The 115,343-nt window shown below is 49.2% G+C and carries 96 protein-coding genes (2 of these 96 running past the window's edge); 58 read left to right on the top strand and 38 right to left on the bottom strand.

What is annotated here, in order from left to right; translation table 11 throughout:
* From odhB to sucD, 4 genes are all read left to right on the top strand, one after another.
* On the top strand, window positions 1-6 hold the 3' portion of the coding sequence (gene odhB, locus MK185_06030) for a 2-oxoglutarate dehydrogenase complex dihydrolipoyllysine-residue succinyltransferase (protein MCH2040174.1). Its footprint begins 1,221 nt before the window's first position; only the last 6 of its 1,227 coding nucleotides appear in the window; the start codon falls outside the window, past its left edge; the stop codon is at window positions 4-6.
* 25 nt (window positions 7-31) lie between these two features.
* Entirely contained in the window at window positions 32-1,474 is a 1,443-nt protein-coding gene (lpdA, locus tag MK185_06025) for a dihydrolipoyl dehydrogenase (protein ID MCH2040173.1), read from the top strand.
* A 139-nt stretch (window positions 1,475-1,613) separates the two neighbouring features.
* Window positions 1,614-2,777 carry an ADP-forming succinate--CoA ligase subunit beta gene (gene sucC, locus MK185_06020; GenBank protein ID MCH2040172.1) on the top strand — a complete coding sequence of 388 codons (1,164 nt, stop codon included), beginning with the start codon at window positions 1,614-1,616 and terminating at the stop codon, window positions 2,775-2,777.
* A 2-nt stretch (window positions 2,778-2,779) separates the two neighbouring features.
* Window positions 2,780-3,652, top strand: a complete 873-nt coding sequence (gene sucD / locus MK185_06015; GenBank protein MCH2040171.1) for a succinate--CoA ligase subunit alpha — start codon at window positions 2,780-2,782, stop codon at window positions 3,650-3,652.
* A gap of 233 nt (window positions 3,653-3,885) precedes the next feature.
* On the opposite strand, the gene MK185_06010 is transcribed toward sucD, so the two are convergent.
* Window positions 3,886-4,665: a hypothetical protein gene (locus MK185_06010; protein MCH2040170.1), complete on the bottom strand. Its 780-nt coding sequence runs from the start codon at window positions 4,663-4,665 to the stop codon at window positions 3,886-3,888.
* A gap of 409 nt (window positions 4,666-5,074) precedes the next feature.
* On the opposite strand from MK185_06010, the gene fadB reads away from it, so the two are divergent.
* Window positions 5,075-7,222 carry a fatty acid oxidation complex subunit alpha FadB gene (gene fadB, locus MK185_06005; GenBank protein ID MCH2040169.1) on the top strand — a complete coding sequence of 716 codons (2,148 nt, stop codon included), beginning with the start codon at window positions 5,075-5,077 and terminating at the stop codon, window positions 7,220-7,222.
* A 24-nt stretch (window positions 7,223-7,246) separates the two neighbouring features.
* Window positions 7,247-8,419, top strand: coding sequence for an acetyl-CoA C-acyltransferase FadA (gene fadA / locus MK185_06000; GenBank protein MCH2040168.1), 1,173 nt, complete (start codon window positions 7,247-7,249; stop codon window positions 8,417-8,419).
* A 297-nt stretch (window positions 8,420-8,716) separates the two neighbouring features.
* Here the strand turns inward: fadA and MK185_05995 are convergent, their stop codons facing one another.
* The gene (locus MK185_05995; GenBank protein MCH2040167.1) at window positions 8,717-8,995 is read right to left on the bottom strand and encodes a hypothetical protein; all 279 of its coding nucleotides are present in this window, start codon (window positions 8,993-8,995) and stop codon (window positions 8,717-8,719) included.
* A 96-nt stretch (window positions 8,996-9,091) separates the two neighbouring features.
* Here MK185_05995 and greB point away from each other — a divergent pair, with 96 nt between their 5' ends.
* Both greB and MK185_05985 read left to right on the top strand, forming a co-directional pair.
* On the top strand, window positions 9,092-9,646 hold the full coding sequence (gene greB / locus MK185_05990) for a transcription elongation factor GreB (GenBank protein ID MCH2040166.1): 555 nt from the start codon (window positions 9,092-9,094) through the stop codon (window positions 9,644-9,646).
* Window positions 9,647-9,733: 87 nt separating this feature from the next.
* Window positions 9,734-10,186, top strand: a complete 453-nt coding sequence (locus MK185_05985; GenBank protein MCH2040165.1) for a hypothetical protein — start codon at window positions 9,734-9,736, stop codon at window positions 10,184-10,186.
* A gap of 10 nt (window positions 10,187-10,196) precedes the next feature.
* Here the strand turns inward: MK185_05985 and ttcA are convergent, their stop codons facing one another.
* The 12 genes from ttcA to ccoN form a co-directional block, all read right to left on the bottom strand.
* Window positions 10,197-11,045 carry a tRNA 2-thiocytidine(32) synthetase TtcA gene (gene ttcA, locus MK185_05980; GenBank protein MCH2040164.1) on the bottom strand — a complete coding sequence of 283 codons (849 nt, stop codon included), beginning with the start codon at window positions 11,043-11,045 and terminating at the stop codon, window positions 10,197-10,199.
* A 229-nt stretch (window positions 11,046-11,274) separates the two neighbouring features.
* Entirely contained in the window at window positions 11,275-11,769 is a 495-nt protein-coding gene (locus MK185_05975) for a hypothetical protein (GenBank protein MCH2040163.1), read from the bottom strand.
* Window positions 11,770-12,059: 290 nt separating this feature from the next.
* The gene (gene fnr, locus MK185_05970) at window positions 12,060-12,815 is read right to left on the bottom strand and encodes a fumarate/nitrate reduction transcriptional regulator Fnr (GenBank protein MCH2040162.1); all 756 of its coding nucleotides are present in this window, start codon (window positions 12,813-12,815) and stop codon (window positions 12,060-12,062) included.
* An 87-nt stretch (window positions 12,816-12,902) separates the two neighbouring features.
* The gene (locus tag MK185_05965) at window positions 12,903-13,583 is read right to left on the bottom strand and encodes a sulfite exporter TauE/SafE family protein (protein MCH2040161.1); all 681 of its coding nucleotides are present in this window, start codon (window positions 13,581-13,583) and stop codon (window positions 12,903-12,905) included.
* A 6-nt stretch (window positions 13,584-13,589) separates the two neighbouring features.
* On the bottom strand, window positions 13,590-13,802 hold the full coding sequence (gene ccoS, locus MK185_05960) for a cbb3-type cytochrome oxidase assembly protein CcoS (GenBank protein ID MCH2040160.1): 213 nt from the start codon (window positions 13,800-13,802) through the stop codon (window positions 13,590-13,592).
* Window positions 13,803-13,804: 2 nt separating this feature from the next.
* Window positions 13,805-16,222 carry a cadmium-translocating P-type ATPase gene (gene cadA, locus MK185_05955; protein ID MCH2040159.1) on the bottom strand — a complete coding sequence of 806 codons (2,418 nt, stop codon included), beginning with the start codon at window positions 16,220-16,222 and terminating at the stop codon, window positions 13,805-13,807.
* Window positions 16,219-16,722 (bottom strand): FixH family protein, encoded by a 504-nt coding sequence (locus MK185_05950; protein MCH2040158.1) that lies wholly within the window; start codon window positions 16,720-16,722, stop codon window positions 16,219-16,221. Before MK185_05950 ends, cadA begins: the two co-directional genes overlap by 4 nt.
* A 113-nt stretch (window positions 16,723-16,835) precedes the next feature.
* Complete coding sequence (gene ccoG, locus MK185_05945) at window positions 16,836-18,260, bottom strand: cytochrome c oxidase accessory protein CcoG (protein ID MCH2040157.1); 1,425 nt, start codon at window positions 18,258-18,260, stop codon at window positions 16,836-16,838.
* A gap of 262 nt (window positions 18,261-18,522) precedes the next feature.
* Window positions 18,523-19,443, bottom strand: coding sequence for a cytochrome-c oxidase, cbb3-type subunit III (gene ccoP, locus MK185_05940; protein MCH2040156.1), 921 nt, complete (start codon window positions 19,441-19,443; stop codon window positions 18,523-18,525).
* Window positions 19,444-19,445: 2 nt separating this feature from the next.
* A complete protein-coding gene (locus MK185_05935; protein MCH2040155.1) occupies window positions 19,446-19,625 on the bottom strand; it encodes a CcoQ/FixQ family Cbb3-type cytochrome c oxidase assembly chaperone in 180 nt (59 codons plus the stop codon).
* 4 nt (window positions 19,626-19,629) lie between these two features.
* On the bottom strand, window positions 19,630-20,235 hold the full coding sequence (ccoO, locus tag MK185_05930; protein ID MCH2040154.1) for a cytochrome-c oxidase, cbb3-type subunit II: 606 nt from the start codon (window positions 20,233-20,235) through the stop codon (window positions 19,630-19,632).
* Between the two features lie 17 nt (window positions 20,236-20,252).
* Window positions 20,253-21,692: a cytochrome-c oxidase, cbb3-type subunit I gene (ccoN, locus tag MK185_05925; protein ID MCH2040153.1), complete on the bottom strand. Its 1,440-nt coding sequence runs from the start codon at window positions 21,690-21,692 to the stop codon at window positions 20,253-20,255.
* 318 nt (window positions 21,693-22,010) lie between these two features.
* Between ccoN and MK185_05920 the strand changes: the two genes are divergently transcribed.
* The gene (locus MK185_05920; protein MCH2040152.1) at window positions 22,011-22,664 is read left to right on the top strand and encodes an alpha/beta fold hydrolase; all 654 of its coding nucleotides are present in this window, start codon (window positions 22,011-22,013) and stop codon (window positions 22,662-22,664) included.
* 74 nt (window positions 22,665-22,738) lie between these two features.
* On the opposite strand, the gene MK185_05915 is transcribed toward MK185_05920, so the two are convergent.
* The 3 genes from MK185_05915 to MK185_05905 all read right to left on the bottom strand — a co-directional run bounded on the left by MK185_05915 (window position 22,739) and on the right by MK185_05905 (window position 26,053).
* A complete protein-coding gene (locus tag MK185_05915) occupies window positions 22,739-23,020 on the bottom strand; it encodes an antibiotic biosynthesis monooxygenase (protein ID MCH2040151.1) in 282 nt (93 codons plus the stop codon).
* A gap of 91 nt (window positions 23,021-23,111) precedes the next feature.
* On the bottom strand, window positions 23,112-25,574 hold the full coding sequence (locus MK185_05910) for an ATP-binding protein (protein ID MCH2040150.1): 2,463 nt from the start codon (window positions 25,572-25,574) through the stop codon (window positions 23,112-23,114).
* A complete protein-coding gene (locus tag MK185_05905) occupies window positions 25,541-26,053 on the bottom strand; it encodes a hypothetical protein (protein ID MCH2040149.1) in 513 nt (170 codons plus the stop codon). Before MK185_05905 ends, MK185_05910 begins: the two co-directional genes overlap by 34 nt.
* 149 nt (window positions 26,054-26,202) lie before the next feature.
* Here MK185_05905 and MK185_05900 point away from each other — a divergent pair, with 149 nt between their 5' ends.
* From MK185_05900 to MK185_05875, 6 genes are all read left to right on the top strand, one after another.
* Window positions 26,203-27,801, top strand: coding sequence for a DUF5716 family protein (locus MK185_05900; protein ID MCH2040148.1), 1,599 nt, complete (start codon window positions 26,203-26,205; stop codon window positions 27,799-27,801).
* Window positions 27,802-27,812: 11 nt separating this feature from the next.
* Window positions 27,813-28,760: a DUF4194 domain-containing protein gene (locus MK185_05895; protein ID MCH2040147.1), complete on the top strand. Its 948-nt coding sequence runs from the start codon at window positions 27,813-27,815 to the stop codon at window positions 28,758-28,760.
* 9 nt (window positions 28,761-28,769) lie between these two features.
* Window positions 28,770-32,411, top strand: coding sequence for a hypothetical protein (locus MK185_05890; protein MCH2040146.1), 3,642 nt, complete (start codon window positions 28,770-28,772; stop codon window positions 32,409-32,411).
* A gap of 167 nt (window positions 32,412-32,578) precedes the next feature.
* Window positions 32,579-32,998, top strand: coding sequence for a group II truncated hemoglobin (locus MK185_05885; protein ID MCH2040145.1), 420 nt, complete (start codon window positions 32,579-32,581; stop codon window positions 32,996-32,998).
* A 13-nt stretch (window positions 32,999-33,011) separates the two neighbouring features.
* Window positions 33,012-33,968, top strand: coding sequence for a DUF4124 domain-containing protein (locus MK185_05880; protein MCH2040144.1), 957 nt, complete (start codon window positions 33,012-33,014; stop codon window positions 33,966-33,968).
* Between the two features lie 227 nt (window positions 33,969-34,195).
* A complete protein-coding gene (locus MK185_05875; GenBank protein MCH2040143.1) occupies window positions 34,196-36,196 on the top strand; it encodes a ricin-type beta-trefoil lectin domain protein in 2,001 nt (666 codons plus the stop codon).
* Between the two features lie 77 nt (window positions 36,197-36,273).
* Here MK185_05875 and MK185_05870 read toward each other — a convergent pair whose 3' ends face one another.
* The 5 genes from MK185_05870 to MK185_05850 all read right to left on the bottom strand — a co-directional run bounded on the left by MK185_05870 (window position 36,274) and on the right by MK185_05850 (window position 42,401).
* A complete protein-coding gene (locus MK185_05870; GenBank protein ID MCH2040142.1) occupies window positions 36,274-36,918 on the bottom strand; it encodes a response regulator transcription factor in 645 nt (214 codons plus the stop codon).
* Window positions 36,919-36,920: 2 nt separating this feature from the next.
* The gene (locus tag MK185_05865) at window positions 36,921-38,366 is read right to left on the bottom strand and encodes a cache domain-containing protein (protein ID MCH2040141.1); all 1,446 of its coding nucleotides are present in this window, start codon (window positions 38,364-38,366) and stop codon (window positions 36,921-36,923) included.
* A gap of 276 nt (window positions 38,367-38,642) precedes the next feature.
* Window positions 38,643-39,371: a transporter substrate-binding domain-containing protein gene (locus MK185_05860; protein ID MCH2040140.1), complete on the bottom strand. Its 729-nt coding sequence runs from the start codon at window positions 39,369-39,371 to the stop codon at window positions 38,643-38,645.
* Between the two features lie 226 nt (window positions 39,372-39,597).
* Window positions 39,598-41,151 carry an NAD(P)/FAD-dependent oxidoreductase gene (locus MK185_05855; protein ID MCH2040139.1) on the bottom strand — a complete coding sequence of 518 codons (1,554 nt, stop codon included), beginning with the start codon at window positions 41,149-41,151 and terminating at the stop codon, window positions 39,598-39,600.
* A 254-nt stretch (window positions 41,152-41,405) separates the two neighbouring features.
* On the bottom strand, window positions 41,406-42,401 hold the full coding sequence (locus MK185_05850; protein MCH2040138.1) for an NAD(P)-dependent alcohol dehydrogenase: 996 nt from the start codon (window positions 42,399-42,401) through the stop codon (window positions 41,406-41,408).
* A gap of 106 nt (window positions 42,402-42,507) precedes the next feature.
* Between MK185_05850 and MK185_05845 the strand changes: the two genes are divergently transcribed.
* Both MK185_05845 and MK185_05840 read left to right on the top strand, forming a co-directional pair.
* Window positions 42,508-43,437, top strand: a complete 930-nt coding sequence (locus tag MK185_05845) for an AraC family transcriptional regulator (GenBank protein MCH2040137.1) — start codon at window positions 42,508-42,510, stop codon at window positions 43,435-43,437.
* A gap of 140 nt (window positions 43,438-43,577) precedes the next feature.
* Window positions 43,578-45,149 (top strand): BCCT family transporter, encoded by a 1,572-nt coding sequence (locus tag MK185_05840; protein MCH2040136.1) that lies wholly within the window; start codon window positions 43,578-43,580, stop codon window positions 45,147-45,149.
* Window positions 45,150-45,221: 72 nt separating this feature from the next.
* On the opposite strand, the gene MK185_05835 is transcribed toward MK185_05840, so the two are convergent.
* The 4 genes from MK185_05835 to MK185_05820 all read right to left on the bottom strand — a co-directional run bounded on the left by MK185_05835 (window position 45,222) and on the right by MK185_05820 (window position 50,419).
* The gene (locus MK185_05835) at window positions 45,222-45,911 is read right to left on the bottom strand and encodes a 3'-5' exonuclease (protein MCH2040135.1); all 690 of its coding nucleotides are present in this window, start codon (window positions 45,909-45,911) and stop codon (window positions 45,222-45,224) included.
* Complete coding sequence (locus MK185_05830; protein MCH2040134.1) at window positions 45,912-47,813, bottom strand: DUF294 nucleotidyltransferase-like domain-containing protein; 1,902 nt, start codon at window positions 47,811-47,813, stop codon at window positions 45,912-45,914.
* Window positions 47,814-48,097: 284 nt separating this feature from the next.
* Entirely contained in the window at window positions 48,098-48,955 is an 858-nt protein-coding gene (gene mtgA, locus MK185_05825; protein MCH2040133.1) for a monofunctional biosynthetic peptidoglycan transglycosylase, read from the bottom strand.
* 96 nt (window positions 48,956-49,051) lie between these two features.
* Complete coding sequence (locus MK185_05820; protein MCH2040132.1) at window positions 49,052-50,419, bottom strand: MATE family efflux transporter; 1,368 nt, start codon at window positions 50,417-50,419, stop codon at window positions 49,052-49,054.
* A 76-nt stretch (window positions 50,420-50,495) separates the two neighbouring features.
* On the opposite strand from MK185_05820, the gene MK185_05815 reads away from it, so the two are divergent.
* From MK185_05815 to MK185_05805, 3 genes are all read left to right on the top strand, one after another.
* The gene (locus MK185_05815; GenBank protein ID MCH2040131.1) at window positions 50,496-51,041 is read left to right on the top strand and encodes an elongation factor P hydroxylase; all 546 of its coding nucleotides are present in this window, start codon (window positions 50,496-50,498) and stop codon (window positions 51,039-51,041) included.
* A gap of 12 nt (window positions 51,042-51,053) precedes the next feature.
* Window positions 51,054-52,457, top strand: coding sequence for an ATP-dependent RNA helicase RhlB (gene rhlB, locus MK185_05810; protein MCH2040130.1), 1,404 nt, complete (start codon window positions 51,054-51,056; stop codon window positions 52,455-52,457).
* An 82-nt stretch (window positions 52,458-52,539) separates the two neighbouring features.
* The gene (locus tag MK185_05805; protein MCH2040129.1) at window positions 52,540-53,046 is read left to right on the top strand and encodes a hypothetical protein; all 507 of its coding nucleotides are present in this window, start codon (window positions 52,540-52,542) and stop codon (window positions 53,044-53,046) included.
* 32 nt (window positions 53,047-53,078) lie between these two features.
* Here MK185_05805 and MK185_05800 read toward each other — a convergent pair whose 3' ends face one another.
* The 4 genes from MK185_05800 to MK185_05785 form a co-directional block, all read right to left on the bottom strand.
* Window positions 53,079-53,879 carry a DUF1338 domain-containing protein gene (locus MK185_05800; GenBank protein MCH2040128.1) on the bottom strand — a complete coding sequence of 267 codons (801 nt, stop codon included), beginning with the start codon at window positions 53,877-53,879 and terminating at the stop codon, window positions 53,079-53,081.
* 113 nt (window positions 53,880-53,992) lie between these two features.
* Window positions 53,993-54,811, bottom strand: coding sequence for an alpha/beta hydrolase (locus MK185_05795; GenBank protein ID MCH2040127.1), 819 nt, complete (start codon window positions 54,809-54,811; stop codon window positions 53,993-53,995).
* A gap of 29 nt (window positions 54,812-54,840) precedes the next feature.
* On the bottom strand, window positions 54,841-55,536 hold the full coding sequence (locus MK185_05790; protein MCH2040126.1) for a TorF family putative porin: 696 nt from the start codon (window positions 55,534-55,536) through the stop codon (window positions 54,841-54,843).
* A 115-nt stretch (window positions 55,537-55,651) separates the two neighbouring features.
* Window positions 55,652-56,725 carry a M14 family metallopeptidase gene (locus tag MK185_05785; GenBank protein ID MCH2040125.1) on the bottom strand — a complete coding sequence of 358 codons (1,074 nt, stop codon included), beginning with the start codon at window positions 56,723-56,725 and terminating at the stop codon, window positions 55,652-55,654.
* 65 nt (window positions 56,726-56,790) lie between these two features.
* Between MK185_05785 and MK185_05780 the strand changes: the two genes are divergently transcribed.
* The 4 genes from MK185_05780 to MK185_05765 all read left to right on the top strand — a co-directional run bounded on the left by MK185_05780 (window position 56,791) and on the right by MK185_05765 (window position 61,438).
* Window positions 56,791-58,587, top strand: coding sequence for an ABC transporter ATP-binding protein/permease (locus MK185_05780; protein MCH2040124.1), 1,797 nt, complete (start codon window positions 56,791-56,793; stop codon window positions 58,585-58,587).
* 29 nt (window positions 58,588-58,616) lie between these two features.
* Entirely contained in the window at window positions 58,617-59,885 is a 1,269-nt protein-coding gene (locus tag MK185_05775; GenBank protein MCH2040123.1) for a glutathione S-transferase family protein, read from the top strand.
* 73 nt (window positions 59,886-59,958) lie between these two features.
* Window positions 59,959-60,714 carry a flap endonuclease Xni gene (gene xni, locus MK185_05770; GenBank protein ID MCH2040122.1) on the top strand — a complete coding sequence of 252 codons (756 nt, stop codon included), beginning with the start codon at window positions 59,959-59,961 and terminating at the stop codon, window positions 60,712-60,714.
* A 106-nt stretch (window positions 60,715-60,820) separates the two neighbouring features.
* Window positions 60,821-61,438 (top strand): tRNA-(ms[2]io[6]A)-hydroxylase, encoded by a 618-nt coding sequence (locus MK185_05765; protein MCH2040121.1) that lies wholly within the window; start codon window positions 60,821-60,823, stop codon window positions 61,436-61,438.
* 3 nt (window positions 61,439-61,441) lie between these two features.
* Here the strand turns inward: MK185_05765 and MK185_05760 are convergent, their stop codons facing one another.
* Window positions 61,442-61,645, bottom strand: a complete 204-nt coding sequence (locus MK185_05760) for a hypothetical protein (GenBank protein ID MCH2040120.1) — start codon at window positions 61,643-61,645, stop codon at window positions 61,442-61,444.
* 281 nt (window positions 61,646-61,926) lie between these two features.
* Here MK185_05760 and MK185_05755 point away from each other — a divergent pair, with 281 nt between their 5' ends.
* The 5 genes from MK185_05755 (at window position 61,927) to MK185_05735 (ending at window position 66,418) form a co-directional block, all read left to right on the top strand.
* Entirely contained in the window at window positions 61,927-62,829 is a 903-nt protein-coding gene (locus tag MK185_05755; GenBank protein ID MCH2040119.1) for an alpha/beta hydrolase, read from the top strand.
* 144 nt (window positions 62,830-62,973) lie between these two features.
* Window positions 62,974-63,438, top strand: a complete 465-nt coding sequence (locus tag MK185_05750; protein ID MCH2040118.1) for a DMP19 family protein — start codon at window positions 62,974-62,976, stop codon at window positions 63,436-63,438.
* A 69-nt stretch (window positions 63,439-63,507) separates the two neighbouring features.
* Window positions 63,508-63,864 (top strand): diacylglycerol kinase family protein, encoded by a 357-nt coding sequence (locus MK185_05745; protein ID MCH2040117.1) that lies wholly within the window; start codon window positions 63,508-63,510, stop codon window positions 63,862-63,864.
* Window positions 63,865-63,999: 135 nt separating this feature from the next.
* On the top strand, window positions 64,000-64,560 hold the full coding sequence (locus MK185_05740) for a chalcone isomerase family protein (protein ID MCH2040116.1): 561 nt from the start codon (window positions 64,000-64,002) through the stop codon (window positions 64,558-64,560).
* A 259-nt stretch (window positions 64,561-64,819) separates the two neighbouring features.
* Complete coding sequence (locus MK185_05735) at window positions 64,820-66,418, top strand: response regulator (protein ID MCH2040115.1); 1,599 nt, start codon at window positions 64,820-64,822, stop codon at window positions 66,416-66,418.
* A gap of 14 nt (window positions 66,419-66,432) precedes the next feature.
* On the opposite strand, the gene MK185_05730 is transcribed toward MK185_05735, so the two are convergent.
* The gene (locus MK185_05730) at window positions 66,433-66,894 is read right to left on the bottom strand and encodes a DUF4281 domain-containing protein (GenBank protein ID MCH2040114.1); all 462 of its coding nucleotides are present in this window, start codon (window positions 66,892-66,894) and stop codon (window positions 66,433-66,435) included.
* Window positions 66,895-67,019: 125 nt separating this feature from the next.
* The gene (locus MK185_05725) at window positions 67,020-68,312 is read right to left on the bottom strand and encodes a hypothetical protein (protein MCH2040113.1); all 1,293 of its coding nucleotides are present in this window, start codon (window positions 68,310-68,312) and stop codon (window positions 67,020-67,022) included.
* A gap of 110 nt (window positions 68,313-68,422) precedes the next feature.
* Here MK185_05725 and ald point away from each other — a divergent pair, with 110 nt between their 5' ends.
* The 5 genes from ald (at window position 68,423) to MK185_05700 (ending at window position 80,924) form a co-directional block, all read left to right on the top strand.
* Window positions 68,423-69,538: an alanine dehydrogenase gene (gene ald / locus MK185_05720; protein ID MCH2040112.1), complete on the top strand. Its 1,116-nt coding sequence runs from the start codon at window positions 68,423-68,425 to the stop codon at window positions 69,536-69,538.
* A gap of 78 nt (window positions 69,539-69,616) precedes the next feature.
* Window positions 69,617-73,102, top strand: a complete 3,486-nt coding sequence (gene recC / locus MK185_05715) for an exodeoxyribonuclease V subunit gamma (GenBank protein ID MCH2040111.1) — start codon at window positions 69,617-69,619, stop codon at window positions 73,100-73,102.
* A complete protein-coding gene (gene recB / locus MK185_05710; protein ID MCH2040110.1) occupies window positions 73,102-76,962 on the top strand; it encodes an exodeoxyribonuclease V subunit beta in 3,861 nt (1,286 codons plus the stop codon). The genes recC and recB overlap by 1 nt, the downstream gene beginning before the upstream one ends.
* Window positions 76,959-79,007: an exodeoxyribonuclease V subunit alpha gene (recD, locus tag MK185_05705; protein ID MCH2040109.1), complete on the top strand. Its 2,049-nt coding sequence runs from the start codon at window positions 76,959-76,961 to the stop codon at window positions 79,005-79,007. The genes recB and recD overlap by 4 nt, the downstream gene beginning before the upstream one ends.
* Before the next feature lie 33 nt (window positions 79,008-79,040).
* Window positions 79,041-80,924, top strand: a complete 1,884-nt coding sequence (locus MK185_05700; GenBank protein ID MCH2040108.1) for a DUF748 domain-containing protein — start codon at window positions 79,041-79,043, stop codon at window positions 80,922-80,924.
* Between the two features lie 415 nt (window positions 80,925-81,339).
* Here the strand turns inward: MK185_05700 and MK185_05695 are convergent, their stop codons facing one another.
* Both MK185_05695 and MK185_05690 read right to left on the bottom strand, forming a co-directional pair.
* Window positions 81,340-82,308 (bottom strand): M56 family metallopeptidase, encoded by a 969-nt coding sequence (locus tag MK185_05695; protein ID MCH2040107.1) that lies wholly within the window; start codon window positions 82,306-82,308, stop codon window positions 81,340-81,342.
* A 1-nt stretch (window position 82,309) separates the two neighbouring features.
* On the bottom strand, window positions 82,310-82,783 hold the full coding sequence (locus MK185_05690; GenBank protein ID MCH2040106.1) for a BlaI/MecI/CopY family transcriptional regulator: 474 nt from the start codon (window positions 82,781-82,783) through the stop codon (window positions 82,310-82,312).
* A gap of 156 nt (window positions 82,784-82,939) precedes the next feature.
* Here MK185_05690 and MK185_05685 point away from each other — a divergent pair, with 156 nt between their 5' ends.
* From MK185_05685 to MK185_05660, 6 genes are read left to right on the top strand one after another with little or no spacing between them, the layout of a single operon-like run.
* Window positions 82,940-84,622, top strand: coding sequence for an ABC transporter substrate-binding protein (locus MK185_05685; GenBank protein MCH2040105.1), 1,683 nt, complete (start codon window positions 82,940-82,942; stop codon window positions 84,620-84,622).
* Entirely contained in the window at window positions 84,622-85,590 is a 969-nt protein-coding gene (locus MK185_05680) for an ABC transporter permease (protein ID MCH2040104.1), read from the top strand. The genes MK185_05685 and MK185_05680 overlap by 1 nt, the downstream gene beginning before the upstream one ends.
* A 1-nt stretch (window position 85,591) precedes the next feature.
* Window positions 85,592-86,437 carry an ABC transporter permease gene (locus tag MK185_05675; GenBank protein ID MCH2040103.1) on the top strand — a complete coding sequence of 282 codons (846 nt, stop codon included), beginning with the start codon at window positions 85,592-85,594 and terminating at the stop codon, window positions 86,435-86,437.
* Window positions 86,430-87,311 carry an ABC transporter ATP-binding protein gene (locus tag MK185_05670; protein MCH2040102.1) on the top strand — a complete coding sequence of 294 codons (882 nt, stop codon included), beginning with the start codon at window positions 86,430-86,432 and terminating at the stop codon, window positions 87,309-87,311. The genes MK185_05675 and MK185_05670 overlap by 8 nt, the downstream gene beginning before the upstream one ends.
* Window positions 87,304-88,194, top strand: coding sequence for an ATP-binding cassette domain-containing protein (locus MK185_05665; GenBank protein MCH2040101.1), 891 nt, complete (start codon window positions 87,304-87,306; stop codon window positions 88,192-88,194). The genes MK185_05670 and MK185_05665 overlap by 8 nt, the downstream gene beginning before the upstream one ends.
* A gap of 57 nt (window positions 88,195-88,251) precedes the next feature.
* On the top strand, window positions 88,252-90,291 hold the full coding sequence (locus MK185_05660; GenBank protein ID MCH2040100.1) for a TonB-dependent receptor: 2,040 nt from the start codon (window positions 88,252-88,254) through the stop codon (window positions 90,289-90,291).
* A 38-nt stretch (window positions 90,292-90,329) separates the two neighbouring features.
* Here the strand turns inward: MK185_05660 and uspE are convergent, their stop codons facing one another.
* Together uspE and MK185_05650 are read right to left on the bottom strand one after the other, a co-directional pair.
* Entirely contained in the window at window positions 90,330-91,265 is a 936-nt protein-coding gene (uspE, locus tag MK185_05655) for a universal stress protein UspE (protein ID MCH2040099.1), read from the bottom strand.
* A gap of 139 nt (window positions 91,266-91,404) precedes the next feature.
* Window positions 91,405-92,280 (bottom strand): LysR family transcriptional regulator, encoded by an 876-nt coding sequence (locus tag MK185_05650; GenBank protein ID MCH2040098.1) that lies wholly within the window; start codon window positions 92,278-92,280, stop codon window positions 91,405-91,407.
* Window positions 92,281-92,443: 163 nt separating this feature from the next.
* Between MK185_05650 and leuC the strand changes: the two genes are divergently transcribed.
* The 17 genes from leuC (at window position 92,444) to MK185_05565 (ending at window position 113,901) form a co-directional block, all read left to right on the top strand.
* Entirely contained in the window at window positions 92,444-93,862 is a 1,419-nt protein-coding gene (gene leuC / locus MK185_05645) for a 3-isopropylmalate dehydratase large subunit (GenBank protein MCH2040097.1), read from the top strand.
* 12 nt (window positions 93,863-93,874) lie between these two features.
* Window positions 93,875-94,522, top strand: coding sequence for a 3-isopropylmalate dehydratase small subunit (gene leuD, locus MK185_05640; GenBank protein MCH2040096.1), 648 nt, complete (start codon window positions 93,875-93,877; stop codon window positions 94,520-94,522).
* A 35-nt stretch (window positions 94,523-94,557) separates the two neighbouring features.
* On the top strand, window positions 94,558-95,643 hold the full coding sequence (leuB, locus tag MK185_05635) for a 3-isopropylmalate dehydrogenase (protein ID MCH2040095.1): 1,086 nt from the start codon (window positions 94,558-94,560) through the stop codon (window positions 95,641-95,643).
* Between the two features lie 11 nt (window positions 95,644-95,654).
* The gene (gene asd, locus MK185_05630; GenBank protein ID MCH2040094.1) at window positions 95,655-96,779 is read left to right on the top strand and encodes an aspartate-semialdehyde dehydrogenase; all 1,125 of its coding nucleotides are present in this window, start codon (window positions 95,655-95,657) and stop codon (window positions 96,777-96,779) included.
* A gap of 291 nt (window positions 96,780-97,070) precedes the next feature.
* Complete coding sequence (locus MK185_05625; protein MCH2040093.1) at window positions 97,071-100,721, top strand: hypothetical protein; 3,651 nt, start codon at window positions 97,071-97,073, stop codon at window positions 100,719-100,721.
* An 11-nt stretch (window positions 100,722-100,732) separates the two neighbouring features.
* Entirely contained in the window at window positions 100,733-101,608 is an 876-nt protein-coding gene (gene truA, locus MK185_05620; protein ID MCH2040092.1) for a tRNA pseudouridine(38-40) synthase TruA, read from the top strand.
* Between the two features lie 51 nt (window positions 101,609-101,659).
* The gene (locus MK185_05615; GenBank protein ID MCH2040091.1) at window positions 101,660-102,349 is read left to right on the top strand and encodes a phosphoribosylanthranilate isomerase; all 690 of its coding nucleotides are present in this window, start codon (window positions 101,660-101,662) and stop codon (window positions 102,347-102,349) included.
* Window positions 102,300-103,541, top strand: coding sequence for a tryptophan synthase subunit beta (gene trpB / locus MK185_05610; protein ID MCH2040090.1), 1,242 nt, complete (start codon window positions 102,300-102,302; stop codon window positions 103,539-103,541). The genes MK185_05615 and trpB overlap by 50 nt, the downstream gene beginning before the upstream one ends.
* A 147-nt stretch (window positions 103,542-103,688) precedes the next feature.
* A complete protein-coding gene (trpA, locus tag MK185_05605; protein MCH2040089.1) occupies window positions 103,689-104,492 on the top strand; it encodes a tryptophan synthase subunit alpha in 804 nt (267 codons plus the stop codon).
* Between the two features lie 27 nt (window positions 104,493-104,519).
* Window positions 104,520-105,779 (top strand): bifunctional folylpolyglutamate synthase/dihydrofolate synthase, encoded by a 1,260-nt coding sequence (locus tag MK185_05600; GenBank protein MCH2040088.1) that lies wholly within the window; start codon window positions 104,520-104,522, stop codon window positions 105,777-105,779.
* A gap of 13 nt (window positions 105,780-105,792) precedes the next feature.
* Window positions 105,793-106,347, top strand: a complete 555-nt coding sequence (locus MK185_05595; protein ID MCH2040087.1) for an SPOR domain-containing protein — start codon at window positions 105,793-105,795, stop codon at window positions 106,345-106,347.
* Between the two features lie 142 nt (window positions 106,348-106,489).
* Window positions 106,490-106,993, top strand: coding sequence for a CvpA family protein (locus MK185_05590; protein MCH2040086.1), 504 nt, complete (start codon window positions 106,490-106,492; stop codon window positions 106,991-106,993).
* Between the two features lie 29 nt (window positions 106,994-107,022).
* Window positions 107,023-108,543, top strand: coding sequence for an amidophosphoribosyltransferase (gene purF, locus MK185_05585; protein ID MCH2040085.1), 1,521 nt, complete (start codon window positions 107,023-107,025; stop codon window positions 108,541-108,543).
* Between the two features lie 17 nt (window positions 108,544-108,560).
* Window positions 108,561-109,775, top strand: coding sequence for an O-succinylhomoserine sulfhydrylase (locus MK185_05580; protein ID MCH2040084.1), 1,215 nt, complete (start codon window positions 108,561-108,563; stop codon window positions 109,773-109,775).
* A gap of 203 nt (window positions 109,776-109,978) precedes the next feature.
* Window positions 109,979-110,902, top strand: a complete 924-nt coding sequence (locus tag MK185_05575) for an AAA family ATPase (protein MCH2040083.1) — start codon at window positions 109,979-109,981, stop codon at window positions 110,900-110,902.
* A 9-nt stretch (window positions 110,903-110,911) separates the two neighbouring features.
* A complete protein-coding gene (locus tag MK185_05570; GenBank protein ID MCH2040082.1) occupies window positions 110,912-111,898 on the top strand; it encodes a DUF58 domain-containing protein in 987 nt (328 codons plus the stop codon).
* The gene (locus tag MK185_05565) at window positions 111,895-113,901 is read left to right on the top strand and encodes a DUF3488 and transglutaminase-like domain-containing protein (protein ID MCH2040081.1); all 2,007 of its coding nucleotides are present in this window, start codon (window positions 111,895-111,897) and stop codon (window positions 113,899-113,901) included. The genes MK185_05570 and MK185_05565 overlap by 4 nt, the downstream gene beginning before the upstream one ends.
* 5 nt (window positions 113,902-113,906) lie before the next feature.
* Here the strand turns inward: MK185_05565 and MK185_05560 are convergent, their stop codons facing one another.
* Window positions 113,907-114,548, bottom strand: coding sequence for a DUF6436 domain-containing protein (locus MK185_05560; protein MCH2040080.1), 642 nt, complete (start codon window positions 114,546-114,548; stop codon window positions 113,907-113,909).
* A 60-nt stretch (window positions 114,549-114,608) separates the two neighbouring features.
* Between MK185_05560 and MK185_05555 the strand changes: the two genes are divergently transcribed.
* Window positions 114,609-115,343 carry the 5' portion of a thioredoxin domain-containing protein gene (locus MK185_05555; protein ID MCH2040079.1) on the top strand. Its footprint extends 93 nt past the window's final position, so the window shows 735 of its 828 coding nt (coding positions 1-735); it begins with the start codon at window positions 114,609-114,611; the stop codon falls past the right edge of the window.

The raw sequence follows: 115,343 nt of genomic DNA, 5'->3' as shown, positions 1-115,343 counted from the left end.
ATTTAATCGGATAGTTTAAGGAAATTTTCGAATGAGCAAGAAATTTGATGTTGTCGTTATCGGTGGTGGTCCTGCCGGTTATGTGGCTGCTATCCGCTGTGGCCAGTTGGGTCTGGAAACCGCATGTATCGACAAGTGGATTAATAAAGAAGGCAAGGCTGTCTTTGGTGGTACTTGTTTGAATGTGGGTTGTATTCCGTCTAAAGCGTTACTGGATACCTCTCATAAATACGAAGAAGCAAAAGAAAAGTTCTCTTTGCATGGCATCAGCACGGGTGATGTGAGTATTAACATTGCCGATATGCTGAAGCGTAAAGATCAGATCGTAAAGAATCTGACCATGGGCGTTGCTACTTTATTCAAAGCGAATGGTGTTACGCCCTTAGAGGGTACCGGCAAAGTTATGGCCGGTAAAAAAGTTGAGTTTACCAATCATGCTGGTGCAACTGAGACCATTGATGCAGACAACATCATCATTGCCACTGGTTCTGTGCCTGTCGATATCCCGCCTGCACCCAAGACAGACGATATTATCGTCGATTCCACAGGTGCACTGGAATTCTCTGAAGTGCCGAAACGTCTGGGTGTGATCGGTGCAGGTGTCATTGGTCTCGAGTTGGGCAGTGTTTGGGGCCGTTTAGGAGCCGAAGTAGTGGTCCTTGAGGCTCAGGATAACTTCTTGCACCTGGTCGATCAGACAGTGGCTAAAGAAGCTAAGAAACTGTTTACCAAGCAGGGTATGGATATCCGTGTCGGTGCTCGTGTGACGGGGTCCGAGGTTAAGGGCGAAGAAGTCACGGTAACCTATCAGGACAGCGAAGGTGAAAAATCTGAGACCTTCGATAAACTTATCGTTGCGGTCGGTCGTCGTCCATACACCGAAGGCCTGCTGGCTGGCGACAGCGGTGTAAATATGGATGAACGTGGCTTCATTTTTGTGAATGAGCACTGTGCAACTGATGCACCCGGAGTCTACGCGGTTGGTGATGTTGTTCGTGGTCCGATGTTGGCACACAAAGCTTCTGAAGAAGGTGTTATGGTGGCTGAGCGTATTGCCGGTCACAAGGCTCAGCTTAATTATGATGTCATCCCTTCGGTGATCTACACTCACCCTGAAATCGCCTGGACTGGTAAGACAGAAGATGAATTGAAAGCTGACGGCGAAGCTTACAACGTAGGTATGTTCCCGTTTGCTGCCAATGGGCGTGCTATGGCCGCAGCAGATACTGACGGTTTTGTAAAAATCGTTGCGGATGCAGAGACTGATCGTATTCTTGGCGCTAGCGTAATCGGCCCTAACGCCGGTGATCTGGTGCAGCAAATTGTGGTGGCAATGGAGTTCGGGTCTACCGCAGAAGATGTCGGCATGATGGTGTTCTCGCACCCAAGCATCTCAGAAGCCGTGCATGAAGCTGCTTTGGCAGTTAACAATGCTGCGATTCACAAAGCGAATCGCAGACCTAAGAAGAAATAATGTAATGGCCCGGAATTCCGGGCCTTGCTTTATGGCTGAATGACGCTGAGCTTAAGCAGGCATTACCGACACAATCGGATATTCAGTTAACAGTAGCTGCTGGGAAATCCCCGGCATATATAAAAACAGGACGAAAGCGATGAACCTTCACGAATATCAGGGTAAACAGCTTTTTGCGCAGTACGGTTTGCCGGTGTCGAAAGGCGTGGCAGCTAAGACTGCGGAAGAAGCTGTAGCGGCAGCTGACGAGATCGGCGGGGAAAAATGGGTTGTTAAAGCCCAGGTGCATGCCGGAGGCCGCGGTAAAGCGGGCGGTGTTAAGCTGGTTTCTTCACGCGAAGAAATTAAGGCGTTTGCGGAAAACTGGTTAGGCAAAAATCTGGTTACTTATCAGACTGATGAAAACGGCCAGCCTGTTAGTCGTATTCTGGTAGAAAGCCTCACTGATATCGCTGATGAGCTGTATCTGGGTGCGGTTGTTGATCGTGCAACGCGCCGCGTAGTTTTCATGGCATCGACTGAAGGTGGCGTGGAGATTGAAAAAGTTGCGGAAGAAACGCCAGAGAAGATCCTCAAGGCTGAAATCGATCCATTGACCGGTGCGCAGCCTTATCAGGGGCGTGAGCTGGCTTTCAAGCTGGGTTTAACCGGTGATCAGGTCAAGCAGTTTACCAAGATCTTCATGGGACTGGCGCAACTGTTCCAGGACAAAGACTTGGCCCTGATCGAGATCAACCCGCTGGTGATCAAAGAAGACGGTGATCTGCACTGTCTGGACGCTAAACTGGGCGTTGATGGTAACTCTCTGTACCGTCAGAAAGAAGTAGCAGCGATGAACGATCCTTCTCAGGAAGATGCTCGTGAAGCCGAAGCTGCTGAGTGGGACCTGAACTACGTAGCGCTTGATGGCAACATCGGCTGCATGGTTAACGGTGCTGGTCTGGCGATGGGTACGATGGATATCGTTGCTCTGCACGGCGGTTTCCCGGCTAACTTCCTGGACGTTGGTGGCGGTGCAACCAAAGAGCGTGTTGCTCATGCCTTTAAACTGATCCTGTCTGACGAAAAAGTGAAGTGTGTTCTGGTGAACATCTTCGGCGGTATTGTACGTTGTGACATGATCGCAGAAGGTATTATCGGCGCGGTTAAAGAAGTCGGTGTGAACGTTCCTGTGGTAGTTCGCCTGGAAGGTACTAACGCTGATCTGGGTAAGCAGGTTCTGTCTGAATCTGGTCTGGATATCATCGCAGCAACAAGTTTGACTGACGCTGCTGAGCAAGCAGTTAAGGCAGCGGGGAACTAATAATGTCCGTTTTAATCAATAAAAACACCAAAGTTATTTGCCAGGGGTTCACTGGCGGTCAGGGTACTTTCCACTCTGAGCAAGCAATTGCATACGGTACTCAAATGGTTGGCGGTGTTACGCCAGGCAAAGGTGGTACCGAGCACCTGGGTTTACCTGTATTCAATACCGTTGCTGAAGCCGTTGAAGCCACTGGCGCAGACGCTTCCGTAATCTACGTACCTGCACCTTTCTGTAAAGACTCTATCCTTGAGGCTGCGAATGCTGGTATCAAGCTGATCGTATGCATCACTGAGCATATCCCGGTTCTGGATATGCTGGAATGTAAAGTGAAATGTGATGAGCTGGGTGTTCGTCTGATTGGTCCTAACTGTCCGGGTGTCATTACTCCGGGAGAATGTAAGATCGGTATCATGCCTGGTCATATTCACCTGCCAGGCAAAGTGGGTATTGTTTCCCGTTCCGGTACTCTGACGTACGAGGCGGTTAAGCAAACGACCGATTATGGTTTTGGCCAGTCTACGTGTGTAGGCATCGGCGGTGACCCGATCCCGGGTTCTAACTTTATCGATATTCTGGAGCTGTTCCAGAACGATCCGCAAACTGAAGCAATCGTTATGATTGGTGAGATTGGTGGTACTGCTGAAGAAGAAGCAGCAGCTTTCATCAAAGCGAATGTCACCAAGCCTGTAGTATCATACATTGCCGGCGTTACTGCGCCGAAAGGCAAGCGTATGGGTCATGCGGGTGCAATCATCTCAGGTGGTAAAGGCACGGCAGATGAGAAGTTTGCTGCCCTGGAAGATGCCGGTGTTAAAACCGTACGATCTTTAGCGCAAATCGGTGATGCGTTAAAAGAAGTCACCGGCTGGTAACTTCTTAGCTGCCGAGAAAGCGCATCACCGCTGTTCGGTTGCTGATGAAATCCTCGCCTGAGTCGGTGGGGATTTTTTATGCCTGCTGCACCGGAGTAACTCACTTGGGCTGGAGTGCTCAAGGTGGTCATAAATCGTGGGCATTAGTAATAAACGTACCTCAGCTAAATGCTGAGGCTCTTGTGTGATCTGATGCGTAGCGTCGGTGGGGTTTGAGTAACGAAGTAATCAGGCTACTGAAAACGTTGCTCCAGCTCATCCAGGTGCATTAGGATTCGATCGTTATAGCTGACGACCAAGAAAGGCACAGTGTTTTCGTTGTAATTTTTCACCGATTGAGCCATGAAACGCCATTTGCTGTTGATGCTTTTGAGGATGTTGTTTACCCCTTTATCGGCCAACAAAGCACGCAGTTCTTCCAGGCCTTCTTGAAAATCTTCTGCCATTTGTTCTAACGAGCGCTCTGAGTTACCCATAAATACTTGCCCCAGATTGGTGGTACCACGGGCTGCATACTGAGATGTGATTTCTTCCATCAGTAACGCCAAGGAACGAGCTTTCTGTACTATTGGAGCAGGTGTGATACCACTGGTTTGTTTAACCTGCTCATACGTCATTGTGACCTTTTTCACGATTTCCTGGTTGGTGCGGCCCATTTCGTCGACCATGCGAACGTCGGGGAACCCCTGAGTCATCATATCGTTTCGGTTAGCCATCAAAAGCTCTTTGAATTCTGACCATTCAGCGTTGATAGCAGCCAGGCTATTTTCAACACCGTTGGCGGTAGCCTGCTCTGAGGCACTTTTTAGCGCGACATCAAATTTCTTCATCCCCTGCTGCATGCGTCGATCATATTTCGAATCAGCATCCAAGCCAGTGAACATATAGAAGTTAGTGACAACATCCGTTGAGGTCAGACGCAGCTTCTGTAGATCAGTCAACAGCTGCTGTGGGGTTGCTAGGGTGATTTGCGCGAGCAAACTCAGCGTCAAAACTTGAACGAATCTAATCATTTAATGTATCTACCGTTGATTTTATTATTTTGAGAGCGTTTCTGGTACGAGTTTATGTGAAAAGACCCGATTCGCCCTAGCCTTAGATACAAAAGGTAACAAAATTGAACAGTAACTACTCATCTAGCGGGAAATAGCACGTACAGAACGTAAGTGTTTTTGTCGGTGTGTCAGCTATTGTGCGCAATTTGAACAGCGCTGCTGTGCAATTATGGCCAATCTATTGACTTTCGTCTGGGTTTATCCGAAGGTGTGCAGCACGGATTCAAACGCTCGTATGAATCGGTTGTTTAACTCTGTTGTCATGTTTGAGGAGTTAAGTGACCGTGAGCGTTGGTTCACTCACAAGCAAAATGCTGGATCGGTACTATTCTGATCAGCTCAAGCTAACCCAAGTGGAGATCAGTTGATGATTTACGAAGGTAAAGCCATCACGGTAAATATGATCGAAGGCGGCATCGCCGAGTTAAAATTCGATCTGCAAGGCGACTCAGTTAACAAGTTTAACCGCGTTACTTTGGAAGACCTTAAGGCAGCAGTTGAAGCGATTCAAGGCAATAATGACGTTAAAGGTGTGCTGGTAACTTCCGGTAAAGATTGCTTTATCGTTGGTGCAGACATCACCGAATTCGGTGACGCATTCAAAAACAGCGAAGAAGAAATCGCTGCATGGGTGGCAGAAGCCAACCTGGTGTTCAACGCAGTTGAAGACCTGAGCGTACCAACGCTGACTGCAATCAATGGCATCGCCTTGGGTGGTGGTTTCGAAATGTGTCTGTCGACTGATATGCGTATCATGTCTGACAAGGCAAAAGTGGGTCTGCCGGAAGTTAAGCTGGGCCTGATGCCTGGTTTCGGTGGTACCGTGCGTCTTCCGCGCGTTATTGGTGCTGACAATGCGATCGAATGGATCTGCATGGGCGCTGAAAACAAAGCAGAAAAAGCTCTGAAAGACGGCGCTGTTGACGCGGTGGTTGCTGCAGACAAACTGCAGGAGCAGGCAATTGCTATGCTGCAATCTGCAATCGCTGGCGAGATCAACTGGGAAGCTCGTCGTGAAGAGAAGAAATCCAAGCTGCACCTGAACAGCATGGAACAAATGATGGTATTCGAAACGGCTAAAGGTTTCGTTGCGGGCCAGACCAAAGGTCAGTACCCGGCACCAATCGTTGCGATTAAGGCAATGCAGAAAGCGGCTAGCGCTGGCCGTGATAAAGCACTGGAAGCCGAAGCAAAAGGTTTTGCTAAGCTGGCTAAGACCACTGAGTCTCAGGCTCTGATCGGTCTGTTCAACAACGACCAGCTGCTGAAGAAAAAAGCAAAAGAATCTGAAAAAGCAGCCAAGCCGACTAACAAAGCGGCGGTACTGGGTGCTGGCATCATGGGTGGTGGTATTGCATACCAGTCTGCTGTTAAAGGCACACCAATCATGATGAAGGACATCGCTGAAGCCGGTATCGAACTGGGCCTGAGCGAAGCAAACAAGCTGCTGTCTAAGCGCGTTGAGCGCAAGAAGATGAAGCCGCTGGCAATGGGTGAGACTCTGAACCGCATCCGTCCAACTCTGTCTTACGCTGAGTTCGGTGATGTTGACACGGTTGTTGAAGCTGTTGTTGAGAATCCAAAAGTTAAGAAGATGGTTCTGGCTGAGCTGGAAGACAATGTTCGTGAAGACACTGTAATCACCTCTAATACCTCTACCATTTCTATCGATCTGCTGGCTGAAGACCTGAAGCGTCCGGAAAACTTCCTGGGTATGCACTTCTTCAACCCGGTACACATGATGCCTCTGGTAGAAGTTATCCGTGGTAAGAAGACTTCTGAAGAAGCTGTTGCGACTACTGTTGCTTACGCCAAGAAAATGGGTAAGACCCCAATCGTTGTAAACGACTGCCCAGGTTTCCTGGTTAACCGTGTGCTGTTCCCTTACTTCGCTGGTTTCGCTGGCCTGGTTCGTGACGGTGCCGACTTCCAAAAAGTCGACAAGGTTATGGAGAAGTTCGGTTTCCCAATGGGTCCTGCCTATCTGCTGGACGTTGTGGGTATTGATACTGGTGTTCACGCTAACGAAATCATGGCGGAAGGTTTCCCTGACCGCATGAAGGCTGACTTCAAAACTTCTATGGAAGTAATGTTCGAAAACGAGCGTTATGGCCAGAAGAACGGTAAAGGTTTCTACATCTACGAAACCGATAAGAAGGGTAAGCCGAAGAAAGTTGTTGATGAAACAACGTACGAACTGATCAAGCCAGTTGTGGCTGATGCTAAAGACTTCGAAACAGACGAGATCATTGCACGTTGTATGATTCCTCTGTGCATCGAGATCGCCCGCTGTCTGGAAGAGGGTATCGTTGATACTCCGGCAGAAGCAGATATGGGTCTGATCTTCGGTATTGGTTTCCCTCCATTCCGTGGTGGTGCATGTCGTTACATGGATACCGTTGGTATGGCTGAGTTTGTTGCTCTGTGCGACAAGTTCGCTGATCTGGGCAACCTGTACAAACCAACCGATCGCATGCGTGAAATGGCTGCGAACGGCGAAAGCTACTTCGGTTAATTGGCGCACTAGGAGAATTAAACTATGTCTTACAATCCAAGAGACGTTGTCGTTGTTGACGCAGTGCGCTCACCAATGGGTCGTTCCAAAGGTGGTGTATTCCGCAACGTACGTGCAGAGACCATTTCTGCAAACCTGATCAATGCTATGTTCGAGCGTACTGGTGTAAACCCAGCGCTGGTAGAAGACGTAATCTGGGGCTGTGTAAACCAGACTCTGGAACAGGGCTTCAACGTAGCGCGTCAGATCTCTCTGACGTCTGTTGTGCCTAAAGAAGCGGGCGCGCAAACTGTTAACCGTCTGTGTGGTTCTGCAATGTCTGCAATCCACACGGCAGCTCAGGCGATTCAGACTGGCAACGGCGATGTATTCGTTGTTGGTGGTGTTGAGCACATGGGCCACGTAAACATGCAGCACGGTTTCGACCACAACCCGGAAGCATCCAAGTTCTCTGCGAAAGCATCGAACATGATGGGTCTGACGGCTGAAATGCTGGGTAAAATGCACGGCATTTCCCGTGAGCAGCAAGACGAATTCGCTGCACGTTCTCACCGTCGCGCTCACGCTGCGACACTGAACGGCGACTTCAAAAACGAAATCGTACCTATGTACGGTCACGATGCTGACGGTAAAGAAATCCTGGTAACTGAAGACGAAACCATTCGTCCGGAAACTACTGCGGAAAGCCTGGGCAAACTGCGTCCTGCATTCGATCCTAAAGCAGGTACTGTAACTGCAGGTACTTCTTCTCAGATCACCGATGGTGCGTCTGCGATGCTGCTGATGAGCTACGAAAAAGCTCAGGAACTGGGTCTGAAGCCACGTGCTCGCATCCTGGGAATGGCGGTTGCTGGTGTTGATGCTGCGATCATGGGCTACGGTCCAGTTCCTGCGACCAAAAAAGCACTGAAGCGTGCTGGTCTGGACGTAACTGATATCGACTACTGGGAACTGAACGAAGCATTCGCTGCGCAGTCTCTGCCGTGTGTTAAAGATCTGAAGCTGAAAGACATCGCTGAAGACCGTATTAACATCCACGGTGGTGCAATCGCTCTGGGTCACCCACTGGGTTGTTCCGGTGCTCGTATTTCTACTACTCTGATCAACGTATTAGAGCAGAAGGAAGCGAAGTACGGCGTTTCTACGATGTGTATTGGTCTGGGTCAGGGTATCGCTACCGTTTGGGAGCGCATGTAACCTGATATGCAGGCGATTACTTTCGGGTGATCAAAAAAAACCGGCTTAGTTGCCGGTTTTTTTATATCTGCGATTCCTTGCAGTGGCAGATAGCGATCTGTGTTCTCCAGTGGATAGCTTCGCTGGTGTGTTTCAGAAGCTGTGCGATGGAAGATAAATCGCCAGACTGCAAAAAGCGATAAGCAGAATGCCTGCCAGGCCACTGATTGTATTTTCGATTGTCATAATACAGTCCTTACGAGTGGGATACCCGTTTACTGTAGAGGAAGCTTACTTAGATGTAAATGATAATTGATATCATTTGTGGCATTCGGGTTTGTCAGGATCTGTTTCTTCGATAAGCTCACGCAGAAAAGCAGGCATCCGTTTTCCTATCTGATTCAACCGTACTGATGACTGGCGATATTTTCGTCTCAGCTGAATTAACCAGTGGCGTACTGACGGAACGACACTGACCAGAAGCGACAGGCCGATCAGAATACTCAGTAGTCCCAGGGGAATGGGCAGTGGCGTGATTACAATACCTAATATAATTAATAAGACTGCTGCGACAAATTTTGCACTGCGTTTGATCATTCGGCTGTAAAGAATCCTTAAAGTGAATCAGTATTACATCGTTGTATTGCGCTGTTGTGACGGCAGTTTACCGGAATTTAATAAATGGTCTGATATATGAGTGAGCCAAATAAAAAACCATTACCTAAGCGTAGCCTGTTAATCACCCCGGAAGGCGCGCAAGCCTTGCAGGAAGAGCACGACTATTTATGGCGTTTGGAACGGCCCCGAGTCACTCAACAGGTCTCTGATGCAGCGAAGCTTGGGGATCGCTCAGAAAACGCCGAGTATATTTACGGTAAAAAACGATTGCGACAGATTGACAGTCGATTGCGTTTTTTGCGCAAGCGCTTAGAAGCATTAACCTTGGTTGACCGCGAACCTGCTGATAAACACAAAGTGTATTTTGGTGCCTGGATTGAACTTGAGGATGTTAATGAAGAGTTATACCGTTATCGAATCGTTGGTGAAGATGAAATCGACCTTAAGCGCGGTTATATCAGTGTTGATGCCCCTTTGGCCAGGGGGCTGCTTGGGAAACAGCTTGATGATGAAGTTGAGATTCTCTTACCAAAGGGTATTGAAAGCTATTACATCGTTGCCGTGAGTTATAGCCAACCCAACTGGGACAAGGGAGAAAGACAAGGTCATCGCTGGGCGGATAATCATTAATATCAGATATATAAATTTAACGAAATCCGTCTCAGTTGCTGATAGCCAGATTAGTCGTAGATGCTAGTCTTAAAGCAGGAGGTTTCTATGTCCAAATTTGCTTATGTTTGCGCGGGCCTGCTATTCAGCAGCGCCTCGTTGGCCAACAACGCTACACCGTTGAAAGATGTTTATAAGTTGCCTGTCTGGGTTGATCAGGTTCAACGCGTTTGCCCCTGGAAGTCGAAGGCTGGGAGTGGCTATGTGCGCTTGATTCGGACAGAGGTTGATGGTCGTCATGGTTTGTTTCTGCAATGGGTACGCAAAGGTATTGCGGGCGCACCAACGCAGCCAACATCTACCGTTATGGTCGAAGAACTGACTTATGATTTTCCTGTGCGGATGGAAATGCCAACAGCGAAATTGTTACCGAACAGTTGTCAGCTTTCGGCAACGGCGGAAAATATCAACACGGAACGCCGTTACATGATGGTGTTTACCCTGAAAGGTCCCGGCAGTTACGATATGCAGGTAACTCGATTGTATGAAGGTGGATTATAGCGGTGGCTACCTAATCCACCTGAACGACATCAAGCAAATTCAGATTTTTACCCAGATGCGGCCCCTGCTGGTGATCTTGCAAACCTTTGAAATCAAACAGGTTGTTATCACCCAGTTGGGATGGCGCAATATTACAAATCGCAGCGAAAATATTCTCGCTGCGGCCAGGTTGCTCTCTATCCCATTGCATTAACATTTGCTTAATATTCTGACGCTGCAGATTTTCCTGAGAGCCACACAGGTTACATGGGATGATAGGGAATTCTTTAGCGGTGGCGAATCTCTCAATATCTTTTTCTTTGCAATACGCCAGTGGGCGAATAAGCACATGACGCTTATCATCGCTCAGCAATTTAGGCGGCATCGCTTTTAATTTGCCTCCGTGAAACATATTGAGAAAAAGCGTTTCAATAATGTCATCGCGGTGATGACCCAGGGCAATCTTATTCGCACCGATTTTTTCGGCAAATCCGTAAAGAGTCCCGCGACGCAGGCGCGAGCAAAGGCTGCAGGTTGTTTTACCCTCAGGGATAATGTCTTTAACGACACTGTAAGTATCTTTTTCGACGATGTGGTAAGGCACGCCTATCGATTCCAGATAGGCGGGCAAGACGTCTTCCGGAAAACCGGGTTGTTTCTGATCCATATTCACGGCAACCAGCTCAAAGTTCACCGGAGCGCTTTTTTGCAGACTCATCAGGATATCGAGCATGGTGTAGGAGTCTTTACCGCCAGAAAGACACACCATGATCTTATCGCCGTCTTCGATCATATTGTAATCTTCAATGGCCTTACCAACGTTACGTCGGATACGCTTTTGTAACTTGTTAAAGTTGGTTTTCTGTTTACGTTCTGCCATTGGGTCAACAGGAATATCCGCTGACTGCTCGGGCTGATTCACGGTTGCAGGATCAAAGGTGGCAACGTCTTGCATGGCAGGCTACTGCTCCTGGAGTGTTATGCGGGCCTGGCGGCCGATTCAGCAGGGCTTTATATCAAAAACTGGCTACTCAGGAAACTATTGTCAGCTTGTGAGTAACGATCGACAGTAGAATTCAGGGTCCTTTCGGTGATCATGCGCAACGGTTTCACGCGACTTGGCCAACTCCCTCGACCAGCAAACGATAGTTATTGATGAAGTGTTCACATGTTGCATCGGATTTTGAGTGATAAAAACGTTTCCATAGTTTCGCCAGAATCTCGATGTCGGCATTCGCAGGTAATGCAAACTCCGGGTGGCGTATATAACTCATCCAGGCGATGGCGGTAGCATAAGACAGGTTAGTGGTCAGCTCGGCATGGGGGTGATCGAGGAAGTCCCTCTGGCTTGCGAGGCCACGGACAACACTGGCAAGATCAGGTTGAAGTGCAAGAAAATCATCCCAGATATGGCGGTGGGTCAAACCGTGAATCTGATAAATTCCCAACCCCCTCTGGCCGGACGTTTTTATATGTGAACCCATGGCCGATTCCTGGGCTGCGGTACCCAAAAGCAGTTTGAGTGCGTTTTTATCTGTGACCTGCAAACGTTGCAATGTGGGTTTTATAACCCAGCGTTTCAGTTCCTGTGTGCAAATCCCCATGATCAGTCCTCTGTGTCCTGGCATTGCAGTCCAATTGATTGCTAGAGAGTCAATCGGCCGAGTGGGTGCAGTACAACCTTAGAGGAACTTTGTAGGTTTCGCCCCGTCACTGTTCAAATAACTGGCGTCAAAAACAAGAATTCCCACTAAAGTTTGAGCATTTCTTGTGCCAATCGCAGGGTGGTAGGTCATGCGCAGCTATTATGAACCGTTGGAATGAGGCGCATCGATTCAATATAAGAGGCAATAAAAAACCCGGGCGAACCGGGTCTGTTTGGATCAGAGAAATTTCAGCCGTCGTCTGGGTCACATGTCTCCTCGGACACCAATCCCGCCAATCGATTTATACCCTCCATATTCTGCAGAATAATTTCTCGCCCCTGGGTTTCGATCAGACCGGTTTTTTGGAAGCGGGTGAAAACACGGCTGATGGTCTCAACGGCGAGACCGAGGTAATTACTGATATCCACACGGGACATCGGCAAGCGGAAATGGGTCGGTGAAAAACCGCGACGTGCATAGCGGGCGGAGATATCGAGCAGGAACGAGGCGACACGCTCCTCTGCATTTTTCTTGCTGAGGAGTAACATCATGTTTTGATCATGGCGAATTTCTGTGCCCATTGTGTGCATCAGCTGCTTACGAAGCTCCGGCAGTTCATCCGCCAGTTGTTCCAGTTGGCTGAGCGGGATTTCGCACACTGTGGTCGTTTCCAGCGCTTTTGCGGAAAGCGGGTAAAAATCACTGTTGTAGCCCGCCAGGCCGACCAGTTCACTGGCGAGGTTAAAGCCGGTAATTTGTTCTTCACCGTTTGACGCCACTGTGTATGTTTTCAAAGCACCGGTGCGCACAGCAAAGACCGATTGAAATGGCTCACCTTGATGAAACAGTACCTGTCCTTTCTGAATAGGGCGGCCACGGCGGATAATATCGTCGAGACGTTCCATATCGGCGTCGTCGAGTGATAGTGGCAGGCACAGAGCGTTTAAGGAGCAAGTCTGGCAATGGGCTTGGGTACCACGAGGTGGTGTGAGCGAAGATTTCATAATATGAATACGGACCGAATCACAACACTATTGATATAGAGTTGTTTGGTTGAAGCAAAAACAGGGGTCATGTTCCTAGCGGCAGAGCTATCTGTCAAGAATTGGTAACCATACAGAGCTGAGCGTCCATAATCCGTAGCCAATGAGCAGCAAGCCAGCGGTTTGTTTCGTAATTTGATGGTTTAAAAAACGATTCAGATTGGCGGCTGCCAGGCTACCAGCAAACAATGCGGGTAGTGTTCCCAGACCGAATGTCGCCATAGTGATCGCTCCCATCAGCGGCTCACCATTTGCAGCAACCCAGCTGAGCGTACTGTATATCAGTCCGCACGGAAGCCATCCCCATACCATTCCCAGTGCAAATCGGGCACTCAGATTGGTTCTGCCCAGCAGCTTTCCGGCACTCGGCTGAACATGTTTCCAGAACCACTGACCCGCCTGTTCAACGCGCGTTAGCCAGGTGGCCCAGCGAGCAACATAGAGACCCATTAACACCAACATCAGACCTGCTACGGAACGCAGCAGCAGTAACAGGGCGTCATGTTGCTGTTGCAGCCAGAGCCCTAAGAGTCCAACCAGAGCGCCAGCGGCTGTGTATGAGCTGATGCGGCCGAGATTGAACGCCAGGATGGCAGACAATTTACCACCTCTGGCGGTTGCGCTGTTGTTTCCTACAGCAGCTGCAATACCGCCGCACATCACCAGACAGTGACTGGCGCCGAACATTCCGATCAGCAACGCGGTGATCAACGAGAGCGGTTCAACCATTAACTGTCACTCGGGTTCAGATGTCTGGCTGGTGTTGGCTCTTGGTTGTTCTGGTTGCCTGGACGATGGTGCCTCCGGTTCGTCATCGTCGAATAGGATTTTGTGTGCCGGTGAATCCATATCATCGAACTGACCGCTGCGCACGGCCCAGAAAAAAATGCCAACGGCAATACTTAACAGCACCAGTGATAGGGGTACCAGGACGTAGATAATATCCATAATTAGTTTCCGCCGTGTTTACGCGCCAGGCGTGTCAGACGCAGGGCATTAGTTACCACCAGTAGGGAGCTGAATGCCATACCAATGGCCGCGGCCCATGGTGGAATCAACCCCACTGACGCCAGTGGTAAAGCCAATAAATTATACAACAAAGCCCAGGTGATATTCTGACGGATTATGCGGCGTGTGGCTGTGCTGCCATCGATTGCCGTCAACAGTACTTCCAGGCGGCCGTTTGTCAGAATGGTATCAGCGTTTGTCTTGGCCAGATCTGTGGCTTCATTAACCGCCAGCGAGATATCAGCCCCGGCCAATACCGGAACATCATTGATACCGTCACCCGCCATTAGAACTCGTTCACCATTGGCTTGCCATTGCTTTACCGCTGCCAGTTTTTGTTCGGGGCTAACACCAGACTGTAATTCGTCGATACCAAGCTGATCTGCTACATATTGTCCGGACTGGCTTGGATCTCCCGTTAACAGAGCGGTTTTTATGCCGCGCTGCTGCAAGCCAGTTAACAGGCGATACGACGACTTGCGCAATGAATCATTAATTTTAATCCACGCCAGTGGCTGCTGGTCGCTTGCCAATAACAACCACTGTCCTTGCTGACTTGTCTCAGGGGGTGTCATTTTTTCATTCCAGGCAAACGCGGCGTGGCCCATACGGAACGTTTGCTGTTGCCAGCTTCCCTGAATCCCCTGTGCTGGAATTTGTTCAATGTCGGTTACGTTTTCTGGTGCTACATCACGGAACGCCCTGGCAATTGGATGACTGGAGTGTTGTTCCAGCCCGGCTGCTAATGCCAGAATCCGTTGCTCACTCATGTCGGCCAGAGGAATGACCTGCTCCAACGTCAGCCGACCGAGAGTCAGAGTACCGGTTTTATCGAACACGACACGATCAACTCGTCGCAGTGTTTCCAGAACATGGCCTTTACTGATTAATAAACCTTCTTCGCGCAGAGCGGCGGTTGCTGCTGTCAAAGCGGTCGGTGTTGCCAGAGATAAGGCGCAAGGGCAGGTAACAACCAGCACCGACAAAGCAATGAAGAAAGCGTGCTCATTTCCCTGCCAGGTCCAGAATCCAAATACTGAGCCTGAGACCAAAAGCACTGCAGCAACAAACCGGCTGGCAACCCGATCAGCAATCAAAGCAATCTGAGGTTTTTCCTGCTGCGCGCGATCCATCAAGCGCATGATAGTCGAGAGCTGCGCTTCGGCACCGGTGGCTGTCACCTTCATCAACATCGGGCTTTCAACGTTAAAAGTTCCGCCTATTAAGCCGTCCCCCGGCGATTTGGTGACTGGCAGATATTCGCCCGTCAGTGCAGCCTCATCGACTGAACTGTGTCCTGCAATTACCTCACCATCGGCGGGTATTGAATGTCCGGGTTTTAAACGCAGGACATCGCCAACAAGTATTTCATCGCTGCTAATCACCTGATCTTCCTCGCCCTCGACCACTTTCAGAGCAACGTTTGGCAGCAACGTCATTAAATTATTACCGGCTTTCCCCATGCGATGTCGTGCACGCATTTCCAGATAGCGGCCAAGCAGCAGAAAAAAGGTGAACATGCAGACAGAGTCAAAATAGACTTCAACTCCCTGATTCAGGGTACTCCATATGCTGGCCCCGAAGGCCAGCAGGATAGCCAGGGAAACCGGCACATCCATGGTCAGATGACGGGTTCTGAGATCGCGAAGTGCGGTTATAAAAAACGGTTTGGCACTGAACAGCACCACGGGCAGCGTTAGCAGCATCGCGGCAAAGCGCATAAAAACTTCGTACTGCGCGGCCATTCCGACGTAAAGTGGCACCGACAGCATCATCACCTGCATCATGCCTATACCAGCGACGGCAAGGCGACGTATGGCTTGTTTACCTTCCCGAGCGCGCTGTTCTTCCTGCTCGGTAGCAGAAAACGGTGAAGCACGATAACCAAGACGATAGATGGCCTCAATCAGGTGAGAAACTGCAATCTGGTGGTAGTTCCAACGAAGAACGAGACGGTGGTTTGATAAATTGAGAACGGCGCTATCTACTCCTTCGAGTTGATTCATGCGGTGTTCAATCAACCAGGCACAGGCTGCACAGCTAATGCCATCAATAATCAGGGTGGCCTCTGCAAGATCGTCATTACGTGCAACAAAATTGCGTTGTAACGCTTCAGAGTCGTAGAGCTTGAGGGTGTCGCGGGCCGTCAGATCCTGATCATCCCCGTCGGCAGGGGATAGCTCGGGTAATTCCGTTCTGTGTTTGTAATAGTCTTTCAGGCCACTGGAAATAATGGTTTCAGCAACGGCTTTGCAACCCGGGCAACACATGGGTTGTTGTTGGCCGTCTATTTCAGTCGCCCAGCGATCGCCTTCGTCAGTGAGTTCACCGCAGTGGAAACAGCTTTGATGTTTACTCATTTGGAGCTAAGCGCAATGTCCTTCCCTGCTTCGATGAAAGGATGCGCGCGGATACGCCAGCCTTGATCCAGGCTGTCCAGCCAGATGCGACGTTTACCCGGTAAGTTCATGTCGTTAACACCGGCATAGCTGCCGTCAGCCATTTTCTGTAGCAGTAAAACCTGATCCTGATCTTCCAGTGTTGGGTGGATCAGTGTCATCCTTAACGTGTGTGGAAAATCATCCAGATAACCATCAATAATGACGCGAACTTCGTCGGCGGTGAAAACGGCGTTACCGCTGACTTGTAATCGCTTGGCTTTTTCATCAGCCTCATGATCCTGGGTGTAAGCCATGCCGTCTTTGTAATAACTGTCGCTCACCAAAGAATCCTTTCCACTGAGTGCTGCAGATAACATCACGACCCCCCACATAACGGCAACGATCGGAATGCCGATGACCAGCAGCATGTAGGGCTCCTGATACCAGCGGGTAATGCGTTCTTGATTCTCAGGTTTCATCCGGATTCTCTTTGTGGTTACTCAGCGCTCATCGTAATCGGGTAGCCGCTACCCATAAAAAGCCGGCCAAGTTTAACGACTTGGGCGATTGCGCTCTAGCACTTTGCGTTTTTTTACTGACGCGGCGCAATGAAACGGCTCTCTTCACGCGCGACTTCTTCACCGGTCATTTTGTTAATCACGACAAATTGAATCACCGTTTTGCTGCTTTTTAGCGGGTGCTCAGCCTGATCAAGTTCGAGCGTCAGTATCACTTCGTGTAAATCATTGACATCCAGTTGATAGGTTGTCGGTACGTTTGTGGTTGCGCCATCCAGTCCTTCCCAGGACAACTCGTAAGTGTGCGGGGTTTGACTCATATTCATCAGCTTCAGGTAATAAGAGTTCTTCACCGTATCGTTGGGCGTTAACTGATAAAGTGAACCGCGGCTGCGCTCAATATCCAGCTCAAAGGGCGTGCGGTTGACCACCGAATAGACAAAACCACCAATCATCAGCGATAACATCACTGCGTAACCAACCAGACGTGGTCGTAAAAAGTGCGTCTTCTGACCTTCCAGTTCGTTTTCTGTGGTGTAGCGAATCAAGCCACGAGGCATTTCCATTTTATCCATCACCGAGTCGCAGGCATCAATGCATAATGCGCAGCCAATGCACTGGTATTGCATGCCATCACGGATATCAATGCCGGTAGGGCATACCTGAACGCATAAAGAGCAGTCAACACAGTCACCGGGCTCAATATTTTGCTCCGCCAGTTTTGCCAGCTTTTTACGACTGCGATGAATACGTGGTTCACCGCGATTCATATCATACGAGACTGCGAGGGTGTCCCGATCGTACATCACGGACTGAAAACGAGCATACGGGCACATATATATGCACACTTGTTCGCGCATCCAGCCCGCGTTCAGATACGTCGCAGCGGTAAAAAATGCAATCCAGAAGACCCCCCAACCATTCACTTCAAAAGTCAGCATGTCGGGGATCAGTTGGCTAATTGGCGTGAAGTAACCAACGAAAGTTACACCGGTCCAGAAGGCTACCAGCATCCATGCGACGTGTTTAATGGCCTTCTTACGAAATTTGGTCAGCGACATTTTTGCTTTATCGAGCTTAATTCGCTGGTTACGGGTACCTTCGGTGCGTTCTTCGATCCACATAAAAATAAACGACCAGGCAGATTGCGGGCAGGTATAACCGCACCAGACACGTCCTGCGAGATTTGTCACTGTAAACAGGCCGTAGGCGGCAATAATCAGCAGGGCTGCAAGCAGAGGGAAATCCTGTGGCCAAAACGTCATGCCAAATACATGGAACTGGCGTGCGGGTAAATCAAACAACACCAGTTGTTTTCCTTCCCAGCTCAGCCATACGGTGCCAAAGTAGGCCAGCATTAACGCCCATAAAGAATAAGTGCGGATTTTCTGGAAAAAGCCTTTGATTGCACGAACGTAAATCTTTTCCCGTTTTTGATACATGCCTTGGGATTGGCTTTGGGCTTTGGGCGTAACGTCCTTCAGCGGAATATCACTCATAGTGGCAAATCACCTTGGTTATCTACTCTCTGTGATGCTTAAACCTGGCCCAATGGTCTGGCAGCACTCGTCATTAGTTGGCCCTGTATCAGGCTCTTTTGTATCCGTTATCCACGATTTCTTTGTATAACACGTTAATTATATAGAGAAAAATAGAGTGCCAATAACGAAAAAAGCGGCAATACGCCGCTTTTTTCGTTTTTCTTGTCCCAGCTCAATCTTCAGCTTAGATCGCTAACCTGAAGATTGATCGAGTACTGTATTACTTCTGAGTCAGGGAGTAGACGTAAGCTGATACCACGTGAACTTTCTGCGCTGAGTTGGTATCCCAGATTTCGCCGAAAGCAGGCATCTTGCCGTTACGACCATGCTTCAGAGTGAAAGCGATGTCTTTGGAAGAGCCGCCGTACAGCCATACATCGTCAGTCAGGTTCGGTGCGCCAACGTAGATATTGCCGGAACCGTCTGCACCATGACACGCCATGCACAATTGCTGGTACTTAGGCGCTGCGCGCTCTGCACCGGCTGCATCGTGCTTCAGGCCAGACAAACTGCGGACATAAGCGGTCATATCCGTAATACCTTGCTCGCCCAAGGCAGCTGCCCAGGCTGGCATGGCACCCTGACGACCATGGGTAATGGTCTGTACAATCTGATCCGGCGAGCCACCGTATAACCAATCGTTATCCGTCAGATTCGGGAAACCTTTTGTGCCGGCAGCATCCGTCTGGTGACAGATGGTACAGTTGCTCATGAACAAGCGTTTGCCGGTTTCCATCGCTTCGGCATTTTTTATCAGCTCTGGAATGGGAGTTGCCGCGTATTCGTTGAACAGCGGTGCAACGTCTTTTTCAAACGCCTGAACTTCTGCTTTCCACTGGTTTGTGGAGGTCCAGGTTACTTGCTCGCCATCAACTTCAACCGTTAAAAAGCCATCCCAGTTACCCAGGCCATACACACCAATATAGCCAAAACCAAAGACGATAGTGGCCCAGAACATCTTCACCCACCAGCGAGGCAGTGGGTTATCAAGTTCTTCAATGCCATCGTATGCGTGGCCAGTTGTTTCATCTGTTTCTTCGTTGCGTTGGCCTCGGCCGGTATACCAAATCAGTACACCGCAACCAATGATGGATCCGATTACAATAACCAAGACCCATAGGTTCCAAAAAGTGCTTAACATATCTATTTACTCCGATCGTTATCGTCGTGCGGTGGCATTCCGTCATCATTGTTCAGAAACGGAATTTGAGCGTCGTCTTCAAAACGCTTCTTACGGCTGGAGCCATAGGCCCACCAGATCACCGCACTAAAAGCTATCAGGGCGAATACCGAGCCCAAACCGCGCACGTCGTTAATATCCATGGGATTACCGTTTAGTGATGACTGTGCCCAGCTGCTGAAGGTAAGCAACCAGTGCCTCAATTTCAGTTACACCATCAGCCGCCTCTTTAGCGCCTTCGATGTCTTCATCGGTGTAAGGAACACCGACCAGACGGAGGGCTTCCATCTTGCGAGGGGTTAGGCGACCATCAACTTTATCTTCGAATAACCATGGGTACGAAGGCATGACAGACTCAGGTACAACATCACGAGGGTTGTACATGTGAGCGCGATGCCATTCATCGGAGTAGCGACCGCCGACACGTGCCAGATCAGGACCGGTACGCTTGGAACCCCACAGGAACGGGTGGTCGTAAACGAACTCACCAGATACAGAGTAAGGACCATAACGTTCAGTCTCAGCACGGAACGGACGAATCATCTGGGTGTGACACACGTGACAACCTTCACGGATGTAGATATCACGACCTTCAAGCTGCACCGCATTCAGCGGTTTCAGACCTTCAACCGGCGTTGTTGTGTCTTTGTTGAAGAACAATGGAACGATCTCAGCCATACCGCCCCAGCTCAGGGCGATAACAATCATCACAACCATCAGCGGCAGATTACGTTCGATATCATCATGCTTAATCATAATTATGTAACTCCTTATGCCTGTGCCTGAACGGGTGCTGCGTCCGCGACTTCTTTCTTGGCATCACGAACGGTCATGAAGACGTTGTATGCCATAAACAGCATGCCCAGTAAGAACAGACCACCGCCAAGGGTTCGCACCATGTAGCCAGGAACAGAAGCTTCTACCGATTCGACAAAGCTATAGGTCAAAGTGCCGTCTGCGTTAACAGCGCGCCACATCAGGCCTTGCATGATGCCGTTGACCCACAATGCTGCGATGTACAGAACGGTACCGATGGTCGCCAGCCAGAAGTGCGTATTGATCAGTTTGACCGAGTACATGTCACCTGCTTTACGACCAAACATGATCGGGATCAGGTGATACATAGCACCAATGGAAACCATCGCAACCCAACCCAAAGCACCAGAGTGCACGTGACCGATAGTCCAGTCGGTATTGTGAGACAAGGCATTAACGGTCTTGATCGACATCATCGGACCTTCGAAAGTCGACATGCCGTAGAATGACAGGGAGACCACCAGGAAGCGCAGAATCGGATCGTTGCGCAATTTGTGCCATGCACCAGACAAGGTCATCATGCCGTTGATCATTCCGCCCCAAGATGGAGCAAGCAAGATAAGAGACATCACCATGCCTGCAGTTTGCGCCCAATCCGGCAATGCAGAGTAATGCAGGTGGTGGCCGCCAGCCCAAACATAAATAGAAATCAAAGCCCAGAAGTGGACGATTGACAGGCGATAGGAGTAGACCGGACGTCCTGCTTGTTTAGGCACGAAGTAATACATAATGCCGAGGAAGCCAGCTGTCAGGAAGAAACCGACGGCGTTATGACCCCACCACCACTGAATCATGGCATCGATTGTACCTGGCCATATGGAATACGATTTGGTCAGAGATACAACCGTTGGCAGGTTATTCCCGACGTACAGAATACCAACCATGATCATGAAAGCGGCGAAAAACCAGTTTGCAACGTAGATGTGTGGTTCTTTACGGTTAGCAATGGTACCCAGGAAGTTAACGATGTAAGACACCCAAACCAGCGTTACCAATATATCGATAGGCCATTCCAGTTCTGCGTATTCCTTCGCTGAGGTCATCCCCATTGGCAGAGTGATCGCGGCTAATACGATGACCGCGTTCCAACCCCAGAAGGTGAAGGAGGACAGGGTGTCGGAAAATAACCGAGTGCGACAGGTTCGCTGTACAACGTAATAGGAGGTCGCAAATAAAGCGGAACCACCAAAGGCGAAAATAACCGCATTGGTGTGCAGAGGGCGCAAACGGCCAAAGGACAACCAAGGGGTATCAAAATTTAAGGCAGGCCATGCCAGCTGAGCAGCGATTAAAACACCGACTGCCATGCCAACTATGCCCCAGACTACAGTCATGATGGCAAATTGTCTTACCACCTTGTAGTTGTACTCGGGATGGTCAAATGCTGTGCTCATGATCATATTCCATTTAACAGCGAGGGTTGAGGGTTAAAAAATCGGTGCGATATTATCCGTGCGTTCACCGCTATTTGCAATCAAAGTCAGAAAAAACGCCAAGTTTTCAGCAGGTTAAGTCATATTTTTTGCTCGCTATTGAGAACGGATCTCAATACCGAGGGTGGGAATCAGGCTATTGCTGTGTCAAGCCAGTTCCGCTAATGCTGATAACTATCTTCGACTCGCGCATATTAAATTGGTGGTCAGTCGAAATATTGATATAAAGCAACAGTGCCGCCAAAGCAGGCAAAAATTTTCGTTATAAAACCAGATGTTATGGCCAGAGAAGAGATGATGGAAAACTGGTTGACCAATGGTGATGAGCAAAATCCGTTAATTATCCTCGCACACGGCGCCGGGGCGGGCAGCGACAGTGATTTTATGCAGAGGATGGCGCAGTTGCTGGCTGCCAAAGGGCTGTATGTTGTGCGGTTCGACTTTCCCTACATGCTTAAGCGTCGTACAGATGGTAAAAGACGTCCGCCGGACCGTGCTCCTGCATTGCTCGAAGCTTATCAACAGATTGTTATCAGGTTGAATCGGCCCTGCGTGATTGCCGGGAAATCGATGGGCGGGCGCATGGCGACTCTTATGACAACCGAGGATCATGTATCAACACAGATCAAAGGGTGTGTGGCGTTGGGGTATCCGTTTCATCCACTTGGAAAACCGGAAAAACTGCGTATTGACCATCTGAAGTCGATTGATTTGCCAATGCTCTTTCTGCAAGGCGTGCGCGATAAGATGGGGAATTTGGAGGAGGTCAGGGAATATCCGCTGGCAAGCGAGCTTAACATTCAATGGCTGTTTGATGGCGATCACGATCTCAAGCCAAGAAAAACCCGTGGAGTTAGCCACGATCGTAATCTTGAAGCTGCTGCCGAAGCTGTGAGTGTGTTCGTGAAAGAGTTGTTGCCTGATTGCAGGTAAAAGATTGTTAACCGAAAAATCGAAAGAAGCTGAGAAATTGGTGCCCCGGAATGGCGGGGCACCTGATTACCGGGTTAAGCCGTTAATACGGTAATTTTTTCTTGCTGCTCAAGGATTGGTTGAATCGAACCAATCACGTCCTGACGTGCTTGGGAGTTCGCCCAGTTGTTCCAAGCTTCTACATTCTGCCAATTAGTAATGATGATACGGTGATTTTTATTGCTGGCGTCTTTGTATGAAGCGCCGGAAATATAACCATCGGCTTCGAGTATGGCGCGAAGTGTATTTTTTACGGCATTGTCGTAAGTGCTTTCCATACCATCAGCAATAACGCGTTGAATAATTACCTTAATCATTTTCTTGTTTCCTTATGTTCATTGAAGACAGGCGACGAGCGTTTGCACGACTTCACGTTATAAGCATAGTGGATTATGACGGTGAGTGACATTAACAATTATCAACCTTAGTGGGAGTTTGGAGGAAGCGTAATTCAATCTCGAACCCCTTGTTATGCTCCGGCCACTGAATAACGCCCTGCATTAATTCGGTAACCAGGTTGTGCATCTGGTAAAGGCCCAGCCCTTTGCTGGAGGCATGCTGTCGTTGGGTGGTGTAAAAGGGCAGGAAAACTTTGTCGCGGTCTTCAATAGCCACACCCTTACCATTGTCGCAGTAGCGTAAGATCAGATAATCGTCATCGTCAGTGACTGAAATGTTAACGTTGAGCTGTCCCGACTCTGCTTTCTCTTGGTTATGATTGACGGAGTTGCTGACTAGCTGATCGAGAATACGTTTCAGGGCGTCCGGATAGGTGTGCCAATCGACGGTGAAGCAGTGAACCTCATGCTTGATATGTATAGCGTTGTTGCCCTGATCTAACTGATTTGCCCAGGTTGTTAACCATTGGCGAATGCGGATGGTATCTTGTTGATATTCCCGATCTACTGCAATAGAACTTTTCATCAGTGCATTAAGCTCGCACAAACGTTGCACCGAATTATCGATATGATTGAGCCCGTCAGTGAATAGCTGTTGGTCGTCTGACAGCAGTTGGGCCTGATCTTTCAAAAAACTCTGGGTCATGCGGATATTGCCCAAAGGGGTGTTCATTTCATGCGATACTCCCATGACCAGTTGGCGTAGCGATTGATTTTTTTCTTCTTGCAGCTGCCGCAGCTTCTCTTCTTTCTGATATTTTTCGGAAACGTCCTGAGCGTTGCCAATCCAGTGTGCGTTCTCTCCGTCCAATGCCTGACGTATTGAAATGCTGATCATGAGTTGCCGTTGTGTATTTGGCTGGATCAGCGCAAAAATAAACCCTTGGGTGCGACCCTCGCGGTTCACATTGTGTTCCAGGCGAATAAAGTCATGGTGGTTCTGGAACAGGCTTTTCAGGGTGAGATTAGCAGGGATGGTGTCCTGACCAATCATCGCGCGCCAGGCTGGGTTTGACTTTATAAAGTGCCCCTGGCGATCAATCTGGAACTGTCCGCTAAACGAATTCTGATACAGGTCTTCGTAATTACGCAGGTGATGAATGGATTCTTCCTGGCTGATCAGTAACGCTTTGCGATTGCGCAGCTTTTCACGATGCAGCTCGGTAATTCGCTCCCCCAGCGCCAGCGAGAGAAGCAGTATTTCGGCAAATGAACCCGCTTGATAGCCATATATGGTGAACAGATTTGTGGGTACCAATCCGAGGCTGCGAGCCGTCGCGAGTGATAGTCCAGCGATAAAAAACACCCATGCCAGGGTAAATATACGGGCCGACGAAAACCCTTTGATCCAGAAGTGAATACCCAGCAACAATGCCAGCAACGTAATCGCTAACATGAGAACATTCTGCACAGCGACCACCGGGCGGTAGGGTAAGAATAAACTCGCGATCAGACTGATCAAGGCTAGCGCAAAAAACATCCTGAATAATGTATTGGCAATCGGACTGTGGTTGGCTAAATCGAGGAAGCGTTGAATGAACAGCGACATTGTGCAAATCGTTGTTGAGAACAACCAGGGTAGCGCGTATTGATTGATTTCCGGTTGATCAGGCCAAAGGTATTGAAAAGCGTCTCCAGAGTAGCTGCTGTGGAATAGCAGAAAGTTAAGTACGAAGACAGAGTAATACAGATAAATACGATCCCGGGTAGAAAAGTACAGGAATAGGTTGTACAGCCCCATTATAAGCATCATTGAGATATAACCACCGCGCAGCCAGCTGTTCAGCAGCAGGTCGTCATAGAGACTTTTTTCATCAATCAGGTCCGTGGGAAACTGATGGGTACCTTCGGTGGCCATGCGAAATAGCAGCCAGTAGGGTTCACTCATCTCTGGCAAAGGGATCACCAGCTCCGGGTGATTCACTGTGCGTTGCGAGAACGGCAATCGATCACCATTGCGTTGTTGCTGGCAATCTTGCAGTTGTAGCAGCGATGCACAGGTGTATAGGTCAAAATGATCGATCAGCGAGTAATGATTGCGAACAAACCAGCGGCCTTCCACCTTGGATGCATCAACTCGGGCGATTAACCAGAAAGCCGACTTGCTGAAGCCAAAATTCGGATTCTCGCTTTTACTGATTTGCCAGTCTGTGGCCGCGACAACATCGGCAAGTTGTAAGTCTGCCGATGTATCCTCCAGAAAGGCGCTGTAGCTGCCAATGGGGAAGTGGCCAGGTTTTTCTGGCGTCAGTGTGATGAGCGGCAGGTTTTCTGCTAGTTGTTCATTGATGGGCAGTGCCGTCGCTGAATTGACCTGGAGTAGTAGGCTGGTCAATAACCCGAAAATTGTAAGGGCTAATCTCGTGATGATTGCTGCATTTATTTCTACATCGGTGCTCCGGATTCCGGGGAAATGCAAAGTAATATTCCGTAATATAGTTAGCTGATTGCCTTCACCAGTATAGTCAGCCATATAACGATGCCAGCAATCAGTACACCCCAATCCACGCCATTGAGTTCCGTGTTCTGAGCGTAGAAGCGCATGCGTTTGTCGTGAACCCGGTTGATTGCCTGATTTACCAGCAGATTGGGTAACAGGGTTAACATGATAACCAGAAATCCCCAGGGGTGGCCGGTAAGCAGCAGCCACAAAGGGATTAGGTTAAAAATAACAAACAAGATATAGACTCTGACGGGGCTCCAGCGAGCGCTCTCGCGATCGGCATGTGATTGCTTGTGAACCCGTTGATACAACTCCAGCTGATAGAAGATTGCCAGCACAGTGCGAAGCAGCGGATGGATGGTTGAGTCCTGACGTTTCAGCTGAACCCAGTTGCGATAGCTCCAGACCAAACCATAGAGGCCGAACGTTGCCAGTGACAACTCAATCAGTTTTTCAGTACCTATCTGAAAAAACAGTCCCTTTTCCAGGGCTTCCTTATGCTGCTGCATGGTGTTTCCTGCGTTGAGGTGCTCTCGCAGTATACCCATGGAAAGTGATCGTGCGAAACCCTGTTCAGTCTGTTGTAATCATGGGCTGGTGTTCATCCGCTGCTTTCAGTAACCTAGGTCGGTTTTAGTCAGCGCCGAAATAGAAGTGTATGTTTTTTGAACAGGAACGAGGGCAGTTTTTCCGCCCTCTTACCGGTAAATACCGGGCTCAGGTTATGGATTGCCTGCGCGAGTTGTATCAGCGGCTGTACAGCTCTAGCAGCGCCGACTACGGACAGGCATTGGCCCGCGATACCCTGATAGAAATCTTTCAGGAAGCGCTGGTTCGTTCTCCCCAGCTTGCTGACGACGATGGTGATGAAAACGCTCCGGCCGACGCGTTTGATACACGGCCAGAAGAATCCGACAGCAATGATCATGAAGGTCGCTTCAAAAACAGCCGCGAGCATGCCGTTTGGGTTCTCAACCAGTTAATGGATCACGGTTGGATTGAAAAGCAGGTTGACGAAGCAACGCTGCAAAGTACGTTTGCTTTCAGCCGTTATGGCCGCTTGTTTACCGAACCTTTTGTGTCTGACAGCCGTGCTACGGCGCGAACCCGCCATCGTAATACCCGCAACACCCGGAACTCGCTGGAATCTTTTCACGAACGCGGAGACGTATACGACTTGTTAGATGCGTACGAATATTCCGAGCGTATCATCAGCGATTTCACCGATGTCATTGCCGAGTTGGAAGAGCGTAAGCGTGATTTGGTTCGTGAAATGGAAGATCAGTTGCTGGTTCAACGCGCCAGTGAAGCCTTTTTCGATTTTATGGAAAATCGTTTCCAGCCTGATCTGTCGGTACGTTTATCGGCCGATAATGTGGAAAAGCACCGTGACCAGATCAGTAAGCTGATCAAAGGCATTCGCAATCAGGACAAGGTATTCAAAGCGTCCGCGGAGAAACGTTTGCGTGAGTTATTGCCGGAACTGGCTCAGGAGGGCACGTCGGTGCTCTGGACCTTACTGGACGGTATCGATCAGCGTTTACGTAACGCCAGCGATATTATGCTGCCAGCACTGCGAAAGGCTCTGCAGAGTTTTACCAAGCGTGCCGATATTATCATTCGCCAGATGAGCTATTTGGCGTCACAGCAACATAATGATGTGCTGGCTGTGTGTAAGCATCTGGCGTCTCAGCCAGAGGACAAACAAAACGAGTTGCTATTGCGGGCGGGCGATATGATGGCCGTACCGGAAATTGGTTTTGTCGATCCAGCCAGTATAAAAATGCATGCGGCCCGTCAGCGTCGTACCGTCGAGGCCGGGCTGGATGATGGTGGCGGTGATTTTGATATCGACGCGCGCAAGGACATTTATGTGCAGCAGGTACTGGATCAGGCTTTTCTGGTGAACCAGCAAGCGTTGCGTTCCTATATGCGCCAACATTTGACCTCGGGTAATAAAATATCGACGCGGGACTTGCCCATCGAATCCGCTCAGGACTTTCTTGCGGTATCCCATGCAATCGGGTTGGGAGCATCCGATGGTTTATCCAGCGAATTTGAATTCCGCATTGATTATGCCGACGGTTATGGCCCTGATTTGCCCAATGCCACCGCAGAAAATGACGGCGCCGCTGGTGAATATTTTGAACGTAAAGACCACTTCAGCTTTGAATTGGTAATGAAAGAGAGCGCTGCCGCTGAAACCAGCCAAGAGGCTGGTGAACCAGAGAACAATACCGAGGCCCAGGCGGATTAGAGAGAACTGATATGTTACAAGCCATTGATAAAGATTTAGAGAAAGAAGGCCTCAGCCAACGCGATTTTTCCGAATTATTAGTGCGACTGCTGGATTACGGTGTCATTTGCCGTGACGAAAGCCAGGTCGAGCAACAACTGTATGATCGTTATTTGCGTTTGGAAGAATTGGTTGCCGATTATCTCACCGTGTTGGGCATTCGCATTCAGCACGATCGTCGTTTCCAGTTCGTGCGGTTGTATCCGCCGGGTGCCCAGGTACCGGGTATGGAAGAAGATGCTCAGCCCGGTAATCAGGCGTTTCGCACCCGTTTAACGCAAAACGAGGTGGCGTTAACACTGGTCCTGCGTGCGCAGTACGATAAAGCTTTACGCGAAGGTTTAGTGGACGAGCAAGGGTGTGTGATGGTGTCGCTGGAAAGTCTCAGCATTGCCATGAAAAATCTTCTCAAGCGTGCTTTGCCAGATAATTTAACTGAACGTAAGCAATTGTTCCGCCGTTTAAAGCAATTGCGTCTGGTACAAATCAGTAACGAAGAACAACTGACGGACGGTGACATGTGGCTGCGCGTTCGTCCGATGATTATGAGTTACGTCAGTGATCAGGTGTTATCCGAATTATTGGAAAACGAATCGGATGAAACAGCAGAAATTCAAACCGATGACTCTGATCAGGATGACAATTCAGTAGCCGAGGCGAGTTCTGCCGATCAACAACAATCTGATGATGCGGATAAAGAAGGCGTTATTGAAGAAGTTGTCGGTGAAGAAAACCTTACTAAAGGCGAAGCGCCGGATACGGACGCAGTACAAGCAGAAGTAGAAACAGAAAACGAAGAACAGGTCGTTGAGACTGAAGAAGCCGAAGCAACTGACGAGACGCCTGCATCGGAAGAGGCTGAGCAATCAGAACAACTTCAGCCAGAAAAAGAAGCGCCAGCCAGCTTATTTGGGGAATAAATAGTAGCCATGTTTTTAAAGAAATTTGTATACGTAAACTGGGGCAATATTCCGGCTACCGAATTTGAATTTGGCCCAATCAACTTGTTATCCGGTGGTAACGGTTCTGGTAAAACCACGGCGGCGGATGCGGTGCAAACCATTATGACCGCGGCCCACGATACCTTGTTCCATTACAACCCGGGTCAGGACGAAGCCACACAGCGTGGTCGTGGCAAAAACGTACGGACGCTTGCGTCTTATGTTCTGGGTTGTGACGATGGCTCCTACGCTCGTCCGAACGGCGCGGTGGGGTATTTAGCCGCGGTTTTTCATCCCACTCAGGGAGAAAGTGGCGAACCATTTACTGCGGTTATTGGTGTCAGCGCCTCGATTGATCGCGCCGGTAACCAGCCGGTGGCACGTCAGAATGATCTGCAGTTTTTTATTGTTTCGGGAGAACAACTAACTCTTTCTGATTTTACTTCTGAAGATTTAGAGGGTATTAAAAACGTTCTGCCACTGAATAAATTCAGTGCAAATTTAAAGCGTCGTATAAAAAGTGATAACGTCGAAAAATACGACACGAAGAAACAATATCTGCGGCGATTATACGGGGCGCTGCGTGGTCGCCACGATGCGGTCAACGAACGTGAAGCGATGAATGCCGCTCGTACTTTCTCACGGTTTATGGCTTATAAACCGGTGAAAAGTATCAATGGTTTTGTGCAGAATGAAATTCTTGAAGCCAAAGATCTTGGCGATGCCATTCGCAGTGTCTCCGATCTGATGAAAACCATTTATGCAATGGAATCGGATGCCAATAACCTGGCTGAGACCATTCAGATTCTGACCAACACCAAAGGCGCATCCGATCGTTATATTGATCAGTGGATCGACTACAACGTTCTCGAATACACCGCCGCTAAAAGCCGCTATTTAAATGACCAACGCTCTTATCTGTCGGCAAAAGAAGGGCAGCAGGCATTGCGCGAGCGTTTGAGTAACGCTGAAAAAGAGCGTGAGGTGTCGCAGGAACGTCGTAAACAGTTGCGCGAACAGCTGATTTCTATGGAAGCCCAGCGCCGTGGAATTGATGCGCTGCAGGATAAAGATGCCGCAGAGCAGGCACTGGAAGATGGTAAACGCCAGCTGCAACAACAAGCAGTTCCGCTGCTGGAGCAGGAACAGATGTTACAAGCCAGCTTACGTGCTACTGAGCTGGTGTATGGCGCGTTGCAGAAGACCTCGATTGCTCTTGAAATTCCATCGCTGGGTTCTAAGAAGATTATCGATCAGGCGAAGCAGGTATTAGCCATCAAAGATCAGGGTGCGGTGGATTTTCGCAAACTGATGGGCAAAGACTGGATCGATTTATCGCCGCTGGAGGCACACCTGGATGACTCCCGTGAGCAGCAGAGTTTATTAAATCAATGGCGTGATCGCTTTCATAATGTTGAACTGGAAAGCAGTGGCATTTCGGTGCGTGACCAGATTTCTAAGCAGGTGGATAAACGGGAACAAAAACTGCAGCAAATTCAGGGCCGCATGGCGCAGAAACAAGCAGATATCGATAGCCTGGAAGCGCGTCAGCTAAATTACCCGGGTTTTGTGCGTCAGGCGCTGGAAGTGATTCGTCGCGAATGCCCGCAGGCAGATCCACGTGTGTTAGCCGACTATGTTGAAATTACTGATCCGGCCTGGCAAAGCGCGATTGAAGGTTATATCGGTGGCGCGCGTTTCAGTATTATCGTTGAACCAAAATTCGAAGCGGAAGCTGCGCACATTTTGCGTTCAATTCCGGGTGGCAGCCGTGCTCGTGTAATCCAGGGCGAAAAAGCGAAAAAAGACTGCGATCGTATTCGTGTGCCATCTAATTCCATTACCCATTTAATGGAGTTTGAACATGCCACCGCCCGTTACTATTTAGAAGCCAGTTACGGCACGGTAGAGCAGGTCGAAGATCTTCACGTATTGCGTATGACCCGCCGCGGTGTCACCAAAGAGGGTCTGGGTTCCGGTGCGTACTCCATCTATCGTTGTGATCTTGATGACACTGAGCTGGTGTTTGGTATGGGTGCCCGTGAACGTGCTCTGGCAGCGAAAAAGTCAGAGTTGGATGCTATGGCGGAACAAGCGAATGAAGCTCAGTTCCAACTGCGTCAGGTGGAGCAATTCCACGATGCGGTGAATTTATTACGCCACGTGACCTTTGCTGATCAGATACAGAATATGCTGGATATTCAGTATCAGATGCAGCAGGCAGAAAATGCATTAAATAATGTCGATGTATCCGACTTTTCTCATCTGGAAGATGAATTCAGTGCGTTAAAAGCCAAAGGTGATGATCTGGACTCCCAGATTAAAGATCTGGACGGTGAGCTGGGCCGCTTACAGCAGCAGTTAAATGACAGCGAACGTCAGTGTAAAAAGCTGTCGGATGAGCAGGAACGCACTGCTGAAATTGCGGATGAGAAAGAAGAAAATCTGCGGCACATCGTATCGGTATGGCCGGAATTTGACACCGAAGCACGCTTAAAAGCGGCGGATGAAGAAGCGGCTGAAAGCCCGGCAGAAGCGGTCGAAAACCAGCGGAAAACCATCGCGCAGGAATTGAGCAGCTCTGCACATGAGATAGATCGCAATATTAACGAACACAATCAGCGTTGCCAGACCGTCGACGCGATCGTTTACATGCCGAACTATCGTGAAGAACACAGTGTCAGTTTCTTTAAAACCGTGTGTGGATTAGAGCGCGAGGTCGAACGTGTTCATAACCGCCTGAAAAATAATATCCTGGTAGAAAAGCAAGAACAGTTGGTGCAATTGCGTGAGAGCTTTAACAACGCCTTTGTGACAAATCTGTGTCACTCTATTTATCAGGCCATTAATGACGGCAAGCGTATTCTCGAGGACCTGAACAAAGAGCTGGCTCATCACCAGTTTGGTGCTGACCGTGAAACCTATTGGTTCGATTGGGAGTGGGTGCCGGAATATAAAGAGTATTGGCAGTTCTTCGAAGAAATCATCAAAAATCCATCCTTGGGTGATGGTGCAACCCTGTTTGACGCTGACTTACCAAAAGGCGCACAGCGTGTTCGTGATCAGTTAATGGCAATGTTACTGGATGAAGATGAACAGAAAGCCATGCGCGAGCTGGAACGTATTTCTGATTACCGCAATTACCGCTCGTATGAAATCTATAAGCAGCCTGCGAACAAAGATCCGATTGCGTTAAGTCAATACGGCACGGGTTCCGGTGGTCAGTTGGAAACTCCGGCCTACATTATCCGTTCTGCAGCTATTACCTCGGCGTTCCGCTTTAACGAGGGTGATACTCACCTGCGTGTGGTGCTGGTGGATGAAGCCTTCTCGAAAATGGATGAAACCCGCTCGAAAGAAGTGATCAACTACCTGACCGAAAGTCTGGGCCTGCAATTGCTGTTTATTATGCCAACCAGTAAGTCCGGTCCATTTATGGATTTGGTTTCTAATCAGTTTGTCTTCTCGAAAGTACCGCTGGTGGGTGGTCAAAAGAAAGGTGAATTACAGACCAAGGTGCTGGTGGATCGACAACAGTGTAATCAGGACAAGGTGAAAGAGTTATGGGCCCATCATCGAAGAACCATTCGGCACCAGGCCGGGCTCGATTTTATGGAAGAGTTCGCTTAAGAAACGATCTGTGTAGCCCCACGTCTACATCAGATGGGGCGATAACAATCAGCTGAATATGCTCATTGATGACCTTTAAAATGCGCTTCTTCGCTGATTTGCCCGAGCAGCGTCCCACTTGTTGGAGTGGTCTCGAAAACGTTTCTTAATGAGTTCAGGAGTGTCATATGAATGAAGTTATTTATGAAACCGGCCTGACCTATGGCGAAGGTGATGGCTCGTTTCGCACTGCAGGTGGCGTTGCTGGGGTGCGTAAACTGGTGGATGCGTTCTACGATGCCATGTGTGAGCTGCCACAGGCGAAAAGAGTTCGGGATATGCACCCGGAAGACCTCAGCGAGTCACGTGATAAACTGGCGAGTTTTTTAAGTGGCTGGTTGGGTGGCCCGAAACTGTACCGTGAAAAATACGGGCCGATCAGAATTCCGGTTGCCCATCGCCATCTGGACATTGGCCCTGCGGAACGCGATGCCTGGCTATTGTGCATGCAGCTGGCTGCTGACCAGCAACCGTATCCAGACGACTTCAAGGAGTACCTGTTGAAGCAACTGTATGTTCCGGCAGAACGTTCGCGCAACAGGGATTAAGCAGGGTAATAAAATGCGTTTCTTACCGTTTTTAGGGTTGATGTTTTTCAGTGTGTTTAGTCAGGCTGAGATTTATAAATGGGTGGATGAAAACGGTAAGATTCACTTTGGCGATAAGCCGCGTCAGCAAAAAGCAGTAAATGCGCAAAAGGTTCAGATCCAGACCAGCCCTTCCAGCTGGCAGCCTCTTAATATTCAGGTGCTATACCGTGGTTCTTTGGAGCATACCTTGACGAATGAGCATGAACTTGATCGTCAGCGTATCCAGAGAGAAGTTAACTGGGTGTATCGCTTTTACGATGAAATATTGTATTTCGATTTCTACAAAAAGGTTCCTGTCAAAATAAATGTCTTGCGAGATATGCAGGAATATCATGACTATGTCTTCAAAATTTCAGGCTTTAGTGCAAAAAATTCATTGGGAGTCTATTTACCCAGTCTGCACGAGATTGCTGTTTTTATTCATCCAGAGAAACTTGATGGTAAAGAGGGTACTTACCGCACGATCAAACACGAGGCCAGTCACGCCATTATAGGTTCGTTAGCAGAGCTAATCCCGGCCTGGCTTAACGAGGGAATGGCAGAACAAATGGAATACATGACCCATCAGGACGGAAAATTTATAATTCCTCACCATAAGCGCAATCGACGCAGTGTGTTGCGCTCCCGGCAGCGTTTGATGGCAGTTGATCGTTTCATTGAAATTGATAGCCGGCGTTGGCGCAAAGCCCAAGCTAATGGGGTACCCACTCAGGGAGTTGCCGGGCAGTTGGTGTATTTATCGTTAAGTAAGTCCTATGGCCGCAGTTTTATTACCCGGCTATTGCAGGACTATAAACGCGGTGAAAGAAAACGTTCATTTTATTTGCTGGATGAACACTATATCGGCGGTACCAGTGCGTTTAAATTACACTGGCAGACCTGGCTGAATAGCGATATGAAGGAGCCTGCTGCAATTTACTTTCCCTGATCTCTGCAGACCATTCAGAGACAAAATTGAATACAATACTAATGAGTACTGATAGTAATAATTTGGATTTTTACTATTTAAAAACGGTAAAACTCTTTGTGGAAATGTCACAATCCAGCCGGATTATGTCGTAATCAGGAACCATCAAAGTCATTAAATTCCAGTAATGTTGTGCCCTCGAGTATGACTTCGAATGCAATACTCAACATCGTTACATGGAAATAATAATGAAGAAATTAATTAGATCAGGTCTCGCCACAGCCATCAGCTTTATTGGATTATCGTCAGTATGTGTTCAGGCGAATGCCTACGATACAGCGGATTGGGTATCTCAGGTTTATCAACAACGTGGTGATACTACGCTGCGTCAGATGGTTATTCCTGGTACTCACGATTCGGCAACTTATAACTTCAGCTCTTCATCTGATTTAGCCCCGGATGCCAACAGTATTTATGGTGCTGCTAAAGGTGTGGTTTCTGATTGGGGGAAAACTCAGAGTTATAACATTTACGACATGCTGCAAATGGGTATACGCCATTTCGATTTGCGAATTCTCAAGCACGAAGGACAATTTGTGAATGTACATGGCCTGGTAGGAATGACCATGCCAGACGTATTAGCTCAGGTTCGTCAATTCTCTGAGGAGCATCCGCAAGAGCCAATTATTCTTGAAGTTGCCAAAACCCCCGCTGCTGGTGATATGTCAGATTTACTGGATTTATTCGATCAGTATGTGAGTGATCGAAAGCCCGATGCCAGCAAATCGTTAGCCAATACGACATTAAATGATTTATGGGCGGACGACAGTGACGGCCATAACAATAATATTATTGTTATCTGGGCTTCCGGTAGTTCATACGGTGAGGAACGAGGCTACTTCGGCAGTTCACAATTAGAGGGTACTTGGGCAGATACTGAGAGTTCAGGTCAGTTATACGAACGATTATTGAATGGTTGGAATCGCAATGGCCGCATCTATAAAGGTTTGACCAATGCACCACAAGATAAACTTTTCTATAGTGCTTTCACGTTTACACCGAAAGACTCTACCATCATTGAGGATGTTTTTAATATATTCAGCTCTGGGAGTATTCTGAACTGGACACGAGACTGGATGCGCTCGTATCTGGGCGAGTGGGTTGCTGATTGGGAGAAGCAGGGTATTCGGCCGAATATCATGACTGCTGACTTCTTCGAATATACTGCAATGGTACCAATGGCGATTCGTTTGAATACCGAGGCACCAGCAGAACCAGACGATGCTTTGCAATACATGCGCACAGACGATGTAGTAAAAGTATGGGGCGATCACGGTTCGGGCGCTGATTATGATGGCTCTGTCTGGCGTCTGCGTTCAGTGCCGGGTTTTTACCCGTTGGGTGATATTCCCATTGCTGGCTACCGCTTTGACTGGAATATTGACCGTATTCTGGTGAAAGACGGTCAGCCAGGTGTGGCCAAACCTCTGGGTTATAACTGGGTATGGAATGACAATGATTCCGGTGCCGACACCGATGCCAGTATCTGGCGTCCGATTGCTCCTCAGGGTTTTGTTTGTTTAGGCGACGTAACGACCACTAACCATGGCATCGCTCCGTCAACCGATTTAATTCGCTGCGTGCATGAATCGTATGTGCAGGCCTCACAACACACTAACTGGAAGTGGAATGACAACGGTTCTGGTGGCAAATACGATGTGTCACTTTGGGATGGTCATAACAGTGATGGCAGCTCATTAAATACCGGTTCAATGCGGGCTAACCGCGGTCACTCTGCACCCGCCCGGAATCTATTCCAGCTGATTAAACGTGATCGTACCCAGGAAGTAACCGGCCCGGAATTTCGCGAGCTGAAAGTAATGGGTGTGTGTATGGATACCAGCAACAAAGCAGTTAATGGTAATAACGTATTTGTCCATTCCTGCTGGAATCCGGCAACCTGGCAAAAATGGGTGTATGAGGAAGCCACAGGTTTTATTCGTAATAAATCTAATCCACATATGTGCCTTGATGCCACCAATGGCAATAGCGCAGGCACCAGCGTAAAAATGTGGCAGTGTGAAGACCATATTAATCTGAAGTGGGATTTTGTTGGTGCGACCATTCGTCCACGGAAAAACCATAATCTGGCACTCGATGTGAAGTGGGGCACGCCGAACGATGGTCAGGATCTGTGGTTATGGAATGTCGATGCGGGTGTAGCCCAAACCTTTGGTTGGGGAAACTGATTGATCGGTTTTGATAATGGCTGTTGTGAAATAGTTATACGGGCGGGTAGGTCATCCAGCCCGCCAGTATGATGGAACTATTTACGGATAATGCCATGATCCAGTGCGTATCGGATTAAGCCTGCCGATGTCGAAATGTTCAGCTTTTGCTTAATCTTTAAGCGGTGAGCTTCAACGGTACGCACTGAAATATTCAGCTCACGTGCGATTTCCTTATTACCCAACCCGTCGGCCAGTAATGCCAATACATCCTCTTCCCGCCGACTTAATACATCATTGCTCTGACGGGTTTGCGCTTCGCTGAAGTCGGTAAATAAGGTTTTAGCAACGCTGGAACTGAAGTAGGTACCCCCCTGGTGTACCGTTTGCACTGCCAGGATCAGCTCTTCCGCTGCCACATCTTTTAATACATAACCAGCTGCTCCAGACTGAACCACTTTCAGAATATACTCCCGATCATCATGCATAGTGATCATCAGAATGCGAATATCCGGATAGCGCTTTTTGAATTCAGCGCATGCTTCCATACCGTTCATAACCGGCATGGATATATCGAGCATGACAACATCTGGATTTAATTCTGCGGCAGCATCCAGCGCTTCCTGGCCATTGTTCACGTCGGCAACAACGGTTAAACCGTCTTCGCTTTCGAGGCTGACCTTCAGCCCTTCACGGACCATGGGGTGGTCGTCTGCGACAACGATTCGAATTGTTTTAGACATACTTATTTATCTCCGTCTTTATTGGGTTCAGCGGGAAACAGAGGTACTGGAGGGAGAAGCTCTGATTCGGCTGCCAGCTGAATTTCTGATGGTGAAACTGTCAGGTTAAGCTCTGCGCGTATGCTGGTGCCTTGTTTGTCATGACTACGAACACTGAATTTGCCGCCAAGTAATTCCACCCGTTCGCGCATGTTCATCATGCCCATACCGGATGAGGTATCGTCTGCTGAGAAACCATTACCGTTATCTTCGATGATGATCACTACGGATTTATCGCTGGTAGTAACCGACACGGTCACGAGGTCGGCGTCCGCGTGTTTCTGGATGTTGGTAATGGCTTCCTGTACCAGGCGATAGACCGTCATCTCGACCGCATCAGGCAGCCGTTCGTCCGGTAATCGAATCTTTCGTAGTACCGTATGAGCACCTTGTTCTTCGAGTGTATCCAGTATGCCCTGCAGTGCTGCCTGTAAGCCAAGATCATCTAACAGTATCGGGCGAAGATTATGGGATATCCGGCGAACTTCCTGAATAGACATATTCAATAATGCTTCAGTTTTTTCCATATGTTCCACCGCAACCTCCTCCGGCCATTTCTTTTTTAATAAGCCGAGGCGCAATTTGGCCGATACCAGCAGTTGATTGATGCCATCGTGAAGCTCACGAGCGAATGTACGGCGCTGCATAATCTGGAACGATACTGAGCGGTGTGCAAGCTCTCTTAAGCGATCGTCAGCCAGTTGGGTTGCATGCATATTAATGACGACCACGATCACCACAACCAGTGTTAGTGTAACCGCCAGCAGCAGCGAGGCGGTTACAAATGTTTTGCGGATATTGGCATCAACTTTTTCTTGCAGCTCTCGGGTTTCGAGTGCGATGTCATCCAGGTACAACCCGGTTCCCATCATCCATCCGAGCTTGGGAATACGCACAACATAACTGAGTTTTTTAGTATTGGAATTCGCTGAGGGTTTATTCCAGGCATACTCGTAAAACCCGCCGCCGTTGTTTGCCACCTCAATTAAATCACGAATGACGAACTGGCCGTTTTCATCCTGTACGTCAATCAGATCACGACCGACCAGATGTGGTTGCAGGGGCAAAACGATATTGACACCGTTATCACCGTAAGCAAAAAAGTAGCCATCCGGACCGTAGGTCAGGCTGGATAGAACACGTTTAATGTCATATACCGCCTGGCTGCGGGACTTGCTTGAGCTTTCGTCCATTTCATCCAGGATCGGTGTGATCGATGTCATTGCCAGATTGACGTAGTCGCGTAATGCTCTGCGTTTGTCTTCCATCATGGACTCTTTCACGATGGACAATTGTTGCTCCGACAGACTTTTGGCCTGACGTTGTGTTACCCAGGTAATGGTCAATGTGAGTGCGACCAGTGGAAACACAGTCAGCAACAGTATTTTGGCTTTCAGGGTAAGGTTCATGCCGCATGCCCTAGTATCTGTAGTAATCATTCACAGTCTGTTAAGACCTGAGTAAAGCCGGACTTTCTCTAGTATCGAACCGGCTGACTGGCGAGTATAAGGCTAAATCGTGTTTTCAGGGACTCGACTGATTGATCGCGTAACAGGACACGGCCAGGATGGAGATCGAAAAGGGGAGAGCAGATTTCAGGAAACTGACTAATAACACCAGCGGACTGTGATATGAGTTGCTCTTAACCCGATAACAGTCGCTGGTATTTGATGAGCTTGTGGTGATTATTTCAATTTGTATTCGGCAAGAATATTATCAAAAGTTCCATCAGCTTTAATTTGAGCCAACCCTTTATTAAACGCAGCAATAATGGTTTTTGCTCGTGGATTCTTCTTAGCAGCAGCCACGTGCAGTCTGTTGACCGTTAATGCGTTTTCGGTGAACTCGATCTTTTTCAGCAAGGTAGCGTCCTCTTTGCTGATAGTCGCCCGAGCCACGATTTCATCTTCCAGTGTCAGATCAATGCGGTTATTAACCAGTTTACGGACATTGGCTACCAGGCTGTTTGATTCAGGACGTTTGAAGCTATTGGCTTTGAGAAATTCACTTTCATAACCGTAACCACGAACTACACCAACCGATTTTCCTTTCAGGCTGTTGAGGTCAGTATATTCAAAATCGTCACCTTTCCTTTTAATAAACTTAATCGCATTATCGAGAAAGGGTTCGCTGTAGTCATAAATCTTGGTCCGTTCTTCCGTCCACCAGGCCCCCAGAGTGACATCATACTGCTGTTCTTTTACGCCATTATTGACCCGTGCCCAGGGCACAACAAACAGTTCCAGTTTGTATCCCTGAGATTTAAAAGCGGCTTTTGTAATATCCAGTGCAACACCATTTTTTTTGCTGGCGTCATAAAATGGTGGCCAGTCACCGTATGCTGCCTTGATGGTTTCTGCCTGCAGTGATGCAGACAAAAAAGCCGATAATAATAGTGTCAATAAAGGTTTCATAATGTGGCTCCCGGCCAGATATTCTCAATGAATGGACTTCTTTATTATAGGTAGCCTTGAGTCTAGCGCTTTAGGTTGACGTCTATTAGACGAATTTATTATAGGTTTGGCACTGATTGTTACATAAAAAACCAACCCGGCTGACAAGCCGGGCAACATCATTATGATGTACAAGAGATTTCTCGGTGAAAACGCACGAAAGAACGGCTGAGTTGCTGATTGGGTATCAGGCCACACTTATGCCTTCATTTTTTAATGGATGTTTTTGGTTTGGGGCCGGAAAAACCGATTCGGGGTTGTTTTTTGTTTGTTCCAGTGGCTTTTGCGCGGTTGAGAAATGCAAACGTGGATCATTGACCTTACCAAAACGCAACATAGCCATATCCAGTGCGTAGTTCTGGTACAACTTCCAGGGCATTGCAGAGCCTTGTTTCGGCGCTTTATCCAGTGCTCGCTGGATATAGCCGGATGCCATATCGACAAACGGTCGGTGCTCGACACTGGCATCGACGTTGCGCGGAACAACAACGGTTTTTCCACTCGCATCCATATGATTCAGCAGCCGGCACATCCACTCGGTGATCAGATCGGCTTTTAATGTCCAGGAGGCGTTGGTGTATCCAAAGACCATACCGGCATTGGGCAGGTCTTCCAAAAGAAAACCGCGATACACTATTTTCTCTTTCGCGACCAGCGGTTGGTGGTCGATCTGAACTTCCATTTTGCCGAACATTTCCAGATCCAGGCCGGTTGCAGTAACAATAATATCAGCATCCAGTTCCTCGCCGGATTTCAGCCGGATTCCGTTTTTTGTGAACGTATCAATGTGATCGGTAACAACCGATACTTGTTTCTCGCGAATGGCTTTAAAAAGATCACCATCAGGTACTGCGCACAAACGTTCATCCCATGGGTTATAGCTTGGGCTGAAATGTTTCATATCAAAATCCGGCCCAACCTGTGTCTGGGTCAGTTTGTAGATCAGTTTACGCGCCTGCTTTGGGAAAGCCTTGCAATAGTTATACATCAGCCAGGATAAACTGATATTGCGGGTTCGGGTGATGCGATACACCCATTTCTCCGGCAACAGCTTACGCAGAGCGTTGACCATAGGATCGTCCTGAGGAAGGCTCATGACATACGTTGGTGAACGTTGCAGCATGGTAACGTGTCCGGCTTTAGCCGCCATCGCCGGTACCAATGTCACCGCAGTTGCACCGCTGCCGATAACCACAACTTTTTTGCCACGGTAATCCAGATTTTCTGGCCACTGTTGCGGATGAATAACCGGGCCTGCAAAGTCTTTAATACCAGGGAAATCAGGGGTGTAACCCCGGTCGTAATTGTAATAACCGGTGCAGCACAGTAAAAAGTTACAGACGTAATGTTTGGGGGCGGTGCTGTTGCTGTCATTGACGGTTAGTTGCCAGATACCCGTTTCGCTGTCCCAGTTGGCGTTAATTACGCGACTGCCATAACGTATATGGGGGGTAATATTATTTTCCTCGGCAGTCTGGCGGATGTATTCGCGAATATCTTTGCCGTCGGCAATACCGTTGGCTTGGGTCCAGGGTTTGAAGTTGTACCCCAGGGTGTACATATCAGAATCTGAACGAATGCCCGGATAACGGAATAAATCCCAGGTGCCACCCATGGCATCACGGCCCTCAAGAATGGCGAATGTTTTTTGCGGACAATCTTTTTTCAGGTGACAGGCGGCACCAATTCCAGACAATCCGGCGCCAATGATAATGACATCAAAATATTCGGTAGCAGACATTGCGGTGCGCCTTATTAACGTTGTTGTTCAGGTGAACGTTACTGTGCGCGAATCGGCTGATGCTGAACAGGTGATTCAGCGTCAGCTTTGACGCGATCCAGCATCAACTGAGTACAATCCGGCGATGCATCCCACATTAAATCTGGCAGACATCGGGTAATAGATGCTGCCATTCCGACGTGTCATGCGTTACTGCGAAGTTCATTGAATGAAAGCCTGCAACCAGGCACAACAAGTCTGCTCAGGTCTCCAGGTCAGGTACCCGGCATGGTAAGAATCAGTGTGCCGGTTTTGCGGCCACTTTCGGCCCGATGATGAGCTTCGGCAATTTGTGCCAATGGGTATTCGCTATCAATCACCGCCTTGAGTTTGCCTTGTTGAATTAATTCGGCAAACCATTCCATATCTGATTGTTGTTCGAGAGCGATATCCATTACCAAACGCTTTTGCTGAAACCGGAACAGCCGGGCAAGGGTATTTATGCATATCTGACGTATTTCTCTGAGTCCCCCGGCGACTGCCAGATATTGACCTTGCGCCGTGAGATAGGGTTTTAACTCGTTGAAATCGGTTTTACCGACCGTATCCATAATTACGTGCCACTGCCGCCTGTCGCTGGTTTGATCTGCACTGGGAAACCCTTTTTGGGTGTAGTCGATTACCTCGTCGGCGCCGGCCTGGGTAACCAGGTCAGCATTTTTACCACTGCACACAGCGGTGACTCGCGCACCAAGAATCTTGCCCAGTTGCACGGCGTAAATTCCTACAGCGCCGGATGCCCCATAGACCAGCAATTCCTGACCTTCGGCCAACCCCGCTTGTTTCTGCAAAAAATGTTTCGCTGCAACGGCGCCAAATGGAATGGCGGCAGCTTCTTTAAAACAAATATTATCCGGTTTGATCGCAATGGCGGCATCTTCAGGCAAACACAGATATTCGGCGTTAGCACCGAGTCCGAGTCCAGTGGCGCCAAACACCTCATCACCAACTTTAAATCGCTTGACGTTGCTGCCTGTTGCCGTAATGACGCCGGCCAATTCAGACCCCAGTATTGTCAATTTGGGTTTGAACAAACCGCTAAAAAAGCGCGCAACAAATGGGTCTGCTTTGCGTAAGTGCCAATCGCCTGAGGATACCGTGCTGGCCTTGATACGGATTTGCACCTCATTTTCGCCGGGCTGAGGGATTTCCCGCTCTTCCAGCTGGAATACTTCAGGTGTGCCATAGCGTCGGTAAACAGCGGCTAGCATGATGATTTTCCTGTTGAGCAAATGAAGAGTGGCAGAGTAGATGTTTAATCGGATGCTTTTTTGATAATTTGTGCGCGGAAGTAACATTGCGGCGGAGAATACCGACATGACCACCTTTACTCACGATGCAGAGCTGATTCAACAAGTCGTGGACCATATCGAGAATCATCTGGCGCTGAAGCAGGCTGACGAACTCAGTGTGGCTTATCTGGCGCAGCAGGTCGGTGTATCTCCCTGGCATTTTCAGCGCTTGTTTAAAACCTGGGTGGGGGAGACGCTGGGAAACTACATACGTGGACGGCGTTTATCCGCTGCCGCCGAGCGTTTGAAGCAAGGGAGTGACGGTATTATTGATATCGCGTTTGCTGTGGGTTTTAACTCTCATGAAGCGTTCACCCGCTCTTTTAAGAGTCAGTATGGTTTGTCACCCAAGCAGTTTCGCCAGCAGGCACCAAGGGTGGACTTCAAACAAAAGCCAGTGTTGAGTCAACCCTTGTATCAGCACCTGAGCGAAGAAATACAACGCCAGCCGGATATCGTTACTCGCCCGGCGTTGACCCTGGTGGGGTTTAAAACCCGCATTCCGTCGCCCTTTCTGGTTGAGGGCAGTTATTGTCATTTGCTGGAAAACAGCTGGCGCCAGTTATTTACTCACCTTGATCAACTTGCTGGTCATACACCCAATACCATGATGGGGATCACCATCAGCGATAGTGGTCGGTTTGACGAAGCCGAGTTGGATTATATGGCCGCCGTGGCGTTTGATGAGTCATCTGTTTTGCCAGCGCTGAGTCAGGGGATGTCGCGTTACTCATTACCTGAGCAAACCATCGCCCGATTTGCAGTGGCCAGCGTTGATATTGATACTGTGGGCAAAACCATGGATTACATTTACGGGTATTGGTTGCCGGATTCGGGCTATCAACGCGCCAATGGTGATGACTACGAGTTATTTGAGGACGTGACGGAAATGGATTTCAGCGACATCAAAGCCAGTTACGTTGTGCCTGTTTCTGCGCTGTCTGGAAGTTCTTAGAGATCTATTATTTTGTAGACAAAACAATGCGCCACCAAAATTTGACGGAATCTGCCCTCTGAAAACGGTCTTTGCGGTTAAACTAACTATTTTGCTATGCTGAGAACTGTTTAGAGTACTAATGAGTTGGTAATCCTTCTATGGCAAGTTCGAACGACAAGTACAGTATTGACAATACTGATTACACAATAGGGCAAGACAATGTACAGAAATGGGGGTTTGACGTTCATAACCCGGTTTTCGGTATCAGTGCCGCGCTCATCACACTTTTCCTGATCGCGGTATTAGCGGTTGAACCGGAAACAGCAAAAAAAGCACTCGATGGTCTTAAATGGGACATCATTGGGACGTTTGATAGTTTCTTCATTTGGTCGGTCAATATACTGCTGCTGTTTATTGTTGCAGTGTGCGTATCTCCTTTCGGTAAGGTGCGGTTAGGTGGCGAAAACGCAGAGGCGGAACACTCTCTGTTATCCTGGTTTGCCATGCTGTTTGCGGCGGGTATTGGTATCGGCCTGATGTTTTGGGGAACCGCCGAGCCGCTGGCGTATTACACCGGCTGGTACAAAACGCCACTGGCCGTTGAGCCAAATACGCCGGAGGCCATTGAGCTGGCGATGGGTGCCACTATGTATCACTGGGGATTCCATGCCTGGGCTGTTTACGGCATTGTCGCCTTATCGTTAGCTTTCTTCGCTTACAACAAAGGTTTGCCGTTATCGATTCGCTCGGTGTTTTACCCCATTCTGGGTGATCGCACCTGGGGCTGGGCGGGTCATTTGATTGATATCCTGGCGGTATTGGCCACCTTGTTTGGTTTGGCAACGTCCCTCGGTTTGGGTGCTCAGCAAGCCGCGGGCGGTATCAATCACGTGTTTGGTGTTGAAGGCGGCGTAGGTCTTCAGATTCTGGTGATTGCATTTGTGACCATGCTGGCGATTGTCTCGGTAGTTCGGGGTCTTGAGGGCGGCGTGAAAGTTCTCAGTAACGTCAATATGGTAATGGCTCTGGCATTTTTGCTGTTTGTTATGTTCACCGCGTTTGGTCCGGCCATGTCGAATATCCCAACCACTGTGGTGTCCTATTTTGAATACATCATTCCACTGAGTAATCCTCACGGTCGTGAAGATGAGGCCTGGTTACAAGGCTGGTCGGTATTTTATTGGGCCTGGTGGGTTTCCTGGTCGCCATTCGTTGGTATGTTTATCGCTCGTGTATCCAAAGGCCGTACCATTCGTCAGTTTATTGCCGGCGTCCTGCTGGTGCCGACAGCAATTACCGCAATCTGGATGGGTGTGTTTGGCGGTGTTGCCATCGATCAGGTTGTCAATAATGTCGGCGCATTGGGTGCGAATGGCTTAACCGAAGCATCGATGGCGACCTTCCAGGTACTGGACGAATTACCGCTTGCCAGTATGGTGTCGGTTATTGCGATTATGCTGGTAATGGTGTTCTTCATTACCTCGTCTGACTCTGGTTCATTAGTGATTGATAGCATCACTGCGGGCGGCAAAATTGATGCGCCGGTACCTCAGCGTATTTTCTGGGCAACGGTTGAAGGTGCAATCGCAGCCGCGCTGTTATGGATTGGTGGTACAGAAGCTATGCAGGCATTGCAGGCGGGGACCATTTCTACCGGTTTGCCGTTTACCTTTGTATTGCTGCTGATGTGTGTGAGTCTGATGATGGGGTTACGGACAGAAAAGCGTTAATAAATATCTGGTTTACACAGGTATCAACGAAAGCCCTTGCTCTGAAAAGAGTAAGGGCTTTATTTTTATAACCTAAAGCCAGATGTCACCAATGCGGGTGTCACAGCGAAAATGATAAGCCGCCTGGGCCTGGAATAATTCAGCCGTAGCAATCGCATCGGTTAAAGCATGATGTGGTGTATAGCAGGGTAGGGAATAACGCCGACGACAGTCCCATAAACGAACGGAATCTAATGGCTGCTTTAGCAGGCGGCCAATAAGCCCCTGTCTTTGCCGCAGCGCATCAATTTCAATTTGCATGGTATCAACGACCGGAAATTCCAGCGTTTGCTTAATACGCTCCATCAGCGCGTAGTGAATAAATTCACGCTCAATGGTTTTGTGGTGGACCACAACCACACGCCCGGCCAGAGCCGCTAATAACGGCTCAAGGATTTGCGTCAGATCTGGCGCTTTTTTGACCTCATCATGGGTGATGCCATGAATAATAACCGACTCTTCTTCCAGTGGTTGATTCGGTTTGACCAACCATTCGGCGCTGTCACGCAGCTGAATTCGCTGCAATGTAAAAGGCACCAGGCCAACACTGATGATGTCATCTTGTTTCGGGTCGAGTCCGGTGGTTTCGAAATCGAGCGCAACCAATGGGACGTTGATTAGCTGCGTATCCGCGCTCACCATGCCAGCATTGTAATAATCTTGCAGGCGCGAGTCGTCGACCCGTTGCCGGGCAAATTTCTGCTGCCAGTCAATATTTGTCATCTAGCGTACATCCACCGGACGACCGGACTGATAGCGGAATTTCAGAAAGGCCTGCGCTTTATCCAATACCTGGAATGCTTCTTTCAAATTACGGCGTTCAAAGGTGGATAAATTATCCGGTTCAATATTGTTATCTGGTTCAATGGCGTTTTCGATATCCAGTGCCTGATGACGAATTCTTACCATGGCGATGTATTCCAATGCATCACTCAGATCGCGCGCTTTACCTGGCGGTAGTAGGTTGGAATCTTTGATATCGTCTAATCGTTCGAACGAATTTTGTGCGCGTGAACCAATCGCCAGTGCATGAACACGAATGACGTCAGACAGAGGGGCGGTGCCGCGGCGTTTCAGGTTGATGGAGTTTTTATGTTCACCATCCTGCTCCATCACAAAACCCTTAAAAAACCCCAGTGGTGGTGTGCGGTTCAGTGAGTTGCGAGCTAAGTACGCCAGAAACTTAGGAGCATGTTTGGCTTTTTTACTGATAAAGTTACTGAGCTGTTTCGCCCACTTAAGTTTGCCATGTACTCCGTCAAGATCGAAGAAAATGGATGAATGAAGTAGCGCTTTGGGGGACGGGTTATCGATCCAGTCGCTGAATTGTTGTTGCCATTGTTTAACCGTTAGACGCCATTCCGGGTTGTTTGCCATGATGCCGCCGTCGCAATAGCGATAACCACATTGTGCCAGGCCATCACAAACAAATTCAGCCAGCTGGCGGAAATATTCATCGTGTTTGTCGGCTTCAAAACCGTTATCAAGAATAATGGCATTATCCTGATCGGTCACAATTAACTGCTCGTCACGCGCCATTGAACCCAATGCCAGAAAGCAATAGGGCACTGGAGGGGGGCCGAACTTTTCCTCTGCCAATTCTAATAAGCGTTGCTTAAAGGCGCGACCAATCACTGCCATCGCAGAGCCAATCATGTGCGAGTTAGCATCTTCATTAACCATGCGCGAAAACACGTTGGGTAATTGTTGCGACAATTCGGCCAGGTCTTCGACACCGCTCTGGGATAGAATACTGCGCACAAACAGCAGACTGTTTTGCGATTCGTGCTGTACGATATCTGACAGAGCGATGACACCAATCGGTTTCGAACGATGTACGATCGGCAAGTGATGTACGTTCTGGCGCAACATGGTGAGCATGGCTTCGAACACATACGCATTGTCATCGATAATCACCATGTCGGCCGACATAATATCGCCGGCACGGGTAGTTAATGGACGTCCTTGTGCCAACACCCGGGTGCGTAAATCCCGGTCGGTGATAATTCCAACGACCTGACCGTCATCATCATCCGGGTCGGTGGCAATTGGTTTGTCGGGATCGGTCACCAGGATAGATGACACTCGCTCCTCCGTCATGGTTCGAGCAATTTCCGGTATATCACTGTCGATAGTCACTGATACAGCTTCACGGCATATCAGAGATTTAACTTTTACGGTTGTCAGGTCATTACCTTCCGCTCGTTGTGAAATGGCCTGGCGTAATAAATCGGTACCGTCGCTTTCAAAAAAGTCGGAAAAGAAATCATAGCGATCGCATAATTCATCAAATAAATCGGCGGGAATACAATAGAGTAACGTGTCTTCGATGGCTTTTACCGGATAGCGCACCTTACGATTCATAAACAGACCAAAATGGCCGAAGGTATCACCGCGATCCAGGCGGTTATAGAGGTCGCCGCTGCGACGATAGGTTTCGACCGCGCCGCTGCGCACCAGATACAGGTCGTTAATCGGATCACCGTAATTCAGGATTTCCTGACCGGCTCGCACATAACTGATTTCTGTTTGATGAGCGACAAAGCCCTGTGTGTCTTCAGGCAGCTCTGCAAACGGCGCGTGATCCTGCAGAAAACGCATCACTTCAAGAATTTCGGCTTGCATGTGAATGTCCGGCGAAAATTAAAATAACAGGCTAACATGCAGTCGGTAACAAACGAAGCGTAAATCAGTGGTGTATATTCAGAGTCGATGATGGCTATTTTTGGAGAATATGCTGATTTTCGTCTGAAGATCAGCCTCTATCTCACGATAACAAAAACAGCACTCAGTTTTGTCATCTAATGTTTGTATTGCGATAAGAGTGATAAGCGCAAAGTCAGTGTATTAATTATTAAGTGATTGTGATTAAAGAGAACTCATTATTATTGTCAGTATGGTGTTTCGGCTTAATTGGCTTTCTTTGGTAAACCGTCATAACGCCATTTACGGTAGGACTGATATTGTTCTGCACTGATGAATTCTTTGAAGCGCATATCACGTAAAATACGCTGCATTTTTTTGCGCAGTGCCGGAGACCAGTTGCCATTGCTGACCAAAGAGTAATGGTAGCGGCGCGGTGATGGTAACAATAGTGCTAGAAATGCCCCCTGGACTGCATTTAACTGATCGGGTGTGGTTTCAAAATAATAATGCGCTGCAGCTTTAACGCCGTAAAGATCCGGTCCGAATTCAGCAATGTTTAAATAAATTTCCAGGATCTGATTTTTATTTAAAGCCTGTTCCAGTCGGCGGGTGGCGATCAATTCCTGAAATTTTCGGGTAAGCGATTTATTGCCATCAAGAAATAAATTTTTTGCCGTTTGCTGACTGATGGTGCTGGCACCAAACGCCCATTCCCGACGCTTAATATTTTCCGCCAGGGCTGCCTGCAGTGCATCGTAATCAATACCCTGATGAACGAAAAAGTCACCGTCCTCACTTAAGACAATGCTGTACAGCAAATCTCGGCTGACCTGGTCAAGGTCAATCCAGGGGTGAATGGTGGCGTGGCGGCTTTGCGCTGAGGTCTTGCTCAATTCTGCACGCATATGTAAGCGTTGATTTGCGATCTGCTGCAGATTATCCATCGACATCTGTTCGCGGGTGGGCAGGTCTTTTAATAACAGGGCGGTAAACACGCTGACTGCTGCAATCCCAAGCCAAACCAAGGCGCCGGTAATAAGCAGCAGGGTTCGGGTCCAGTGCCACAGTCGCTGGAATGGCAACTGAACCCAGTACAGTAGCTTATCCTGCCATGATTCCATCCAATGACCCTTTTATGTTGCTATAGACTGACCAATCAGTGCACGGCTCAAATCAGGATATTCAGTAACCCAATGACACAGTGTTTAGCCGATTGCTTACATTGCCAGCACCTGTTTAGGATTTTGACTGACCTTATACAAACGATAGCTCAAAGCAACCGCTGCTGCCGTTAAACCGATCACCAAACCACTCCAGAAACCCTCAGCACCAAGAGGCTGATTCTGGTTAAACCAGAGGCCATAGAAGGCCAGGTAATATCCCAGGGTCAGGCCGATTGCCCAATACGATATAAAGGTAATTATCATCACCGGCAACGTATCCTGATAGCCCCGCAAGGCCCCAGCGGCACCAACCTGAATAGCGTCAGACAACTGGAATACTGCCGCGAATAGCAGCAAACCGGAGGCCACCTTAACGACATCAGCATCGGGTGAATATAATCCGGCGATAAAGCTCGATAACGTCACCATCAAGGTGGCATTAAAGGCAGCCACTGCCAGATTCACTTTTACGCCAAGCCAGGCGGTCTGGCGCGCCAGATCCGCATTATTGGCGCCGATGTGGTGGCCAACCCGAACGGTCAGGGCCATCCCGAGGCTGAGGGGAATCATGAAGGTCAGCGACGATATATTGAGTGCAATCTGATGCCCGGCAACCGTAATATGGCCCAGTTTGGTCAGAAACAAGGCGATCACAGAAAATAAGCTGACTTCAAAAAAGATCGAACTCCCGATTGGTAACCCGAGAGCCACAAGCGCTTTTACCTGAGACCAGTCCGGGCGAATTACCTCTCGCCATAAGGACGTTTGCGGTGGCAGACGATGCTTTCGGGTATTTAATGCCATGGCCACGGCCATTCCGCTGAATACCAGCGCAGAACCAATACCGCAACCCACGCCCCCAAGCTCCGGCAGGCCAAACCAACCATACAGGAACAAGCCATTTGCCGGGATATTCATCGCCAGGCCAATCAACATGACCCGGGTAACGTGTGCAGGATGATGCAGTGCTTCGGCATAAAAGCGATATGCGAGAAAGATTCCCGCCGATGGCATACCGAAGGCAATGGCTAACAGGTAGTCGCCTGCAATATTTGCGGTAAGTGGGTCATCGACGATCAGGGGCAATAGCTGCGATAATGCCGCCAGTGAAACCGACGCAAGCAGGCCGAATGCTACGCCAGTAAACAGGGCCGCGGTTAGCAATTTGGGGAGCCGGGTTGTCTGCCCTGCGCTACTCAACTGTGCGGTAAGCGGTGATAAGGCCACCAGAATACCTGCCAGCAGTAACCAGATCGGTAACCAGATGGAGGTGCCGATAGCGACTGCCGCAAGGTCGCGGGTGCTGACATAGCCAGACATCATTGTGTCGACGGTCCCCATGCCAATTTGAGCCAGTTGAGTTGCCAGAATGGGGAAGGTCAGTTGGCGCAGAGCTCGTAATTCTTGAGCTTTGAAAGTCATGCCGATAGGTTTCCGCGTTTGAATCGTGAAGAGGGCGTGCATTTTGCCCTGAAGTCCTTACAGAGTGAATTGATTTTTGTTAAACGTTGACGACCTGATCAGACTGTTCAACCAGCTGTTCCAATCGACAGAAAATACGGTGCTGGTCGCCGGAGATGATGAACCCATTTACCTGCCTGCTGATCAGAACTTCCCGCATCATCGGGTAATTTTTGCCCACGGCTTTTATGAGTCAGCGCTCCATGAAATCAGTCATTGGTGTATTGCCGGAAAAGAGCGCCGCCAGCTGGTTGATTTCGGTTATTGGTACGAACCCGATGGTCGCGACGCCGATCGCCAGCGTGAGTTTGAGCAGGTTGAGGTGAAACCTCAGGCACTGGAGTGGATTCTGTCAGAAGCCTGTGGTCGTAATTTTCAGGTCAGTACGGACAATCTGGATGGTGATCCTGTTGAGGTTGCCTCAGGTTTGGCTCGTTTTCGCCATAACGTCGTCCTTCAGGCGCAACATTACCTCAGTCAGGGCCTGCCCGCCCGGGCCGAAGTGTTAAAACATGCCTTATTAGATTATTATCAACGCCACCGTCAATTCAGCGCCGAGTTATTTGTGCTGGACCGTCTATAACCGGAGTTCGTTTTGTTAAAAAAATTGTTCGGTTCGGCTAAGAGTAAAGATGCTCCGAAAGCCGCACAGAAAGCCAATACAAAGAGTCAGCCGAAAGGTAACGCTCACAAAAAAAGTAATCAGCCAGCGCGTGATACGCACAAAGCAGAGCATCAGGCTCACAAAGGCGGCCAGAAGAAAAAGCAGGGTGGCAATAACAAGCGTAATCAGAACCGCAAGCCGAAACCGCAGGAAACACCGTGGAATCCAGCCGACTTTAATGTCGAACCAATGGAAGGAAAGGTGCGTTTTCATGATCTGGACTTACCAGAGAGTGTGATGCGAGGTATTCACGCGCTGGGTTTCGAATACTGTTCGCCGATTCAGGCTCAGAGTTTACCCGCTGCGTTGCGTGGTCGTGACACCATTGGTCAGGCACAAACCGGCACCGGTAAAACAGCCGCGTTCCTGCTGACCATTCTTAATCAGTTACTGACTGACAAAATTGAACAACGTTATGCCAGTGAGCCACGTGCGTTAATCGTTGCACCAACCCGCGAATTGGCAATGCAGATTGGTAAAGACGCTGAAGGTCTGGCGAGGTTTACCGGTCTCAATGTGTGTACTGTCGTAGGCGGCATGAACTACGAGGAGCAGCGACACCAGCTGCGCAATGAAGTCGTTGATATTCTGGTGGCGACACCGGGACGTCTGATCGATTTTATGCGCAGTCAGGATGTTTATCTCGACCAGATCGAAGTCATGGTGCTGGATGAGGCTGACCGTATGCTTGATATGGGCTTTATTCCAGATGTGCGCCGCATTGTTCGTGCAACGCCGCCGAAAGAGGAGCGTCAGACCCTGCTGTATTCGGCTACCTTTAACTACGATGTCCGCATTCTGATTGATCAGTGGATGTTTGATCCACTGACGGTCGTCATTGAGCCTGAACAGGTGACCACCGATCGGGTTACTCAAACCTTGTATCTGGTCGCAGAATCCGACAAGTACAATCTACTGGCTAAGATTCTTGAACGCGATAAGCCTGAGCGCTGCATCATCTTTGCAAACCGTCGTGATCTGACGCGAAACCTGTGTGACAAGTTGAACAAGAACGGTCATGTAGCGGTGTTGTTATCAGGTGAAGTGAATCAGCAGAAACGCATTCGCACACTGGAACGCTTCCGCGATGGTCATGTCAACATCATGGTAGCAACCGACGTGGCCGGTCGCGGTATTCATGTTGATAATGTCAGTCACGTCATCAACTTTACGTTGCCGGAAGATCCGGAAGATTACGTACACCGTATAGGACGAACCGGTCGTGCCGGTGCCAAAGGCACCTCGGTAAGCTTTGTGTCAGAAGACGACGCATTTAACTTACCACCACTGGAAAAATACCTTGGCACCAAACTGGAACTGACTCAGCCTGATTAATCAGGCTGAACGATGCGAAAAACGTTCGTAGCTCAGCGATAAGTCAGATTGGATGACAGTCCTGAAAAGGAAGGATAAAACAATGACGTTATTAAAATATGCTCTGCTTTGGTGTCTTCCTCTTGTGGTCAGCTCTCCGGTATTGTCTGAAGTGTATTCAGTGCTGCAAGAAACACCCGATGGCGTTACCAATCAGCCCAAATGGGTGACGCCTGAGTGGACGGAGCGTCACCTGTATGCAACCCGATCACCATTAATGAAGGGCAGTCATACCGACCATGTTGTGTCGTTGTATTACTTCGGGGACAGTGGCACACGTACCTTAATCGGTCTTGAGCGTATTAAAGGCGACGACTATCTGCAGTACTTCAGCTTGTTGTTATTCGATAAAAAAACGCTGATTGGTTATTACCCTGAAATTGCCAGTTTCCCTTCGAGTGTTAACCAGCAAGGATGGGTCGAGTTTCCGGATCGTTATAAACAACGCGTATTGGATGGCCAGCAGCCATTTTCGGTTTTGGCCACTCAATTTTCGCCGCTTTGTCTGGGTAAAACCAGACAATGCATCGATTGGGTCGATGCTCGCTGAGAGGAAATCTTGTTGTCTTTTCCGGCAACGGCTCAGCGTTGCTGGTGGGTCGATTCAAATATTTTATCGGCGCTGGTGCTGACAAACCCCTGGTATAATTCACCGTCGACATCAAACCGTTGAGCAAATTCGTAATAGCAGCTTGGTATCTGATGCCGACTGCCACAGCGGAATAAAACCGACTGATGGTCTGCCAGGGTACTGGCCTGGATTAATCCAATGTCTTCTGTACCCTTAATGATTCCTCCAGCCTCATTCAGGTTAAATCCCTGCTGTTGCAACACATCCACCAACTGCTGTAAGTGAGAGAAACTCTGCAGTGAATTAACAAAAACAGTAAAATGATTGGCTCGTATTCCCCACACACTTAGCCAGGCGGCGTATTCGCTGTGCTGTTGTAATTGGCAATAATCTTCATAGCTGGGTGTTGGCCACAAGCAACCGTTGTTAAAACCATTGGGATAGCTGTCCGGAATATTCGCAACCATTGCGGAAATTAAGGTTTGACACTCCGGCGGCAGTGCTTGCCAGTTAAGCTCACTGAGAAATATCTTGGTGTCAGTTTGGTGGTGATTATAGCTGCGTGCGTAGACCTTTTTCTGAGTCAGGTGGTAGTCATCAAATACAAAGAAACCGAGATCGAATAATTGCTGCTCCAGGCGGGATATTTGTACCGGTGAGTCTGCCCAGGTGCGCACGGCAATGTGATCGTTGACCACGGATTCATCATGTTGCTGCAAGAGCGAATGAATTTTTCCAGCCTGTGGCGTGATGGCCTGATAGGGTAACCAAAGATTATTGAAGAACTCTTTCAGCCTGTGGTCAAGATCCATAGGTACCTCCCATTCCTAAAGCGGGAAATAGCCGAGTATTTCCCATACCTTTAAAAAATAGAGCCGGCAGAAATAAGTCAATAAAAAAACGTTTTTAAACGCTAAACACTATGTCAGTCTGTTTCCGATATGCCCTTATCGACTAACCCACGGAGATTTACCAGGATATGGTCGATTAACCATTGAGGATCATCCATGGATAGATCATGTCCGGCTGACTCGTTTATAAACAGAGGTTTCCCCCAGTGTTGGGCAATTTGTTGCGTGCAGCGACTATTAACCAGCCGGTCGTTCCGACTGCAGTAAAAAAAGGCATTCCGGACCGGAGACTGCAATGGTCCCCGATAACTGCTGGCCGATAACAGTTGAGTCACAGCATTGCGATGGCTCAGGGGGTGTGTACTGGCAAAGTGTTGCCAGCGCTGCTCCAGTCCAGTTGTTTGATCGGTGTTGATGGTCCAGCGGATAATTTCAGTTTCCAGTTTCTGTCGATTGAATAATCGTCTTACCAGAGAGAAAAATGCCGGTGCCTGCATGCGTTGCCAGGGCAATGATAAATTACTGAAGCTGGTATTGATCAGATGCAGTTGTCCGACTTCTTGCGGGTAGCGTCGCGCCCACTCTGAGGCAATCATTGCCCCCATGGAGACCGCTATTAAATGCACAGGTTGTTGATTGGAGCGGGTATCGGCAATTTGCTGACGAATATCCTCCACCATAGCTGCAACTGAAAAAGGCGTTGTTTCGCAGTAACGTTCACCGTTACCAGCCAGTTCGGGTGTCAGTATGTGGTGATCGGGAAGTGCAGACTGCAGTTGCTGCGGAAAATGCTCCCAATGGACGCGGCTGCGAATCAGGCCACGCAATAACACCAGATGAGGATGGTGGTTGGGTTGTCGGCTACATTCAGACGGAGCAACATCGACGTCCATATCCTCATCTCCGAAGAATCAGAAGTTAATCAAAAATCAAAGTAGCGGTGCATACCAAAGGTAATGTTGGTGCCACCATCAAAACCGCTGCCCAGGTTCGTACGTTCCAGTCGCAGGCGATAATCCCAGTTGTTGTAAGTACGGCCCAGGCCAAAGCGGAAGTGCCAGTAATCGTCACGACTGCCACCAAAATTTGTGGTGTTGTCGATGGTCAGGTAGCGATTCTGAGCCAGATAAAACTCAATCGAGAATGATCCGCTTTGCATGGTATAGGCGCTTTCGATGGTTTGCTTATCGTGGCCGGAACCGAGTGAGTCACTCGCGTGGCGCAAGCCAAAGGTCCAGGCATCGTTTACCAACAATCGTGCAAACCCTTCATTGTATTCCTGATCGTTAAATTTGGCATCGCCAAGATAATCATAGCGTGTCACACCAAGGTCCAGTGCCAGGCTCTCTGTCAGCGGAAAGTAGAAACCACCAAAGCCGCTCCACTCGGCATAACGGCTATCGCCTTTCTGATCCAGATTAGAAGCCCAAAGACCGCCATAGGCACCCCAGTCATTGAGGTAGGTGAGTCCGACCTGCGGCGTGATACGCCCCTGTGATAATGAAACACCATCTTTAACGTACTCGCTGGCCAGACCAATATTGGCGCTGAAATCCGCAGATGATGGCAGGCTGAAGCCCAGGGTCAGTGAAGCAGCAAGCAAAGACAGACGTGACATGGAACCAAACTTAACTATAAAAAAACAGGTGGCTACTATACGCAATTTTTCATCATTTGTGACCGCGATCATACTGCGGAGCCTTGTCCTTACGCTTATTTACCCGATCCGGCCGTCATGTACCCGTCACAGAGGTTTGATGCAGTGATTCAGGATACCAGCGTTCAAGCGCGCGACGGTACAATTCGGCTTTATGGCTGCTATTGACTGGCGCCCAGCTTGGCATGCTGCGCACAGCTGACATCAGAAAGTCCATCAGCGTGAAATGACGACGAAGAATTCGCTGATGACGATGTGGCAGGATGGGATTAAAAAAACTGTGATATCGGAATAAATGTCGAGGATTTTTTCTTACCCAAAGCCAGGAGCCCATTTCCAGAGTTAACGGCAGATACAAGCCATTCGGTTGTTGCTGGCAGTAACGGTCATACACATAATCCCAGACATCGCCGTTGGTGGTGTAAGAAAGTGCCTGGGGTTCGAATAAATATAAATCGTGGCTGGGATAGGTGTGTTCAAATTTTTCAGTCAAAGCAAAGGCTTCTGCCAGGTTTGGCCAGGGTAGTAAGCTCTTGGCGTAGGGGAACCAGATGCGGTCTTTACTGCCAAAGCCGGAATGACAATCCAGGCTGACGCAATGTTTTTGATTGGCGAAAATCTGTGCCATCGTTTGTGTCAGTGCAATGTTTTCTTCTTCCATGGCTGCATCCTTTTTACCGCGAAACCAGGGCAGGTGTTTACTGATGCGCTGGCCGCCGATTAAAAAGGGTGTTTTGTGCAAAGCGTCAACCGGGGCATTACGCATCAGGTCAACACCGTTCGGATTGGCGCGTGTGTTGCGCCACATGCCACCGGGATTAACGATCGGAATAATCACCAGGCGAATCTGTGCTAACTGTTCGTGGGCAACCGGGTCCCAATCCAATCGCCGCAATAAGGTACGCAGAAATGACAAAATAACCTGAGTACCGATACGCTCAATACCGTGAACGCCGCCGATCAAAGCCAATGTGGGCGCTAACGGGGCATTAGACCCCATCTCCAGTACGTAAAAGGGTAACTGAACGTCCTGTTGCGTAATGTGTGTAGGAACGCTGACGCGGATGTGTTGATGACTGGTTTCGATCAGTCTTTCCAGTTCAAACAATTCCGGTAACGCACGTTTAATGTGGTAAATCCGTTGAATCACAGTCCTCTGATCCTTACTCTTGCACTGAGTCGGCCGCCATTACATCAGTGTAGAGTAACAATTTGATGAAAACCTATTCCCAGCTTCCCACCCATGAGCCGGATCAATTGCGCATGGGCTACTGGCTGAAAACCCTGTGGCCTTATCTGATGGAATATCGCTATCGGGTTGTCCTGGCACTGGCATGTCTGGTTGCCGCAAAGTTAGCCAGTGTCGGAATGCCGTTTCTGCTCAAACATCAGGTTGATCATTTATCCCAATTCAGCAGTGCCGTTGCCGACGATTGGTGGCTCTGGTTTCCGCTGGGTTTACTGTTAGCTTATGGCGCGGTTCGCTTTCTGAATGTCATGATGGGCGAAATCCGTGATGTGTTGTTTGGCCGGGTAACCGAACGGGCAATGCGACGTATGTCGCTGAAGTTGTTTCGCCATTTGCACAGCCTGAGTCTCAGTTTTCATCTCGACCGTCAGACTGGTGCATTACAGCGAGATATCGAACGTGGTACCAATGGCATTAGCTTTCTGATGCGATTTTTCGTCTTTAATATCGGTCCTACGATATTAGAGCTGATGTTGGTGGTCGGATTGTTGTTGGTTAATTATCCGCCAGTTTTCGCCCTGATCACTCTGATTGCTGTGGTGGCCTATGTTACCTACTCGATAAAAATGACGGAATGGCGAACCCGCTATGTGCGTCAGGCAGCCCAGGCAGATTCAGCCACTCACGCGCGAGCACTCGACAGTCTGCTGAATTATGAAACGGTGAAATATTTCACTGCTGAAAGCCGTGAGGCCAGTGCTTACGACAGTGCACTGGCAGATTGGGAACAGGCACGTCGTAATAATCGTTTGACCCTGTTTGGTTTAAATGCCGGACAGGCGCTGATCATCACGCTGGCGATGACCTCAATGCTGTTGTTTGCCGCCTATTATGTGCTAGTCGGGCGTATGACGATTGGTGATTTTACGCTGGTAAATGCCTTTATGTTTCAGCTGTTTTTGCCACTGAATTTTCTTGGTTTCGTGTATCGTGAAATCAAAGCATCGATGGCCAATATTGAGCGCATGTTTGAGTTGCTCGATGAAATACCAACGGTCGCTGACAGCGGTAAAGAACCTCTTGAGGTTAATCATGGCAAGGTTGAATTTCAGGCCGTTGATTTCGCCTACAACGCCGAACGCCCGATTCTCAAACAACTGAATCTGACGCTCGAGGCCGGAAAAACCCTGGCGGTGGTTGGCAGCAGCGGCGCCGGTAAATCGACACTGACTAAATTATTATTCCGTTTTTACGATACCCATCAGGGCAAGGTACTGATTGATGGGGTCGCGATTGATCAGGTGCCGCAACAACAACTGCGGCAACAGCTGGGGATTGTCCCACAGGAATCGGTACTGTTTAACGATACCCTGAAGAATAACCTGCTGTACGCAAAACCGGATGCCAGCGATGAGGAGCTGCAACGGGTAATGAGTATGGCGCAGCTTGATCATTTATTGTCACAGACTCAGGACGGTTGGAATAGCCGGGTTGGCGAGCGTGGTCTGAAGTTGTCCGGTGGTGAGAAACAGCGCGTTGCCATTGCCCGGATGTTGCTGAAACGACCGGCGATAATGGTATTCGATGAGGCAACATCGTCTCTCGACTCTCACACCGAACGTGGCATTATGGAAGCGATTCGCCATGTATCAGTAGGTCACACTGCATTGATCATAGCTCACCGTCTGTCGACGGTTGTGGAGGCGGATTGCATCGCGGTACTTGAAGATGGTCAGATCATCGAGCAGGGCAGTCATGCTGAATTAATGAGTAAAAAAGGACGCTACTTTCAGTTGTGGCAAATGCAGCAGGAAGCAGAATAACAAATAGCAGATTATTAATGAGAGTGCTCATGTCGTCTCACTATCGCTTGCCGGATGTTCAGAGTTTAACCCGTGCTGAAAAACAGAAGCTATGGACGGTTCTTGGCTCGGAGTTATCGCCTTTTACGTTAAAGGTGGTTAATTATCTGCAGTATATGGGGGTGCCTTTTCGCCTGTTATACGAGCAGGGGAATACCTTCGATAATATTCGTGGGCAGATTAATAAAATGGCGCTGGTGGCAGGAATTAAACCACTGACCTGGCCTAGCATAGACGATAAAGACGAATACCCGCTGGTGCCGTATGTTTTTGGCCCGGCGGGTGAAGCGCTATTCGACTCAACCGCCATTGCCGATTGGTTTGAACGTCAGCAAACTCAGTTGGCGATTAAGCGGTCGGTATTCCCCGCCAGACATCACGCCGCATTAAACTGGTTACAAAGCCTCATCGAAGAATTTTTTGATGATTGGGGGTTGTATCTGGTACATCACAATCGTTGGAAGGTTGCTGCGATAGAAAATGATGCGGGTCAGCGTCTGGGTCGTGAGCTGCGTTCGATTGTGGGGCCATTGCAAATTCTTGTTGCACGTTTCTTCAGTGCCCGCCAGATTCGACGCTTGCCATATCTTTTTAGTGTTGCTCCGAATGCTTATCGTATTGCGGGGTGTCCTGATGAACGTCAGCCTCCGGCGCACAAAGACTTCCCGGCAACGCATGCGTTGTTGGAGGCTTCTTTTTTGCGGGTGTTACAGGCGTTAGAAACGATTTTCAGTCATCGTGCTTACCTGTTTGGTGACTGCTATTCACTCGCGGACGCCAGTATCTACGGACAGTTGGGAATGAATTTACCGGACCCAGAGGCCGCGCGATGGATTGAATCCCATGCGCCGAATACGTATGCGTGGTTGTTGCGCATGGCGGCACTCGATTTTTCCCAGGCGATTTCCGATGCCCCGGCCCGTTGGTTTGATGATTTACAGCCGTTACTCGCAGAAATCAGCCGCGTCTATCTGCCACTCATGCAACAAAATGAGGCAGCTTATCTGAATTACAAATTACAGGGGCAGACGTTGTTTAATGAAGGTGCTTTCTGGAAAGGGGAGGCTATTTACGCTGGTGAGATTGATGGTACGCCATTCAAATCAGTGGCTAAGAGTTTTCAGGTACAAACCTGGCAACGGCTTAAACGTCAGTTTCACAACCTCAGCAGCAAGGATCAAGATTGGTTATCCGAAAAACTCAATACCAGCGGATTAATGCCCGCCCATGCGATTCAGGCCAGTGGCGAACTGGTTTAAAATTGCCGTTATTTAGGCGTTATCAGCTGCGGTGCCGTAACAGGCTGGCCAGTTCATCTTTGAGGTCTTACATGTGCGTTTATTAATTGTTGATGCGATGAATCTGATTCGTCGGATCTACGCTGCTGCTCCTCCGGGCGAGTTACAGATTGAAGCAACCCAAAGCCGTTGTTTGAGTGCCATTGCACGTAATGCAGAACAGTTTCACGCCAGTCACGTAGCGATGGTGTTTGAACAAAAATGCCAGACCTGGCGTCATCAACTGTATCCAGACTATAAACTGAACCGTCCACCAATGCCGGAGGCGTTGCACCATCAGCTGGAACAGCTGACTCAGTATTTTCAAAAAAATGGCCTGAGATGCATCGATATGGCGGGTTGGGAAGCGGACGATGTCATTGCAACTCTGGCCAACAAAGCAGCCTTTGCCGGATTGGAAGTGATGATCTTATCGACCGATAAGGGATTCTGTCAGTTGGTTAATAGCCGTATCCAGGTTCGCAACCATTTTGATCGTTTTACTTACGATGAGCAGATGGTCGAGCAGAAATTCGCCCTTCAGCCACGGCAACTCGTGGATTATTGGGCATTAACCGGAGACAGTACTAATCACCTGCCGGGTGTTACCGGCATTGGTCCGAAAACAGCGGGCCATCTGTTGGATCAGTTTGGGTCACTTGATCACTTGTTGGCCTGCCTTGATCAGTTGGATACCAAACAACAGACGCGACTCGAGCAGCACTGGCGGGATGCTATTCTCACCCGCATCCTGGCGAGTCTTCGGCTCGATGTACCTTTGGGGATTAATCTCAGTGATCTGCGCTGGTGAAGCCGCAAAGTGTGTACCCCGGACATCAGCCTTGATACTCGTCATTGTTATCGGTTGGCCTTTTCCTTAAAATCCGCAGCGTTTTTCTTCATCACTGAGTCTGATTATGAGCATCGAAGCAGTTCTTGCCGAAATTAATGATTTTCTTGGTTGCGAAACCCCGCACAGCTGGGTGGAGCGTGCGCTGCAGGAACAGGAAATACTGCTGATTGATCATGCGAACTGTGAAAAGAAGGCCGCGAGCACAGCAATGAATCTGCTTTACAAGCATATTGAGCGTGAAGATCTGCTGAAGAAAATGAGCCAGCTGGCGCGCGAAGAGCTGCTGCATTTTGAGCAGGTAGTCAACATTATGAAGGAGCGTGGCATCCAGTACCGCCACGTTTCATCGTCCCGATACGCTTCTGGTATGCGTGATGCTGTGCGCAAAGGTGGTACTGAGGAACTCATCGATGTACTGATTGTGGGTGCTTTTATTGAAGCCCGCTCGTGTGAACGATTCGCCAAGCTGGCACCGTTTCTGGATGCCAAGCTGGAGAAGTTTTATCGTTCATTGCTACGCTCGGAAGGTCGTCATTATCAGGACTATCTTGCACTGGCCGCTCAGTATTCCAGTGAACCGATTGATGAACGAGTTCAAATGTTCCGGGAACTGGAACGAGGCTTAATCGAAACCCCTGATGAAGAGTTTCGCTTTCACAGTGGTATTCCCACGGCAGCCTGAGCTTTAGGCTGTGCTGGCGTCGTGCTGGTGGTTCTCACTGGAACGAATAATTTTGAGACAATCTTCGGCGATTTGGTGGTATTCCTGATCGTCGATTACTCTCGCCTCAAGATCTCGTTGGGCTTGCCCCAGACGGGATTTAGCATCTTTAAAGTCGGTGTAACGTCGATTGGATTCTAATGCGGATAATACTGCGGCAGACGTCATTGTCAGTTCTCTCCCTTCTTGTTGTCTTCCCCAGAATAGAGCAAAACACTGCGGCTGCAATCCTTTAGTTGTATATTTTTTGAGCCATTTGGTTGAGTTGTTTGGGCATTGCTGACAAAGAACGTGTTTAAGTGGGTGTTGCCGTTTTTAACGAATGATTGACCTTTGATTGGGCCTGTGTGTTTTCAGCTATTATTTATCGGATCGACTGATGTAACATTGCGTGCCAGTTTCGGATCCTGTGTCCGTGAACGAAATTGTATCGATCTAAGAGAGCAGTAATGACGTTTATTCGTGACTCCCTGAAACCATGGTCTTTCCCGGTAAAAAGCGGTCATCATATTCAGCGTTTAACGGGATATGAGCGGCCCGGTCAGTGCGGTGATATGCCGCAACTTCATTTTCTGCATGGCAATGGATTTTGTGCCACTACTCTGGCTGCGGTTGCTGAGCAGATGCCAACAGGAACTCAGCTTTGGTTAACAGATTTGCCCGGACATGGAGGGTCCGAACAGCCCAAACATCGTATGCCAGACTGGCAGGCAATGGCCGCCGCAGTCGCGGATGCGTTACGTCAAAATAATCCGGCCGGAAAGCCGGTAGTGGGCATTGGCCACTCCATGGGAGGCGTGATGACATTGTTGGCAGCGGCCCGCGATCCAAAATTATTCAGTCGGATCATTCTTCTCGATCCGGTGCTGTTTTCACCAGAAATTGTATTAGCGCAGCAGATATCACGCACAACTGGTATCTGGAAGCGCAGTGCATTGGTGCGCTCGGTAACCAATCGTCGGCAATCCTGGCCTGATCAGGAAGCCATGTTTAATGAGTTAAAAGAAAAGGGCCTTTATCGTAACTGGCGAGAAGATGTTCTGAAGGCATTTGTTGAAGACGGTAGTCAGTGTCGCGATGGTGAGTGTACCCTGAGCTGCAATCCGCGTTGGGAAGGCGCTATTTTCGGGTCTTATCCACGAGGTCTCTGGCACGCCGTTCGCCAGATTAAAATACCGGTTGATATTCTGGTTGCAAATGACAGTTACGGGTTTATTCAGCGGTCTGCGCGCCGCGCAGCGCGGGTAAACAGTAATATCCGTTGGCAGATGTTTGGTAACAGCCATTGTTTCCCGATGGAGCAACCGCAGCAAACTGCCGAAAAAATACTGGAACTGTTGAAGCTTGATTGACGCAGCTAGTTGGTTCCTCTGATATTGGGTAAATACGCCAATTGAGCCTATCTCAGATAAAGCTTGTAAAACCTTTGTCAAACAAAGGGGTGTAAGCTATGGTGGATTTACCTTTTTATTCAAGAGAGAAACGAGTAAGACCTTATGAACATGGAGATTCAGGCGGCGCTGGATGTCGCTGATGAAACTGATTCATTTCTTCAGATTACTGATGTGATCTATGACAAAGAAGCGGATCAGGGATACGAATCGCTCAGCCTTGCTGAAAAAGTAGTGTTTTGTATCGACCATTTGCTTCGCGAAATGGAAAACGGGGGTTTTGTGCAGTTCATCCACCACGATGTTGGTGCCAAAGCCGATGACACGTTGCTGGCGTTGGAAGCCATTAAGGCCAAAGAGGCCTTCGGCTTACTCGATAAATTAGTCGGTTTCTTTGACAATCGTCATGTACCTATTGATGAAGACGAACGCATCGAGATGTTCGATCATATCGAAAGCGAGCGCGCTGACGATATCGCTGAACTCGATGATCGCTTTTATGATGCCGGTGAAAATCTGGTCGAGCTGACGCTAAAGTTTGTCGCGAAAAATCTGAAAGAATTCCGCTGATTTTGGACTGTATTGTTGTCTGGCCCTGCTGCTCGATGCACCAGGGCCTTTTGTGTTACTGACGAGTTTATGCACTGGATAAAAAACCGCCTTAACAGCTTTGGCTGTGCTTTCAACGGTCTATGGACTCTGTTCCGCACCGAAACTCACGCGCAGATTCACTTGCTGGCTGTCGTTGTGGTGGGCATCGCCGGGTTCCTCACTGGGCTGGGTCGCTGGGAATGGCTGGTTGTTATCCTGACAATCACGTTGGTTTTGGCACTGGAGGGTATGAATACCGCTTTAGAAGCACTGGCAGATGCAATACATCCGGAACATCATCCTCTTATAGGTAAAGCCAAAGATGTGGCTGCCGGAGCCGTGTTGCTGTCTGCAATCGGAGCTTTGGTTGTTGCTGTTGTGGTGTTTTTACCCCACTGGATGTAAGTGCTTTTCAGGCTGTATTGATCCACACGTTGATTGTACGGATCGGCAAGATAGTGCTTGCATTTGTACCGGGTGGTAACTATAAAGGCGGCTGCGAACGTTCTACTGATAACAACAAACATAAAGGATTCTCACATGATGCGTTTTCTCATGAGCCTGGCTCTGGTTCTCAGTTTATCCCCCCTGGCATCCGCGAAAGAGGTTGCTGGTGTTAAAGTGGCCGAAACACTTTCTGTCGATCAACAGCAGCTGGTGCTGAACGGTGTTGGCATTCGTACCAAGTTCTTTATGGATATTTACGTGGCGTCATTGTATTTGCCAAAAACCAATCGAAATGCCGAGGAAATCATTGCTGCTGATGAACCAATGGCGATTCGTCTGCAGATCGTCTCAAGTATGATTAACTCCAAGCGTATGTCGGATTCCACCCGCGACGGTTTTGTTCGTTCGACTGGCGGTAACGTTGCGCCAATCGAAGCCGAAGTGGAAGAGCTGATCACCGCATTTCAGGACGCGGTAGAAGAGGGTGATACTTTTGATCTGGTGTATGAGCCAGGTTCCGGTGTCACTGTGTATCGTAACGGTGAGTCTAAATCCAACGTAAAAGGACTGAAATTCAAGCAGGCGCTGTTTGGAATCTGGTTGTCGGAAGACCCGATTCAGAATCGCTTGAAAGATAACATGCTCGACAGCTGATTGAGCCAGCGTCGACCACTCTGGTTTGAATCAAGGTTCAGACTGGTGACAAACCCCGGCTTTTAGCTGGGGTTTGTTGTATCAGGGCGTTGGTTGTTTATCGCTTTAAAGGAGTTCACCCAAGTTTTTGATACAATACAGGCTATCGAAAACCGATAACTAACGTGCCGTTTGTTAATTTGTCCAAGGCGAGTGATGGGAGTTCGACTATCATCAATGGATCGCCTTTTTGGTTGTCTGCAGAAGAGTAAGGGAAACCATGAACGCAGCAGAGTCATTGCCAGATCTCCTAGCCGATCGATTGCCGCTGTTGGTGGTTGATGATGACGAATCGGTGATACAAGTGACTCGTCTGGTACTGTCACGATTCCGGTTTCAGGGAAAAAGCCTTGAAATCATCGAAGCCCGGAGTGCTAATGAGGCCAGGACTCTACTGAAGCAACGACCTGACATTGCCGTGATACTGCTGGATGTCGTGATGGAGACCGATGATGCAGGCTTGCGTCTGGTCGAAACCATTCGTAATGATCTGAAAAATCATACCACCCGAATCTTGCTGCGCACCGGTCAGGCAGGGTATGCACCTGAACACGAAGTGATCCAGAACTACGACATTAACGACTACTTGCCGAAAGCGGACGTTACGCAGAATCGTTTGTTCTTCTCCCTGACGACTGCATTGCGTGGCTATCGCGATATTCTGACGGCCGAGTATCTTGGCAGTCGGGTGGCTCAGGCGGATAAGGCATCCTTAGCCAAAACTCAGTTTCTGGCACATATGAGTCATGAAATCCGGACTCCGTTAAGCGGCTTGCTTGGAACGGTACAGCTGCTGTCAGATACCAACATGAGTGAAGAGCAGCGACATCTCATTAAAGATCTCGACTACACCACCGAAGCGTTATTGGGCATTATCAATGACGTTCTGGATGTGTCGAAAATCGAGGTTGGTAAACTGGAGCTGGACATTTCTACCTTTGCTGTCAGAAAACTGATCGAGAAGGTTAGCGCGATTTTTTCAGCCAATATGCAGCGGAAAAATATCCGGTTCTATTTTGATGTTGCAGAGGCTTCGGACTTGTATGTCTCGGGCGATAGCCTGCGTATTCAGCAAATCCTGATGAATTTTCTCAGTAATGCCTATAAGTTCACGCCAGAAGGAGGTGAGGTCTCTATTCGGGTGTCGTACACCGATGGTGATCGTTGCCTGTATTTTCAGGTAAAGGATAATGGCATTGGCATCAGCACCGACCGGATTAACCAGATATTTGATGCTTACGAGCAGGAAAGCCCGGCAACTGCGGGTGAGTTTGGTGGTACCGGGTTAGGGCTGAGTTTGTGTCGCAGCCTTGCCCAGTTAATGAGTGGTGAAGTCGGGGTCGAGAGTGACGAAGGGTGTGGCAGTTGTTTCTGGCTCCGTTTGCCTTTAATTGCCGCAGCAGACAATAGATCAGGGCCGGACCATAGTCGAACCTTAGTGGCAGCCAATATTGTATTGTGTGAAGACGATGTCACCAGTCGTAAAGTGATTACCCGTTTGCTGGAGAAACGCGGTGTGCAAGTAATGGCCTATGAAAATGGCCAGAGAATGCTGGACGATAATCAGTTTCTGGTTTGTGATGCGTTAATTCTGGACTGCCATATGCCGGTTAAAGATGGATTCAGTGCGGCTCGCGAAGTTCGTGCTCTGGGTTTTCAAAAACCGATTATTGCTTTAACGGCCGGAGTAAGTGAGGGAGAACGTCAGATCTGTTTTGATTCAGGCATGGACCTGGTTCTTGCAAAGCCTATCGATGCCAACAAGCTGTTCGATACACTGGCGCAGCTGCTGTCTGATAAAGCAAACACTGCGGGCTGATGTTTCCCACTCGGCTACAACTGTAATAACCAGTGTCCCTGATCGATAAAGAATACCAGGAAATAAAACATCAGGCCTGCTGGGGCAAACATCAGGGTAAATGCCAGAATCGGAATTAAAATCCAGATGTTAATGCCGTGCTCCAATGCGTGTTGGCTGATTAAAATACCGACCAATAAATCAAACGCCAGATAGTGAATCCAGCCTGCCAGTGCGGCTCTTGGTGCTTTGAATAACGACATCATCCCTGATAGGGTTTTAAAGTGCCCTTTCGGTTGCTCACCCTCAAGTTCATGCCGCTTACCTAAAAATATCAGATAAAAATACAATACAGATAAGCCAAAAATCACCAAAGTAAATAACACCTGATGGATCTGGTCGCGATAACTACCGACGAACAGACTTACCAGTAAAGCAAGCCAGGCGACCAGAGTAATCCGATTGGCGAGGGAGAATATTCGGGAATAAACCGTCATAACAACAAGCATCTTTTTGCTAAAGGGTAATTGTTACTCAACCGTTCTTCATGGTAGTAACGCAATATTGCTCAGGCCAGTTGCCTGACCTGAGCGGGTTAACAGAATTGCTGTCGAAACAGTGATCAGATTTTATCGCAGCGAATGTCGTAAATAGGACCAACACCCGTCATGTGCAGATTATAGAATTTCTGACCATCGTAATCCTGGCGAAAACTGGTGTACTGGAAGCGGCAGCGGCCATCCGGATGGGTCATTGTTACAATACCCCGAATGCTCTTACCCGTAACAATACCGGTAAGCGGGTGGCGCTGTGTTGACCAATCGTTGCTGGTGAAATATGCATCGTTGAGCGTTTCTTTCCAGCCCCAGTTGCTGGCCCATTGTTTGGCAGATTTTAGAGCCTGCTGTTTCTGAGCGCGGTCAGACAATCCTTCAGCCGGTAAATTACGTTGCTCGGTAGCTGCTTTTTCTTTTTCTTCTGCCTGGCGAATAAATTCCTCTTTTATCGCTTTGAAATAACCAGCCATCGCGGTATCAATATTTTTCTGTTTTTCCTTGCTTGCCAGTAGCTGGCGAACGTATGCCTGGTTATTGGAGTACAGATTGTACTTACTGTGCTTACCCCAATCGTCGCGTCCAAGACCACCGGAATTGGAAAAGGTATAAATCAATACGCCATCTTTGATATCAAACAGATAATAGCTAGAGGCATGTCGGTATACATCAACACCGATAATCGAGCTTTCATTCGGTAAAAATTCATAGCGGTCGACACCACATTTTTCACATGGTTTGATATCAATCGATTTCTTACCCTCTGAATTAAAAGTGATTTCATAGGTTCGCTGCGGACGCCCGAGATGATTCATGGGCGCAGCCAGGTGATAGGTACCAGCAGCATGGCTCAGTTCGCCAACTTCCTGATTCATAATCTTCTCCGACAATGCCAGAGAAAACGCGGTAATTTTTTCGCGGTTTGTATTGCGCGCCGTTTCCGGGTTTTTAGAGTAGATGTTGGCGTGAGCGATGCTGGTCCAGACAGCTCTTCCCAGTTCTTTATCCGGCTGTACCACAACGAAGCTGTCGTCATCATAGCGAATCAGATAAAGCCCCATCACCATAAAAATATCAGTTCCCAGGGTCTTTGACGGCTCTTCCTGATAGGTGTAAACCGCAGGAGGACAACCCTTACAGGCTGCGGCTGCCAGTATTTTACGACCATTGAGTTCACCGTATTGAATCATCAGCTTCTGCTGGCCCCGTTCCGGTGTACCTAACTGGTAAATACCATCAATAGCCTCTTTGCTGGGGGCGGCGTTGCTGCTGATACTTATCAGTGCGAGTGTCAGGAAACAGGTAAACGAGCAAACGAGTGAGCGAGTGAGAGAAGTAATACTGAGCGGAAAAGCGGTCATAACCAGTCCTTTGAATTATATCATTTCGGTGTAAGAGTCGCCGTTTTTTGTACTAAACTCAAGACATCGCTGAATAAAAACATTCCTCTCAGTAACCCGTCGAGGTGCGTATGCGAATCGGTGTGCCGAAAGAAGTCAAAAATCACGAATATCGTGTTGGACTGACACCAAACAGTGTGCGTGAGCTGGTGCATCATGGTCATGAAGTTGCGGTCGAACACGATGCCGGTAAAGCCATCGGATTTCGTGACGAGGATTATCTGGCCAGCGGCGCAATGGTAATGAACAGTGCCACCGACGTGTTTGAGTTTGGCCATCTGATCATCAAAGTGAAAGAACCCCAGCCTCAGGAAGTACCGTTGCTCAACAAGCAGCACACGTTATTTACCTATCTGCATCTTGCCCCAGATCAACAGCTGACCCGGAAGCTAATGCATTCCGGAGCGATCTGCATCGCCTATGAAACCGTAACCGATGCGTCAGGGCGACTGCCTTTATTAGCGCCGATGTCGGAAATCGCTGGTCGAATAGCGGTTCAGGCGGGCGCACGCAGTCTGGAGATGGAAGCCGGGGGCCGTGGTGTTCTGTTATCCGGAGCGCCGGGCGTCCCCGCAGGCAATGTGCTGGTGATTGGTGGTGGAGTTGTGGGTCGTAATGCGGTGGCGATTGCTGTCGGTATGGGTGCACGGGTAACGGTGTTGGATACCTCAATGCAAACCCTGCGTGAACTCGATCAGCAGTACGGTAATCGTATTCAGACGCTGAATTCTACCCGCACAGCACTCGATGAATGCTTACCCCAGGCGGATCTGGTGATTGGCGCGGTATTAATTCCGGGTTCGGCAGCACCTAAGCTGGTGCGCCGTATACACCTTGAGTCGATGAAGCAGGGGGCCGTGATTGTTGATGTGGCCATTGATCAGGGGGGGTGCGTTGAGACGGCGCATCCCACGACTCACAGTGACCCGACCTTTGTAGAAGAGGGGGTCGTACACTATTGTGTTGCCAATATGCCCGGCGCGGTGGCGCGTACATCAACCCAGGCATTAAACAATGCCACATTGCCGTTTGTGCTGGCGCTGGCCAATAAAGGTGCCAAAGCGGCGATGCTGGATGATCCGCATTTATTGCAGGGTCTGAATATCTGGCAGGGCCAGCTAACCGTGGCGGAAGTGGGCGAGGCACAGAATATTGAAGCGGTTGATCGGTTGGTTGCTATTTCATGATTTTTTGCCGCTTTTAATAGTCGGTTAAGCGCCTGATTTGTTACCCTTGCAGAAGAAAAATCTGCTGTCAGGGAACGCATGTTTCACCTCTATCATTCGAACGATCTCGATGTCTTACTCGGCATTTTGGTTAAGCTTATGGCCGACCAGCCGCCACCACCGTTTGAGCAGGAAGCCATTCTGGTTCAGAGCCAGGGCATGGCCCACTGGCTGAAGTTGCAACTGGCTGATGGTCTGGGCGTCGCAGCACAAATCGACTTCCCGTTACCCTCGAGTTTTGTCTGGAAAATCTTCAACCAGTTAAAGCCGGAATTACCCGAGCGGTCTCACTTCGAAAAGCAAGCGATGTCGTGGAAACTGATGCGCTTACTGCCAACGTTGATTGATGACCCGAATTATCAAGCGATTCGCCATTATCTCGAAGACGACACTTCCGGTCTTAAGTGTTATCAGCTGGCGCATAAAATTGCTGACGTATTTGACCAGTATCTGGTGTATCGCCCGGACTGGTTATTAAACTGGGAAATGGGTCAGGACCAGGTGCCAGATACCGATGTCAATCGCCACCCCTGGCAACCGCATTTATGGCGAGAGCTGATAAAGGACAGCGAACGCTTGGGTCATTCACTAGAGCATCGTGCGTCGCTGTTGCAACAGCTGGAATCCTTGGTGCGGGAATATCCTGAGCGGTTAAATAATCTGCCAAAGCGCTTATTTGTGTTTGGCATTGCTGCTTTGCCCGGCAGTTATTGGGATGTATTGCAGGCAATTTCCTCCGTAATTGATGTGCACTTTTTTCTACTGAATCCATGTAGAAACTTCTGGGGTGATATCGTCGATGATAAACGCCGGTTACAGATTCTGAAAAAAAAACCGGCAGCAGAACGTTATTTTGAACGTGGTAATCCATTATTAGCTTCCTGGGGCAAACTCGGAAAAGAGTTTTTAACCCTGGTGCACGATAGTGAAATCAGCGATATCGAAGCCTACGTCGAGATGGAAAGCGCTTCAGAACTTTCACTGCTAAAACAACTGCAAAACGATATTTTAACCCTGCAGGATAAGCAAAAAGCCGCCTTTACCGCTGAAGCGTTGGAACACAGTTATTTTAAACAACCCATTGCCGCAGACGATAACAGCATTCAGTTTGTTTCTGCTCACAGCCCGTTAAGAGAAGTACAGCAACTGCATGATCAGTTATTAAGCTGGTTCGAGAATGATAAAAATTTAAAGCCACGCGATATCGTGGTGATGGTGCCGGATATTGACCAGTATGCACCTTATATCGATGCGGTATTTTCCAGCGTTGCCGATCACACCCGGATTCCCTGGGCGATTGCCGACCAATCCATGGTGCAGGAAAACCCGGTCATTGATTCCTGGTTAAAGCTGGTGGGTTTGGCCGAATCGCGTTTATTGATTACCGAAGTGCAGGATTGGCTCGATGTTGCCGCCATTCGCCAGCGTTTTGATGTATCCGAAGACGATGTTGAACAATTAAAAAACTGGTTGCAGCGTGCGGAAATTCGCTGGGGTCTCAACAGCGATCATCGCCAGTCTTTAGGCTTGCCGGGGTTTGAGCAAAACAGTTGGCGCAAAGGGTTAAAACAATTAATGCTGGGGCTGATGTTGCCCGATGATGCCGGTCAGTGGCAGCAGGATTTTCCGGTCAGTGCGGTGGAAGGCAACGACGGTGAATTATTAGGTAAGTTATTAGCCTTGATTGATCAGCTGGAATACTGGCAACAGCGACTGAATCAGCCACACAGCATCCAGCAATGGCAGCAGTTGTTATTGCAACTGACCGATGATTTTTATTTACCCGAGCTTAGCGATAGCGCTTCGCTGCAAAAAGTGAGGGATGCCATTGAGCGCTGGCAGGAAGGGTTATTGGATGCGGCGTTTGATCAACCGTTATCACCCCAGGTGGTACGCAGCTGGTTTGTTGAGCAGTTAGGGCAGCAGGGCGGCTGGCAGCGTTTCTTAGCCGGGCCGGTTAACTTCTGTACTCTGATGCCGATGCGTTCCATCCCGTTTAAAGCGGTGTGTATGTTAGGTATGAACGATGAGGATTATCCGCGCCGTGTTACGCCGATTGGTTTCGATTTGATGGTGTCGGGCAATAGTCGCCGTGGTGATCGTTCGCGCCGGGATGATGACCGTTATTTATTCCTAGAAGCCGTCTGTTCTGCTCAGCAAAAACTCTATGTCAGCTATCGTGGACGCGACGCCCGAGAAAACAGCGAATTACAGCCATCTGTGCTGGTGAGCGAATTACAGGATTATATTTGTGACGGTTATTGTTTAAGCGATCATGCGGATCAGCCGCATAAAAACAGTCGCGAACACCTCTTTAATCATCTGGTGCAGCAACTGCCGTTACAGCCATTTAATCCGGAAAAATATAACGGTTACCAAACCATCTGGGCCGATGTTGCTAATGCAGCTGCCCCGAATTCTGCAAACGAGAATAATCACTCAGAACAGAAAAAAGATTCTCAGAATGCGTTTGTCATTAACAGTTTGCCTATCCCAGATGAAATTAATCAGCAAGAAGTAAACTGGCAAGATGTAAAACAGGCATTGTTAAATCCCTGCAAGTTTTTTGTGCAGCGACGCTTGCGCGCCAATCTCGATATTTATTGGCAACACCACCAAACCGAAGAACCCTTTGTCCCGGATGGTCTGGAACTCTTTCAGCTGCGTCAACAATGGTTACAGCAACAGCTGTCGCAGGCAGTTGATTATCCGGCTGATCAGTCGTTTTTCCTCGAGCAACAACATGCATTAGGAAAACTGCCAGTAAACCGTTTAGGCGCGGTATGGGCGGATGATATTCAGCAGGAAATGACACCGTTAGCACAAACGTTAAAAGCCGAATGTATCTATCCGTTAGATGCTTGTGCGCTGCAATTATCGATTGGTGATCCAGATGCAAAGACGCGAGTTATTGGTGAATTACAGCAGGCCTACCTGGCCGAGGAGAACAATGCGGCTTTGCCGGTGAGTGACTTAAATAATGCTGAAATCATTCGTCATCGGGTCGGTGGCATTCGAGGCCAGCATTTATTAGATGTCTGGCTTGATCTGGTATTAGCAGCAGCGGCACAACCCGGGTTGGTCAGCCATGCCAGTGTTTACGGCGTTGTTAAGGGGAAAGACAAGAAATCATCTACGATTCGTAAACTGGTATTAAAAGCACCGACTCAATTACAGGCACTGGATATTGTAGATCAGTGTTTAACCCTGTATTGGCAATGCTGGCAAGGGCCAGTGGATTTTATTCCGGATTTATTATGGGAAAGTCTGCTACTCAGCCTGTCGGATAAGCTGGATGGTGATGTCGAGCTGATCGAACAGGAACAACAGAAGCTGATGCTGCGTCAGATTAACAGTGAATTTTCACCGCTACACAGCGTGTATATTCAGCGTTGCCTGCCTGAATTGGTTGAACAGCTGAGTCAGCCCGACGGCTTTAGCTGCTGGTATCAGCAACACTATAAATTACTAGCGGACCTACACCAGCATCTCAGTGACGATGAACTGCTGGCGGAGAGTAACTGATGCAAAAGTTAGATATTAATCAGTTTCCGTTAACCGGCCAGTCACTGATTGAAGCCAGTGCCGGTACCGGTAAAACCTTTACCATTACCGCGCTATATAACCGCTTATTGCTGGCCCATAATACCGAATTGCCGCGTTTGGGTTGTGACCAGATTCTGGTGGTAACGTTTACCCGGGCCGCGACGGAAGAATTACGTGGTCGTATCCGTGATCGCATCCGTGACAGCTTTGAAGAATGTTTACGCCTGCAAAATAATTCCGCTGTTAATGATGCGGGGTTTGCTCAGCAATTAACGGATATTGGCGTACAGTCTGAAGGTGTTAACGATTATTCGCAGTTAATGGAGCTTACCACCTGGCTGCAGGCCAACCTGGCACAAATGGATGAAGCGTCGATTTTTACCATTCATGGTTTTTGCCAGCGGATGTTAAAACAATTCGCGTTCGATTCCGGGGTGATGTTTGATGCCGAGCTGGTGTTAGACATTGAAACCTACCTGCAGCAGGCCTGCGAGGATATCTGGCGGTTGCAGTGTTATCACCTCGACAGTGATCAGGGACGTTTTTTATTTAATCGGTACGCCGGACCTGATGCGTTATTGCATAAGTTCCGCAGCTGGTTATCACGACCACACCTGAAGTTTATTCCACAACCTCAAGAGTCCGAGTTTGCAGAGCAATGGCAGTCGCTGAAGTCGCAATATCAGGCGATTCAACAAAGCTGGCAACAGTTAGGCAGTGATAACCTGCAACAACTGCTTACTGACTCTGGCGTTGACAAACGCAGTTACAGCAGTCGGAATTTACCGCGCTGGTTGGAAAAGGCTGGTCATTATTTAACCGGTGAGTTTTATTTACCGGTGCCTGGCGAGCTGGAAAAATTCAGCCGTCGCCAGCTGGAGGAAAAAACCAAAAAAGGCGAACCACCTCAACACCCGTTATTTGACCTGATTGAAGACTACTGTCAGCAAAGCCAGCAGTTAGGCTTACAATTGGATATCGCCTGGTACCAACAGGTTCGCGATCGCTATTTTTATCTCTTAGAGCAGGCGGCTGCGTTAACCCCGGATGATTTATTGCGGTTATTAGTCACGGCGTTACAAGGTGAGCAAGGCGATCAGCTGGCAGCGCAAATCCGCACCAGCTATCCGGTGGCGATGATTGATGAATTTCAGGATACTGACCCGCAGCAATACGAGATTTTCAACCGTATTTACCCGGCGGTTGTGAACGAAAATAAGACTGATTCTGGTGAGACTGGCAGTAATTCAAACACCTACGGCCTGTATATGATTGGTGACCCCAAACAGGCGATTTATGGCTTTCGGGGTGCGGATATTTTTACTTACATGCAGGCAAGGCGTTCGTTATCCGATCAGCAGCGTTACACCCTGGATACCAACTGGCGCAGTCATTCCCAACTCATTGATGCGGTAAATTCTCTATGGCAGCAACATAATAGCCCGTTTGTGTTCGATAAAGATATCGATTTTGTTGCAGTGAATGCCGCTGGCAAACACGATCATAACGCCTTAACTCTGGCGGGTGATTCACCACAGCCGATGCAGTTATGGTTATCGGACGACAGTTTGTCCCGAGCGGAAGGTCATAGTCTGGCGGCGGAACAATGCGCCCAACAAATTGCCGCGTTAATCCGCAGTGAACAGGCCAAACTCGGCGATCAGCCAGTGCAGGCAAAAGATATTGCGGTATTGGTGCGCAGTCGTCGTCAGGCAGGCTGGATTCGTGATGCGCTATCGGAGAAGCAAATAGGCAGCGTGTTTTTAACCCGTGACAGCGTATTCGACAGTCAGGAGGCCATTGATTTATTAGCCTGGTTAAATGCGCTGTTAAATCCATCGGACGAGCGTCTAATCCGTACTGCGCTGGCAACCAAAACTCAGGGGCTTAATGCGGCAACATTAGATGCCATGTTAAACAACGAGAGTCGTTGGGAGCAGGAACTGGAGAAAATCCAGAGCTTTCAGTGGCACTGGAAAAAGCGCGGTATTATGGCTGCTATGATGTTGTGGTTGGAAAGTCCGCTGGGATTAACTGATCAGGACGACATGTCTCTGGCGGTGCGGTTGAAACAATCGCCCCAGGGAGAGCGTTGTTTGACCAATATTCTTCACCTGGGCGAATTATTGCAGTCGGCCAGTCGCCGTTTGCGTGGCCAGCAGGGGCTGGTGCGCTGGTTCGGCGAACGTATTTTTGATCCGGAACGTAACGGTGAAGAAGCACAGTTACGACTGGAAACCGATGCCAATCTGGTGACGATTGTTACCATCCATAAATCCAAAGGCCTGGAATATCCATTAGTCTTTTTGCCGTTTTTATGGGATGACAGCTTTATTCCTCACCAGCTGACCGAAGCGCAATACTATCTCGGTTATAACGAAGAACCGGATTCTGATGAAGTTATTGGTGAAAGTGCGGGCGTGGTCTTAAACCTGGCGCCGGATAGCGACGAAAAGGAACTCGCTATTCGTGATATTAAAGCCGAATACCTGCGCCTGTTATACGTTGCGTTAACCCGTGCAAAATACGGCTGTTATATCTGGCTGATGGATGTGGTGGATGGTCGTTCGAAAAAATCGGCCTTATATAAAAGTGCCATTGGTTATCTGTTACAGCTGGGCAGTGCCGCCAGCCGTGAGCCCATCGACTGGCAACAGATGAAAGATGCCTTTTCTGATAGCAGTCGTTATGTTGGTTCGATGCCGATCTGGCAGCAACAATTAAATACTTCTGCACAAACGGATAGTGACAAAACGGCAGTGCAGGCAAAAATTTTCACAAGCCATTTATACGATAGCTGGCGGGTAAGCAGTTACAGCCAGTTAGCGGGTGATCACTCTGCACCACATGTTCAGACCGATGTTGCCGATTCGCCGGATTGGCAGGACGACGATTTACAGTTATTAGACTGGGAAGCGCAGCAAGATATTGCCGGGGATCGGGCAGCGGTAGACGTAGCCGGTTTAGAAGGCGAAGTACAACAAGCGCAAAACTACGCATTAAGCTTCCCGAAGGGCGCGAACCCGGGTACCTGTTTACACGGTATTCTGGAACACTGGGACTTTAACGATAGCGAAGCATTAATCGAGATTTGCAGCAATCAGCTGCAATATTACGGTTTATCCGATTGCGATGAACAGCAATTGGGCCAATGGTTAACTCAGGTGGTGAATACGCCGTTGTTGGCGCACGAGCAGGAATTTAATCTGTCGCAGCTGACGCAATCGCAGCGCCTGGATGAAATGGAATTTTATCTGCCGCTGGGTAACGGTAATCAGATGCTGACACCTGCCAAAATTAACGCATTAATCGACGGCAAAAAATTAAGCTTTGATGCATTAAACGGGTATCTGAAAGGGTTTATCGATTTAATCTTTATTCATAACGGTCGTTATTATGTCGCTGACTATAAATCCAATCATCTGGGTTATGAGGCGGCAGACTATTCCCATGAACAGTTAGCTTTGTCGATGGCTGATCACGATTACGATTTGCAAGCGTGGATTTATACCCTGGCGCTGGATCGCTTATTACAGCAACGGTTAGCGGATTATGATCCGGAAAAACACCTGGGTGGTGTCTTTTATTTTTACCTGCGTGGCATGATCGACGAATTCCATGACGCAGAGCTGCCGGTTATGCAATCTCCATTAAGTCATCAGCCATTGGATTTATTTACGGACGATGCAGATGATTTTTCTAATCAGCAAGCTGCATTTGATACAACACAGAAATCCGGTGTGTTTTATCAGGCGGTGGATTTGCAACAGCTGCAACGCTGGCGTGATTGTTTTTTTGCCTTTGAGTCATCGGATAGCAACAACGGAGGATGCTTGTGATCAGTGATCAGGATGAGGCTTCAGTGTTGACCGGAACCCAAGAAGACACGCTGGAAAAACTTCAGCAACAATGCCGCGATCTAATTGCCCAGCGCAAATTACGTGAGATTGATCTGCAGTTGGCCCAACAAGTGGTGAGCTACGAACGGGTAACCCAGAACCCAAAGCAGCAAGAACAAGTCATTCAGTTGTATTTTGTTTGTGTGGCGCTTAGTGCATCGCTGGCAAAAGGTCAGGTGTGTTTACCGCTGGATTGCTGTTTTATTCGGGATTTATCCGCTTGGTGGTTAAATACTCCACAGCTGGTTGAGCTGCTGAGCGGTTGTAACAATGTGTTTGTTGTTACAGGTAATTCGTCAGGTGATTCTGAACAGAATTGGAAAAACCAGCCGCTGGTGCTTGATCCCGGGAATGGTATTACCACGCCACGACTGTATCTGGCGCGTTATTATTTTTATGAGCTGGGTGTGTACCAACATATCCGCCAGCGGTTAACGCCTGCCATGAGTCAGGAAGAATTAATCGCCAGCCTGAAACAGCCGCTGCAACAATTATTTCCGGATGCTGCGTTCAGCGATGTAATCGACTGGCAGAATATCGCTGCCGTCAGTGCCTGTACCATGCCGTTTGCGGTGATTACCGGTGGCCCGGGTACCGGTAAAACCACCACAGTCACCAAATTGCTGAGTGCGTTATTAAGCCTGAATCCGTCGATGCATATTGCGTTAGCGGCACCCACCGGTAAAGCTGCCGCACGGATGACTGAGTCTATTCGCGGTGCCAAAATCCGCGAAAGCCAGAACAGTGAAAGTGGCGAATCCGGTTTAGCCCATGCCGATTTAATTCCCGACGACAGTTTTACCCTGCACCGTTTATTAGGCTGGACGCCGCGTGGTTACCGTTACAATCGCGATCATCCGTTACCGTACGATTGTGTGGTGGTGGATGAAGCGTCGATGATTGATTTACCCATGATGCATCACCTGATGTCGGCACTGTCAGCGGACACCCGGTTAATTTTATTGGGCGATCGCGATCAGCTGGCGTCAGTGGAAGCGGGCAGTGTGTTGGCGGATTTATGTGATGCTGGTAACGAACATGGGCCATCGCAGGAATTTGCGCAATTAATGCAGCAACTGACCGGCCAGGATATTTCTGGTTATGTGGAGCACATTGATGGTGGCCAGGGTATCCAGAATGCCGTGGCACAATTGCGGGTGTCACATCGGTTCCATGCCAATAGTGGCATTGGTCGGTTGGCGGCAGCCGTGAATCAGGGCAATTATCACGCTGCCTTAGTGGCGTTCGAAAAATTCCAGGATATTGACCTCCATTGGCACGATGCCAGTATCGATAGTAAAAACTCCAAAACCAGAAAGTTCAAAACCACGGACTTCTGGAAAATCGCCACCGCAAAGGGTTACCAGAATTATTGTAAAACCGTGGCCAAAGGTGATGCAAAGCAGATTATCCAGGCTTTTTCTCAATTTCAGGTATTGGTGGCAACCCGCCAGGGACCGTTTGGTATCGAAGAGGTCAATCGTCAGATTGAATTGTTGTTACGCCCACAGCTGGATAAAAAACATCAATACTCGGGGGCTATGTATCCCGGACGGGCAGTGATGATCAGTCGTAACGATTACGATCTTGGGTTATTTAATGGCGATATTGGTATTCTGGTGGAAGTAGAGAAAGAGGCATCGACACCATCGTCAAAAGCTGGCGGCGGAAATTCTGAACGCGAATTAAAAGCCGCCTTTATGGACAGTAACGGTGAAGTGCGTTTGTTATTACCTAGTCGTTTACCTGAGCATGAAACAGCGTTCGCCATGACCGTGCATAAAAGTCAGGGATCGGAGTTTGATCAGGTCTTTATGGTGTTGCCAACTGCCTGGCAAAGTGTGGTTACCCGCGAGCTGATTTATACCGGAATTACCCGGGCAAAGAGCCATTTTCGCTTATTAACCAGTATGCGCAGCTGGCAGGCGGGATTGTCGTCCAGAGTTGAGCGAGCCAGTGGTTTACGCGATAAACTCTGGAGTTGAGTAAGGTTAAATCTCAATTTTCTGAGGTTACAAATGATGTTTGCAAAATCGAACTGGATAACAAAGCTGGTACTGTACTCAGTATTACTGCTGGTGCTGATCTACGTGTTGCTGACCAGCATTTTACCTCTTATCGCGGTACCTTATGCCGAACGTTGGTTTGCTGACCAGCATCCGGGCCAGGTGTTTACGCTGCAGTCGGTTGAGATTTCGCCGTTACGTGGTCGGGCGACATTAAAGGATTTACAACTGTATCAACCACAGCAGGGCACCATTGAACAGCTTGAGTCGGTATCTTTGGGTAGCTTACAGCTGCACTGGCAACCGATGGCCTTATTTAAAAAACAGATTCTGGCAGAGTTGCAGGTCAGTAATCTGAATGTGAAAGCCTACAACCTACCGGCGATTGGTTTTGAGCAGTTATTTCTGACAGGTGTGGATGTTACCGAACAGAGTCAACAGGTGAGTCGATTAACGCTGTCGGGGTTGCTCATCAAGGGTATAAATCATGAAACGACAGAGGCTGATCAAAAACCGCTACTGAAACTCAATCAATATCAGATTGACGATCTTCGTTTTGATGGGCAGGCATTTCAGCTGGCGACCGGCCTGCATCGTTATAACGGTCTGGTGATGCAGTTAACCAAGCTGGCTGATGGCACTTTTCAGGGAGTACCGATAGCTTCAGCAGCAGTAACCTCTGACGGAGAACAGCCAACGAACAGTGATGGCGTGAGTAATATCAGTAGTAGTGGTGTTTTCATTGATGAGCATGCCGCAAGCAGCGCCCGAACTGATGCTGAAGGAACGATTGCGTCACAGGCAATACCAGAAACACAATTACCGGCACCTCCGTCAACAGATACTCCGGAAAAAGCCCCAGCTAAAACCTTCTCTGTTCAGATTGCCGGTCTGCAACAAAGTGCAAACTCAGTATCCTATTTGCGGTTTACCGATCATTCGGTTACACCCGCAGCGCGCGTGCGCCTGGCGATTCGTAGTGTTGATATCGGTGCTGTTGATAGTAATCAGTTGCAACAGACAACGCCGTTGCAGATTGAACTGGCGTTGGACGAATATAACCGCATCGTCGCCAGCGGTGAGATGGGGCTGGTCAATAATCAGCCGCAAGGGGATATCGAATTGCATGTAGAGCAGCTGAATCTGGTGCCATTTAATGGCTATGTTTCCCAGGCGACCGGTTACCACGTTCAAAAAGGCGTGGTGAAGCTGGATGTGAATCTGGCGATTCATAATGCCAAGATGGACGGACAGGCAGATATCCTGCTGCGAAACAGCGAATTTTTACCTGTCGATGAAGAGACGATTGATCGTGTTGGTAAGCAGATCTCAATGCCACTGGATACCGTGTTGTCAATCTTGCGCGACGACAACAACAATATTGAGCTGAGCATGCCGCTCTCAGGCAATATCAACGATCCGGATGTGGGGTTGGATGATCTTATGCACCAGCTCAGTATGCTGGCCTTAGAGCAAGCGATGACTTATTACCTGAAACAAGCATTACAGCCTTACAGTACCCTGATTTCGCTATCGACTTACGCGGGCGATTATTTATTTGCAATCCGTCTTGATGACTTGTCTTATCAGCCGTTTGTTTCTCAGATAAATGAGGATCAGATTCAGTATCTGAATAAAGTTGCCGAGATGATGACTGATAAAGAAACGCTGGAACTGCATGTCTGCGGTTTTGCCAGTGATGCCGAAGTGCAAGCATTGGCGGAGCAACCGGCTAAAGTTGTTTTGCACAACGTTTCGAATTGGCGGCAACTGGCGCAGAAGCGTTCTGGCAATATCAAAGCCTGGTTTAAGGAGCAGCATCCGGAATTACTGCCTCGCGTGACGACGTGTCAGCCGCAGAAGGGTGAGGAAGCGGTTGTGAGCATGGGGTTCTGAGTAAGCGATTGCTGATACGATTATTTGGCTGTGGGATTTAATCATTTATCGGTTGATAGGTGTATTTCTATAAAAATATACGGAGGTTTATCAATCAGTCATTTGGAAGCTTTTATCGATAATCGAATCAGAGTTCGGTAGTCTTCATAAGTTGTCCGTTATGACTAATAATGAATAAGCGACAGCTATCATAGTGAACTGGCGGCGATTCAAAGAGAAGAATATCGCGACGTAGATATTCCTTTTATGAACGATCAGGCTAGGGAATTCGGTTAAAAATCCAGTGACTCCGATTTATATAATTGCAGCATTAGCTGATCTTTTTGCTGAAATACCAGATGAACTAAAATCTGAATTAAAATGGGCTGGCCCAATAAGGCAAACTCGAATCTGAATTAATCACCCAGTGATAGCCCTACCGCGACAGCCATTCCAACACGGGGTGGCTGACAAACGCCGCCGCGATAAATAATACCGCTCCCATCAAAAAACTCCCCGAAAGCGCCAGCAGCAAGCGCCGCCAATGTGCTTTATCAAATTCCTGATACAAGCGCATCTCATGCTTAAACGCAGAAAGGCGTTGCTCAGACGTAACCTGATGCTGCTTACCGTGCTCAGCACAATACTGCTCAACGGTATTGAGAAGCTCGCCGAGTTCATCAGTGGATGTCTGAGTAAACTCCACCGCCATCAGGTCGCAGGTATTCTCAGTATCCTGCAATAAATCCTGACGAATCTGCTGAGCTTTGGCCCGGGGCCAGGGAAAGGTGAACCAGTGCACCAGAAACTTCCGAAGATTATCCCGGCGGCTGACATGGACGTGCTCATGGGCCAGCATTGTTTGCAGTTGTCGTTTCGATACCTGATCAAGCAAACCCTGAGATAAATAAATCTGCGGTTTTAACAGGCCAACACACCAGGCGGCCGGTTGCTCCGTCTGAATCAGGCGGAAATCCTGATTCGGTCGGGCCTCGGATAACATTGCCAGCGTTGTCGAATAACGTTTGCCTTTCGATAACTGGCGAAGTGCCAGATAACCCATTAATAACAACGCCAGTACACTTAATATCACCAGACCGGCGCTGGTTTGCGTCGAAATGGGCATGTGCAGGGAATGGGCGCCACACACATTGCCATGGCAATGTTCATGAATAAATAAGTGGCTAAGCTCGGGGCTGGCGTACAACACCAGTACGATGGAAGCAATCAGGCTGGGTGCCGCAGCAATTAATACAATCAGTGTGGTTCGAAACGGCGCCGGATATGCCAACATCAACCGCCGTAACAGCGGATACAAAAACGCCAGGCAGCCACTGAGCATTAATGTGATAACGCTCCAGGTAAACACACCGGGGATAATGTCGGGCAGGGAATGCGCGAACATCTCAGTCACTGCTTTGGTTGAGATCGGAGTGGTCAGTTGCCTGACGGGTGCTGTTATCGACAGGCATCATCGCTTTTAACCCAGAGGTGTCGGCATCCGGAACTTCCTCACTGATAAAGTCCATAAAGCCGGAAATAATCGGCGCCATATCGCCATCGCTGATTTCAATCGCCAGATCCTGCAGCAGGCGGCTGATCACCGTGCTTTGGTTAATCGCAGCGGTATAAACGTAAGAGCGACCGCTTTTCTCTCGTTCGATCAGCTGTTTGCGGTACAAACGCTCCAGCGTGCTTTGTACGGTGCTGAGGGAGATGTCCTGCGACTGACTGCGCTGATGAATACACTGGGCGGTTAACGGTTGTTCGCGCCACAGCAACTTCAGTACCTCCAGTTCCCGTGGACCCAGCGGCGGCATGGGGTTTTTCGACCGGCGGATTCCCAGAAGCCGTTCCAGCATGTTGTCTATCTTGGTCATCGCCGATCCCTTATCGGTTTTCGTCAATCAGTTGATAATTATTCTCGATGCGATTTTTCACATTGCCGCCGCTATGTCAACTTTTCAGCGACTGCTCGCCACGTTGGTTGACGTGAAAAAGCGGCTCTGAATATCACCACGAGTAGTTATCTGTTTATGAACGTTTCATTTTTTGCGGTTTCTGCCCTGTTCAGGGTTTCTATCCTGTGGGGCATAACTCTGGCCAGTCTGACAGCCTGTGACCAATCGACCCGTTGGCAAGAATCGGACATTGCGGGCAACGATGCCATTTCCCGTGAGGATACGCTAATTGTTGCCCGAGCCACCGAACCAGAGTGGCTAAACCCAGTGGCTGGGCATCAGCATGCGGATGCCGATAAATCGATATTCCGCGGTTTGTTTAAGCTCAATCTGGATAATCGTCTGGTGCCGGATATGGCGCAGTCGTGGTCGGTATCGGACGATGGCAAGGTGTACACCATCAAATTACGCGATGGCATTAAATGGCACGACGGCGTTGCGTTTACCGCTGAGGATGTGAAGTTTACCATCGAGAGTATTCAGAATCCGGACAATCACAGCGGTTTGCGCAAGGAAGTGGAGGAGATTAATAACGTCCGTGTGATTGATCCGTTAACGGTTCAGATCAGCCTCAGTCAGCCGTTGTCGCCACTGCCGGGGCGGTTAAAAATCGGCATGGTTCCCAAACATGCATTAGCCGGTAAAGATTTTAATACCGATCGGTTTAATTTCGATCAGCCGATTGGTACCGGCCCGTATCAATTTAAGTCACGTCGTCCGGGTGAATATCTGGAACTGGTGGCCAACCCGGATTTTTACGACGGTGCGCCGGCATTTAAGCGGGTGATTTATAAATTCCTGCCGGATCCGAATGTGCGTTTGGTGCAACTGAAAAAAGGCGAAATTGATGTTGCCGCACTGACACCAAAACAAATTGCGGCGGTAAAAGACGATGATGTTTTTCGCATCGAAACAACTCCGTCTGCGGATTACCGGGTGATGATGTTTAATCATCGCGATCCGTTATTTGCCGATGTGCGGGTACGTCAGGCAATTCAGTTTGCTACGGATCGTGAGGCATTGGTGAAAGGTGCCTTACTGGGCTACGGCAGCGCCGCTTATGCGCCGCTGCAATTTAATCGTATGACGGCAGCGCCAGCGCACTTACTGAAGCACGATAATGATATTCAGCGTGCCGAGCAGTTATTAAACCAGGCCGGTTGGCAGCGCAATAGCGATGGCCTGATGGAAAAAGACGGCAAGCTATTTTCGTTTGTATTAACGGCACCGGTCAGTTCTCCGGTTCGGGTGGACCTGGCGACACTATTGGCCAGCCAGTTACAGCGGCTGGGTATCGAAGCCAAAGTCGATGTAAAAGACTGGGCGGTGATTGATATTCCGCAAACCCAGGCGTTAATCCTGGGTGGTGGTTTACCGGGCGACGCTGACGATGATCTGTACCGTTTCTTCTCGTCTTATATGCTGGATGCTGGCAGCAATTACAGCGGCTTCAGTAATCCCGACGTTGATGCGCTGCTGATTGCTGGTCGCCGTACCACCAATGATCTGCAACGGGTTCAGATTTATCGTCACCTGCAGCGTGAACTGACGGAAAATCCGCCGTACAACTATTTGGTGTATCTGGAGCATGTATACGGCGTGCGCAAAGGGTTACAGGGATTCCAGAAAAAGATCTTTGGTCATGGCACTTCACCGCTGTGGAATATCGAGCAATGGCGTAACGCAAACCCAGCTCCAAATACAAACACAATTTCAGCGCCAGCCGCTGAACAGCATAGCCAGGCGGCCAGCCACTGATGTTGCGTTATGTGTTGCTGCGACTGGTTGCCGCGTTACCGCAATTATTGCTGATCAGTCTGCTGGCGTTTGTCATCATGAAAGCCGCACCGGGCTCGCCGGTGGCCAGCTTAGTCGGTGGTCGGGAATTTATGTCGGCGACGGATTACGACCGGGTTGCGGATAATCTCGGTTTAAACGATCCGTTAATTACTCAATACGGTGATTGGTTAGGCAATCTGCTTCAGGGTGATTGGGGATTTTCGCTAAAAGACGGTCGCCCGGTCAGTCAGGTGATCTGGAGTGCCACGCTTAATACCGCGTTATTAATGTCCGTTGCAGCAACGGGGATTGTGGTGTTGTCTTTGTTACTGGGGTATGTCGCCGGACGTTGGGCACAATCGCCAGCCGATTATCTGACCAGTGGTCTGGCGCTGGTGAGTTTTGCCACTCCGGCATTCTGGCTGGGATTATTACTGATTTTATTCTTCTCGGTGGTGCTCGATTGGTTACCGTCTTCCGGCATGATGACGCTGGGCAAAGCAGATACGGTTAGCAGTCGGATACAACATCTGATTTTACCGGTAGTCACCATTATTCTTGCCCATGCGGGCCCTTATATTCGTTTGATTCGTGGCAGTGTGCGTGATGTGCTGGCATCGGATTATTACCGCGCTGCGGTGGCTCGGGGATTACCGCCACGAACGTTAATGTGGCGCTACGAATTGCCCAATGCTCTAACGCCGTTTATTACCTGGTGTGGTGTGTCGTTACCCTTGCTGATGGGTGGCGCTTTTATTGTTGAATGGATTTTCTCCTGGCCTGGTCTTGGTCAGTTATTTCTTAAATCCGCCATCGGTAAAAATTACACCGTATTAATGGCTGCGGTTCTGGTAACCGGTATGCTGGTGATTCTTGGCAATTTAATTACGGATTTATTGGTCGCCTGGTTGAACCCGAAAATGAGGCGCCAGTACGCCGATGTTTAATATGGCTTCTTTTCTACGCCATCGCCTGGCAAAAGCCGGATTCATCGGCCTGGCCATTATTATTGCTGTGGCGCTACTCGGTCCGTTATTGGCACCTTATGCCGCGGATACGCCAGATTTATCGTCAATTTATGCGGCACCGTCATTATCACATTGGCTGGGTACCGATCAGCTCGGCCGGGATTTATTCGCGCGTTTACTGGTTGGTGCTCAGGTATCTTTGTTGGTGGCATTGATTGCTACGTTAATTGCCACCTTGCTGGGCTGTTGTTACGGCCTGTTAGCCGGAATGGCACCGGTGTGGCTCGACCGGATGTTAATGCAGTTGCTTGATGCGATATTAGCCATCCCGGTGTTATTGCTGGTGATTGTATCTCAGGCGTTTGGTGAATCCAGTTTATTAAAAGTCATTACCGTTATTGGTCTGGCGAGCTGGATGGGCACCGCGCGATTAATGCGTACCGAAACCCGACGTTTAATGCAGAGTGAATTTGTCGCCGCCGCCATTGTTGGTGGTGCATCACGTTGGCGCCTGGCACTGGTGCATGTATTGCCCAATGCTGCTGCGCCGTTATTGGTGGTGGTGACTGTGGGCGTTGGTCAGGCGGTACTGATTGAATCCACCCTGAGCTTTTTAAATCTGGGTGTACCCAGCACCTTACCCAGCTGGGGCAATTTATTGGGCAATGGTATGAGCAGCATGCTCAGTGGTGCCTGGTGGATGGTGGTATTTCCGGGCTTGATGATTGTGATCACGGTATTAAGCATCAATCTGGTAGGCGATGGTGTGCGCGATATTGTTGACCCGAAACGACGAAATATCAGCGGAGGACCAGGGGTTGAATGAGTTAAATGAAAATAACTTAAATACGCTGTTATCCGTTGATCATTTATCGGTTTGTTATGGCAGCGGAGCTGCTGCAGTGCACGCGGTTTGTGATGTTTCTTTTGCGATAGCACCGGGGGAAATTGTTGGTTTAGTGGGTGAAAGTGGCAGTGGTAAAAGCACCATTGCCCATGCCGCTATGGGTTTATTAAATCAGGATGTTTCCGGCCATAGTGGCCTCTCTGTTGGTGGCGATATTCAGTTTAAAGGCCGTAGTCTGCTGACCGAAAAAAGTCATTTAAATCGTGTGCGTGGTCGTCATATCGGCATGATGTTTCAGTCGTCGCATTCCGCTTTTAATCCGCAAATGACCATCGGCCAGCAAATGGCAGAAGCCATTCGCTGGCATTTAAAACTGAATAAATCGCAGGCGCTGCAATTGGCGCTGACCACATTGCAGGATGTGGGTATGCCCCGGCCTGAAGAAATTCTGCATAACTATGCGTTTGAACTCAGTGGCGGTATGTGCCAACGCGCTGCATTGGCGATGGTAATGGCGTTGCAGCCGTCATTAATTCTGGCAGACGAACCAACGGCTTCACTGGATATGGTAGTCCAGGCGGAGTTAGTGCGTTGGCTGGCAGATATTCAGAAAAAGCGCGGTTTTGCCATGTTAATGATCAGCCATGATCTGAATTTAATTGCCCGACTGGCAGATCGTTTATTGGTGATGTATCAGGGCGAGGTGCTGGAGCAGGGTGATACGCATTCGGTGTTAACTCAACCTCAACACCCGTACACCGCAGAATTGCTTAATGCTATTCCCCGGCTTACTCAGCCTGATCGTAAGGGTGAGATGATGGCAGAAAATATCTGGGGGCAGATTGATGTCTGAACCGTTACTTCAGGTTAAAAATGTCAGTCGCAGCTATCGTACGGTCGGGACCATGCTTGATGGCGGCTCAGGCAGCTTAATAAGCAACGTATTCAACAACGTACTTTGCAGCAGACGTTCCAGCGTGGCGGCGGTCAACAATGTTTCTCTGACGATCAACAGCGGTGACGTTGTCGGTCTGGTCGGAGAAAGTGGCTCGGGTAAAAGTACTCTGGCGCGCATGGTCATGGGGCTAGAAAAACCCGACTCTGGCAGTGTGTTGGTCAATGGCCTTGATATTCATCAGTGCTCTGACCAACAGCTTCGCCAGATAAGACGCTCAGTGCAAATGGTGTTTCAGAATCCTTATGCCGCGTTAAACCCTCTGCAACGCATTGATGCGGCGATTGTTGAACCACGGACAAACTTTGAAACGCTGAATCAAAGCCAGCGTCAATCGATTGCCTTGGCTGCGTTAAAGGACGTCGGACTGCCGCAACGCTTATTACATGCCTACCCGCATCAACTCAGCGGTGGTGAGCGCCAGCGTGTGTGTATTGCCCGGGCGTTAACGGTAAAGCCGCAATTACTGGTGTGTGATGAAGCGGTATCAGCTCTGGATAAAACCGTTCAGGCGCAGGTGCTGACGTTATTACGCCAACTGCAACAACGCCATGGTTTAGCCATTTTATTTATTTCCCACGATTTAGCGGCGGTTAATCAGTTGTGTGACCAGCTACTGGTAATGCGTGAAGGCGACCTCGTTGAGCGCGGAGATTGTGATCAGTTGCTGAGCCATACAGCGGAGCCTGATACGCAAAAACTGCGTCACCCTTATACGCAAAAGCTGCTGCAGGCCAATCGTTTTCTTGAAGGTGTTCGCTGTTCAATCGACGTCTTCTGATCATTTTTTATTTTTCTGTGACCGATACGATTTTTAACGAATTAAGGATTTATCAATATGCGGACAAAAGCCCCGTCAACATTACTTGCTGTAAAACCTTTGGCAGTGGCCATCAGCATGGCGCTTGCAGCTTCTGTTATCGCCGAGGAAACAACCACCCAGCTGAGTGATATCACGGTAACCGGTGAAGGTATGGCAGAAGCCAATCAATCCTTTACGGTGAATCTGATTGATCGTGAAATGTTGGAGCAACGTAATATCAGCGATGTATTGCGTGCCATTGAAGACGTGCCCGGCATGACCATGAGTACCGGTGCTTACGCTCAGGGTGGTGTTGCCAGTGCGTTCCAGATTCGTGGTTTTGCTGCGGCCGGACATGGCAGTGACGCTGCGGTATATATCGATGGCATTTCGCTCAACGAGGGTGGCTCCCACGGTGACGGCTATGCCGATACCAATATTATGATGCCCATCGAATTAGAAACGATCCGTATTTATAAAGGCCCGGTTTCACCTTTGTACGGTAATTTTGCCCGGGGAGGTACGCTGGCACTTGAAACCCGTAAGGGCGGAAAATATTCCGAAGCGGATGTCTTTATCGGTGCCTACGATACGGTGAACGCCCAGCTGGCAGTGGGTAATTCCGTTGGGCCAATTTCGACTAATTTTGCGTTGCAGGGTTACGACACAGCGGGTTACCGTGATCATCAGGAATACACCAAAACCAATGCCGCTGCGCGCATTGCTTACGACATTGACAGCGATTCTGAACTGGCGTTTTCTCTGCGTCGTCACAGCGGTCACTTTAATGCGCCGGGGTACATTACCGAAGATCAATTTAATCGGGGCGAAAAAGCCCGCCGTGATCGCGCTCGTGATGCCAATGGCAGGCTGACGGCAGAAGACGACGGCGGTAACCGTAATTTCACCTCTTACCGGCTGGATTACAACACCATGGTAACCGCGGACATTCGTTTACTGACCTATGCCTATGGCGTCGATCAGAATTCGGTGCGGTTTGCCAAATTCAGTTACAGCGAAGACGGTCAGTCGGAACGTATTTACAGTCGTGAAGGTTTGGCGTTAGGTGCCAGTTTAAATGGTCATCGTGAACTTATGGGTGCAACCGCTTCCTGGGTGGCGGGCATTGAATATCTCGATGAAACTACCGATGCAGCGCGTTACAACAGTAAAAATCGGGTGCGCGGAGATGTCACCGAAAACCGTGAATTAACCACGCAAACAAGCTCGGCATTTGCTCAGGTGGACATGATGCTGACCCAGGATCTTACCTCAACACTGGGTCTTCGCTACGACCGTTTTGGTGGCGATTCTCATAATAAAACAGACGATAAAAGATCATCGATGGAAGACTATGCGCATTTAAGCCCGAAGGCGGGTGTGCGCTACCATCTGACAGACAACTGGCAGCTTCGTGGCAGTGCCGCCAATGGTTATGCTTTGCCATCCGGGGAGGCAAAATACGATGCCAGTATCGATGTAGACCCGGTGGATTATTGGCAATACGAAGTTGGCTTTGGTGGTGTTCCGGCTGACATGTGGTACATGGATATTGCTGCATTTGTGCTCGATTCCTCCGGCGAGTATCAGGAGCAGGGTGGGGTTATTAAAAATCTGGGTGAAACCCGCCGCAGGGGCCTGGAAGCCGAATTACGCTTTAGTCCGATTGCCTATTTTGAACTGGTGGGATTATTGGGATTATTTGACAGTGATATCAAAAAGAACGAGAACAAGGCGCTGGAAGGTAAGTCGGTGACGGGCGTGCCGGAACATACGGCCACCTTAAAAGCGAGCTATACACCGCCTGTCGCTTTTGGCGGGAGCATTGCCTGGCGTTCGACCGGAAAATATTACATCAGCGACGATAACGACGAGTCTTATAAAGGTTTTGAAGTAGTCGATCTGACAGCGTTTTATAACCTTGCTTCGGTTGGAGGTGATCTGAAATTGTATGTTCAGGTTAATAACCTGCTGGATAAAACCTATGCCGAGTCCGTTTGGTATGGTGGTGATACCGCGAATTACGCTCCGGCGGCGGGTCGTCATGTCGGTGCTGGTCTGACTGTTCAATGGTAGGTAAACCGTGACTGTATGGGTGTGCGTTCAGCCATCACTCAATCTGCGTCCGGCCGCACACCATCCAACGGTTTAATAACCAGTACGTCGCAGGGCACTTTATCGACCAGTGATTCGGCGGTATTACCAATTAATACACCCGCTAAACCTTCGCGGCCAACGGTGCCGACAACAACCAGGTCGGCGCTGATATCGTTGGCAAAACCGGCGATTACATCGTCTGTGTCACCTTCGCCAATATGCAGATGATCGTTATTCACATTAAATTTTTTCGCCCATTGTTGGCAGGCATCCTCATGCTGTTCAGTCACGTAATGTTGAATGTCATCCGGCGCAGTTACTTCCGGAACCATAGCAAATGCGACACTGACCAAAGGGTAAGCATTAGCCAGATGCAGGTCGGTATCAAAATGATCAGCCAGATGTTCAGCAAACGATAAAATATTATCGTTGATTAAATCGTGACTTTGATCGGGGGCTGTGGCGTCTATTGCCGCAAGAATGCGGTTGTTCTGCCAGGGTTTAGCGTCTTTTACCAGAAGCACCGGAGCCGGGCAGTGGCGCAGCATATTCCAATCCGTGTGTGTGAAAATACGATCGACCAGAGTATGTGGCTGAGTACCTTTAATCACGAGGTCGAAGCAGGTATTGCGCATCGATTCGATTACCGCATCGTGAAGGTGTTTCTGCCAATGCACCTCGGTATCCACCTCAACGCCATCCGCTTCTGCTTCGCTGATAAAGCTGGTGATCCAGTTCTCCGCTTTATTGAGTAACGCCTGTTTGATACGTTGCTGTGTATCGCTGTCGATGGCATTCAGTGGCGAACCTTCTTCACAATACGCTTCATAAGTGTTGGTCATTAATGTCAGGTCGGCATCTAATGAGCGGGCAAGCCATAAGGCGCGATCCAGGGCAACCTGTTCCGGGTGGTCGCTATCCAGAACGACCAGAATATGATTAACGTCCAACATAGCGATTTCCTTCTTTTGGTTATACCGGCAGGCAAATCTGCATCATGGCCTATACGATTTAGATTAGTGCCTACCAACAGCATGCTCCTTATTCCGAATCAATTTCAATGATTACAGCGTAATTTTCATGCCTTTTTAGCTACTGCATATTCAATAAGTCGATCAGAGCCTGGGCGGCGTTGCTGAGTGTCCGTTCCTTTAAACGTATCAGGCCTAGTGATCGTTTTATTGCCGGCCCTGGCCAGGGGATGATGCATATCTGGCTATCACTGCTGTTGACCATAGATTGCGGCAACATACTCCAGCCCAAACCGACGGAAACCATCATTTTGATGGTTTCCAGATAGTTGGTAGGCATGGGGGCCTGAAGTTTGAGACCTTTTTTAAGAAACGCCGATTCAACCAGTTGATAAGTGATGGTGTGTCGTTCTGGAAGAATAGCCGGTGTTTGCGCCAGTAACTTAAGGCTCGGTTTGTTGTGGTTTGCCAATGTATGTTCGGCGGAACAGACACACACCATATCGTCCTGCCATAGTATGTCTGAATGGATGTGTGCTGGTGATTCATTCTCCAGTGTGGTTAATGCGAGCTCTACCTGTCGAGAACTTATTGCCTGATACGCTCGTTCTGAACCCATAAATTCTAGGCTTAGTTGTGCCGCCGGATAACAGCGCACGAATTCTTTTAAAACCGGTGGGAGTCGATGCAAACCGATATGGTGACTGGTAGCCAGTGACAAGATGCCGCTAACCTCGCCGCTGAGGTTGTGCAGTTTAAGTTCGGTATCAGCAACCAGATCAAGAATCTGCTGCGCCTTGGGCAATAATGCCCGTCCGGCTTCGGTCAGGCTGATGGTGCGGTTGTGACGTTCGAATAGTGGTGTATCAAGCTGACTTTCGAGATGTTGAATACGCTTACTGACGGCGGATTGCGTCAGATAAAGTTGTTCGGCGGCCAGGGAAAAAGAACCCTGATCGGCGACGGATAAAAACGCTTTTAATGATTGAGTGTCCATCGGTTCGCCGATATCTCCCGTTACTTGAAGTTATTCCAAATAGGAATGCATTGTTGGAAAAATATGAATTTATGTTGTTTAGCATTTGGCGTATATTGTTGCAATAGCTAAAGCGATGATCAGTCGCTGTTGATGAGAGAAAATATCAGAGAAGGAGTCCCTCATGGCTGGACAAACCCTTTACGACAAGCTGTGGCAACAGCACTTGGTGAAAGAGCGTGATGACGGCACGGCGTTGATTTATATCGATCGTCAGTTGTTGCACGAGGTAACGTCACCACAGGCATTTGAAGGCCTGCGCATCGCCGGTCGTAAACCTTGGCGTCTGGATGCCAATCTGGCGACTCCGGACCATAATGTACCCACCACTTCGACCGAGCGTGAGTCCGGTATTGACGGAATTCAGGATCCGGTTTCAAAAATTCAGGTGAAGACGCTGGATGAAAACTGTGATGACTTTGGCATCGTCGAATTCAAGATGCAGGACAAACGTCAGGGTATTGTGCATGTGGTTGGCCCAGAGCAGGGGGCAACTCTGCCGGGTATGACGGTTGTTTGTGGCGACTCCCACACCGCGACTCACGGCGCTTTTGCTGCGTTAGCACATGGTATCGGTACGTCCGAAGTTGAACACGTGCTGGCGACTCAGTGTCTGATTCAGCGCAAAATGAAAAACCTGCTGATTCGTGTTGATGGCGAGCTGGCAACAGGTATCACTGGCAAAGACGTGGTTCTGCACGTGATTGGTGTGATTGGTACCGCCGGTGGTAACGGTTGTGCGATGGAGTTTGGCGGTAGCGCCATTCGTAGCATGAGCATGGAAGGTCGTATGACCATGTGTAACATGGCCATTGAGGCAGGTGCTCGTGTGGGCATGGTGGCATTCGACGAGATTACAGCGGAATACGTTAAAGGCCGTCCTTATGCTCCAAAAGGCGAGCATTGGGATCTGGCGGTTGATGCCTGGAAAAACCTGGTTTCCGATGATGATGCAGAGTTCGATCAAATCGTTGAAATCAAAGCCGAAGACATCAAGCCGCAGGTTACCTGGGGTACGTCGCCGGAAATGGTCACCACGGTTGACGGCACTGTGCCACGTGTTGAAGACGGCAAAGACGATGTTCAGCAATCCGCGATTAAACGCGCTCATGAATACATGGGTCTGACTGGTGGCCAGAAAATTACGGATATCAAGCTGGATCGTGTGTTTATCGGTTCTTGCACGAACAGTCGTATCGAAGATTTGCGCCAGGCAGCAGAAATTGCAAAGGGCCGTAAGGTAGCTGATAGCGTCATTCAGGCGTTGGTTGTGCCGGGTTCTGGTCTGGTAAAAGAGCAGGCGGAAGCAGAAGGTCTGGATAAGATTTTTGTTGCAGCCGGTTTTGAATGGCGTGAACCAGGTTGCTCTATGTGTCTGGCGATGAATGCCGACAAGCTGGGTAGTGGTGAGCATTGTGCCTCGACTTCCAACCGCAACTTTGAAGGTCGTCAGGGTTATGGTGGTCGTACTCACTTAGTGAGCCCGGCGATGGCAGCTGCCGCAGCGGTAGCCGGTCATTTTATTGATATGCGTGATCTTTAAGGAGCAAATACGATGAAACCTTTTGTTGTACACAGTGGTGTTGTGGCTCCGATGGATCGCCCGAATATCGATACCGATATGATCATCCCGAAGCAGTTTCTGAAATCCATTAAGCGCAGCGGTTTTGGTCCCAACCTGTTTGACGAATTACGTTATCTCGATGAAGGTCAGCCGGATGCCGATAATTCAGGTCGTCCGTTAAATCCGGACTTCGTTTTAAATCAGCCTCGTTATCAGGGCGCTTCGGTTCTATTGGCCCGTGAAAACTTTGGCTGCGGCTCCAGTCGTGAACACGCGCCATGGGCGTTAGAGGACTTTGGCTTTCGTGCGATTATTGCCCCGAGCTATGCGGATATCTTCTTTAATAACAGCTTTAAAAACGGCTTGTTGCCAATCATCCTTGACGAACAAATTGTCGATGATTTATTTAAAGCGGTCGATGCGAATGATGGTTATCAATTAACCGTTGATTTAGAACAGCAAAAAATTATCAAGCCGGATGGTGATGAAATTGCCTTTGATGTTGATCCATTTCGTAAGCATTGCTTATTAAATGGTTTGGATGATATCGGTCTGACGCTTCAGGATGCGGATGATATTAAGGCATATGAAGAAAAACGCCGTGCTGCTAACCCATGGCTGTTTGATCAGGTTAAATAAGTTTTTAAGAATTTTATAAGTTAAGCGAAAAGAAAATGACTCAGAATGTTTTAATTTTGCCAGGTGATGGCATTGGTCCGGAAATCGTAACCGAAGCGGTTAAAGTTCTGGAAACTGCGAAAGAAAAGTTCAACCTGGATATTGCGCTGGATAACGCTCTGGTTGGTGGTTCTGCATACGACGAGTTTGGCACGCCGCTGCCAGAAGTGACCATGCAGAAAGCAGAAAAAGCTGATGCGATTCTGTTAGGTGCTGTCGGTGGTCCTAAGTGGGATGAGTTGGAGGATCGCGAACTGCGTCCGGAAAAAGGTCTGTTAGGTCTGCGCTCTGGCCTGGAGTTATTCGGCAACCTGCGTCCGGCAATTCTGTATCCTCAGCTGGCTGATGCTTCTTCACTGAAGCCTGAAGTGGTTTCTGGTCTGGATATTCTGATTGTTCGTGAATTAACCGGTGGTATTTATTTCGGTAAGCCGCGCGGCATTCGTGAGCTGGAAAACGGTGAGCGTGAAGGTTACAACACCTACGTATATTCCGAATCAGAGATCCGTCGTATCGCTAAAGTGGCATTTGAATCGGCTCAGAAACGCGGTAAAAAACTGTGCTCAGTTGATAAGGCTAACGTTCTTGAAGTCACGGTGCTGTGGCGTGAGATCATGAATGACGTTGCAAAAGATTATCCCGATGTTGAGTTGTCTCACATGTACGTTGATAACGCCGCTATGCAGTTAGTGCGTGCGCCAAAACAGTTCGATGTGATGGTTACCGGAAACATGTTTGGCGATATCCTGTCTGACGCAGCTGCAATGTTGACCGGCTCTATTGGTATGTTGCCATCAGCCTCTCTGGATAAGGACAACAAGGGTATGTACGAGCCTTGTCATGGTTCAGCTCCGGATATCGCAGGTCAGGGTATCGCTAACCCATTAGCGACAATTTTGTCTGCTGCCATGATGTTGCGTTATTCTCTGGATGAAAGTGCTGCTGCTGATGCGATCGAGAAAGCTGTGAGTGATGTTCTGGATCAAGGGCTGCGTACCGCCGATATCTATTCTAACGGCATGAGCAAAGTCAGCACTGAAGAGATGGGTGAAGCCGTTGTTGCTGCCCTGAAAAACGTTTAAAGGTTAAAGAAATGTCTGAACAAAAAGTAGGTCTGGTTGGCTGGCGCGGAATGGTAGGTTCCGTACTGATGCAACGTATGCAGGAAGAAAAAGATTTCGACCTGATTAAGCCGACCTTCTTCACGACCTCACAAAAAGGCCTGTCTGCGCCGGATTATGCGGGCAAGGACAGCGGTGTATTAGAAGACGCGTTTGATGTTGATGCGTTGAAACAACAAGATGTCATTATCACCTGTCAGGGTGGTGACTACACCAAAGACGTCTACCCAAAACTGCGTGAAGCCGGTTGGGATGGTTATTGGATTGATGCAGCGTCCGCGCTGCGTATGGACGATGATGCCATTATCGTGCTGGATCCAGTCAATCGTGACGTAATTGATGCAGGTGTTAAAAACGGCGTTAAAACGTATGTGGGTGGTAACTGTACCGTTTCTCTGATGCTGCTGGCGTTGGGCGGTCTGTTTGAAAAAGATCTGGTTGAGTGGGCAACACCGATGACCTACCAGGCCGCTTCGGGTTCCGGCGCTAAGCACATGCGTGAACTGATCAGTCAAATGGGTGCAATCCACGCCAACGTCAAAGATAAGGTCGAAGACCCGGCGACAGCGATACTGGATATTGATCGCCAGGTGGCAGATTTTATTCGTGGTGAGGAGTATCCGAAAGATCAGTTTGGTGTGCCATTGGCGGGCAGTCTAATCCCTTACATTGATTCGCAGTTGCCGTCTGGTCAGAGTCGTGAAGAGTGGAAGGCTGAAGCCGAGGCAAACAAAATCCTTGGCACAGAGGATGCCGCAACACCGATTGATGGTTTGTGTGTCCGTGTGGGAGCAATGCGCTGTCACAGTCAGGCCATCACGCTGAAGCTGAAAAAAGATCTGTCGGTTGATGAAATCGAGAAGATTCTGGCCGATCATAATGACTGGGTGAAGGTAATTCCGAATGATCGTGACGTGACGATGGAAGAGCTGACGCCAGCCAAAATTACTGGCACCTTAACCATTCCGGTAGGCCGTATCCGTAAATTGACCATGGGCCCAGAATATATTTCTGCATTTACCGTGGGTGACCAATTATTGTGGGGTGCTGCAGAGCCTCTGCGCCGGATGTTGCGCATTTTGTTGAATGCTGGCTGATTCGGTCTAGACTAAAAGCGGGGTGAAGCCCCGCTTTTTTATTCCCGCTTCCTCTTTTCTCACCTCATTTCTTTTGAAAGTGCGCTAACTCATTCTTTAATATCGGTTTTATGCCGCCGAAAGCCGCCAAAATATTGCGCATTGCATTTTTATCACTGATACTTACGCTGCTTATGAATGGAATCGATAACTAAGCTGGGTTAGGAATATCTCAAAAAATAAATTGGTTTCGGCTTTAGATTCGATACACAAGAAGAGGCGAGACGTCGCCTTAACAACAAGGAAGCACTAATGAAGCGCCTAATTGCGAAATCTCTGATGCTGGCGGGTGGATTGTCTTTATCCTCCCAACTACTGGCATTGGGGCTTGGAGAGATGACACTTAAATCCGCACTGAATCAGCCCCTCAATGCTGAGGTTGAACTGGTTGATGTTGCGGATTTGTCTAAGTGGGAAATCAAACCTTCGTTAGCTTCTACTGAAGACTTTGAACGTGCCGGCGTTGATCGCCTGTTCTTCCTGACCAAAATCAAGTTCAAAGTCGATGGCGATTCTCTGGTGCTGACAACGCGTGAGCCAGTCACCGAACCCTTTCTGAATTTTTTAGTTGAATTGAACTGGCCATCTGGCCGGGTACTCAGAGAGTACACCGTTCTGCTCGATCCTCCTGTTTTTGAAGAGGAAACGATCAACCCGCTGGTTGTTGCCCCAAGCGCTGCAGAAGTTACAAGCGTTGCTGCCGTAGAGGCAAAACCTGTAGCCACAGCCAGTAAAAGCCATGACTGGCTGGATAAACCTGCTCAGCCCGGAACGTATAAAGTTCAGCCAAACGATACCCTCTGGGAGATTGCACTGGCGAATCGCCCGGATACTTCCGTCAGTGCCCAGCAAATGATGTTGGCAATTCAGCGGCAGAACCCCGATGCATTCATCGGTGGCAATATCAACCGTCTGAAGACCCACCAGGTGCTTCGCATACCAAATACAGAACAAATCGATAATATTCGCTTCGGCCAGGCCATAGCAGAAGTTGAACGACAGAATCAGGCGTTGAACGCAGGTGCTGCTCAGCTGGATGCAACGGGACGTCGTAATGCTCCAGCCCCTGCACAAACCTCAGAGGCGGGTGGTGAAGTTCGACTGCTATCAGCCGAAAGCGACGATGCAGAGATGGCTGGTGCTAGTGGTAATGTGGATGGCCAGGGTTCTGGTCGCCAGCAAGCATTGGAGAACGACCTGGCGATAGCGCTGGAAACACTGGATAAGAGCCGGTTGGAAAATCAGGAGTTGCGTCAGCGGTTGGAGTCGCTGGAAGAACAGCTCAACACACTTCAGCGTTTGATTACTCTTAAGGATGACCAGCTTGCCGGAATTCAGGTTCAGCAGGCGCAGCAGACTGGTGAATCGGTCGATGCGGATGTCACCGAAGCACAATCTGTCGATGGCGATGCAGCAACAGCGCTTGCCACTGAGGGTGGAGCGGTCAGCGAGTCTGATGTGAATCAGACGACTGTTGCAGCTGAGGAGGGCGATGCAGAAACAACGGCCGATACGGCACTCCCTGAAGGTCAGGTTTCAGCTGAAGAGCCGATCCCTGTAGCTGAAGCGGTGTCTGAAGAAGTAGATTTCAATTATCAGGAGCAGCAACCATCATCCGCTGATTCTGATCAGGCGGTCGATGATGCGAAAGCGCGTGACGAGCGGAAGGCCCGAATCGCAGAAATGCTTGCTAAGCAAGAAGCAGAGCGTCGTGCCGAGACTGGCGTTATTGATTCATTACTACAACGCCCGGAACTGCTGGGCGGTGGTTTGGCAGCATTGTTGTTGCTTGTCCTTGGTGCGGTGAAGTTGATCCAGAAACGGAAAGCTTCTCAGGCCGAAGAGGAAGCGTTCGAGGGTGCTGACGTTGGTTTCAGTGATGCCTACGCAGGTGGCACTGAGCTGGATGATATCGATTTTGAAGATGACGACTTGTCTGGCGCAGACATTGATGTCGGTCACGATGATGTCCACCACGATGGCGAAGATCATCTCGGAATGGATGACCTCGGGGAAGACGAGTCCGATTTTGGAGCCGTTGCCCAAACCGAGGATGTCATCAGCGAGTCTGATATTTACATCGCATACGGCAAATTTGAGCAAGCGGTTGACCTGTTATCCGGTGCAATAGAGCAGGAGCCAAGTCGTTCCGACTTGCGTCTGAAGCTGCTCGAAGTATTTGTCGAGATGGATGACGCAGATGCCTTTGCCAAACAAGAAGCATCTTTGATCACTCTGGGCGATCGCGATGCTAACGATCAGTCCGAGCAGTTGCGTTCCCGTTTGTCAGCGCCGATTGCTCCATCTGCAGGCGCGGCAGATGACGTGATGACGTTGGACGATAATATTCCGTCTCTGGACGATAGCCTGGGCGACGAATTCAGTGATGGCCTTGATTTCGGTGACGCTCTTGACCTTTCGGCTGGGGACGATGGACAAGCATTTGATCTGTCTGATAGTTCAGGCGATGACGCCTCGGATGCACTGAGTTTTGATCTGGGTGATTCGGCTGAGGTTGCAGCGGATCTAAATGTTGAGCCGGATGCAAAAGACGACATTCCATCTTTAAACGAAGAGGCATCTCTGGAAGATGTTCCAACGCTCGATCTGGACGATAACGACAGCCTTGCTTTTGATTTGGACGCCGAATCCGAGCAGGGCCTGAGCCTGGATGCTAATTCCGACGAGCTGGACCTGAACGAAAGTCCTGCAGATTCCGATACTGAAGAAAACTTATTAGATTTCGATCTGGGTGAACTGGAAGCGGCGGAGAATTTCGATACAGCGGCCGAAACCGAAGACGCCATCGATCTTTCTGATGGTAATGACCTGGAGTTTGACCTGGGGTCTCTGGCTGAGGAGTCGCAATCAGAAGAAATGGAAGACGAGCTGTCTGCGCTGGAACTTGGCGAAGATGACGATCATTCTCTGGATATCGACTTAGACTCGTTAGCATCCGTTGACGACGAGGTTGCAGAATCGCCGGTACTGGAAATCCCTGAAGAGACATCCGGTGATGATGAGTTGCTGGACTTTGCTGCAGAGTTGACTGAATCGACCGGCGACGATGCCACCGAAGCTGAACTTGCTGATCTGGAAAGTCTGATGGATGCTGAGGGAAGTGTTGGTGATTCTGAACTGCCAGATTTGTCGTTTGATCTGGAGCAGGGGACTGGCTTCGCTGAATCCGAAGATGATGATCTCAAGTCGCTGGAAGCCGAGTTGGATTCTGTCGCTGAGCAGGATGTTGATCCGGAAGCATTGCTCGATCTGAGTGACGATGCGGAAGTTGCAGAGCCACTTGAGGATCTTGAATCAGAACTGGAAGACCTGGCTGCTGTTAATAATGAATCAGAACTGAGCGATGAGTTCGATCTTGCGTCTGACGCTGAGGAAAATGCAGCTCTTGATCTGGGGTCTGATGATCTGGTTGAGGCGGCCGGTGAGTCTGGTTTGCTGGATGACAGTGATGAAGAAATGGATTTTGCTTCCGACCTCGCTGATCTCGATGCCGAATTAGAAGATTTCGAAGCACCGCTGGACAGTGACGCCGTTGCAAGTGATGACTCAGTCGCGACAGAAGAATTAACGGGTGTCGCAGAGGTTCCAGTGCTGGAAGCGGATGTGGCCGATGAGTCTGAAGTACCTGTCATTGACGATGAAGTTTTGGCATCGCCGGCTGATGCGGAGCAGGATATCGACCTCGACAAGCTGGCGGCAGCAGAGGATGAATTTGACTTCCTGGCTGGCACCGATGAGTGTGCAACGAAACTGGATCTGGCTCGTGCATACATCGATATGGAAGATATGGACGGTGCTCGTGAGTTGTTACAAGAAGTTCTGCAGGAAGGCAGTGATCAGCAAAAGCAGGACGCTCGTGGTCTGATGGATAATCTGTCATAGTCGAGTAATAGATGACCGAAGTACGTCGTTATGCTGCCGTGGTTGAGTACAATGGTACACACTTCCACGGTTGGCAAAAGCAAGCCCATCATAATCAACCTACCGTACAGGCGGCTCTTGAAGCCGCTATTTCTAAAGTAGCTAATCATAACGTGGATGTTTTTTGTGCCGGTCGCACGGATACCGGTGTGCATGCTACGCGCCAGGTGATTCATTTTGATTCAGCCGCCAAACGCAGTAATTACGGTTGGTTAATGGGCATTAATACCAATTTACCCAACGGCGTTGCGATTCAATGGATTGATGAAGTAAGTCCAGAATTTCACGCGCGTTACAAGGCTCGTGCGCGACGTTATCGCTACCTGATTAATAATTCGAAAGCCAAGTCCGCATTGCAGTATGACCAGCTAACCTGGTGGCGCTATCCGCTGAATGCAGAAAAGATGAACGAAGCGGCTCAGTATTTGTTGGGCGAGCATGACTTCAGTGCTTTCAGGGCAAAAGATTGTCAGGCCAAGTCTCCGGTTAAGATCATGCATCGTATCGAAGTGAAACGATGGGGTGACTTAATTATGTTGGAGCTCGAAGCCAGCGCGTTTCTCTATCATATGGTTCGCAATATTGTTGGCGTACTATTGCCAATTGGTGAAGAGCATCAGCCTGTTGATTGGATGAAAGAGGTTCTTGAAACGCGAGAACGCACACAGGCTGGTATCACTGCTCCTGGCGAAGGATTGTACTTTGTTGGTGTAGATTTTCCTTCGCAGTTTAATATTCCGTCCGATCCCTACGGCCCGATATTGCTTCAGCCGTTGCTGGACGCAACCGGGTTTCAGCAGCCGTTTGCTAATCAGCTAAAAGAAGCTGCCGGGCTGGCCCCGATTTAGGGAAGTGTCTGATATGATGGTGTCAGATTCCTCCTGAAACTTCACTTTCTTATGTCTCTGCGAACTCGAAGTAAAATATGTGGCCTCACCCAGGCTGAAGATGCTAATTCAGCCGTTGCTGCGGGGGCTGATGCAATTGGATTGGTCTTTTATCCGCCCAGTCCCCGAGCTGTTACCGTTGAGCAGGCGGTCGAGGTGGTTGCCGACGTTCCGGCATTCGTATCCGTGACCGCGCTATTTGTGAATCCGACGGTGGAACAGGTGCAATCTGTTCTCGATGCCGTTAGAATTGATCTACTTCAATTTCATGGTGATGAAGACGAGGCCTTCTGTGCTCAATTCAACCGTCCCTACATTAAAGCCATCCGGGTCCGGCAAGCGTCGGATGTGGTGGCGTCTTGCGTGCGCTTCCCAGGCGCCCTGGCAGTACTGCTAGACAGTTACAAACCCGGTGTTCCCGGGGGGACTGGCGAAACCTTTGATTGGTCGCTTGTTCCTGAAGAAGCTCCTGAGCTTAAACCCATTATTCTTGCCGGTGGTCTAAACACCACTAATGTTGCCCATGCTATCAAGCAGGTCAGACCGTTTGCCGTTGATGTCAGTGGCGGTGTCGAAATGACGGTTGATGGTGTTGAACAAAAGGGCATCAAAGATTGCCGCAAAATTAACGCATTTTTAGATGAGGTGTACCGTGTCGACTCACACACCAGAACAAGCAACAGCAAAAAACAGCAAAATTGATTTAACGCTGCCAGATGAGCGCGGCCACTTTGGTATTCACGGTGGTCGATTCGTGTCAGAAACCCTGACCTCGGCATTGGATGAGCTGAACAGCACGTACGAAAAGTTGCGCAATGATCCGGACTTTCAGGCCGCCTTTGATACCGACTTAGCCCACTATGTAGGTCGGCCATCGCCATTGTACTTTGCTGAAAGGCTGACACAGGCATCGGGTGGCGCAAAAATTTATCTGAAACGAGAAGATCTCAACCATACGGGCGCTCACAAGGTAAATAATACGATTGGCCAGGCTTTGTTGGCCAAGTTTATGGGTAAGAAAAAGATCATTGCAGAGACGGGGGCAGGTCAGCACGGTGTTGCCTCGGCTACTGTTGCAGCACGCTTCGGTCTTGAGTGTAAGGTCTTTATGGGGTCTACCGACGTCGAACGTCAGAAGCTGAATGTTTACCGCATGAAGCTGTTAGGTTCTGAAGTTGAGGCCGTTGAGTCCGGCACCAAAACACTGAAAGATGCCATGAACGAGGCTATGCGTCATTGGGTCACCAATGTCGATGATACTTTTTACGTGATTGGTACCGCTGCGGGCCCGCATCCATACCCAATGCTGGTGCGCGATTTTCAGAGTGTGATTGGTCGTGAGTGTATTCGTCAGTGTGATGAGCAGTTGGGTCGTCAGCCAGATGCACTGGTTGCCTGTGTTGGTGGCGGTTCAAATGCCATTGGTTTATTCCACCCTTACCTTGGCTACGAAGACGTTGCAATGTACGGCGTAGAGGCTGGTGGTTTAGGTCTCGATGGTGATGATCATGCCGCGCCATTGTGCAAGGGTCGTCCGGGTGTGTTACACGGAAACCGGACTTATCTGATGGAAGACGATAATGGACAGATCATGGGTACGCATTCGATCTCGGCCGGTCTGGACTATCCGGGTGTAGGCCCTGAGCACTCCTGGTTAAAAGACGTGGAGCGTGTGAATTATGTGGCGGCCACAGATGACGAGGCACTGGACGGATTTTACAAGCTGACTCAGTTAGAAGGTATCATGCCGGCTCTGGAATCTTCCCATGCGATTGCATACGCCATGAAGCTTGCTGCAACAATGGATAAGGATCAGGTGATTGTCGTGAACCTATCTGGTCGTGGTGATAAAGATATCCATACGATTGCTTCACTGGATGGCATTACTGCCTGATCGAACAACATTAATAAGCCAGTCTGAAAGAATCTGTTTTGCAAAGCAGGCAAAAGGATATTGCCTGCCGTCGGTTGCATTGGGGTAGCCCCTGACCGGCAGCAAAAATGACAGCTGCTCAGAGTGTGCTTGGTAGGAATTGAAATAATGAGCCGTATTACGACCGTTTTAAACACGCTTAAAGAGCAAAGCCGTCAGGCTTTGATTCCATACATCACTGCTGGTGATCCAAATAAAGAGGCCACTGTGCCAATGATGCATGCCTTGGTAGAAGCAGGGTGTGACATCATTGAGCTGGGTGTTCCGTTTTCCGATCCGATGGCCGATGGTCCAACCATTCAGCTTGCGTGCGAGCGCGCGCTTGAGCACAACACGTCCCTGACTGACGTGTTGACCATGGTCACGCAGTTTCGGGTAAAAGACGCCCACACCCCGGTAGTATTAATGGGCTACCTGAATCCGGTAGAGGCCATGGGTTACGCGAACTTTGTTGATCGGGCTGTTGAGGCTGGGGTCGATGGTGTTCTGTTGGTGGATTTGCCGCCAGAGGAAGCGGCCGAAGTGGAAGATATCTTTAAAGCGAAAGATCTCGATATGGTGTACCTCATTGCACCAACCACAACCGATGCTCGTATCGAAAAAATCGGCCAGTCCGGAAGTGGTTATGTGTATTACGTGTCGCTGAAAGGTGTAACAGGTTCGAAAGCGCTGGATATTGATGACGTTGCTCATAATCTGCAACGGATTCGCAAGTACGTCTCCGTGCCGGTAGGCGTCGGTTTTGGAATCACGAATGGTGAGACGGCAGCTAAGGTTGCCAAAGTAGCTGACGGTGTGATTGTTGGCAGTGCCATCGTTAATCGTATTGCCGCGAATGCTGACAATCCTCTGCAGGCTCAGGCTGAAGTGACGGAACTGATGCGCGAAATGCGCTCGGCGATGGATCAGTAGATATCTGCACTATAGAACGTTATTACGATGATAAAGACTGTAGATCAGTGGCTCGAGTATCTTGAGTCGCTGCACCCCAGCGAAATTGAGCTGGGTCTTGAGCGCGTTAAAGCTGTGGCTGAGCGATTGCGTTGTCTTAAGCCGGCGCCGTTGGTGATTCTGGTCGCGGGCACGAATGGCAAAGGCACGACTTCAGCATTATTAGCCAATCTGCTCATGGCTCAGGGCATGAAGGTGGGTGTCTACAGCTCTCCACACATCCAGTGTTATAACGAACGTGTTCAGATCAATGGTGAGTTGATCTCTGATGCCGATCTGGTTCGCTCATTTGAACAGGTTGAGGTCGCGCGTGCCGATGCCGGTCTGACCTATTTCGAGTTCGGGACGCTGGCAGCATTGTCGTATTTTCAGCAATCCGGTTTAGACGCCTGTGTGCTTGAGATTGGTCTGGGTGGACGACTGGATGCCGTGAATATTGTTGATGCTGATATTTCTCTGGTAACCAGTGTTGGTTTGGATCATCAGGCTTGGTTGGGTGACACCGTCGAGCAGATCGCATTCGAAAAGTGTGGTGTTGCCCGATCCGGGAAATACTTGGTCTGTGGTCAACCTAACCCGCCGCATACTGCCAGAAAGCAAACCGAATCTTTAGGTGCGCAATGGTGCGGTCGTGGTCAGCAGTTTGATATTGTCGAGCACGATAATGAGCTATTACTGAGTTTTTTGACGCACGAAGGACAGGCGGAATGGAACTTGCCAAAAGCGAATATCCCTTACCATAACGTCGCGACGGCCATTCAGGCTTTGTCTCTCATTGGACGTTTACCAAACCGCGCCGTTGTTGCAGATGTGGTGAAAAGTACCTCGGTAGCGGGTCGTTTACAAACCGTTATTGTACCGGTAGCGGGCGGAGAATTAACGCTCACTCTGGATGTTGCTCATAATCAGCAGGCAGCAGCATATGTTGCAGAACGTCTGGGTTCTGTCGATGGTGCTATTATCGCCATGTTGGAAGATAAACCAGTTGAAGCACTGATTAATACGCTACCCCCAATGCCTAATTATTGGTTAGCCGGATTGAAGTGTTGGCGTGGCCTGCCAGCTGCGCAGCTTGCGGAACGTGTTGCTGCAGCAAATGACTGTTTGGCTACTGAGGAATTTGCTACTGTGGGAGAAGCTATTTCGCAGTTGCTACGAAAAGACTCTCTGGCTGGTCAACATTGGTTGATCGCCGGCTCTTTTCACACGGTAGAAGCTGCTCTGAATTATTTGCAAGAGCGATACTGAGGGCTTCCGGAGCATGGAACAACACCTTAAAAAACGTATTCTGGGTGCTTTTGTCACTGTGCTGGCGCTGGGTATTGCAATGCCTATCGTGCTTGATGGATCTCGTTCCCATATTCAACTTCAATCAGCTGTGCCGGAAATGCCGGCAATGGAACCGTGGCAGCCGATCGATAACCAGCGTCACGTGCGCATCGATTTAGAGACACTGGCCAGCGGAGAAGCTGATAACGAGATCGAGCTGGCGCCAGTGCGAGTGGTTGAGCAGGATGATCCTGCCGCTGTCGGTTCTAAGGGAGATCGTGCTGCGTTGGATGATCAGCAATTGGCTTATGCCTGGACGTTGCAACTCGGCGCATTTGAAAAGCGGAGCAATGCCCACGCGCTTCGCGACAAGTTGAGGACCAAAGGCTATAAAGCCTACGTTCAGGAATTCGCCAACGACGCACTGACCCGGGTTTACGTCGGGCCGGAATTGCAACGAAGTAAAATAGAAGCGCTGCAGCAAACACTCCGGAAAGAGCTGAAACAACGCGATATTCATATAAAACGGTTTAAATCAAAAATCTGACTGTTTGGTCGGATGCAGTCGCTGAGAATGCAACCCTGATTGACGACTTTTTCTCAGCTTCCCAGAGCTTTTTCAGGTTCCTTCGATAGCAGCGCCTTTGCTATACTGCGCGCTTTAGCACAGTGTCTGAGGCACAGCTCGCATGGCGGTAATTGATTGGGTAATCGTGGCAGTATTAGCCATCTCCAGTTTGATCAGTCTGAAACGCGGTTTCGTCAAAGAAGCCCTGTCATTGGCCAGTTGGATTCTTGCCTTTTTGGTAGCCCGCCTGTTAAGCGGTAATCTCGCTACGCTGCTTGAAGGCAGCATTGATACTAATTCACTGCGCTGGATCGTCTCTTTTGCCATCCTGTTTGCCGGCACACTGGTGATCTGTGCCATGATCAATCACCTGTTAGTTGAGGTCGTTCGGATGACTGGCTTAGGTGGCACTGATCGTGTTTTCGGAATGGTATTCGGTTGTGTACGTGGCCTGATTATTCTGGTGGCCGCGGTTTATGGTTTGCAGTTTACGCTCGTTCCACAGGACTCCTGGTGGCAGGAGTCGATGCTGATTCCACACCTTGAATCGGTTGCTGACTGGGCACGTAAAACGTTGCCGGGTGCAAAGGATCAGGTGATGTCTCTTTCTCTTCTGAATCAATAATTATTAAGCTTGTTTGAGGTTATACGCGCATGTGCGGAATAGTGGGTATCGTTGCTAAAACCCATGTCAACCAGATCATTTATGATGCTCTGACAGTTTTGCAGCACCGTGGGCAAGATGCCGCTGGTATTGTTACCAGTAACGAAGGCAAATTGTATCTGCGTAAAGACAATGGTCTGGCCAGTGATGTGTTTCGTACCCGTCATATGCAGCGTTTAGTCGGTAACATTGGTATTGGTCATGTCCGTTATCCCACGGCAGGCTCATCCAGTTCAGCCGAAGCACAACCGTTTTATGTGAATTCGCCTTACGGCATAACGCTGGCGCACAACGGTAATCTGACCAATACCGCCGAGTTGGCCGAAGATATTTATCGTGCCGATCTGCGCCATGTCAATACCACATCAGATTCTGAAGTATTGTTGAATGTTTTTGCACATGAACTGCAACGTCAGAATCAGTTAAAACCAACGCCGGAAATGATTTTTGAAGCGGTAAAACGCGTCCATAAGCGCGTTCGTGGCGGTTATGCCGTTGTTGCGATGATCTGCGGTTACGGAATTATTGCTTTTCGCGACCCTAATGGTATTCGTCCGGCGATATACGGTAGCCGTGAAACCGAAAATGGTAAGGAATACATGGTAGCGTCTGAGTCGGTTGCACTCGACGCAGCGGGCTTCAAAATTGAGCGTGATATTGCGCCGGGTGAGGCGATTGTACTTACCGAGCAAGGGGAGTTGTTTACCCAGCAGTGCGCCGAGAATACGCAGTTGGTACCGTGTATTTTTGAACACGTTTATTTTGCGCGCCCCGATTCAATTATTGATGGCATGTCGGTTTACAAAGCCCGTTTGCATATGGGTGAAAAACTGGCTGAGCGAATCATGCGTGAGCGCCCGGACCACGATATCGATGTGGTCATCCCGATTCCGGATACCAGTCGTTCGTCGGCGCTGGAGCTGGCTAATCGCCTGGGTGTAAAGTTTCGCGAAGGTTTTATGAAAAACCGCTACATTGGTCGTACCTTTATTATGCCGGGCCAGCAGCAGCGTAAAAAATCGGTTAAGCAGAAACTGAACGCACTGGATCTGGAATTCCGCGGTAAAAATGTGTTACTGGTTGATGACTCGATTGTACGCGGCACAACCTGTGAACAAATTATCGAAATGGCACGCGAAGCCGGCGCGAAAAATGTGTATTTTGCATCAGCGGCGCCAGCAGTGCGTTATCCAAATGTTTATGGCATTGATATGCCCGCCAAAGAAGAGTTTATCGCTCACGATCGTTCAACGGATGAAATTGCCGCTGAGATCGGTGCAGACTGGCTGATTTATCAGCAACTTCCTGATCTGATTGATGCTTGTATCGAGGGCAGTAACACCGACGCGAAACAGTTTGATTGCTCGGTATTTAACGGTGAGTATATTACTGGTGATATCGACGATGCGTATTTTGCACGACTGCACGCCCTGCGAAATGATGCCTCAAAGGGTAAACGCAATGCGGTAGAAAATGTCGCTATCGATTTGCACAATGAATCACAATCCTGAAGTGGATAGAGTAAACAGTGACCGACTTTTCAGAATTTAATGATCGCTACCAATCGGATCTCACTGATGCTGAGTTTGAAACACTGGCGGTGCGTGCTGGACAGGTACGCACGCCTGAATGTGAGCACAGTGAAGCTATTTTCCCGACCAGCAGCTATGTATTTAATTCAGCCGCAGAAGCGGCAGCACGTTTCTCCGGCGATGCGCAAGGCAATGTGTATTCTCGATATACGAACCCTACGGTACGCACGTTTGAGCAGCGTTTAGCTGCGCTTGAAGGTGGTGAAGCCTGTGCTGCAACGGCATCAGGTATGGCTGCCGTATACGCTGTTTGTATGGCTCATTTAAAAGCCGGTGATCATTTAATCTCTTCCCGCAGTGTGTTTGGCAGTACCAATGTACTGTTTGAAAAGTTTCTGAAGAAATTTGATATTCAGGTCAGTTATGTCGACCTGCTGGATATCAACGACTGGAAAAATAATCTGCAGGAAAACACCAGGCTGTTTTTCCTTGAGTCACCCTCCAATCCGATTACTGAAGTTGCCGATATTCCTGCATTAGCAGAACTTGCTCATCAGAATGACGTGCGGCTGGTGGTTGATAATTGCTTTTGCACTCCTGCTATTCAGCGCCCACTGAGCCTGGGAGCGGATTTGGTGGTGCATTCTGCAACGAAATACATTGACGGTCAGGGACGCTGTGTCGGAGGCGCTGTTGTTGGTAGCGACGAATTAATCGAGCCGATTATTGGTGTGCTACGGTCAGCTGGGCCGACCATGAGTCCGTTTAATGCCTGGGTTTTTACCAAAGGCCTTGAGACCTTATCGCTACGCATGAAAGCGCACACAGAAAATGCGTTGGCACTGGCACAATGGTTAGAACAACAACCCGCTGTCACCAAAGTGAACTACTGTGGTTTACGCTCTCATCCGCAGTTTGCTCTGGCACAGAAGCAACAATCATTGTCTGGCGGCGTGCTGTCGTTCGAAGTGGCGGGTGGACGTGATGCGGCCTGGAAGGTAGTGGATGCCACTCGTATGATTTCGATCACTGCGAATCTGGGGGATGCCAAGACAACCATTACTCACCCGGCGACGACCACCCATGGTCGTTTGAGCGATGAAGAGCGCGATCGCGCCGGTATTTCTCAGGGGCTGTTGCGCATTGCAGTCGGTCTGGAGAATATTGCAGATATTCAGAGAGATCTTGAGCTGGGGTTACAGAGCCTGTAACCCGCAGGTTTTTATCGCAGTAAATCAGCCCTGTAAACGTCGCGTTTATGGGGTTTTTATTTTCTTAGCAAAGGTCACGGGGTGGTTACGAATTTGGCGTGACAAGCCTTTCCAAGTGAACCTGAGTCCCATATTCTTGTCGGAGTTTGTTCCTGGGCGATTTGTTGTTTCCTGGGTACCGTAATTATAACCAAGGTAAACGCATGTCCCAGGTAATTGATCAGGCATTGAGCCAGCTGAATCAGGTGGTATTGGGTAAAGAGACTCAGTTGAAAATGGCGTTGGCCTGTTTATTGGCGAAAGGACATTTACTGATTGAAGACTTGCCGGGGATGGGCAAAACAACGTTATCTCACGCGCTGGCCAGTGCGTTAAGTCTGCAGTACAACCGCATTCAATTTACCAGTGATTTATTGCCTGCCGATATCCTCGGTGTCAGCATTTTTGAAAAAGAGCCGGGCACGGAACTGGGACGTTTCCGGTTTCATCCCGGTCCTGTTTTCTCTCAGTTACTGCTGGCTGATGAAATTAACCGGGCAACGCCCAAAGCACAAAGTGCGCTGTTGGAAGCGATGGAAGAGGGTCAGGTAACCGTAGAAGGGGAAACCCGCGCATTACCAGATCCTTTTTTTGTCATTGCTACACAAAATCCGGTTTCTCAGTCCGGAACTTTCCCATTACCCGAATCCCAGCTTGATCGCTTTCTGATGCGTATTCAGCTGGGTTATCCGCACGAAAAAGCTGAACGAGAACTGCTGGAAGGCAAAGATCGTCGTGCTATGGCAAATAACCTGGTTGGGGTGATTTCTCACGAGCAGCTGTCGCAGTTGCAGCAGCAGGTAAACCAGGTTCAGACCTCATCTTCTGTTCTGGATTATGTTCAGCGCATCATTGCTTTCACCCGCTACGAAGGTGGCTATCAGTATGGTTTATCGCCACGTGGATCGCTGGCGCTATTGCGCAGTGCCAAGGCTTGGGCATTAATTCATGGCCGCGGCCACATGGTGCCGGAAGATATCCAGGCCGTATTACCGGCTGTGGTGGATCACCGGCTGGCGGATGCGGCTGATGGTGGCGCACACAGCGTTTCACAACAAATACTAAATACGGTACCGGTGCTGGTATAGGTTCGCATGATGACGTTATCTATTCCTGCTGCCTGGCGCCAACGCTGGCTGAGCTGGCTGGATCGTCGTATACCGCCTGCCCGCCAGGTGGAGCTGAATCATCGATCCATCTTTATCGTCCCAAACCGGGTTGGTCTGTTATTTTCCGGTATCTTGCTGGTTATGTTGGTCAGCGCAATCAATTACCAGAACAGCCTGATCTACGCACTCACATTCTGGTTGTTCTGTGTTGCCATGGCCGCGATGAATTTTACTTACGGTAATTTATCCGGACTGACCATTGCCGCAGGACACGCCTATCCGGTATTCAGCGGCGATGTCATTGAATTACCGGTTCGTATTATCGCGGCCAAGAAAAAATCTCATGAAGCACTGATGGTTGGCTTTCCGGATAACCCGGAGCTTGAGGCCGATGTTGTCGTTGCTGAGACCACGGTGGTTGGTCTCAGTTTTCGTACGCATCAGCGCGGTTGGTTAAACCCTGGACGACTGCGGATGGAAACCCGTTTCCCGGTCGGTATGTACACCGCCTGGACCTGGGTCGGACTGGATTTTAATGTGCTGGTGTATCCAAAACCTGATTTTGTCCCTTTTATTTTTGCACCGGGAGAGGGAGGTGAAGAATTACAGGGCGCGACATCACAGCAAAGCGGTAATCAGGATTTCAACGGCTTACGGCCATATCAAGCGGGTGACTCGCTGAAACAAATTGCCTGGAAACAACTGGCGCGCGGTAAAGGGCTTGTCACCAAAGAATTTGATAGCGATGAAGGGGCGATGTGTTGGCTTGACTGGGAAATGTTGGCCCCGGCCAATTTGGAAAGCCGTATTTCGCGGTTAACCGGCTGGGTATTACAGGCGCATCAGAATGGCTGGAAGTACGGTCTGCGTTTGCCGGACAGTGAAATAAAACCTGATAACAGTGAAGTCCATCGGGATTATTGCCTGCAGCAGCTGGCTGTTTATGGTTTGGCTGCAGACGAGAGGACATCATGAAACACATTCCGCGTGTCGCTCTGGTCTGGATTTTACTGGCGGTTGCAGCCAGCCTTGGTTTGCATGCGCTACATCTGCCGTTGTGGATGTGGACCGTGGTGGTATTTGTTGCGGGGTGGCGCTGGATGGTACACCTTGGACGTTTTCCTTACCCCAATAAAACGGTCAAAACCCTAGCGGTCATTGCTGCCACGAGTGCGGTGGTATTGTCGTTTGGTCAATCGTTTTCCTTGGAGAGCGCGTCGGCCTTTCTGGTTGCAGCGGCCATTCTGAAAGTTCTGGAAATGCGTAACCGGCGTGACGGTCAGATCGTTATTTTTCTCTGTTATTTTTTGCTGGCTGTCGGTTTCCTGTTTGACCAGGGCATCATGGCGGCCGTCACAGGGATCGTTGTCGTTTGGTTGATTACCACGGCTTTGATTGCGTTACAGCAAAATCACGGCGGTAGCATCACTCAGCGCAAAACCGCATCAACGTTATCTTTGCGGATATTGTTGGTGTCGCTGCCTTTTATGTTGATCATCTATCTGGTTTTTCCCCGTCTCGGACCATTGTGGAGTGTCGGCTTGCAATCCGATCAGGCGCGAACCGGATTATCGGATTCCATGTCCCCTGGCGACATCGCTAACCTAAGCCAGTCGGATGAATTGGCGTTTCGCGTGTCCTTTAAGGATGATGAGGTTCCAGCGAGAGAGGAGCGTTATTTTCGGGGTGTGATTCTGGATCATTACGATGGTCGTAGCTGGAAGCCCTCGGCCCGCGTTTCAACCGAATGGGCACCTGAGAGCTGGCAGCCACCTGCTGGTGCCCAAGGTGTGCTGGAATACGAAATCATTCAGGAACCTACGGATCAGAAATGGTTGTTTGCTCTGCGTGGTGTGGCCGCGGTTGAAAAAGGAACCGGCATGACCTCGGATGATCGGTTGGTAAACCGCCGTCCGGTTTATCAACGAAAGCGCTACAGTGTTGTGTCCTGGCCCAGTGTACGGGTTGATCATCGCGGATTGAGCCAGCGTAGCCTGAGCAATTACACCCGCTTACCTGCTGAACGAAACCCCAGAACTGTGGCGTGGGCGAGGCAATTTCGCCAGCAATTTACCAGTGACGCGGAATACATGAATGGCTTGTGGAATCATTTCCGCCAGCAGCCATTTTTTTACACCCTCAAGCCGCCGGTGTTGGGTGAGCACGATATTGACGAGTTTTTATTCGACAGTCGTCGCGGGTTTTGTGCGCATTACTCCGGAGCCATGACGTTTGCTGCCCGTGCTGTTGGCATTCCTGCTCGCGTTGTTGCCGGATATCAGGGGGGAGAATGGCATGGCGATGAAAAATACCTTTCAGTGCGGCAGTATGACGCCCACGCCTGGATCGAAGTCTGGATTAAAGACCGCGGCTGGCTGCGTATTGATCCAACTGCTGCAGTCTCGCCTGAACGGATTGAACTGGGCCTTGAAGCCGCTATGCAAGAAGAGGGCAGTTTCCTCGACGAACAGTTATTTTCAGCCCATAAACTGAAGGGTATTAACTGGATTAATCAGCTGCGATTACAGATTGATAGTCTGAATTATTATTGGCAACGTTGGGTTTTATCCTACGACAATCAGCGTCAGAGCCAATTATTGAGCAGCGTGTTGGGGATTAAATCGTATGAAAAACTTTTGTATGGTATCGCGGCTCTTTTTGCTGTGGTTTTTCTCGGTGGCGCACTCATTATCTGGTGGGGGCAACGGCCAAAATCCAGTTCAGGTTTTATGAAGGCATGGCAGAAGCTGCAGAAGCGGGCACAACGTTTGGGTTTGGAGGCTCACGTTGGTGAAACGCCAGGGCAGTATTTACAGCGTGTTGAACAGACTTTTCCGGCAACCATTTTGTTGGCCAGAGAGTTGAATAAAAAACTGGTTCACTATTTTTACATTGCAGAAGCACGCAATAAACAAGCCGAACGTGAGTTGATAAAAATGACCGGACGGCTGCGCCGAACCTTAAGAAAATCGCATTAGCCGAATTATGGTGACGAATTCCAGGCACAGAAACAGCCATCGCCAGCAACATTCATAAAGGGTCCGTAACGGCCTTTTTTCAGATTGCGAATAATACCGGGGAAAAAATCGTCGTTGGCGACGGTACACAAGGCACCAAAACCATAAGCGCCAAAATACCCCATGTGATACTCACCATCGATGCGGTTGAACAGCGCCAGGCCTGGACTGGCTGATAGTGGCAGTTGGTCAGGACTTAATTGAATCAAATCAATCCGTTCACCATTCAGACGTTTGAAGTCGTCGATGTGTTTCCGACTGGTCGTGCTAGAGGTAATCGCCACTACTCTCAGCTGTTGCTGATTAAACTCTCTCAGAATGCCGTTGAAGTGCCGTTGGCTGACCTGGTTGCACAAGCAATCGGGGTTCCAGAAATGGAACAGCACAACGTCTGCTTCAGTATCGTCAGGCAGCTTACGGATAGCCGATTGGAACAATGACTCAACATGGGCCGCTTGCCACAAGCGGGTATCGTCGCTGGCAGCAATAAACGGACGAATGGTTTGTTGTTGAAACCACCAAAGACCCAGCAGCGTGGCTGCCAGCCAGACTGTGATCAAACTACCGATCAAAAAGTTTTTGCGCGAAGCGTTGGATGTCGTATTCATGGTCGCAGTATACTCCCAACCCTCGCTCAGGAGCTAATCTAACCCCGCGGAATCACTGCTTTGGATCATCTTCCAGAACTTAGCGCCGATTGTCTTAACGGCACATTGCAGCAGCATCAGCTTGTGCTGTTAGATTTCTGGGCGCCTTCCTGCGCACCCTGCTTGGCGATGTTGCCGTTGTTGCAGTCGGTACAGCAACGTCAACCACAGGTGTATATCGCTAAGGTGAATGCTGAGGATCACACCACGCTGGCGGAGGAGTATCAGATCCGCAGTTTGCCAACGCTCATCTTGTTGCAAGAGGGCGAGGTGGTTGGCCGGTTGCAGGGGGTGTGTGGTGAGTCTCAGATTATGGCACTGCTGCAACCCTGGCTTGATGATGACATCGACACCCGACTGCAGTCGCTGGAGCAAAAACGCCTCACCGGTTCTTATCTGTCATCCGATGATCTTGCGTTTCTGAAACGCACTGTGCATGCCAAGCCAGAGAACTCGCGCGCGCGCGGCCTGTTGATTCATGCGCTATTGGATCAACTGAAAGCTGAATTCCCGCAGCCCAAAGAAGCACTGGCACCCATTGCTGCGTTATTGCAGGTAGAGCATTTCGAATGGTTGCGCGGCCCGCAAATTCAACAGGCGCAACAGCGTTTTGGCTACATGGCTGGCAGTTATGCAGAGGGGGTAGATTCGGAAGTTTCTGCGCTGTTGCTGGATGAAAACTACCATCTGGCTGCTGAAACATTATTGCATCAGCTGGAGCAACAACAGACTTCTGCACCTGAGGCGGTAAAGCGG

The organism is Saccharospirillaceae bacterium (genome assembly GCA_022448365.1).
In the GTDB taxonomy this organism is placed as follows: domain Bacteria; phylum Pseudomonadota; class Gammaproteobacteria; order Pseudomonadales; family Oceanobacteraceae; genus Bacterioplanoides.
Note: the sequence above shows the minus strand (reverse complement) of the source record. Positions and strands in the feature narration are given on the sequence as shown.

Coding starts and splice junctions, on each gene's coding strand:
- MK185_05695 (MCH2040107.1), bottom strand. CDS start 82,308: ATGTTCGCGCATTCCCTGCCCGACATTATCCCCGGTGTGTTTACCTGG.
- MK185_05860 (MCH2040140.1), bottom strand. CDS start 39,371: ATGAAACCTTTATTGACACTATTATTATCGGCTTTTTTGTCTGCATCA.
- fnr (MCH2040162.1), bottom strand. CDS start 12,815: ATGAAATCTTCGCTCACACCACCTCGTGGTACCCAAGCCCATTGCCAG.
- fadA (MCH2040168.1), top strand. CDS start 7,247: ATGTCTTACAATCCAAGAGACGTTGTCGTTGTTGACGCAGTGCGCTCA.
- MK185_05750 (MCH2040118.1), top strand. CDS start 62,974: ATGAACATGGAGATTCAGGCGGCGCTGGATGTCGCTGATGAAACTGAT.
- ccoS (MCH2040160.1), bottom strand. CDS start 13,802: ATGGATATTATCTACGTCCTGGTACCCCTATCACTGGTGCTGTTAAGT.
- fadB (MCH2040169.1), top strand. CDS start 5,075: ATGATTTACGAAGGTAAAGCCATCACGGTAAATATGATCGAAGGCGGC.
- MK185_05890 (MCH2040146.1), top strand. CDS start 28,770: ATGTTTTTAAAGAAATTTGTATACGTAAACTGGGGCAATATTCCGGCT.
- MK185_05985 (MCH2040165.1), top strand. CDS start 9,734: ATGTCCAAATTTGCTTATGTTTGCGCGGGCCTGCTATTCAGCAGCGCC.
- trpA (MCH2040089.1), top strand. CDS start 103,689: ATGAGCCGTATTACGACCGTTTTAAACACGCTTAAAGAGCAAAGCCGT.
- greB (MCH2040166.1), top strand. CDS start 9,092: ATGAGTGAGCCAAATAAAAAACCATTACCTAAGCGTAGCCTGTTAATC.
- MK185_05865 (MCH2040141.1), bottom strand. CDS start 38,366: ATGAACCTTACCCTGAAAGCCAAAATACTGTTGCTGACTGTGTTTCCA.
- MK185_05685 (MCH2040105.1), top strand. CDS start 82,940: ATGAACGTTTCATTTTTTGCGGTTTCTGCCCTGTTCAGGGTTTCTATC.
- MK185_05745 (MCH2040117.1), top strand. CDS start 63,508: ATGCACTGGATAAAAAACCGCCTTAACAGCTTTGGCTGTGCTTTCAAC.
- MK185_05560 (MCH2040080.1), bottom strand. CDS start 114,548: ATGAATACGACATCCAACGCTTCGCGCAAAAACTTTTTGATCGGTAGT.
- sucC (MCH2040172.1), top strand. CDS start 1,614: ATGAACCTTCACGAATATCAGGGTAAACAGCTTTTTGCGCAGTACGGT.
- MK185_05740 (MCH2040116.1), top strand. CDS start 64,000: ATGATGCGTTTTCTCATGAGCCTGGCTCTGGTTCTCAGTTTATCCCCC.
- purF (MCH2040085.1), top strand. CDS start 107,023: ATGTGCGGAATAGTGGGTATCGTTGCTAAAACCCATGTCAACCAGATC.
- MK185_05805 (MCH2040129.1), top strand. CDS start 52,540: ATGACGTTATTAAAATATGCTCTGCTTTGGTGTCTTCCTCTTGTGGTC.
- MK185_05975 (MCH2040163.1), bottom strand. CDS start 11,769: ATGGGGATTTGCACACAGGAACTGAAACGCTGGGTTATAAAACCCACA.
- MK185_05570 (MCH2040082.1), top strand. CDS start 110,912: ATGACGTTATCTATTCCTGCTGCCTGGCGCCAACGCTGGCTGAGCTGG.
- MK185_05800 (MCH2040128.1), bottom strand. CDS start 53,879: ATGGATCTTGACCACAGGCTGAAAGAGTTCTTCAATAATCTTTGGTTA.
- lpdA (MCH2040173.1), top strand. CDS start 32: ATGAGCAAGAAATTTGATGTTGTCGTTATCGGTGGTGGTCCTGCCGGT.
- MK185_05625 (MCH2040093.1), top strand. CDS start 97,071: ATGAAGCGCCTAATTGCGAAATCTCTGATGCTGGCGGGTGGATTGTCT.
- leuB (MCH2040095.1), top strand. CDS start 94,558: ATGACTCAGAATGTTTTAATTTTGCCAGGTGATGGCATTGGTCCGGAA.
- asd (MCH2040094.1), top strand. CDS start 95,655: ATGTCTGAACAAAAAGTAGGTCTGGTTGGCTGGCGCGGAATGGTAGGT.
- MK185_05855 (MCH2040139.1), bottom strand. CDS start 41,151: ATGTCTGCTACCGAATATTTTGATGTCATTATCATTGGCGCCGGATTG.
- MK185_05660 (MCH2040100.1), top strand. CDS start 88,252: ATGCGGACAAAAGCCCCGTCAACATTACTTGCTGTAAAACCTTTGGCA.
- MK185_05600 (MCH2040088.1), top strand. CDS start 104,520: ATGATAAAGACTGTAGATCAGTGGCTCGAGTATCTTGAGTCGCTGCAC.
- MK185_05595 (MCH2040087.1), top strand. CDS start 105,793: ATGGAACAACACCTTAAAAAACGTATTCTGGGTGCTTTTGTCACTGTG.
- MK185_05735 (MCH2040115.1), top strand. CDS start 64,820: ATGAACGCAGCAGAGTCATTGCCAGATCTCCTAGCCGATCGATTGCCG.
- MK185_05965 (MCH2040161.1), bottom strand. CDS start 13,583: ATGGTTGAACCGCTCTCGTTGATCACCGCGTTGCTGATCGGAATGTTC.
- MK185_05920 (MCH2040152.1), top strand. CDS start 22,011: ATGGCCAGAGAAGAGATGATGGAAAACTGGTTGACCAATGGTGATGAG.
- MK185_05915 (MCH2040151.1), bottom strand. CDS start 23,020: ATGATTAAGGTAATTATTCAACGCGTTATTGCTGATGGTATGGAAAGC.
- MK185_05730 (MCH2040114.1), bottom strand. CDS start 66,894: ATGACGGTTTATTCCCGAATATTCTCCCTCGCCAATCGGATTACTCTG.
- MK185_05870 (MCH2040142.1), bottom strand. CDS start 36,918: ATGTCTAAAACAATTCGAATCGTTGTCGCAGACGACCACCCCATGGTC.
- MK185_05575 (MCH2040083.1), top strand. CDS start 109,979: ATGTCCCAGGTAATTGATCAGGCATTGAGCCAGCTGAATCAGGTGGTA.
- MK185_05760 (MCH2040120.1), bottom strand. CDS start 61,645: ATGACGTCTGCCGCAGTATTATCCGCATTAGAATCCAATCGACGTTAC.
- MK185_06010 (MCH2040170.1), bottom strand. CDS start 4,665: ATGATTAGATTCGTTCAAGTTTTGACGCTGAGTTTGCTCGCGCAAATC.
- cadA (MCH2040159.1), bottom strand. CDS start 16,222: ATGAGTAAACATCAAAGCTGTTTCCACTGCGGTGAACTCACTGACGAA.
- ccoG (MCH2040157.1), bottom strand. CDS start 18,260: ATGAGTGATATTCCGCTGAAGGACGTTACGCCCAAAGCCCAAAGCCAA.
- MK185_05780 (MCH2040124.1), top strand. CDS start 56,791: ATGAAAACCTATTCCCAGCTTCCCACCCATGAGCCGGATCAATTGCGC.
- mtgA (MCH2040133.1), bottom strand. CDS start 48,955: ATGGAATCATGGCAGGATAAGCTACTGTACTGGGTTCAGTTGCCATTC.
- sucD (MCH2040171.1), top strand. CDS start 2,780: ATGTCCGTTTTAATCAATAAAAACACCAAAGTTATTTGCCAGGGGTTC.
- MK185_05650 (MCH2040098.1), bottom strand. CDS start 92,280: ATGGACACTCAATCATTAAAAGCGTTTTTATCCGTCGCCGATCAGGGT.
- MK185_05725 (MCH2040113.1), bottom strand. CDS start 68,312: ATGACCGCTTTTCCGCTCAGTATTACTTCTCTCACTCGCTCACTCGTT.
- ccoP (MCH2040156.1), bottom strand. CDS start 19,443: ATGTTAAGCACTTTTTGGAACCTATGGGTCTTGGTTATTGTAATCGGA.
- ttcA (MCH2040164.1), bottom strand. CDS start 11,045: ATGGCAGAACGTAAACAGAAAACCAACTTTAACAAGTTACAAAAGCGT.
- leuC (MCH2040097.1), top strand. CDS start 92,444: ATGGCTGGACAAACCCTTTACGACAAGCTGTGGCAACAGCACTTGGTG.
- MK185_05765 (MCH2040121.1), top strand. CDS start 60,821: ATGAGCATCGAAGCAGTTCTTGCCGAAATTAATGATTTTCTTGGTTGC.
- MK185_05790 (MCH2040126.1), bottom strand. CDS start 55,536: ATGTCACGTCTGTCTTTGCTTGCTGCTTCACTGACCCTGGGCTTCAGC.
- MK185_05935 (MCH2040155.1), bottom strand. CDS start 19,625: ATGGATATTAACGACGTGCGCGGTTTGGGCTCGGTATTCGCCCTGATA.
- MK185_05755 (MCH2040119.1), top strand. CDS start 61,927: ATGACGTTTATTCGTGACTCCCTGAAACCATGGTCTTTCCCGGTAAAA.
- MK185_05615 (MCH2040091.1), top strand. CDS start 101,660: ATGTCTCTGCGAACTCGAAGTAAAATATGTGGCCTCACCCAGGCTGAA.
- MK185_05675 (MCH2040103.1), top strand. CDS start 85,592: ATGGCTTCTTTTCTACGCCATCGCCTGGCAAAAGCCGGATTCATCGGC.
- MK185_05565 (MCH2040081.1), top strand. CDS start 111,895: ATGAAACACATTCCGCGTGTCGCTCTGGTCTGGATTTTACTGGCGGTT.
- truA (MCH2040092.1), top strand. CDS start 100,733: ATGACCGAAGTACGTCGTTATGCTGCCGTGGTTGAGTACAATGGTACA.
- MK185_05795 (MCH2040127.1), bottom strand. CDS start 54,811: ATGGACGTCGATGTTGCTCCGTCTGAATGTAGCCGACAACCCAACCAC.
- MK185_05850 (MCH2040138.1), bottom strand. CDS start 42,401: ATGCTAGCCGCTGTTTACCGACGCTATGGCACACCTGAAGTATTCCAG.
- MK185_05905 (MCH2040149.1), bottom strand. CDS start 26,053: ATGCAGCAGCATAAGGAAGCCCTGGAAAAGGGACTGTTTTTTCAGATA.
- MK185_05895 (MCH2040147.1), top strand. CDS start 27,813: ATGTTACAAGCCATTGATAAAGATTTAGAGAAAGAAGGCCTCAGCCAA.
- MK185_05820 (MCH2040132.1), bottom strand. CDS start 50,419: ATGACTTTCAAAGCTCAAGAATTACGAGCTCTGCGCCAACTGACCTTC.
- ccoN (MCH2040153.1), bottom strand. CDS start 21,692: ATGAGCACAGCATTTGACCATCCCGAGTACAACTACAAGGTGGTAAGA.
- MK185_05950 (MCH2040158.1), bottom strand. CDS start 16,722: ATGAAACCTGAGAATCAAGAACGCATTACCCGCTGGTATCAGGAGCCC.
- ald (MCH2040112.1), top strand. CDS start 68,423: ATGCGAATCGGTGTGCCGAAAGAAGTCAAAAATCACGAATATCGTGTT.
- MK185_05910 (MCH2040150.1), bottom strand. CDS start 25,574: ATGGCTGACTATACTGGTGAAGGCAATCAGCTAACTATATTACGGAAT.
- MK185_05885 (MCH2040145.1), top strand. CDS start 32,579: ATGAATGAAGTTATTTATGAAACCGGCCTGACCTATGGCGAAGGTGAT.
- MK185_05680 (MCH2040104.1), top strand. CDS start 84,622: ATGTTGCGTTATGTGTTGCTGCGACTGGTTGCCGCGTTACCGCAATTA.
- MK185_05665 (MCH2040101.1), top strand. CDS start 87,304: ATGTCTGAACCGTTACTTCAGGTTAAAAATGTCAGTCGCAGCTATCGT.
- MK185_05775 (MCH2040123.1), top strand. CDS start 58,617: ATGTCGTCTCACTATCGCTTGCCGGATGTTCAGAGTTTAACCCGTGCT.
- MK185_05845 (MCH2040137.1), top strand. CDS start 42,508: ATGACCACCTTTACTCACGATGCAGAGCTGATTCAACAAGTCGTGGAC.
- MK185_05840 (MCH2040136.1), top strand. CDS start 43,578: ATGGCAAGTTCGAACGACAAGTACAGTATTGACAATACTGATTACACA.
- MK185_05700 (MCH2040108.1), top strand. CDS start 79,041: ATGATGTTTGCAAAATCGAACTGGATAACAAAGCTGGTACTGTACTCA.
- uspE (MCH2040099.1), bottom strand. CDS start 91,265: ATGTTGGACGTTAATCATATTCTGGTCGTTCTGGATAGCGACCACCCG.
- recC (MCH2040111.1), top strand. CDS start 69,617: ATGTTTCACCTCTATCATTCGAACGATCTCGATGTCTTACTCGGCATT.
- MK185_05835 (MCH2040135.1), bottom strand. CDS start 45,911: ATGACAAATATTGACTGGCAGCAGAAATTTGCCCGGCAACGGGTCGAC.
- MK185_05995 (MCH2040167.1), bottom strand. CDS start 8,995: ATGATCAAACGCAGTGCAAAATTTGTCGCAGCAGTCTTATTAATTATA.
- MK185_05590 (MCH2040086.1), top strand. CDS start 106,490: ATGGCGGTAATTGATTGGGTAATCGTGGCAGTATTAGCCATCTCCAGT.
- MK185_05830 (MCH2040134.1), bottom strand. CDS start 47,813: ATGCAAGCCGAAATTCTTGAAGTGATGCGTTTTCTGCAGGATCACGCG.
- MK185_05875 (MCH2040143.1), top strand. CDS start 34,196: ATGAAGAAATTAATTAGATCAGGTCTCGCCACAGCCATCAGCTTTATT.
- MK185_05880 (MCH2040144.1), top strand. CDS start 33,012: ATGCGTTTCTTACCGTTTTTAGGGTTGATGTTTTTCAGTGTGTTTAGT.
- leuD (MCH2040096.1), top strand. CDS start 93,875: ATGAAACCTTTTGTTGTACACAGTGGTGTTGTGGCTCCGATGGATCGC.
- MK185_05900 (MCH2040148.1), top strand. CDS start 26,203: ATGTTTTTTGAACAGGAACGAGGGCAGTTTTTCCGCCCTCTTACCGGT.
- recB (MCH2040110.1), top strand. CDS start 73,102: ATGCAAAAGTTAGATATTAATCAGTTTCCGTTAACCGGCCAGTCACTG.
- MK185_05690 (MCH2040106.1), bottom strand. CDS start 82,783: ATGACCAAGATAGACAACATGCTGGAACGGCTTCTGGGAATCCGCCGG.